This window comes from Domibacillus robiginosus (assembly GCF_000966195.1).
Lineage (GTDB): Bacteria > Bacillota > Bacilli > Bacillales > Domibacillaceae > Domibacillus > Domibacillus robiginosus.
Genome location: NZ_LAHL01000001.1, coordinates 1 through 115,343 on the forward strand (window position 1 = coordinate 1; position 115,343 = coordinate 115,343).

Sequence of the window (115,343 nt, forward strand, 5' to 3'; positions counted from 1 at the left end):
AGACTTTGTCTACAAGCTGAGAAGGCTGGATAACCAGCCTTCTTTTTTCGGTTCATTATGAAGCCATTTTCCGGCAGGCTTCTGCGCATTTTAAGCAGGCCTCTGCACAACGCTGGCAATGCTCATCGTCGTGCTTTTTACATTCATTTCCGCATGCTTCACAGATGGCTGCACACAGCTGGCAAATCTGTTTGGCAAACGGGCTATTACTTTGCATAGACTTAGCAGCGAAGGCACATATGTCTGCGCACTCGCGGTCAAGTCTAATACAGTCTGCCATCATTTTCACATTGTCTTCGGATAAGCAGCTGTCAAAGCAGTAATTACACGCTTCCATGCATTCCAGGCAAGCTTGAATACATTCCTGGTAGTGTTGGTTCATCTTAATTCCTCCTTTTCGTTCATTGTCCTTTTTAATTTATCCTTCTTATTTTCGATTAAACGAAAAAAACAAAACTCCATAAATTCTGCACAATTTTTTAGAAAATTAAGGGCCACATTTATTATTGATAAGTGACTTCGTTTATTCCTTGCGTTATTTCCGTTTTATCCTTACAAATTTGGTCCACTGACGGTGAAGAGAATGCATTAAACGCACAACTTTATGTAATGAGAGACCGTCTAAATGATTCAAGTGCTTTTAAAAAAATAATAAGGGACATAACGTCTAACCTAAATATTACTCATTCAACAATTGAGTTGGACTGGGATCGTCCAGAAAACAGGTAGGCTCCATATTTTTCTATAATAAAAATTAAAGAAAAAGCCAGAAAGAAATAGAATTTCTTTCTGGCTTTTTTGATTAAGTTGTTGCCCATGTAATTACACCCAACCAAATCCACGAATGACCTGTGCAACTGCAAATGTGACCCCAATGGCAATCACTGTTGGAATTGCAAATGCAACGAATGTCCACTTCCAGCTTTTCGTTTCTTTAAAGATATTGACCAATGTTGTTCCGCACGGGAAGTGGAGAAGGGAGAACAGCATCATATTTAATGCTGTCAGCCAGGTCCATCCGTTATCTAAAAAGATCTGCTTTAACGCGGCCATGTCCTCTACTTCTGTTAAGGCACCTGTTGAAAGGTAGCCCATCAAGAGAATAGGCAGGACAATTTCGTTAGCAGGCATCCCGATTATGAAAGCCATTAAGATAAATCCATCCATCCCTAGCAACTGTCCAAATGGGTCAAGAAATTGGACAAAGTGAAGCAGTATACTGGTATCGCCGATATAGATATTGGCAAGCACCCATGTTAAAACCCCAGCAGGTGCTGCTACTTTTACAGCCCTTCTTAGTACATAAATCGTTTTGTCCAAGGAAGCGCGAAGGATAGTATTAAGCATTTTAGGCTTCCGGTAAGGCGGCAGCTCTAATGTATAGTGGGATGGAGTGCCTTTAAGCGCGGTTTTAGACAGCATCCATGATACGAGCAGTGTAATGATCACACCGAACAATACCATTCCCATGACAACAAAAGCAGTCACGAGTGTATGCATCCCGCCGGTAAACCCAACTGCCATAAATAGAGAAGCAAGTAAAATAAGAGTCGGCCATCGTCCGTTACATGGAACAAAGTTATTCGTTAAAATGGCCAGCATACGTTCCCGTGGAGATTCAATAATACGTGTTGACATAATAGCAGCCGCATTACAGCCAAATCCCATGGCCATCGTTAACGATTGTTTTCCATGGGCACCAGACTTTTTAAACAGACGATCTAAATTAAAAGCCACTCGCGGTAAGTATCCATAATTCTCTAAGAGGGCGAATACGGGGAAAAAGATGGCCATTGGCGGCAACATAACACTGACAACCCAGGAGGTGCCACGGTATAAGCCTAATACTAAAAGACCATGCAGCCATTCAGGTGCATTCATGGCTGTAAATGCAAGGGTAATGTAGCCTTCCACCCAGCCAAAAAAGTTGGCCAGCATGGATGAAGGGACATTGGCACCGGCTATTGTCAGGTAAAAGACCACTCCTAGTAAGCCAAGCATAATCGGAAAGCCCCAAACTTTTGAAGTGAAAATCCGATCCAATTTTTCCGATTTATACAGCTGGTTTTTATCCTGGATGACAACCGATTTGCTGCAGAGTTCTCGCGATTTTTGAAACAAGTTGCTGACAATACTTTCGCGTATATGATCTAGTTCTTCAGCAGGAGTGACCGCCGCCAGAGCGTCCAAGCGCTGTTGTTGATCCATGTACTCCGCCCCCTTCTCCATTGGATGCCAGCTTATTTTTTAGTGCAGCAATCAATTTTGAATCCCCATCTAAAAATCGTATTGCGAGCCAGCGGGCAGGGTAATCAGGGCCTAAAATCTCGCTTAATTCCTTTTCAAGCTTTATGATTTTCGCTTCTATTTCTTCTCTATACTTCATTTTGTAGGGCTTTGTTTTTATTGTCCCTGAACACATTTTTAGCAACGTATCAGATAAGACATCAAGACCTTCCCGATTTCTTGCTGAAATTGGGATAACCGGTACACCAAGGTTTTTTGATAACTGTTTTGCGTTGATTTTTAAGCCTTTCTTTTTCGCTTCATCCATCAAATTCAAGCAAATCAATACCTGATCCGTCATTTCTAACACCTGCAATGCCAGATTGAGGCTTCTTTCCAAAGAAGTGGCATCTAGAACTAGCAAGGTAACATCAGGCTTTTCAAATACAATATAATCCCTTGCGACTTCTTCATCTTCTGAATTTGAGAACAAAGAATACGTACCGGGAAGATCGACAATTTTAAGCGGAATATTCTTATAGCGATAATAGCCGGAAGCAAGGGTTACCGTTTTTCCAGCCCAGTTTCCGGTATGCTGCTTCAAGCCAGTCAGTGCATTGAATAACGTACTTTTCCCTGTATTCGGATTCCCAGCCAGTGCAATTGTATACTCCTTCATCGTTGGATCACCTCGCCGAATAGTAATTGACTCTCTTCTTTTCGTAAAGCAATGACTGTTCCGGCTACTCTGTAGGATACGGGGTCACCTAATGGGCTTGCTTTTAACACTTCAACCACAGAACCAGGAACAAAACCGAGATCGAGCAGACGCCTTTTTAAATCTCCTTTAATCTTCACTTTTTGTATTAAGAACTTTTGACCTGACTGTGCTAGATATAAAGTGGTCATATCACTTTGATCTTTCATTCAGGACCCCCCCATTCTTTTTTGTACAAGTGATACTTTTTTTCCTTAGTGCAACTTTTGTTTTATGATATTCCTGTATGGTGATGTTGTCAACACTATTTATACGGTACAAGCGTTATAAGAAATCTGGGCATAAATGAATTATATTACTTAAAGGATACAGGCGTATTAGCTAAACTTTAATCTTTGACTTTTATTCATTGCTCTTTCTCCAAAAGAGTGGGATTAGCTCCATTTTCATTTGGAAGTTTTAACTCATTTATTTTTTAAATATACTACTTTTGCTTACTAGGGATTTTGCTTTTTTTATCGCCTTTCATTAAATACATTAGGATATTTGGAAATAAAAGGAGTCGAGGATACAGAATTACTTTCATCAGCTAATATGTTATTAATCAAATCTTAACTATTATAAAATCATTCTTAACATAAAAAAGTATCTTTGTAGGATAGTAAATTCTTTGGAAGAATTGTATACAAAAGAGGCTAATTGTGATTCTAAATATTTTTATACCATTAGAAAAGAACTGCTTTTGCAGTAGGGTAGTTACATAGAATTACCTTGTACTTTTACATCACTTTAATATATATTTACTCATTTTTAATAGCAGGTTAACAGTTCTCTATTATAGTAAACCTTGTTGTTCTACTAAGTTGAAATTATGGAGGTTATTTATATGTTAAAAAATAAACTAACGAAAAAGCTTCTCCCAATTTGTGTTTTGTCTTCACTTGCATTAGGCAGTCTGGCTGGATCAATCCCTGCCATGGATGTGCAAGCTTCGGAAAAAAACCGTGAGAAACAAAGCGAAAATACAAAAATTAAAAATGTTATTTTCCTAATCGGAGATGGGATGGGTTCCTCTTATACCTCAGCTTACCGTTATTTAAAAGATGATCCTTCAACAGCGGCTGTTGAAAGAACAGAACTTGATAAATATCTCGTTGGACAACAAATGACTTATCCAGAAGATCCTGAACAAAATGTAACTGATTCAGCTTCTGCTGCAACGGCAATGTCTGCTGGTGTTAAAACATACAATGCGGCAATCGGAGTAGATAACGATAAATCTGAAGTGAAAACAGTATTAGAAGCAGCAAAAGAAAAAGGTAAAGCAACAGGCCTCGTCGCTACTTCAGAAATTACACATGCGACACCAGCATCGTTTGGTGCCCATGATGAAAACCGTAAAAACATGAATGCGATTGCGGATGACTATTATGATGAATTAATCAACGGTAAACATAAAATTGATGTCCTTTTAGGTGGCGGATCCTCAAACTTTGTACGTGCCGACCGAAACTTGACGGAAGAGTTCGAAAAATCCGGTTTTAGTTATGTAACAAACAAAGAGGAGCTTGCAAAAGATAAAAACGAACAGGTTCTTGGATTGTTTGCTCCCGGCGGTTTGCCAAAAATGATTGACCGTACAGAAGACATTCCATCCCTTCAAAACATGACAACTTCAGCTATCGATCGCTTAAACAAGGACAAAGACGGCTTCTTCCTAATGGTTGAAGGAAGCCAGGTAGACTGGGCTGGGCATGATAATGATGTAGTTGGAGCTATGAGCGAAATGCAAGACTTTGAAAAAGCGGCTAAAGCAGCTATTGATTTTGCGAAAAAAGATAAGCAGACATTGGTTGTAATTACAGCAGACCATTCAACAGGCGGAGTCTCTATTGCTGCTAACGGAAACTATAACTGGTTCTCTGAACCAATCAAAGCGGCTAAGCGTACGCCAGACTTTATGGCAGCTGAAATTGCAAAGGGTGCCGACGTTGAAAAAACATTAAAAACGTACATTGATCAAAACGTATTGGCCTTAACAGCAGAAGAAATTCAATCTGTTAAAGATGCCGCAGCAACTAAAAAAGTCACTGATATCGATAATGCCATTGAAGTAATCTTTAACGAGCGTTCTCACACAGGCTGGACAACGGGCGGGCACACAGGTGAAGATGTAAATGTATATGCGTACGGACCTTACAAAGAACGATTTGCAGGACAAATTGATAATACAGACAATGCTAAAATTATCTTTGATCTTCTAGAGAGTGCTAAAAATAAAAAGTAAAAAGTAGCGTATATTAATCAAAGTCCCGTTGCTCCTTAAAAGCAGCGGGTACTTTTATTATGCTGAATAATAGGGGGATTTCTTTGAAAAGATTATTTTCTATCCTGACTTTGTTGTTCGTACTTGCGGGCTGTTCAGAAGCAAACAATGAGGAAAAACAAGTTTCTGAAAAGCAAACAGAAACAGTTGATGAAACGGAAAGCTCAAATCAAAACACAAAGAAAGACGTATATGTTCCCAATCCGCAAATAACAGATGACATTAACCTTGTGAAGATCGGGGACACCGTGATCGATGATAAAGGGGAACTTACTCTCAAAGCTTATAAAAACATAAATAAAGTGGTTAATATTGGCGCAGTTGAAATGACTATAAAAGACCTAAAAGTGATGCACTTTGTTCCCGATTACAGCATGATTGATTTTTTTCACGCCTACACTCATCAAGAAGAGTTTGACTTTGTTAAAGTAGGAGTAGAAGTGAAAAATACATCCAACGAGGATGTAAAGTTCGCGCCAGTGGCCTTGATTAAAACAAGCAATGGTGAACAGAAAACATGGGAAGATGATATTTATCTGGAAGAGTTAACGGGAGAATTACAAAGAGAGAGTATTAAAAAGGGCAATATGGGCTTTATTGTAGAAAAAGCCCATGAAGTTAAAGCAATTGAAATTCTAACAAGTGATGTTGTCAACAGCACCGATGAAAGCATTGAAAAAGCCAAGAACATAAAAATCGATCTCTAATGAAGAACTTGTCACTTTTAAAGAGTAAGCATCTGCTGAAAAAGCAGGTGCTTTTTATTTTTTTCATCTAAGTTAAGGCTATATCCTTTTGGAAGCTACTTTTTCCTTATTTCATTCTACCTTCGTCTATACTTTTCCAGACTTGGTTCATTGATTTTCCAGTTGCCTTTTCACATATAAGAATTAATCTTAAACGTTTGTGTTTGGTTTCACTTAGGCTTTAAAGTATGTTTTTCACTTAAAGGTTTTAAAATAATAGGATCTGTTAAAGAATACTGTTGATTTTCTTATTAGACCAATGAAGCAGATTAGTTAAAGAGGAAAAAAGTGAATTGATATCGAAATCTACGTGTTAGGCTGTTAAATAAATAGGCTTATGTCTATGCTCAATGTTTCGTTAGATCTTATTGAAGTAGCGAGTGCTTTTCTTCGATAAGAGAAGGCGTCTTTTTTATAAGGAGGGATTAAAAAATGTTTGTTAAAATAATGTCTGTTTTCAATTGTGATTCAGGTGAATTATTCAATGAAATAAAAAAACTAAATCTCTTATTTATATAGGAAAGCCGCTTGTTAAGTTTGTACAATTACCAAAACATCCACTCCCAGAAGTATGGGAAGAAGGTAAGTTCTGGAGTTAGTATAGTTTCATGGACACAGTTTAATTAAGTCCTTACAATTATTTTGAGAGGATGTGTCCGAATTGGAACGTAAACCTGCAGGCAAAAAATATAACGATGACTTTAAGAAAACGATTGTGGACTTGTATCATTCCGGTAGCCCCGTTAAGGAATTAAGCAGCGAATATGGCGTATCCGACGTAACGATTTATAAATGGGTAAAAGACTTTACCCCAATCAGTTCAGAGAAAGAGGCGCTTACACTAAAAGAGTTAGCCGAGATTCAGAAAGAAAACCTTCGGTTAAAACAGGAGGTGGAAATCCTAAAAAAGGCTATGGCCATATTCGCGAAAAAGTAACGGAAGCAGAACTAAACCATTTTATCGAGGAGCACAAAGATCAATACCCTGTTCAGAAAATGTGCGAAGTACTGGCCGTGCCAAGAAGCAGTTACTATGATTCCTTTGAAAAAACAAAGTCAAAGCGTGAACAGGAAAACCAGGAACTTACAAAGGAGATCCAACGGATTCACCTGGAAAGCAAGGCGCGTTATGGGGCTCCGAAAATCCACAAAACCTTATTAAACAACGGCTTTTGTCTAAGCCTGAAGCGTGTTCAGCGCTTAATGAGAAAGGCTGGGGTCCGTTCGATTACCCAGGAGAAATACCGTCCCTTCCCCTCAAAAGAAAAAGTTGTACAGCTGGATAATCTCTTAAAACGAGACTTCTCTACCTACACGATCAATGAGAAGTGGGTGGCGGATATTACGTATATTCCTACGGTAAGAGACGGCTGGTGCTATCTGGCCTCTGTATTGGATCTGCATTCGAAAAAAATCGTTGGCTATTCTTTTTCCCGTTCTATGACTTCGGAATTGGTGATCGAAGCACTTCAAAACGCCTGTTTTTCTCAAAAGCCCCAAAGGGGCTTAATTCTTCATACCGATCTTGGCTCACAATACACCAGCAGTGAGTTTACTCAGCATGTCCAAAAACATGGAATTAAGCAGTCTTTCAGCGAGAAAGGCTGTCCTTATGACAATGCCTGCATAGAGTCGTTTCATGCCATATTAAAGAAAGAAGAAGTTTATCACACGCTGTATACAGACTACCGGGCAGCGAAGCTGGCCATGTTTCAGTTTATAGAGGGCTGGTACAACAGAAATAGAATTCACAGCAGCATCGGCTATCAAACACCTCAAGCTATTGAGGATCAGATTAGAAGAACCGCTTAGGACTTAACTTTTTTGTGTCCAAATTATTGACTCAAATCCAGGTGCTTGGCTGTAAGAGGTTATTATCCTTTATCAAATTGTATTCCTAATTTAACAAAATCAAAATAAGAATATACGAAACAATGGGAGAGGGATTATAAAAATTCTTCTCCTATTTTTATTAATTGAATTAGATAATCTTCTTCATTCCACAATGGCGGCATTCACGTAAAAAGATAGCATTTTTGATTGAACTTTTGAACTTGGCATTATTGCAGTTATCACAACGCCCGCTGATTTTATCGGGAAATTCTCGGATATTATATGTGATACTTAAATCGATTTCTTGTTTTGTTTCCATGTTGCTCACCTCACCCGACTAATCATATCACTTAATTGAGCAGGAATGATAAAGGAATTTGTGTCAATTTAATCACTATTAAGCTATGAAAATAAAAAGCCTAAAAACCTTGCTATGACAGACTTTTCAAGCCCATAAATGGTATAATTTAAGAACAATAGTATAAGGTTTCTCAATGGTGGTCAGCAAAATCCCCTTAGAAGGGGGCTAGCGCTGCGACATCTGAATACTTAGGTTTAATGTATAATGGGTAGTATCTAAAAAATCTTTATAATTAAATTTATTTGCCGTAAATCGTTTTCGACCATAAATAGCACCTAACCCAATTACAACAAGGGATAGAGGCGATTTTCCCTGAACTTCTAAATTCCGAACCAACGATGTACGGTAAAACAGTCAGCCTTGTGTACATGTAAATCTTGTTATATAGCGATTTACATCGAGTAAAATTAAGGGGTTTTATTTGAACTTAGTGGGATATAAAGACTAAATAAAATCATAGACGATGCGCTGAAAGGAGATTTTATTTGAACTTAGTGGGATATAAAGTTAACAATCAAAGCTACTTTGGTTAATTCAACGCGCGTTTTATTTGAACTTAGTGGGATATAAATGCAGCGCAAGACACACGTCAAGGAGTCGGTCGAGCGTTTTATTTGAACTTTTAGTGGGATATAAAGTCAACACCTGCTACTTTGGCGTTGGTTGCATTACTCGTTTTTTTTGAACTTAGTGGGATATAAAGGCAAATATTCAAGTCACACCAGCCGCACAGCAAGCCTTTTATTTGAACTTAGTGGGATATAAAACTTTTTCGCGTTTAAATATCGTATACACTCCCTTTGTTTCCTTTGAACTTAGCGGGATATAAAGAACAATTAAAGAAACTGTACATGTTACGCGATGCTGTTTTACTTGAACTTAGTGGGATATAAAGTAGACTTCATTCGCGATGTCTTTGACAATTGGAACGTGTTTTATTTGAACTTAGTGGGATATAAATCAAAAAGTGGAGATATATCCAATGCTTGAAGAAGAACATTTTATTTGAACTTAGCGGGATATAAATTATTAAAATTTTAGTTGTATGGAAGCTGTTTTGTATTTGTCCTTAGCGGAAAGTGATCATCAAGAGATGATCACTTTTTTATTTGTAATTCTTAGAAACTAATTGTAAAATTCAAGTAATCTTTAACTGAAATTGTAATATGGAGGTGGTTTTAGTGCGGTTAAAAATTGAAATTAAAGCAGACAAACTTCCAGTAGCTTATCGTTTTGGTCTTTTAAGTATGATTAAGGAAGCAGTCTCGGTTTCTGATTCTCAATATGCGGAACAGCTTTTCAACAGCCATAACAGGGATATGAAGCCTTTTGCTTACAGCAGTTATTTGAAAAATTTTCGGTTTGAAGGGGAAGATATTCTCCTAGATAGCTTTTCTATTATTATTTCATCCTCAGATCTTAATTTCATGATGATGCTCTATAATGGCTTGGTCAACCGGCGGAAATATCGTTATAAAACATACGAATGGGAGCTGGGGAAAATTCAAATGCTTCCCGAAAAAACAGTGCAATCTTCTTCCGTGTTATTTCGAACCCTATCTCCGCTTTTAATTGAATCAGCTGATCAGCAGCCGCTTGCTCCGAACGATCCAGGATACGAGCGAGAGTTTAATTACTACGCCAATTTGACAGTTCAGCTAATGCTTAAGCGCCCATTAAAAAAGCAACTGACAGTCCGGCCCATGCAAATGAAGAAAATGGTCATTAAAGAAAACACTCATCATATAAACGGTGGAAACCAAGTGCTTTACTTAACCGCTTATAAAGGCATGATCTTTGTAGAAGGAGATCCTGAAGATTTGGATTGCCTTTATAAAGCAGGAGTTTCAAGACGCAGATCTCTTGGGTTTGGTCTGCTTGATATCGAAATGGAGGGAGTGAGAGCATGAGCAGCTATGCTGTTGAACTTTTCAGTGAAGAATGGTTTTTTACAGCAGGCATTATTGGTTTAAAAAGGCTGTACCGTGACGAATTGCCGATGGTGAATGGAAATCCGGCTATAACTACAGAGATGCTGGATACACTGGCTGATCATTATTTTGATCATTTGTTAAATACGTATAACATTGCACAGCGCGAAGAAAAAAGAATGCAGAAGTTATTAAACTGGGCATTGAAGAAGGAGAAAGAGGCCTTTAAGGAAATTGTCCGTCTAACATCTGAGCAGCTGAAAAAGGTTGAAAAATATTTTCCTGACCAAGCTGTCGAACTGAAAACGATCATTGCCAATATGAAAAAGCCTGAGTCATGGGAAGAGATGAAAGAATACGCAAACAATTATCTGAACATTATGAATAATGAAGATATTAACAAAAAATTAACCCTCAATTACGTAAAGTCTCTTTATATCTCACCATTTTATGGACAAACCAGTTTTTTGCAGAAAACTTTTGCGTCGATGACCTATGAAGAGCATATAGAGCGAATGGTGAAGGACATTGTTCAGCCTGCCCGTCTTGAAATCGAGTTTGCAGAACTGATGCAGTCAACGGAAAGTGAACAGGAAATCAAGGATTTTCTAGAGAAACACAAAGGCTACAGCGGGTTCAAAAATTGGCTGAAGGCCATTAAGAAATTAAATTTACCAGATATTCACCAATGGTTTCGTGAAAACGTATTGCCTTGCTCGTTTGTGGATTCTCTGCATGGGACTTCGAATTTTGAGGAAATGATGTTTTTGCCGCTAGGCGTTTCCAGAGCGAATGCCACGAACTTTTTTTACGATTTTAATAAAGCAAATCCGGTGCCAATGAGTGCGGTAGCGCGACTTATCTTATTCTTATTCCCCGTGGGTGCGGCTTTTTATAATCGTCGAATTGGCGATGGGGCTGCGCAAGAAACAAGACGCTATGCAGGAATTGTCCTGAATTCCTCCCGATTTGCGGATAATTATGATTCGAACGAAACATATCGGAATATACGGCAAGAAGGTGGTTCTTTTACAGATGCGGTTTTTGGCGTATTGGACGATGCCAAACAAAAAGCAGATCGAAGCGAACGCTCTTTATCATTTATCGAGGTCTATACAGATGGATCAAAAAAAACAGTGCTCGATTACTATCATATGCCTTCTTATGCGGCTTCATATTTTACTTCCAAACAAAGCAATTCTTTAAGATTATTGTTTTTAAAAGAGGAAAAAGATCAATTTATCCGATCTGTTTTAAGCGGCCGCGATCCAAAACAGGAAATGTTTCGATATTTAAGACAAGCAATTCAAGAACCTCAACATAGAACAGGCGCATTTGTAACGGTCCAGCAACGGGCAAAGATCATACGTATGAGAAAAGGAGTGAATGATGAGATGGAGAAAAAACAGGACAAGCAAATCTATGTTATTTACAAACAAGGAATAAGTCTGCAAAAAGGGCTTGAAGGAAAAGCTGGATCAAATACGGGAGATGTATACCGTGCCGATGTATCAAAAAAAGTGCAGGGTATAGCTTATCGATTGCTTAATTCAGTGAAAACAGGAAATCCCGATAGTTTCCTAGATACGGTTATGCGCCTTCATGTCGCGGCAAATCTTCCTGTTTCATCACTCTTCTTAGATGTGTTGAAAAAAGATGGTCTCGATTTCGCAACGATTGGTGGCGCCTTTATTGCAGGTCTTTTAGGCGAAGAATACAAAGAAAAATCGAAAGAGGAGGAATCAAAATGAGCAAGGCCATTACAATGTCTATTATTTTTCAAGCCAACTCGTTGAATTATGGAGAAGGAATTGGCAATATTTCCGAATTAAAAAAGTTTCACCGCGCTGATGGAAATGTATATACCTTTGCTTCACGTCAAAGTATCCGGTATGACGTTGTACGCTTAGGGAATGAATGGTTTGGATGGAACCTGGATACGGTTGATAAAGCGAAAGGCACACTTCAATTTAAGGAAGACATATCGATTAACGACTCCGTTGAAATGGACTTATTCGGTTACTTAAAAACCGGAAAGCAATCAAAAAAGCGCCCTGCTGTAGCCCGTCTTTCTCATGCAGTGTCCCTAGAGCCGTATCGTAGTGATATGGAATTCCTTAATAATATGGGGTTAGCGGAACGTATTGGTGAAACACCCAATCTCGCAAATATCGAGCAGCATGAAAGCCTATATGCATACACAATTACGCTTGATCTAAACCGTGTCGGGAAAGATATTGATGTCGAGTTGTCGGCGGAAGAAAAAACAAAACGTATCCAGGAGTTCTTAGATGTTGTTAAACTATTAAACCGCAACATTCGGGGCCGTCAGGAATCCCTTGCTCCTTTATTTGTTATCGGTGGTGTGTATAATGCGGCGAATCCATTTTTCTTAGGCAGACTGGCTTTAAATACGGATGCGAAAAAGTGGATGCTTGAAACAGATAGTTTAAAAGACACGCTTGAAACAACGTTTGGCGGCACAGCGATTAGAGAACAGACACAAATCGGCTTTACAAAGGGTCTTTTTGCAAATGATGCTGAATTTAGTGAACTATGCGAGGCAGGAACGGTAGAAGCCTTTTTTGAAAAGGTTAAAAGGGAAGCTGCAGCTTATTATGCGGGTAGAGAACAATGAAAGCACTCAGGCTAAAACTGTATCAGGAAACAGCCTGTTATAAAAAGCCACATGCACTTAAAGTATCGGAAACCTATCCGCTCCCGCCATTCGCAACCGTCAAAGGGATGCTTCACGCGGCACTGGGAGCTACATCGCTTATTGATATGAAGCTGTGCATACAAGGAACATATGATTGTGTAATCAATGACTATCAAACACATTATTTTTTTAAGAAAGATACAACATTGGAGTTTGCATTGACAGCGGATGGGCTTCCAGGGGGGAGAAGAGAGTTAAAGGATATTACGACAATGCCAATTTACCGTCACTTGCTTTACGATGTGCAGCTTGTTGTTTTCGTACAAGCAGAAGAAGAAGTGCTTAAACAGTTAAGAGATGCACTCATGAAATCAGCTTCATTTATCAGCCTGGGCCGGCATGAAGATCTCGTTCGAATTGATGACTGTTCCATTATAGAACTTGAAGAAACAAGTAGCTGTGAACTAACACATCACGCTTTTGTGCCAGCCGCTTTTTTAAGCAGACGATTAAAGGGCATGCCGTACAAATTAAACTGGGTGTACCGCATTGTCAACGGGGTCCGTGTATGGGATAAAATTCGGGCCGATTATATTGAAAAAGGAGCCACGATCAAGTCAGGAACGAACTCAATGGTTTTTCGTGACGGTGAGGGGCACGCTGTTTTCTTCCCGTCTTAAACACGAGGGGCCGGCTTTAGCCGGTCTTTTTTCAAAGGAGAGTGAAAGAAGTGCTTTATGCAAAATCAAAGCCAGTTGAGTCAATTGAAGTGCATACGGCTGAACTGGTCAGTAGATATGAGGATTTACGGAAATTAAACGAAAAAAAGTATCCCATTATGAAAGAGAAGGAATGGCACCTTTTACTAACGGCTGCCCAGTACCATGATCTTGGGAAAGCTGATCCTGTTTTTCAAAATAAAATCCGCTCTTCTTTAAAAGAACCCAAGCTTCACACACCATTAAACAAATCCGTCCGTCATAACTATTTATCCCTTCTTTTTGTCCCTTATGCTGATTTAGATTTGGAAGAAGACGATGAATGCCTTCTCGTTCAGGCTATTGCCTTTCATCATGAACGAAATGAAATAGATGATAAGCAGGTATTAAGAGATATTTTTCATCAAAATGTTCTTCCTGACCTTGAAAACATACAAACGCAACTTCCTTATCCTATTTCCACTATCGATGAATCCTTTGTGCTTGATTATTTGGATGACCGTATTCGTCCTTCAGACGGCGACTTGTTTTACCGTTATATCATGATTAAGGGCTTGCTTCATCGACTTGATCACAGCGCTTCCGCCAAGCTGCCAATTGAACTGGCAACCACCTACCACGTATCAGACTTTGTAGACCGTTACTTTGAAACAGACATTAAACAGCCAAAGCGTGAATTACAATTATTTGCAGAGGAAAATCGTAATAAGCACATTTTAGCCTTAGCGCAAACAGGTATGGGAAAAACAGAAGCCGGGTTGCTTTGGATAGGACAAGATAAAGGCTTTTTTACACTGCCGCTTCGGACCAGTATTAACGCCATGTATGACCGTGTGAAAACCAAGGTCGGTTTTTCAAAAATATCGGAGGAAGGGGAAGAAGCGATTGGTCTGCTTCATTCTTCTAGCATGGATTATTTAGAAGAAGAAAACCCCGAGCAGCAGCAAAACATTGAAATTGTATACAACCAAACCCGTCAAATGGCCAACAAGCTTATTATTTCAACCGTTGACCAAATCATGAAATTTCCCCTTTATTACCGTGGGTTTGAAAAGGAACTAGCAACTCTTGCAGGCGCAAAGGTAGTTATTGATGAAATGCAGGCGTATGATCCACGCATTGCAGCCCTCCTTATTCGAGCGCTTGAAATGATTGACCAAGTAGGTGGCCGATTTATGATTATGACTGCCACAATGCCACACTTATATAAAAGAGAGCTGGAGAGAGTGATGGGCAATAGTCGGATTCCACTCGCACAAAGCCAGTTTTTTGATGATAAAATTTCACGACATCATATCCGCGTGTATAACGAAAGTATTTTGGATGCAGCAGCAGAAATAATGGAAGAAGGCGAAACAAGAAAAGTGCTTGTGATCTGTAATACCATTGCACAAGCCATGCAGGTATACGAGAAATTAAATGAAGTGAGCGGCCACGCGTACCTGCTTCACGCGCGATTTTTGCAACGGGACCGATCTATAAAAGAAAAAGAAATTATGGATTTTGCCAACCGAGAAAACGAACCGGGCATCTGGGTGACAACGCAGCTCGTTGAAGCAAGCCTCGACATTGATTTTGATCGGCTCTATACGGAACTTTCTTCGCTGGATAGTTTATTTCAACGACTTGGGCGATGTAACCGAAAAGGAAGAAAACCGGTAGAGTTGCCGAATGTCCACGTATATACAGCAGATGAAACAGGGCGTGACCGTATTTATGATAAAGATATTTTCGATCGAAGCAAGCAGATGATTCAAGAAGTAGATGGAACCATTTTAAAAGAATCGCAGAAAATGCAAATGATTGAAAAACTTTATGACGAGGATGATCTTGAGGGGACTGATTTCAAAAAGACCTTTCGAGATACACTTTATGAACTTCAGCATATGAGCCCATATGAAATAGATGGGAAACAGGCACAAAAATTAATGAGAGACATTAGACAAATACCGGTTATACCAAGAGAGATTTTCACGGCAGAAGCTCAAATTTTACTAGATCAATATACAACCGAAAAAGACACACAAGAAAAAAGGAAAATAAAGAGACAGATCAGCCAGCTGATGGTGAATGTTTACGATACTCAGCTTAAAAAAGAACCTTCTTTGTTTTCAAGAAGCGGAATTCCGGCTGATTTTGGAGAGGTTGCTATTGCTGATTTTGAGTATTCATTTGAAAAAGGCCTGGATTTAACTAAGCCATTATCGGCATTTTGGTAAAAGGGGGCCAACGTTACTTATGGTTTTGTGAAAAACGACTGTGATTTATTTCCTTGATGGTATAATTAGGATATGAAGGACTTATTTACAGTAGATCGATTTTTTAAATGAATAACCTTAATCCCTTTCGGGGCAAGGGAGCAAAGCAGATTTTTTAGAAAGTTGAATTTCTTTACTCTCAATCTACGGCAAATCCAGAAAGCTTGTTGCAGTGGATTTGTTGCTGTGACTGAGTTTTCTAATTTAAAAATCAGGGGTTTATTTGAACGTAGGGGGATATAAAGAGTATCGTATCCAGGCGGTTTAATATGGGCGCGAGTGTTTTATTTGAACGTAGTGGGATATAAAGACTATGACAAGTAATACTGTACCGAGCGGAGTGGCGGTTTTATTTGAACGTAGTGGGATATAAAGAACGTAGGCGCGACGCGTGACTATGTAGATACGGAATTTTATTTGAACGTAGTGGGATATAAAGGATGGAATGAATCCAAAAGTGCTTCAGGATAAACTAGTTTTATTTGAACATAGTGGGATATAAAGGAACGAATACGGGACGCCTGATAAAACAAGACCTCAATTTTATTTGAACATAGTGGGATATAAAGCAATGAAAAATAATGCTGTTGCCCGCGTTTCTAAAGTTTTATTTGAACGTAGTGGGATATAAAGGCGAAAGAAAAATTACACCTGGGAGGTCATCGCATGGTTTTATTTGAACGTAGTGGGATATAAAGATTGATGGCCTAGTTAGAATTGTTGATCTAGGCTCGTTTTATTTGAACGTAGTGGAATATAATCGCAGAATAAGATTGATCAGCTGCAGGAGGGTCCAGATTTTATTTTCCTCCATGATTTCATATTTTTGAGCAAAATCAATTTTTAAAGAGTACTATTCTCAAATCAATACTTTCACCCATTAATACCTTTCATTATAAACTTAATGAAAGGTGTTTTTTAATGTACTGCACTTTTTCATCTCATTAAATAGCGTTCGGAAATTAAAATTTTTAGACGATCTTCTTTATTTTAGATAAGTGGTTGAGTTCGTGCGAATATAGAGTCTAAAACTTAGTCTGAAATTAATGTCTTAAAAACAGCGAAATTAAAGATGTTTCATAGTGCAATATGGACATAGAGTAATACTAGAAGGGGGGTAGAATTAAAATGAAATCCTAAAAATTCATCGTAAAGAAGTTAAATACAAAAAGGGTCAACTAATGAAAAAGTAGAGACTAAATTCTGTTTCTAGTAACGGAATAAAAATGTTTAGGTTAAGAAAAGGCCGGTCTCATACTTGTGTTTGTAAAAAAACTTGTGAAATAGACTTTTCCAATATAACTGTTAATATAAAAGCCTCTTTGGGTATTAAGTATTGTAATAATGGAAAGTATTTAATTAAGGAGTTCTTTTCTTTGTTACAAACTTATATATTTTAAAAACGAATCCTTAGAGGTGATTAATATGGACAATAATTCCAATGTGAGATACAATAAGAAAAATATATTATTAGGAGTGATAGACATGTCCACTGTACAACCGCTCCCTAAAGCAGTTAATCCGTCTAAAACTGAAACCCAAAAACCTCAATCCATTTCTGAATTAAGAAAAATGCTTGCTGTAAAAACTGCACCTGGGCATTCTCTTGTTCAACTTTATAGAAGAGGTCAATAATGTCAGCACGTATAATAAGAATAGAGGATCTTACGTACGAATCTTTTGAACAGGCATCAATTTATGTAGATGCATGTTTTTTATTAGCTTTCTTAGATGAAAATGGTGGCGAAGATGGAGAATTGGTCGAACGTGTTTTAACCAAGTTACAAGCTGATAAAATAAATAAGCTTCTAATAAGTAATCATGTCTTTTCGGAAGTTGTTCAGCACCTATTTATAGGTCACATTTATAATATTATCTATATTGCATATCGTAAATTTCAATTAAGAGAAAGAGTTAGTGAAAAGGAAAATGAATACTTAGGTAACCCTTTCATTGCTCAAAAATTGATGCAGCTTGTTGATTCTCAAAAGTTAGAAAGAATTCAAAGTGGTAAAGAAGTATATATTCCTGTTAAAGAAACAATAAAAGCTTACAAAGAAAGGTACATTGATCGTAATGAGCTAAATTATTATTATGAATCAGTATTGAAAACCTTTAATGATTTATTGATTAATTTAAGCGAGCTATTCGAAATTGAAATTGCACATGTTGCATCTGATGAAAAAACTTTTCATTTAGCTGAAGGATTTATAAAAGAATTGCAGCTTGAAGTGAAAGACGCGCTTCACCTTGCGGTAGCAAAACAGCATGAGGCAGATTACTTTGCAACTTTAGATGGTGATTTCGTCCATAATTTTTACACAGAGGATCATTTAAACGGTACAGCAATATTTCATATTTCAAACAGGTTCATTTAAACCCACAGTTAATTTTAACTGTGGGTTTAAATATTTTCTTTTATGAATTTATACAGACAAACACAATATTAATTGATACTAGGAGTAAAAGAAATTGGTTAAATGTTGAGATTGAAGCAAGCATTTTGTGTTATATTGGCTGGTTTGAATGTTGAAGAAACTAAGATAATTGAATTAAGGATAGATGAATAATGACTTGGAGAGTGGGGATTCCAAAGTGGGTTATCGAATGTAAAGTGTAAAAGAAACGTGAGATCAACAAGCTATTAGGAGAAGAACCAAACTTAGTATGAAAAATTAATCTGCAGAAAACTCATACTTTTTCTCATAGAACTTTTTATTTCGGATTAAACCTATTTAAAACAAAATTGAAAAACGTTGATTTAAAGCCAATCTTCAAACGCATTTTCGTCTATTTTGCCGGCGGCGTGATGGGCGGCATTATATAACCAGTTATTCATTGGAGAGCGTCAAATAAGTTTCGGGAACATTATAAGTATGTGAGAAATCTTGATTGAAACGTATAAAAACCAATAATGTCAGTTTCATTTTTGGGGATCTAGAAATTTTAAAAAGAAGGAGCAATAACAGTCTTCAATGCTGTTATTGCTCCTTTTGTATTTTAAGGATTTAATTTTATTGAGAGTATTGCGCTTCTTTTCACCACATTCAACGTCCGCGGCTTTCCCTGTTCCCAGGTTACATATCCGGACGCCTTTAAACGGTCAAGGTGGCCCTTTACGGTTGAAGAAGACTTTAATTCAACCGCGTCACCGATTTCACGAATAGACGAGGGATAGTTTTTGGCACTGACATAGTCATCTATAAACTGCAGCATTTTTTCCTGGCATGCAGACAGTTGTTTAAGCATAAGCCTTTCTCCTTTGCGGTGCTTTTCCTGCTGCTAAAATGTTGGACCGCTTAAATTTTCGGATTTGTTGCCTCTTCAAGCAGTAAGCGTGGATATAAATGTCATCTATTTTCCTTACAATGATACATGTTAAACAATCCATTCATTTTAACAGCCTCCTCTTTACAATCTCATTATACCGAACAAACGTTCATAATTCAATAAATAAACGAACATATTTTCGGTAAAAAGAGGAATAATAAAAAAAGTTTTCATTGTCAGCAGGAATATTTGTTCTTATACTGAATTATATACTATATACGAACATGCATTCTCATTGAAAGGAGTTATCTTTGATGAAGAAATTGTACAATGACCGGGGAATGATGAAATGGCAGGGACTTATACTAGCCGAGCATGCTGAAATGATGGAAAGAGAAAAAAGTAAACCGGTGAAAACGGACATTCTATTTGATGAACAGCAATTGGAGGAGTTCGACCGTATCATTCAAAGCTCACTCTATCTTGAAAGGGAAGTGGTGTTTAAGATGAATACCTTCGGTGATCATGACCTGATGCAGGTAAACGGGATTGTCTCGGAGTTTTGCCGGCTGCCCGGCCAGCATCCCTATATAAAGCTGAAAGGGTACAGTTCCAGGTTTCGATTAGATGAAATGGTGTCTATTTCATTTGCCGCGGGAGACGATGAAGATGGTGCTGCCGATTGATGATGAACACTTGCCGCGCCGGGACGTATTTTGCATTGACGTGAAATCTTTCTTTGCCAGTGTAGAGGCTGTACGCCGCCGGATTCATCCGCTGCATGCCTATGTGATTGTAATCGCCCATAAAGAACGGTCTGGTTCTGTGGTGCTGGCTGCTTCACCACGGGTCAAAAAAGAATTCGGTATTAAGACAGGATCACGGAATTATGAAATACCGAAAGATCCACGCCTAATCATTGTTGAACCCTCTATGGCTCTTTATCTAAAAGTAAACAAAATGATCCTGGATATTTTTCGCCGCTTTGTAGCAGAAGAAGATCTGCACTGCTATTCCATAGATGAAGCGTTTCTAGATGTAACGGCCTCAAAAAGGCTCTTCGGCGATAAATTCACGATCGCCCGCACCATTCAGCGTACGGTTTGGCAGGAGCTGCGCCTGGTTGTCACCATAGGGATTGGCGATAATCCTCTGCTTGCGAAGCTGGCTCTTGATAATGAAGGGAAAAACGCTCCTAATGGGATTTCTTACTGGTCATATGAAGATGTTCCAACGAAGCTTTGGGCGATTGACCCCATCACAAATATGTGGGGAATTTCCAACGGCTACACCAGGGCTCTTCACAATATAGGGATTGAATCGGTAAAAGATCTGGCCTACGCAGATAAATGGAAACTAAAGCGAAAGTTTGGCCTGCTTGGGGAGCAGCTCTATTATCACGCCTGGGGAATCGATTACAGCATTATTTCTGAGAAGGTGGGGGCGCGTGAAAAATCTTTTTCCGAAGGGCAGATTCTGTTGAGGGATTATTATAGGGAAGATGAGATCATGATTGTCATTAAAGAAATGACAGAGGATGTTGCGATGCGTCTGCGTCAGCATGGGGCTGCAGCAGCGGGGATTGCGCTTGGCATCTCTTACAGCCGGGATATTGAAGACCGCGGTTTTAGGCATCAAATAGTACTTCCTAGAAGCACAAATAAGACAGCTGAACTATGTGAGCACTTTGTGCGGCTGTTTAAAAAGTATTGGGACGGACAGCCGGTACGCCAAATCCATGTCGTATGCAGTAAATTACAGCCTGCAGCACATGAACAAATGGATTTGTTCACGCCGCCTGAACTGGATGAAAGGCGTCATTTTTTAGATGAAACCATCGATCAAATACGGGACCGTTTTGGTAAAAAAGCGATTTTTCATGCGTACAGCTTAATGAAAGGCGGTACGTATCTTCAACGGGCCGGGCATATTGGAGGGCATAAAGGATCCTCTTACTAATCCCGCACAAGATTTGAAGAGTCATATTAACAGCAGTATAAAAAGATCCGGGGAGCCCTATTCTTTTCATTTTCTCTTTTTTTAAATGCAGGGTGCAGGTTTCAGAAGAGGAAAATGTAAAATAAAAGAACCATGTGCATTACTTTTTCAAATTATATATAATATTGACAATAACTGTCTAAAAACAAGACATTTTTGCATTTCTCAAATTTTTGTGAAGGAGAGTTGAATGATGACTAGGATATTAAAATCGAAAAAAGGTATTGAACAATTTTTAATAGATTTTCCTCAAATTACTTTTTACGATGAACAAGGAAACAAGCATTACTTTGTTTTTGAAGACAGGCAGCGAAATGGGCAGTGGACGCTGATGTTCAATCAACATACGAAGGCATGGACCATTCATGGAAAGGGTGAAACCTATTGTGATCCAGATGAACAGCTGCTGGAACCGGCAGAAATGGTTCGGTTTATCTGGAAGGTCCGTGGCTCTGTTAATAAAGCTTTGCGTCAGAAAGAGGAATCTGATAGTCAAACAGCATAATACACAAGTATGCGTGCTTCATTATTTCTTTTAACTTTGGGTTAGCTTTTTTCTTTAGTTGTATTCGTCATCACTATGCCTGTATACATAAAGCTTCATTTGTCTTCGTATGTATATAAATAGGTATACAGAGGAGCGTAAAGAGAAGATAACCTGAGCTGCTTGAAACAATCCGCAAGAAACAAAAAGAAGAAAAGAGCCTTCAACCGTTCTAACTGCCCGCTTGCCAGACAGCCCGTGTGACAAATTTAGGGAGCATTGTAATTTTCATAAGCTTTAAGCTATTTAGCTCCTCTTGCAACGCGAAATCATTCTCAATCCAAAAACGTGGAAAGCTAAATAGCAAGAAAGGGCATAAGAAAAACGTGTCCTCACTTTCAGTGTGGTACTAGGGAGCGCCTAGTGTTATCGTAGGTACACGAAACTTCTGGTTTTCTAATGGTGCTGCCTATTTTAATCTTGTTTCTTGTCGCATTGTTTTTTTCAAAGAAAAGAAGCCTTTTTTATCGTTAGCTCTTTTGGTTAGTACAGCTGAAGTCATGTACTTCATAGGGGAAAAAGACGAAGAGAAGAGAGCGATTATGGAAAACATTGATACAGTAGAAAAGCCTTTGCGCGAGCAATATATCCCGGTGAAAAGTGGTTTATTAGAAGGCAGGAAGGAGTGTCTCTTGATCATGGAGGAGTGGAAGTGGTCTTCCTTAATAAATTGGACAAAGGCTATAATTATTACGTGGAGGATGGCCAAGTAAAACAGGATGGCGGTTGGCATAAACCAGGCGATGATAGTGATTGGTTAAAGATATTAAAACAAAGCCCTTAAATTATTAATTTGAGGGCTTAATACTCTATTTCGATTTGATTTTTTAAGATTAAATCCTTAATCAATTGATTACTGAGTTTTTCTCTTTTTGATTTATAACTTTTTATTCCTTTTATCCTATCAAAGTAAATTACTTTACGTTCAGGATGTCTATACGGATCGATATATAAATCTAAGTGAATTGATGGATCTTGAAAGTATGTTCCTTGAATTAAGGTATCATCACTAGCAATTGAAATCTCACGATTTTTTAAATGGTTAAAAGGATCTTTTAAATAACATCTTGTTACATAAGAGTATAAATCGTTATCCATACTTAAAAATGTTATTCTCGTATTCGGAGCTGTTATCCCTAAAATACAACTGAGCAAAAGTAAAGATAGCTCGCCTCTATTGCTATTTGAATAAGTTTGACAAAAATCGTCGTAGCGATTAAAAATTCTTGAATCAGAAATAGGAAAGTGTTTTTTGCCGATTATTTCAATGTCTTGTTTTAAGGGTAAAATATCAGAAAAAGCAATTTTGCTGGCTGCTAAGAATTTTCCTCTCGCTACTGAAGACTTGTAATCAAGTTCTATAAGAGAGAAAAAATCCTCTTCCTTTAAGAAAATGATTTTATGAAATTTTGATAAATAGTTTAAATATCTTTTATTTGTATCTTCTAGGATTCTCATCTCAGCAGCAGTGACGTCTGTAATTAAGATGGGATCATTTGCAGTCACAAAACGACCCAGAAGATCTTGTCCTCCCTTAAAAAAAACTCCCTCATGATTTGAAATAGCTCCTGTATCATATAAAAAAATTTGTTCAGAATTGTAAATGCAATCACTAATTTCCTCTAAGTCAGTAATGAAAATATTAGAATCTGTTATTAATTGTTCTAATTCACTAGTCAATTACAAATCTCCATCCTTTTCGGGAGAAAAATAAGACATTACTTGACTAAATACTTGCTTGTTTACTCCCTGGGCTAAATTAGGTAAAGGGTTACTATCCATTAATTTCTCTAAATTACCGAAATTCACAACGTCACTTCTCTCTACTACATAAGGATCTAGACCTAAAGCTTGAAATTCTTTTTCAAGATCAACTTTTTTATCGAAAAGTTCTTCTAACTTTTCGATTTCAATTAAATCCAGCTCAAATAACCGTATTAATACAGCTTTATAAGGTGCTGAAAATCGAGCCATAGCCAGAATTATTCTTTGAAAAATGTCTTTATCCTGATTTTCGTTACCCGTATAAAAAGATATTAGTTCATGTTCATCAATTAATAATAAGGAAGCAAAATAATCAGCTTTTCTCTCGTCAGAATCGCTGTCTAGACCAACATTTACAATATGCAATGATTCAGTTATTTTTCGAAAGTATATTAGGTGGAATAGTTCATGGAGTAAACTAAAGTTTTGATATAAGCGCCGTTGATTTGTATTAATATAACAAATAAATTTTTCTGTATTAGTTGAGCGGATAAACCCACCAAACGATGGATCATTAATAGGGGCTTCAATTAAAAAGTGATTATTTTTAATGTATTCACGTACACCATCTATAATGTCCCAGCCTCTTGGATGTAGATCCTTCAAGTATTTCTTAACTAATTGGTTAACTTCAGGTTTAATTTTTTTGTTTTCTTCAAATAATAAAGACAGGTCTTTGAAAGCTAATTCTGGCATCAGTTAATCCTCCAGATTATAAATTTCAAATAGGTCACAAATTTTGAGAAGATGTTCAAAACCTTCTTTTCCTTCTTCCGTGAATTGATTACCTGCGGAAAACGCGAAAGACCGATCGGAATTCTCAAAGGGCATTAACTTGAAGTTTTCATCCATAAAAAATGTATCTTCATATCCTAGGATTTCAGCCAATTTAATCGAAAAATCCAATACTCCCTGTCTTTTATTATTGAGATAGTCATAAAAGTTTGCTGAAGACATCCCCATTTTTTTTGCAAGTCGATCTTTTTTTAACCCTTCGTGTGTAAGAAATTCCTTAATGTTTTTTAAAGTGTACTCATTAATGGAACCTTGTTGCTCTAATAATGTCATAACGTCACTCCCCTTAGTTTTATTATAACGTTCCCTCTTAAAAATTACAGCTTTCCTGTAAAAAAATTATTTTTTAAGTTATTATTTACTAAGATACCCTGAAATTAATTAAAAAATTACAGCTTAAATGTAATTTTGTTTTTTCTTAATGGAGGATTTTGAATTGTAGCAAATCAAGGGTAAAACATGGTTGATCCTAAAGCAAATTCGAGCGATAAAGGAGCACCGCTCCATCAGTTATACCAAGGTTATTCTTTATTTGCACTTTGAATTAATTTAGGGTCACCCATCAGCAATGTCAGTGTGAACCTCTCCACCTAAATCAAAGATTTTGATGGAGCATCTCTTATCTTGAATACAGTACAACATCAGCTGGTTAAGTTTCCTTCGGAAGCCCGAGTGCATGATGGAAATGGTAGAAGCCATGGACAAGCTCAAGGGCTACTCAAACGAGGACATGCTCCAAGCTCTTACCATTACTGGACATAATAAAAAGCTAATCAAAAATATGGCATGAATGCAGCCAAGGAGCTGCACCAAATTTTAATAAACAGACAACTTGCAGCCTTTTTGCCAAAAGAGCAGCATCCGCAGCAGGCACCTAAACAGACAAGAAAGAAAGGGGCAGTTGGGGGCGGCGACAAAAAAGTGCGTGAGGAAAAGCTGCCGGGCAGGTTTAAGGAAAAGGACAAACCGGAGTAGCCGCAGGAACCAAGCGCGAATTTTGAGGAGAAAGAGTGCAGGCCGCAAGAGGAATTAAAAACACGCAAACAAAACACGCAGAAATAGGGCAAATCTCCTCTTTTCCTGCCCTACTAGATAAAAAGAGGCATGGAGAGTGGTAAAATCGAAAATAGAGACATTTACGAGCTTGAGAGGACCACCCGCAAATTTCAGGAGGTAAATAACATGAAATCATTCAAAGACGCAGCCAGCCAATTTGCCGGGCTGGGAGGGTATGAAGTTCTAACCACATTCAGCTGCATCCGCTGCCGGGCAGTGCAAAAGAAGATCAAAACCGTAATAATGGGCGGACCAAACAAGGGGCAGCCGCTCATTGAGACAACCGAGTGCCATTGTAGGCTCTCCCGTGAAACCGCAGCAGCAGCCAAGGCAGCCAAGCTGAAACATTTTAAAAAGCATTGGACTGTCAACCCGTCCATAAAAGACGCTACCCTTTTTAATTTTGAGGGGCGGACCGAGGAAGGCAAGCGGGCATTTTCCGGCGTGCAATGGTTTTTTGAGAAACTCAAGGACGGGGAAAAAGCCCGGCTTGTCATGATGGGTACCAGCGGGCAGGGAAAAAGCCATTTGGCTCTTGGGGCTGCCAAATATGCGGAGCAGCTGGGCAAGGGTGCCATTTTTATTGAGGTCCCCACGCTCAAGCAGCTATTGCAAAGCACGTTTGGCAATGATACCGATTTGAAACAGATTGACATTTTCCGGGCATTCCGTGAGTGCGATCTGCTTGTGCTGGACGATTTGGGCAGCGAAAAAGAGGGAGAATGGATTGACGAAGTGCTTTTTAATATTCTCAATGACCGCTTGAGCAAACCGCTAATAATCACAACTAACTTGAGCATGAATGAATTATACCAGCGCTACCACCCGCGCATGATTGACCGCATGTTTGAGGGAATGGGCAAAGAGGATTTAATAAAATTCAAAAGCGATAAAAGTTATAGAATGCGCAAATTTTTTGAGGACGACGAGGACGAATGATAAATATCATTCAAAGGCTATTGCAAACTTCCAGGTAGGCGATTGAACGAAAAACCGGCACGTTGTGTCGGGAGAATAAATTTCGATATGGCTACCGTAAAATCACTGCCTTATTAAAGCGGGAAATCCCTATCAATCATAAAAGGGTGCAGCGTGTGATGCAGAAGTATGGCTGGCAGTGCCGGGTGAAAGTGAAGAAACGCAGGCAGACGGGACAGCCTTATATCATATTGCCGACAATCTTTTAAAAGGTAATTTTCAAGCAAGTCAGCCTCTTCAAAAGCTTGTCACAGATATTACGTACTTGCCTTTTGGGCAGAAACCGCTGTATCTTTCAAGTATCCAGGATTTATATAATGGTGAAATCATTGTGTATTACTATATCTATACAGGATAAGGACTAAAAACCGGCTTCCTATAAACCAATCTTATGCATACAAAGGAGCGTGGCCATGAAATTTCTAAATACTAAAAATATGGTCACTAGAATTACTGAATTTATTGAGTATGAATATACCGAGCATCAAGAGTTCTTTGATCATATGTTGCAACTGAAAAGAAATGGGTGGACTTACGAAAACATTCTCCAGCGCTCAGGTAGTTTTAAATCCTCTTTCACAAAAGAAAGAACTGTTAGGGAATCTCAACCAAAAGGAGAATGAACATGGCTAACTCAAAAAGAAAGTGCATATCCTGCGGGAGAGCAATGAAAGAACAATTCATTGGACTGAAGCATTGCAAGTGCGGTGTGAGCTGGCACCAACCCATCGGCTACTTTGAGCGCACTCCTGACATGGTATTTAGATTGCAGAGACAAAGAGTGGGAAAAAAGATTAAGCAAGTACCTATCATTGACTGTAAGACAAAAGAAGAATAAAAAATGACTAAATATCACGTCAAATGCAACTGGTACGCCAATGAAAACCTCTTATTGAGTGCCATGAGAATAAATGCCCCATCTGCAAGAAAACTGGCTATCTCATAGACATTGAAGAAATCCCGATAATGATTAAAGCAGTGGCCATCGACCCGACAATCAATGAAATCGCTTATGTGGTAACAGACACAACATTATAGAGGCTGATTTTTCATCCAAGCGTTCTTATTTTATCGGATCAATTTTTCCGAAAAATGTAGAAATAAATCTGACGCTGTGTCTAAATCTATATCTTATCGCCAGGCAAAAGAAACATTTGACCGGCTAGCAGCACTTAAGTATGAAGAGGATTAGTAGGGCACTTGCCTCACTTTTTTCTTTATTTTATTAGTGTTTTCATGACATTGAGATTTTACGCATAATTAATGTAAAATGGTTTTTAATTTACATCTTTTAAAACAAAAGTCCTTTAAATGTGCAGTTTTATATTGTGTTTATGTATTAAGGTATAAGCCTCACTGAAATGTCGAAAATATAGAAAATAGTGATCTTTTTAAAAGTAGTAAACCTGGGTAAAATTAAGGTGGATATATACGCAGAGAGGTGTTCTTAATGAGGTCTTCAAGTTTTTTTATCCGTTTTTTATTAAGTTATTCTTATTTGTTTACTGGTATTATCTTTTTCAGCATCAGCCCATTGTATTTTCCTAAGTACTTATTTCATCCTTTCACTATAGTAGCTGGTTTATTGTTTATTGCCGGATGGATTTGGATTGCGAAAACTTATCTTAGCTTGGGAAATAAAACGTCTTTTCATCTACATAATCGCGCATGATACATCGCTCTCTTTCTTCACTAAAGTAAGAAGGAGAGGGGCTTTTTTAAATTAAAGATTGCGCCAAATACTCATTTTGCGAAGTTTTAATTATTTTAGGTTTATAGTAAAATAAACCAAGGATACATTTCTCTTGGTTTATTTAATATTAATACATTTATGCGATCGTTGAAAAATTTCCGTTACCGTGTTGTGTAATCAAAAGATCATTGGCTTGTAAAAATTGTGCTTCAAAGTTTAAAGTGCAAAAATAATTATGATACTCCGCAGCCCATTGGTATTTAGAGTAAATCCGCTGATTACCCTGATGTTTTATCAAATTGTTTGTTATAGCTTTTTTGTGTTTTTGTAGTTCAGATACTGCTAAGTTAAGGTTACCTGAATCGTGAACCTCAGACATCACTGATTCCAAATAATTTATGAACCACTCACCATCTGTGTTATCTATTAAAACATCTCTGAATTGAGGAGACCATTTAGGATCAGCATAGTATTCTAAATGAGATTTGACTAGCTTGACGGCATCGGCACTTAGAATTATTCGTGGGTAAACGGCTTTATTTGCTTCTAAATCATGTGCTTCGATAATTGAAGGTCCATAAGCGAATTCATCATCACCATAATAGTCGCCAATTGACACACCACCACGAACGAAAAAACCATTTAAAGTTAAGGCGGTTTGGAAATCAGCAAAACCTAAAAAAATGCTGCCTAGTTGTGATTCTCCGTCTTCATGTATAGGAAGGCCAATCACAATATTGTCAGTAAATGATTTAAGGATTCCAACATAGTCCGCACTAGGCTTTAACTTTTTATATTCAGTGGTCAAGATATGATGAAGTTGCTTTAAAAGAGCGTTGCCATTCCCCTGAGCTTGGGCATCAAGGACTAATTGAGAAAAGCCTAATATATCGGCAAAACAAACAGCAGATAATAATAATTCTGGGTTAGCGGGATCATATTTCTTTAGCACAATTTAGTCTCCTTCTTCTATTAAAATAAGATATTATCATGGGTATGTAGACAGGATATAGTATACTCTCTATCCATTTATTTCACAATTAGATAGACTAGCCGATCTATTTAGCAGCTAAATAAGATTTAAACAAACTTTTAATACATAGAGACATCTTATTAAGAAATAACATCGTATGGCTTTGCAAACTGTTAGGTCCCTTTTATTTCATTATAATTATTACACAAACGAATAAATGTTCGCCAAAATTTGATTTGGCGCAAAACTTGACCAAATTTGACCTTTGAGGCAGGAGTGATTTTATGGCGGCACCACGCGAAGAAAGGATTGCTGAACAAAGAATTGAAGCTATGCTGCCATCCTTTCCTTTTTATGTTCAGGAATATATACGTGATAAACGCAGATATGGCAACACTCCCTCTACCCAGCTGGATTACCTGTATGATTTCCGGATCTTTTTTGAATGGCTTTTAAAAGAAGGTTTAGCTCCTTCAAGCCAATCTGTCTCTGAGATTCCCTATTCCATACTGGCTACGCTTAGAAAGCAGGATGTAGAGTTTTTTATTGATTATGTTCGGGATGAACCTTTTGAAGCCAAAAAAGATGTTTGGAAAAAGCGTTCAGCTACCCGTGTAACTCGGATCGTTCAGTCATTAAAATCTCTGTTCCGCTATTTAACAGAGGAAACCGAGCTTGAAAACGGAGAATGCTACTTTGATCGTAATGTAATGACAAAGATTAAAATCGGGAAAGCAAAAGAAACTGCCAAACGGCGCTCCCAGCGTATCAGTACTTCACTTTTGAATGATGATGATATCCAGGAGTTTCTGATCTTCCTGAAAAATGAGTATGAGCTCACCCTGACTCCAAGAAAACAGGCCATGTACCTGCGCAACAAGGAACGGGATATTGCCCTTATCTCTCTTATGTTAGGCAGCGGGATCCGTGTTAGTGAAGCGGCAGGGCTTTTGATGAACAGTATTAATCATAAGAAGAATACCATAGATGTAACGCGTAAAGGCGGAAAGGAAGATACTGTGCTGGTCCTCCCTTCTACAATGGAAGATCTTCGCGCGTACCTAGAAGTACGCGAAGCAAGATACCAGCCGCAAAAACAAGAATCCTTTGTCTTTTTAACACGTTATCAGGGAAAAGCACAGCAAATCTCTATCCGATCCATTGAGACTAATATTAATCAGTATACGCAGGCTTTTACGTCTGGACGAGCCATGAGTCCACATAAATTGCGGCATTCTTTTGCGGGCGGCTGGCTCCGTAATGGCGGTGACATTGTAAAGCTTCGTGATCAATTGGGGCATAGTTCGATTGAAACGACTTCCCTTTATACAAATTTGAAACAGGAAGAAAGTATCTCTATTATAGAGCAAATGGATAGATCAAGAAAAAACAAATAACAGATTCAACATAAAAAAGAACGTTCTAAAAAGGAAAAAAGCGCAGCAAATAAATGTGCTGTGCTTTTTACTCTGCTATTTTTTCTAAATCTTTATTGTCCTCTACATGCAACACAGGCTTTTGAGCCGCTTCATCCCCAAATACGAACATCTTTCTGGCCTTGTCCATTATCCTTACTAAATCCTCATAGTCTTGCTGCATGGTGATTGCTCTTTTTTCAAGCACCTCATACTTTGATTCTATAGCCGCTTTCTCTTGTTTTTCTATTTCAAGTTCTCTTCGAAGGCTTTTACAATCTGTCTCAGAAGCATTTATAGTTTCCAGAAAGTTAATAACTTGGCTCATATTAAGAGCATTAGAGCTTGGAATTTCTATTGTATCTTGGTCTGCAGGATTATTGTCTGAAACAATATGAAGTCCTGAAACTTTTTCTTTCTTTTCGAGATTACGAAAATGTTGTTTTCTTTGTTTACGTGCAAGGTCCAATACCCTTTCATATTGTTGTCTGATCACAGCATTCCAGCGGAACCCGCATGCCGCGGCTGTTCTGTTCAGCGCATTACCAATTTCTTCAAACGCTTTAATCTGGGTACTTCCCTCTCTTACATGGCGTAGTACGGTTTCAGCAAGCATCAAATCATTTTCTTCTGACCAAGCATCTTGTCTCACTTTCATCGGTTATTTCCCCCTTTTATTAATGTCCTTTTTACCAAGATGACCGCTTTTTCTGTCTTATATACAAAAATACTTAAAAATTAGGTATTTCATTTCTATTCTGTTTAACTTTAAAATATTTGTGTATTTTGCAGGAAAGCGATGATATGTCTGATAGTAAAGGAACTAGAGTTCGGATTTTCTATCAGATTTACATGATATTTGAGCTTTATTATGCTAGAGCCGAAAAATGCTGATCTTCTTTATTTTTTAATTTTCGCAGTAGCTCCGATTGTATCTTCCATCTACTTCATCTGCTATCTTAAATTCCCTTTGCAGTTAAATCTTTGGCTGTTTTAATTGCTCAAAACTCTACTCCATTTACTTTTCACTATCCTTATTACGTCCTCTTGTCTTGCGGCAGGGCTTCGCAAGCCGTGCGTTTTCTGCAGAGGAAAAATCTAGCTTTTCCTGGTTTTCAGGAAACTGGCCGCTTTGAACCATCTCTTCACTAGATATTAATACTGGTTTTGAGGATAGCTGCCTAGTGCCCGATTGACACTCCCATGGCTAAAGCCGCAAGCCCTTCACCTTACGGTGAGATGGGTGGGATTCTGAAGTGCGAACGCGTTCCCAGTCCATTTCTGTTTAGAACTCGCCTTCAGTTAGGGGCGGTGTCATCAGCCCATCCTGCTTCGTTATGTATGCCTTCGGCATACATGTACCTTACTACCTTACAGGCGGTCCTGCTGTTACCACAGGACTAGGTTAAGCTGCTTGCTTGTTTTTCCTTTTTGAAAGGCCGCTGATGGCTTTCGAAATATTAATCGCCGCATTCGCATCAGCATGAAGTGTATATTGACATTTGACACACGAAAACGTGTGTCTTTTTCGATTCTTTTTGTCAACGTGACCACATTTACACGTTTGGGAAGTGTGATGTGGATTCACATACTCGACTTGAATACCAGCCATTCTTGCTTTATATTCAATAAACGTTTGAAGCTGATAGTGAGACCAGGAGTGCAGATTTCTTCCAGCTTCTTTTTTCGATTTGGCTTTACAGCGAATGCCTGTCAAATCTTCCATTCGAATGCAGTGAACACCGTTCTCTGCAGCAAAATTCACGATTTGCCGGCTCATTTTATGATTTAGATTTTTCATCCACTGTGATTCTTTGTTTTTAGATTTTTTAATAACGGAGAGAAGCTTTCGCTTTCCTAACTTTTTTCTTCTTGAAGAAAATGTTCTGCGAATGAAAGCAGCCCCGTTTCCGCGAAAGAAGAGCATTTTCGTACCAACCGAGGCAACAGCTAAATAGTTCAGCCCTACATCGATGCCCATCACTTTTGATGAAGAAGCAGCTCGTCTTGGCTCAAATGAAATAGAAAGTGAGATATACCATTTGCCTTTTTTCTCATGCAACTCGGCAGCTCCTTGTTTTGCCTGCCCAGAAAGAATTTTATCAAGCCAGTGCTGCTGATACACTTCTGCGATAACCGGCACACCGATTCTCTTTTCTAATGTAGGGAAAGATAGCTTATATAAACCATTTTCTTGTTCGATAGCGAGATTTTGATTGTTAAAACCACACCAAAAGCGGCGAAACGTTTTTGCTTTTTGAGTCTTTTGCTTGGATTTTACTTCACGGATGGTTTGATTTACCACTGCCGAAGGTAGTTTTTCTAGAGAAAAAAGCTTGTAGACCCTAGACGTTGCTTTAGATAGTTCTTCATAACTTAGCAGCCAGTTTGAAAAAGAAGTATTTAATTCGGTCATTTTTTGATACATCTGTTTCTTTGTTTCCGTTGGTTTCATCAACTCTAACCGCAATGAAATCGTTTCCACTTTTAAGCCTCCTTTCCAACTCCCTTTTACAGAGCAAGTGTACTGAACTTACGTTCTGTTCGCAAATGCTAAAATTTAAAAAAATAAAAAAATCGGACCTTTGACATATCTGAAGACATGCCCGGTTCGACCTCGCTCTCATCCCACCTCTGAAGAAGTGGGCTTTCCCGTTTGGAAAGTCTGTAAATACCAAAACCGCAGAATCCTAATAGTTTTATGAATTAGTATGGCCTGCTCAGGCGCGGAGTACGGACAGAACTTATAGCTTTTATATACAATTTTAATTATCCTCTTCCCTTTTCAGAGTTTTGATGATTACCTTCAGTGCACAAACGGGTGTTTAAACAAGAAGGGCTTTTGCTAGAAAAAACGGCCTTGTGATGTATTTTCAGATATGTCAAAGGACCAAGCTCGCTTTCATCTCACACCTGAAAGAGTGTGCATTCCCTCCCGGATAGTCTGCAACTTCAAGTAAACTTGACAAAATAATTTTTTGATTCCATACTAAATATGAGCATATGCTCATATAATTAGTGTAAATACTTAGGATTACATAGGCTGTTCTCACTTTAAGTGGTGCCAGCCAGGGGATCTCCCCAATTCTTAAAAGTTAAGGACAATGCAATGTACGTATACAAATTCATAATTAAAAAATAAAAATAAGTGAGGATTTTTTATGAAACAACAAGACCATTCCTTTTTATCACCTGAATCTGTAGATGAAGCTTCCCGGGTTTTCAAGGCTTTAGCAGACCCGACTAGAATCAAGATATTATACCTGCTTTCCCAGGAAGAATGCTCTGTCAATCACATCACTGAAGTGTTAGAGATGACACAGTCAGCCGTTTCCCATCAGTTAAGTTTTTTAAGGAACCTGCGCCTTGTGAAGTATAGGCGTGAAGGCAACACTTTTTATTATACCTATGACGATGAACATGTAATTACAGTATTACATCAAGTGTTAAAACATATTAAATGTTAATAAGGAGGGTTTTATATGGGACATCACCACCATCACCACCATCACCACCATGGCCACGACCATCACGGTCACTCTCATAGCCATAACCATTTTGAAGAAACAAGAGAAGGAAATAAAAAAGGGCTAATCATTGCTCTCCTCATTACTACGGGAATAATGTTTTTGGAGTTCTTTGGAGGATTAATCACAAATAGTTTAGCACTATTGTCAGATGCTGGACATATGCTTAGCGATTCCAGCTCCTTATTCTTAAGTTTAATTGCCATATGGTTCGCATCAAGACCCGCTTCATCCAATAAAAGCTTTGGTTTTTATCGCTTTGAAATACTAGCCGCATTATTCAATGGGGTTACTTTATTCGTAATTGCAGGTTTTATCGTCTGGGAAGCATATGGACGCTTTTTCGAACCTCCTACTGTTGCGAGTGGAACAATGATCCTGGTTGCTTCAGTAGGGTTAATTGCCAATCTAATTAGTGCGTGGTCTTTAATGCGGAAGGGCGACGTAAAGAATAATGTTAATCTGCGGAGCGCCTATTTACACGTCCTTGGAGATGCCCTGGGTTCCGTTGGCGCGATTGCAGCTGGTATATTAATGATATTATTTGACTGGTATGTAGCTGACCCACTAATCTCTGTTTTAGTCGCTTTATTGATCTTAAAAAGTGCATGGGGAGTCATAAAACATTCAGTCCATATTTTAATGGAAGGTACACCTGTAACAGTTGACCAGGAAGAAGTAAAAGCAGCCCTAACGGAGATAGACGGCGTAATAAATGTGCATGATCTCCACATCTGGACGATTACCTCTGGGTTAGATTCGCTAAGCTGTCACATGTTAATTGAAGACGATAAAAGTAATCAGGAAATACTGCAGGAAGCAATTAATAAAATCAAGGAAAAGTTTAAGATAGAACATACTACAATACAAATTGAAAATTCTCTGATCATTCATAACGAGCTTAAAATATAAACGCACCCCGAGGGCGCGTTTTTTTTGCTCTGAGCAGATCCTGCCCTTTAAATTCGATATCTATCCACACTCTGTTATTCTGATGGGCTCCTTGGCTTTTTTGTACATTTCAATAAATAGTTTAAACTTGATCCAATCTCCATCGCTTTTTCACTTACTGCTGCCATCCGAGCGGCAGATCAAGACTCGCGTCTATATACATGTAGAGATGTATGCAGACACAAATAACAACCCAGCAGGTTTTGCTTATCCAACTTATGTGATATTGTTTGCATCACATAAGTTTTGCAGAAAAATATTCCTGCTCTTAAGTTATGAATATTTTTCTCGTACTACAAGTTCTGGCTACAGTAAATTTTAATTTCACATTACGCATTTTTTAGCCTTTAATTTGTGCAATACGTCCATACAGGTGAGCTACACTATCCTTTGCTTAGACAACTGTTGACCAATCCTGTTGATTAAAGGACAATTTATTTAAACAAAATCTAATTTTGGTGGTGAACGTGAGATGAAATTATGGAAGGAACTTATGCTAAATGGCTCCGTAAAGCTCTTTATGAGCAATAAAATTTTAGATAGGTATATAGCCGATATATCCCGTGAAGGATTTAAAATATATACTTTTGATTGTTCCAAGTGGACCCCAAAAAACTATCATCATGATTTGGCAGCTGTTCTTGGTTTTCCAGGCTATTACGGAGAAAATTTAGATGCCTTTAACGATTACTTATCAGACATGGTTGAAGAAGAAACAGATTTTGTTTTAGTATTCAAAAATTATGAGTTTTTCGCAAAACAAAACTCAGAAGCAGCATTTCATTTATTAAATATTATTCAAATAAACTCCTGGCAATTTTTAATTGAAGGTGTCAAATTGTTATCCTTTGTCCAATCAAATGACGCCGCTATGAATTTTCCCAAACTAGGTGCAATGTCTGCCGACTGGAACAATGACGAGTGGCTGGATGAAAGTAGGGGGCTGTAACTAGCTTTTTAAGAAAGTTTTAATTTACTTAATCAATAGTTGACCGAAACTGTTTATTAAATTCTTTTAATTTATCAAATAATCACCAACAAGTAAGACTGCTGCGATAGCTGAAACAAATAAAGAAAAAAGAGACAATGTTATTCTTGCTCTTTTTGAAATGTCTTTAAATCTTACACTATAAGCATCACTGAACAAAATAAGCGCATTAAGCCCTAAAACCCCAATGATAATAGATTTCGTAAGTTCTTCACCGCTTAGTTCACTAAACGACCGATTGGTATTTTGGTTTAGATTGATAATCGCACAAAGTTCAAAAACAAATTGAATAAAAAACGCATATAAAAAAAAAACATTAGTTTATTCATAATTTTAATAACCTCTTTCTATTTACAATAACAATATTTAGGATATTTCCAAGTCATCCCGCAGTTTGCTAATAATTATACGCTAATTGGATATTGAGTGAATAACATACAGATATTTAATCAGCAGTACGTCCATATAAATGAATAGCAGTATTCTTAGAATGAGTAGCAGATGACCTATACTGTTAATTACATATCTTATCCAAATTGACTAAAACAAAAAAAGAACCTAAGAAGGTTCATTTTATTCTATAACTTCAAAAGAAGCAGCAATCGGTATTATATTTTCTGGACTGTATTCTTTTTCATCATCGCTAAAATTTTTGATAATCCGATAATGCCCAGCAGAAAGTTTCTCGCTAAAAATATCGAATGAAATCGTTTCGGATTCCGTCTCGTTAGGTGCAAGATAATATGCTTCATCAGTAAATCCCACTCTTTCTTTGAAGGGAACTTCGTGCCATGTACTGTTTACGTTTTTCTCTAGTAAATATTCTCTTCCATAAAGAAATGTTTTTTTACTATTATTGTGCAGTGTAAGTACGGCTTTTGTATCCTTAGTGGTGTATTGTTTTTTTTCAAGCTGTGCAGTTATACCTTCGGAAGAAGAAATGTCTTCTTGATTCTTTGATTTGTTATTTTCCGGTTCTTGCTGGCAGGCAGCTAAAATAAAAGACAAAATTACTAAAAAGAAAATGAATATTGCACGATTATTCATGAAATCCCTCCTTCTCAGAAATGATAACATATATTTACATTTACAGGAGCAAACTTTAATCAACAGTACGTCCATACTGTTGATTAAGGTTCTGTAGAACAAACTACAAACGGAGTACCTTTATCACCTTCGGCAAAAACACCCCCACTTCAACCGTCAGGTAAGTGGGCGGTAGTTCAAAGTCAATGAATGACAATTTGTAATCCAGTAACTAACCTAAGTATGGAAATTCTAATTTTCCAAAAATTAATCTTTCATGTAAACAGCAGCAAGATCCATCCGGCCCTTTCCGTGACCAAGCTCCGAATGAACCATATCAATCACATTTTTCACTTCACTGTATAAATGACAATCCGCTCTGCTGTAAATGCCATAATTTGATTTTCTGCCTAGATCATAGTTCATTAAGCAACGTTTAAGCATCTGATGCCCTTTTTCATTCAGCCCCTTGTTTTGTATCAATTCATGTACACGCTCACGTGCATAAGCATGACGAAAACCATGGCATCCACGCCGATTTTGCTCGATCCCGGCTTTTTTCAGTGCCGTTGAAATTCCCTTCCGCACCGTCCGGTCGTTCAACTTCACTAGCTGCTCTTTCTCTTTCTTGCCTTCCAACAGCTTTTCAAGTGTTGGTACAAACAAAACCCGGACAGGTATCTCACGTGGACGACCACCTTTGGTGATCCCTTCACCATGCCCGATCACAAGTCGCCAGTTTCCGTTTTGATCCTGCTGAAAATGATCTTTCCGCACAGCCAGGGCCTCAGAACTTCTTAGTCCCAAACCGCGCATCAATTCAACGGCGTTCCGCACATTTTGAGACACCCCTTGTTTAATGGCTAACATTTCCTCTGATGAATAAGACCGATTTTGAGGCGTCTCTCGACCTTGTGACGAAACAATACGCTTTTTAGGCGCAAAAACTTCAATATCCCGATCAAAACGTTTAAAAAAGGCACGTGATCCATTTTGGAGATGTCGCAGGCTTGTTTCAATATTTTGTAGGTGTTTTATCGTGACTCCTTCTGCCTTTTTGAAGTCTAAATAGGCACGAACGTGCTCTTCTTTTACATGATTCAGCCGCTTGACCCCATGCTGCACCTTTACCCATTTAGCAAAATTCATGCAGGCTGATTTGTCGTGCCGTTTTTGCGTTTTTGAATGGACTTTTCCAGTATCTTTTTTTACTTTTCCATTTGCTCCAACTGACCGTTTCGGCTTGCCGATTCGGTCAATTTCACGCAGCGCATCAGACACATCTTTGACGAGAGTTTGCCGTGGCAATTTAACTTTGGGCATAAGAAAATTCTCCTTCTTCGATTTTTTAAAGAAAATAAACAAAAACGCTGTAACAATCGCTATAAAAGCGCGTTTTGGAAATTTTCAGTTGCTATCTTTTCGTTACGTCCCTAAAGACCTATCACAATCAAAATATACCACTGCTGCGCTTTTTTTCGCCTTATATCGGCGGAAAAAAGCACTCCGCCGATATAAGGCGACCCATCGCAAAATTAGAATTTCCTTCCGATTGTTTAGCGCATTTCTGAAATTGTCAACCTCCATCATCCATAATTCAGCTGCCTGCGAAATGAAGCTCAAAGAGCTTCATCACCGCTCACGCGATGCGCATTGCATAAGGCGTTTCCCTGGGGCGAATGACTTCCCAGCACCTACTTTCGCTTCGCTCAGACGCTGTGCACCCAAAACAAAAGCGTTTGTCCGTTTCACGGATAACTCTCGCCGGCGAGAGCAAAACCAAAAGAATAAAACTACAACTGCTAACAACAAAAAAAGACAGCAATGGAGATTTTGTTATTACAACGCGCTACGCTGAATTCAACAAAACTGCCCAAGCTGTCTTCATTTCAGTAAAAAATCCTTTTCATTTCAAAATTCCTTTTGTTTTTTCACCCTTTCTTCTTTTGATGTTTTGAATAAGCATCTATACAATAAAAAAACAGCCTGCTGGATCGCACGCCATCCTGATTTTTTAAATAGAAACATAAAAAAACGACTGCCATTTTGGACACTCGATTACATTTAATTGCTCAAATGAGCAGACCTATCCTGTTTTAAAATGAACCTCACAGTGCTAAAAAAGCACACATTTGTGGCGCATTCGCCTGCCTGCCATTTCTGGGATATGCTAAAAGCACACAAGAATCCGCAGGACTCAACACAATTTATGCCTAATCTCCGTCCTCTAAAGGCAGTTTGAAGGCTTCTGCAAAAGCAGCGAAAAGTTTAAAAATTTCTACCTAAATTATACCAGAACTCAAATGAAAAGTACACTTTCACTTGTGAACCTCTCCACCTAACTCAAAGATTTTGATGGAGCATCTCTTATCTTGAATACAGTACAACGTCAGCTGGTTAAGCTTCCTCTGGAAGCCCGAGTGCATGATGGAGACTAATGACCGAAAACAAGGTTTGAAGTGTCCTTATTGCCAATTCAGGGACTTTTGCCTGAAGAGACAACCATTTCGTTTCCAAGGGGATTTTTGAAAAGCCCCAATGAAATAGCGGTCCCTCATATTATAAGAAGCGGACAAATCCGCATGATAGATTTTGCTTGCTGAAAACATGGCAAGGTCTTTTTTCGGATTCCGTTCCACTTTTCCAGATCCGTCGAATGCCAGGGCACTGGTGTTTCGCGGATTGATCCGGGAAATGCGCATGCCCAGGCAGCGCGCCGTTTCTTCCACTTTGTTCCATATGCCTGTTTTCCGCCACCCATGAAGCTTGAAACGAAGTTTTCTGGCTCCATAGAACCCCTTTGGGATTTTCATTCTGCCTAGATATTCGAATACGATAACGTCACAGCCATGCTTTGACGCAAATTTTATAATTTCATGGCTTGTGTGGCGGACAATATGCTGCTGGTATCCATTGATCAGCCGCCAAAAATTCGGTGCGTGAATGCGGCCGCTTTCCCGCTGGGCTTTCCGCAATTTATTCGTTAACGTCTGCAGACGGTCTTTTTCTTTAGGCTGGTCAATAAATGTCCGGCCTAAGACAGTGCCTGTTGCACCGATAACCGAACAAACCGCAGAATTCGTCAACCCGGATGATGAAGGACAGGGCCGCATTGTAAATATCCAGCGTATCATTGAAGATTTCAGTCTGGTTTGTAATTTTATACAGCAGCGATTTCGCAATTTTCATAATCAATCCCCCTTTCCATTTTTTAGTTTTTGCGATTACATTGATCGTATTAAAGTGGAAATCACTTGTAAAACGAAAAGAGAATCAGTATGAGTAATAATAAGGAAGAAGCAGCAATTGGTGTAATGAAAAAGTATATAGAAGAACAGGGGGAATAAAGACCTTAGCGCCTAACCCCCACTAAATCGAAGATCTTGAAGGCGAATACGGCGTTAATTTTTTGCTCAAATACTGCAGCAACTAGAACCGTAAAAGGAAGAAGAATAAAGGCGTAGACCACCCCCCATTTTAATGTATCATCTATAACAATGGTTTCCATTCTACTCCTTACTATATATTCTCCAAAAATTGCCCCGATCGTGCCGCTGTACAAATTGACAAAGAAAGCCGAAATAACGCTGAGAAGCCATATCTTTTTATTGGTTACTTCGGCATTTATGGAAATATAAATTCCTATTAAAGAAAAAGTAAGCATGAAAGGGATTAAAACAGCGTAATACAGCCAGCTTTCCGCAAAAAAGATGTATAGCCACCCGTAGCTGATTGAGACACAAGGCCAAAAAGATTGTATATACTATTGATGATATTGCGCCAAACAAAAGGCCTATAATACCCGATAGAAATATTTTCATCCTTACCCTCCTTCACTCTGTCTTTGATTTCAACATATTTATCCATAGAAAAACCCAAAACTTTGGATTGACACTTTAGATAAGTATAGAGTATTTAATAAAGAACAGGATTAGCGTAACCCTTTATGGTGCTTTCTTCTGTATGGTATTTAAAAGCAACATTTACATTAAAGATACGTTTTTTTCATCAACAGTTTCGGTCATACGTTAATTAAAATTGTAAAACTTATGTTAAGAGTGATACATTTTAAAAATTGACTTCTAAGTTTAAGATTTTATTGTTAAATGACTTTATTACTGCTAATCAGTAAAGATTACTTTTATCTTGCTGGGCCTTACTGCAACATTGGTATATGGTGATAAAGTGCCTTCTAAGTGGTCTTCCACATAAAAAATAGGGATAAATCCTTTATAAAGGATTTATCCCTAAAGATATAATTTTAAATTCCATATTTTGAGTTAACCGATCCCTTTAATAAATAACTCATACCAGAAATTATATTTACTTACAGCAGCTTTTGAAACCCCTGTATTGTTAAGGGGTATTGTATCGCTCCTGTTGTGTGTAATCCAATGTTGATGGATCGATCGGATCAAATCCTTCTGGCTGGTAGAATCGTAAAAGATCCCCATATAAAACCTTATCCGAAAGTCTAAGTTGCTGCTTTACAAAAGCACTGTCTTCTTCCGCTGATTTTTCGTTAAAAACTCTCTCTCCAGTCGGGTTTTTGTAGAGTTTACCATCTATTGAAGAAAACTCAGGTGTAATGTAATCTCCATTTCGAAAAGGTACAATTTGACGGCGTTCAGAGGCCAATAAATCAGTACCAAATTCAATATACTCTTTTGTATCAATACCCAGCAGTCTTAAAACGGTTGGACGCACGTCTACCTGGCCGCCGTAGGTAGGATTTGTGCCGCCTTTTATTTTTTCACCGGGAACATGAATTAGCAGCGGTACTCTTTGTAATTGCTGCTGCTCGAATGGCGTAATCTCTTTGCCTAATACCTTTTCCATAGCTGGCTGCCGGTTTTCAGAAATACCATAGTGATCTCCATACATAACGACCATCGTATTATCGTATAAACCGGATGTTTTTAGATCATCAAAAAATTGTTTAAGTGCCTCATCAAAATAACGGGCTGTCTGGAAGTACCTGTCGACGGTTTTATCACCTGTCGCCGCTGGCGCTATGGTTTGATCTTTTTCGTCTATAGGATATGGGAAGTGATTCGTCAGCGCAATCATCTTGGTGTAAAACGGCTGCGGCATATCCTTTAAATAAGGAATTGATTCCTTGAAAAATGCCTTATCTTTCAGCCCATAATTAATTGTATTTTCTTCGGTCATATTATAGTATGTGGCGTCATAGAACATGTCATAGCCAAGAGCTTTGTACATATTTTCACGGTTCCAGAATGTTTTATAGTTGCCATGTAAAGTTGCCGTAAATTTAAATTCATTATTCTTCAAAATGGCCGGCAGCCCTTGATACGTATTTATTGCTTTTGTTGTGTATACGGAACCTTTGGGTAACGGAAACATAGAGTTTTCTACCATAAACTCGGCATCTGATGTTTTTCCTTGGGCAGTCTGTTGGAACAAGTTATTGAAATACAGCGTATTTTGATCGCGTGTGAGTGAATTGAGGAAAGGGGTTACCTCTTCTCCATTCAATTTATAATCAATAATAAAGTTTTGCAGGGATTCCATTGAAATGTAAATCACATTCATGCCTTTTGCAGCCCCGAAGTAATTTTCATTTGGTTCTACGTATGCAGCATCCCTATAGTTTTTTACCTCTGTAATATCATCATTATCCGCTAATACACGCTGAGAGGCGGATCTTGAACTTTGAATGACATCATAAATAGTAAAATTGTTAATACCCAGGTATTTAACAAGGTAGTTCCGGTCAAATGTTCTCGTCAATAATTGCGGGCGATCTAACTCTGCCAGTGCCAGGTTAGCGCCGAAGAGTAAAACAGCAGCTGAAAATACTGCAGTCACTGTTTTGCGGCGCACTTTTTCTTGCGGCTTTAAGATTTTTGTGATGACAAGTACGGCTAATACAATAAAATCCAGGAAATAAAAAAGATCGTATGGTTTAACCAGTGCCAGCGTGCTCCCACCTAACTGGCCAAAATTTTGTGTCTGCATTAATACAGGCATGGTAACAAAGTCACTAAAGAATCGGTAGTACATAACGTTTGCATATAATACAAAGGACAGGATAAATAAGATCGCTAAGTATCCAATGAACCTGCCCCTTCCTTTAAAGAGTAAGGCAAAAGCAAAAAAGAACACTGCAGAGCTAATCGGATTGATGAATAACAGGAATTCCTGTAAGCCACCTTCCACTCCTAACGAGAATTCTATTTGGTACGCTGCATATGTTTTTATCCAAAAAACAATAATAATAAGAAAAAATAAATTAAATGGCTTATTTAAAAAATTTTTAATGTTTACTACAGTTGAGCTCATATTGATCTCCTTTCGTTATATTAAGTTTGTATTTTTATACTAAACATGTGAATAGAATACTGCGGTAATGAAATCCACAGCAATAAGCGCCTATACAAAAAGAAACGGCCGGTCTTTCAAAGAGCGGAGTAGCTTGCCCATCCGTTTAAAGTTCTCTTTGTCTAGAACTGGCTTACTTTCATCCGCTCTATTTCTTGCACTTGGGTTTGTCCAAGTAAACAACTTAACACATTCAAAAGATCGCAACAAGCCCAAAGCTAATAAATCAATTAAATGGTCTGAAATAACGTTTAACCCAAGCGTTATCTTCCATGCTTTCGTTTAGTTAATGACTTGAAGGATATTTTAAAAATTTCTTATCAATCAGGACTCGCCTGGCGGTGATAAAAAACAACCAAACAAATAATCGAGTCATGTTCTCGGAGTTTCAGCCAAAAAACATCATAGGCGACAGATAGCTGAAATATTAACGATCAATCCAGGCATGGAAATAATCAGCATCTTCACCTCTGTCGGATTGAACAACTGTCAATGGACTGTAGGAAAGAGATCGGCAGGAATGGCGGCCTGAGGAATGTCTTTAATAAAAGCAGATGGTACCTCAAACCGTTTTTAGTCAAACACGTTGTGGGGTGAACTGCATATTAAAGTACATCGTTCAGTACTGATGCTATTTTCGATGTACGGGGGTGATGGCAGGATTTCGCTCGTGAAGAATATCAGTCAAGCCGTTAAGATGATGAATGCTGCCAGAGCGTTCATCATCTTGATGCACTCCTGTTCCCTTTTTAATTATGCTTCAGATATATTTTAAAAAGACAGTAGTATATAATCTCTTTTTTATAACTTTCCAGCCCGGCGCAATTTTGCTTTGTAGGAAAAACCAAAGCCCATCACTCCTAAAAGAATAATAACAGAAAATAATGCTCCGATCCAACTTTGCTCTCCAATTGCGACGCCTATGCCCATTAAGCATGCGGCGGCAAGAACAGCCAAACCGAGAAATGGCCACTTAATATTTGACATTCTATTCACCCCCCCTTTTCTTTATTTTAGTTAAATTGTTCTGTTTTTTACAAGTGCAGTTTTCTTTAATTAGGCTGATATAACTGGTAAGTAATCTCATTCATATAAATGATGATTGATACGCGGTTATAAACCCAATCGCAGCCGGTGCATCTGTTTTATCTGGGGCCATTCCTTTTTTCTGATGTGCGGTAATGCTGAAACCATCATTGATGCGCACCAGGAAAGAAAAGAGTTCAAGTGATCCAATCAATAGAGTACCTGCTTTTAAAAAGCCCGAGAGTTCCATTCTGCCTTTTAAAACGTTGACTTATGACGGTCAAGATCCGCTTGTGTAATCTCGTCTGCCTGCTCTTGCTCTTTCTGAAACCATTCAAAAAATACTTGTGCTAAAATGACACCATACACAATTTCCTGAATGATTTTCATGATAACGCCTCCAAGCTTTTGGTCCTCTAATACGGGCATATTGGAGAAAAGTTCTGGACTGCTTAGATTTAAACCCGACAGCATAGATACCGGCACACAGAGTTCCATTGCTTTTAACCAGGCAGAAGCATCTGAATAGGTAGAATAAAGAGGCTCAGTAGCAAAAACAATCAAAGCGCATGCGGGTGTTAATAAAACACCAGAGGCAAAAATATACCCTACTTTCTTTAATCCATGAAGTTCACGCCCATCGTTCTGTTTGTTTACGAGCGGCCACCACATGAATAAGGCGAAGAAGAAGAAAATCACAGTGTATACACTATGGAGTGCATTGGACATTTTGAGAAAATCTAAAACGTCTGGAATATGATAAAACGAAAATAAACCATTAAACATAATGAGCGCTAATATAGGCTTCGTAAAAAAGTTAAACCCGGGCCGGATAACCGGCAGTTCGATTATTCTTTTCCATACCCACCAAGGAATAGCTTTAATAAGCAGCGGAGGAATAATAAGATACAATACACCCATTTGGACCATGTGATATGACAACATAATGTGGCCCATTACATCTAGCGGAGATCCCTTCACTGCGTACAAAATAACCATAGCGCTGATAAATAAGAGAGCTTGGCGTTTCGAAAGTGGTTCACTTTCCTTAAATTTGTTTCTCCATTTTGTGAAGAGGAAAAAATATAAAACGGTAATAAACAAGAGAGCGCCTAGAAAAAAGGGACTCCATAGAGCTTGAAATCCAAAAATTCCGATTGACATCATTGATTCACCCCGTTTTCTACTCTCTTCTCTTTGTCAACATCATAGCAACAGTGATTGGTTAGTTCATGATAAAAAACAAGTGTTTACAAATAAAATATACCTTATGAAATGACACCATATAAAAGCATACAGTGTCGTTTTAATGAACTTGCTTTGCATCGTTTGACGCAAAGTTTTAAAAAGCATACTCTGAATTATGGACAAACTATATAAATGCAGGGGGAAAGGACAATGAAAAAAATTTTATTGTCGCTCTTCATGATCCCGCTTCTTCTTTTTTCCTCTATTGGTGCAGTTATGATTGTAAACATTACGTTCATTTTCTTTCTCTACTTCGTCTGGAAACGCGGAAAGCGTTTAGAAAAACAAAAATAAATAAAACCGGATTTTCGCTTCCGGTTTTATTTACTTTCTTTCCTAGAAAAAAGCAGCCAGTTATGGCTGTGATGTTTTTCGCAACAGTTTTTAATCTTTTTTCATAATCACTGAATCCAAAGCATAAATAGTCCTTCATTCATTCCCAAGTTGTACATGTAGTAGATTCCAAAGAAAATACTAATTAAACCTGTAATTTGAGTAAGGCTTTTATTAATATAAATTTGATTAGAGCTAAGTACAAAAGGAATCCCTATAATAGTAGTAGAAAGAAGCATACCTATAATCGTTCCTGCGCCAAATATTAAGATATACAGAGCCCCTTCCCAGGCATTCTGGACTGTACTCATTGTCAATAATATCATCGCAGCACTTCCCGCAAGGCCATGGATGAATCCCATAAAAAGTGACTTAGTGTATAGTAATTGAAAGCCTGTGCTTGGGTTATTCATTTCACTCTTCGAATCATTATGTAATACCGACCCACCTGCCGCGGGTGAGTGTGCATGAGTTTTTTTGTATGAAATAACGGTTGTTATACCAAAGTAAACAAGCATAACGCCGACCAGAAATTCCAATGACATAGCCCACTGTTCAGTAATTTCCCTCTTCATCAAAACCATAGTCATTCCTACTAAAAACAATGTGGCTGTGTGGCCGATCCCCCATGACATCCCCGCTAAAGAAGACCGCCATAATTTTTTACTCTGGCTCGCAATAGTAGAGACAGCTATTACGTGATCTGGTTCAATAGCATGTTTGATTCCGAGCATAAATCCCAACGCTAAAACAGATATAAAACCGATTTCTTCCATTCGTAACCTCCTCATATAAAAAAAGTATTTTTCCTGTGTAAAGAAAAACGCTTTCACATAAATCTATTATAAATTTTCTTGATAAGCCTGTGAACCTCCCACCTAAATTAAAGATTTTGATGGAGAGGTTTACCAATAAAAAACAAGAAAAGTCCAATAAGGCAGATGCCAAGACGTTGGAGATGCCTTAAAGTTTTTTGGCTAAAATAACTCACTCAATTTTATAACGCATAAAATTTTTACACTTTACTGCTTCTGCTTATTTACTCAAAGAGAATAAACTGTTAAAGGCAGTCCAAAATAAATTAATACAATAAGTGTTTAAGTTTACTCCTATTGGGCAAGAATAAGTGACGTAACGGAAAGCTTATTTTTTGCGTTTTCTTTTTTTGCCGTCCCCCCGATACAGCTTTTTGGGGGGTCTTTGTTTTGATTTCCTCTTTACAAAATGTATGAATGAGCTTCTATATGGACATGGACTTCGATTACATCATGTTCCTTTACGAGCACACTTTCTACTTCCATTGAAATATCATGGGCCAATACCTAAAGTGGAATTAACCAAAATAACCACATTGACCGCAGGGTTGCTCCCATACTTTCTTGCTCTTATCGTGTTGATCCTTTTTACACCGGAATTTTCAAAATAGATTCCTTATAGGCTTTCAGTTGGTTTTCACCAAAGCCCTCTGCTTAATCATGAGAAGCTCCCTAAAGACCCCCCCCCCTCCTGTTTTACAAATCAGCAGGCCGACCACAACGGCTGCCACTGGAGCCAGCCAGGGAAGCCCAAATTGAGACCCAAAGATACCAACTGCTGTCCTTATGCTGACCCAGGCAGCCGATAAACTGTCTTTCGCTGCAGCCATCACAGGCTGGCTTTTAATTTTTTTAAGCTAATCAATTTTTAAGGAAAATGGTATAACGTCCTTCTCCTAAAACAAAAAAGACCGAAATGATTTCGGTCCTTAAAATATGTGTTTTTCTCTAAGCTGGTTGTGGCTCACACCCAATAATTCATCTATCTTATTTGGCGGCAAAGGTTTAGAAAAAAGATATCCCTGGCCAATTTGACAGCCATTTTCTAAAAGAAAAGCTGCTTGCTGCTCTGTTTCAATGCCTTCAGCAATAAGATCAAATTTTAAATTATACCCCATCTGGATAGTTGTTTTTAAAATTACAGATATGCAGGAGTTTGAAAGGGCTTCTTTTACAAAAGACTGGTCAATTTTTAAATAATCGATTGGCAATTGGTTAAGAACACTCAGCGAGGAATAACCTGTGCCAAAATCATCGATTGAGACCTTGACACCCAACTGTTTCAGTTCTTTCACTATAGGCAGCACCTTTTTAACGTTCTGTATAATACTTTCTGTAATTTCTAATTCCAGGAATTGAGGGTCCATTTCTGTTTCTGAAACAATTTCTTTAATATCTTTTATAAATCGTTTGTCTTCAAATTGATAAATGGATACATTTACGGCCATCTTCATTAAAGGAAAACCAGAATTTTGCCACTTTCTGTTTTGTTCACAAGCTGCTTTAAGGACCCATTTCCCAAGCGTTACAATCAAACCGCTTTCTTCAGCTAAAGGTATAAATTCCGCAGGAGAAATAGACCCAAGTTCAGGGTGTTCCCAGCGAAGCAGCGCTTCCATCCCTATAATCCCTCTAGTGTTTAAATTGACTTTAGGCTGATAATAAACGTGCAATTCCTTGTTCTGGATAGCAAACTGTAAATCATTCCGTAATTTCAATTTACGATTCAGGACATCTTCATGCGCAGAGGTATAAAAACTGTAATTTATTGATGAACTTTCTTTTGCAACATACATGGCTGTATCTGCATGTTTAATAAGTGTCTCAACCTTTTGACTATCTCCGGGATACATACTAATACCGAGACGAGGTGTTATAAAATATTTCTTTTGGTTGAATATAAACGGAACGGTAAATTCACATAAAATATGATCTTTTACTTTTAAAATTTGTTCCTTGTTTGTGTTTTCTAGTATTAGAACAAATTCATCTCCGCCTTGGCGTGCTACAAAGCCGTTTTGGCCGGCTGCAGAAATCAGCCTCTGACCGACCTGTTGTAATAAAAGATCCCCAGCATGATATCCCAATTCATCATTTACTAGCTGAAACCGGCCAAGATTAAGAAATAAAACGGCTAATTGCTGCTTATTTTGACTGTGCTGTAAAAGCTCCTTTTCAAGATATTTATTTAACATGCGCCTATTTGGCAGTCCTGTTAACAAATCATAAAAATCGATTTTTTGAAACTCCTGATTTTTCCCCTTTAGTTCTTTATTTAAGTATTCAAGCTTAAACTGTTTCCTCTGCACATTTTTCTTTTGGTAAACTTCACTAATGGCATAGAAAATTTTAACTGCAGTCAACATGACAAACATTTGGTAATCATGAGAATGAAAGACAGACTGATCAACATACTCGGAAATCTCAAAATACATATGTACACCTATTGAAATGAAAGACATTATCACACTGCTTAAATAAGTAAAATAAGAAGCGATTAAATAAATTGAAATTAATTGAATCAACCAAATAACTTCAAACTCCTCCGGTATAAATAAATTTATAACCGCAGGAGCAAGCGCTAAAATAATAGCAGCCATCCAAATAGTAACCTTAGCTTTTTTTGAGATATTCATATTACTCTCCTTAGTTGTCTATTGGAAAATTACAATACTTATTGGATTTATTCTTTTTTAGTTTCATATTAATATACTCCTGCTAACCAATAGAAATAACTATTTTCAGATTATAAATTTTCTGGATCAAAAAAAGGCAAAACAACACAGCGAAAACGGTAATCTGTGTTGGAAATCCGAACATTAGCCATCCAAACGAGAAAACACCTTTTCGCTTTTAGCTCCATTTGATTTTTTTCATAAGCATATTTTAGTTCATGAAGCCAAAAGTCACTTAGCGCCAAATACCTTTTTTCTATTAATACACACGATTTAAATTTGAGTTTGGCCACTTCCCTTTTTGTAACCAAAACAGTTAACATTTGTGAGTCTACATGCAATACAATGAGAATGTCTTATAAGCATGAGTAATTTTTTAATGTTGAATTTTGCACATAATGTATTTTTTATTTTTTATTTGGTTTCTTTCTTATTAGAGGTTGTTTTTTATGGCTGTTTACCACACCATCAACGTTTTTCAACTTTTTCTGTTATATCTAAATTTGCCGCTGGAAGAATGGTGTCTGTTTATGAAAAAAGCTTCCCACAAGTTCTAAGCAAAACAGCGTGCAACCATACTTAACTATATCGAAAAGAAAACCAGCCTCCCAGTGTAATAACTATTCCTGATCATGATCTTGATCTAAAGCTGCCTCAGCTCAGGTAGTTATTTCGTTTTTGGAATCCGTAAAGAAACATTAAACGGGGCTTTACGCATTCCAAAGAAAAACAGGGTATGCGGTGGAAACCCCTTAAGTGGATGGGAAATGACCTGTGCAGGCGATGCTTATGTTTGGATCACTAAACCTCAAAAAGCTGGCTAGCCGTGAATACCTCCGCAGACAGCTTAAGCAGATCTTCTCAAACACAAAAAAAACAAAACGGCTTCGAACCAAATATCTGAAAGCCATTTTGTCTACAGCCAGAGAATGCTTCTTTTATAACCCTTTTAGACTAAATCCGAATCCCCTATTACAGACATAAAACGTTTTTGGAGATTGTCGGAAAGCACACTATACGCAATTACTTTCTTCTTGCACTGTTTGACTACATCCACATGATCTTGATAACTGTACACAAAATAATCTAGCTTTTTTGCCTCTTTTGTATCAATGACTAGTAGAGTCCCGCCGTTATCTGGATAAAAAACATTCGTTCGATTATGTAAATATATAAATAAAACAGAAAATAAAGAACTTAGCGCCTAACCCCCACTAAATCGCAGATTTTGAAGGGGAATGCGACGCTAATTTTTTGTTCAATACACTCTACATTAAATATTACTACCCAACTTATTATACTATCATAGAGGGCTCAGTTTTTTCGTAGAGAATTAAAACATTCTATGAATAAGAAAGCTCTTTTGTTAAACGTAGCTCCTGATAATAACCTATTATTCTTTTAACGAGTAAATATAATCGCCCGCTTTTTGAGCCTGTGCTGACGCATACATGATCAGTTTTGAATCCTCTCTTAGGACGCGCAGCCAGGACTGAATATAACTCGCGCTGTTTTCAATCGTTACATTCTCAATACCGGCCACACCACATAGCATAGCCGCGCCAATTTCCGCAACCAGCTCTTCTTTTGAATAAACTTCGTCTCCAAACGACACACCGCCCTGTGTAATCCCTTTGCGGGCAAGTCGGGTTTTATGTCCTGTGCTGTGAATTAATTCATGAAACAGGACAGAGTAATATTCTTCTGCTTCCCGGTAATCTTTTAGCGGTGGAACACTAATATGATCCAGCTCTGGATAATAAACAGCACGGCCAGACTTGTAATGAATACTGGGTGCGTCCACATATCCATCTACAATCTGCTGGGCGGACTCAATTGGATCATGATCAAATGTTTCTGTCTCCCTCCTGCTTTTCAAACCCTCCGCCTGTTTAATAACGTTAAACACTTTATAGTAGCGAAGAAACGGGATCTGTTCTTTCTCACCGCTCTCTTCATTTTCGCGCTCGATCCATTTCCAGAACACTACGATTTGGCCTTTTTCACCTTTACGGACTTTGCCTCCGGCTTCTCCAATCTGCTTGAATGTTGCGTATTCTCCTAATCCCAGAAGAAGGGAATTAATGCCGCGATACGGCCTTTGAGTCACCCAATTAACCGGTGTACCATTCTTCCACGGGCGCCGCCACGGTACGACTCCTTTTTCCAGCTGCTCAATAATCCGGTCTGTTACCATTTTATAAATCGTTTCACTCATTTTAAGCACTCCTTTATATGAAGGTTTTAAAACACAAAAAGCCAAATCCGAAGGTGGATTTGGCTTTAAAGCGTTCCTGTTTGCGATGAATGGCCAGAAGCCGGATTTAAAGACAGCCTTTTTCCTTTAAAGACACATACTTCTCCTGGCATACCACCAGATGATCGAGGAGCTCGATGCCCATCAACTTGCCGCATTCGGCCAGCCGCTTGGTAATATCTATGTCTTCACGGCTAGGTGAAGGGTCGTGTGATGGATGGTTATGCCCGCATACGATGCTTGCAGCCGAATGTTGTACAGCAAATCGATAGGTCTCCCTTGGATGCACTAACGAAGCATTTAAGCTTCCTTTAAATACCGCCCGCTCGTAAATGACCTGGTTTTTTGTATTTAAATACAGCACATAAAAGACTTCCTGCTTTTCATAGGCAATTTTTGTGCGCAGGTAGTTATACGCATCTTCCGGGCTACGGACCGTAAAGCGCTGCTCATCCGAAACAAAGCTCCACTTTCTGCCGACCTGAAAGCCAGCCATAACCCGCTGAGCCTGCGTAAGGGTCAGTCCTTCCCTACACAGCTCATGTTCAGTCAGGTCAGCTAGGTCCTGAATCCCTTTGGCGGAAAGACGGCCGCAAAGCTCTGGCGTTGCTTTCGGTCCGATTAACACTGCCAGCAGATGCTGCAGGTCTACACCCTGCCCAAAACCGTAGCTGGAAAGCACTTCACGCGCTGTTTCAATATATTTTTTCTCCATTGTTTTATCCTTTCCATGAGTCCCCGCGCCGCAGCGGCACGAGGATTCATGCCACCGCTTTTGTATGCCCGGGGTGGAAGGCTTATTTTAGATGTGATATACTGTACTCAACATTTGATTTATTTCTTTTTTGACGAAAATCTTTTCGTCTCTTTTTTTTGCCCAAATTGGCTCAGCACCGCTTCATCCCAGCCAATTTTGTTCAAATTTGCCGCAGTGATTGTCATCACTTTCCACGGATTAATCCCTTCAAGCGCCAGCTGGTCTGCCATTTCTTTAAGTCCGGATTTATGAAATTCCCACGAAACAGCCACATTATATTTCCATACTTTTTCACCTGTTTCAATGGCGCCGTTCTGGTCCACAAATCTTTTCAATTCAGCTTTCAATGTCTTTAGAGCAGATTCCATCCGTTCAATTTCAGCGGCCAGCTCTGAAGCTTCCTGTACAGACTTGAGTTTAGGCACAGCCATCAGCATGACAGTTCACCGCTCTTTTGCCGTTCCAGATCCAAAATGCTCCAATGGCCGTATGAACGGACAGAGTAGATGCCTTTTTGTATCCGGATCAGTGTACGATAGAATTTTGAAAGCGGCAGCCGTTCAACTGTCCGTGCTGCTGAATCAAACTGATAACATTCCCCATGCTCGTACATGACGCTTTTAACATTCCCCGCTGTATCTTTAAAACAGACAAATGCCTTCACAGTGCGTTTCTCCTTAAAACCCGATAAGGATTGCATTATTTTTAATGGTTTAAAAAACTCTATATTTGTGTTTACTAACACAATGATTCCTCCTTTGTTTGGAACCTCAATACCGTCCCATTTTTAATAACAGCCTGCCGCAAATGAATGGTATTGGGCGCATTTTATTGTTTTTCCATTGGTGAGTACGGATATTTCAATGGGTCGCACATATGGAGCGTCAGCGCCTCCAGGCGGTTGATCTGAGCCGGCCGTTCAGGGAGGGAATAGATGTCCAGCACTTCTGCGAGAAGCGGAGAGCCAATGGCTTTTTCCCTTTCCTGAATTGCTTCCACGACATTTCCATACGTTCCTCCTGCAACACCTGCAACAAGCAGCTGGTAGGCAAAGCGCTTTTCATTCCATAAGAACTGCTTCCATGCTTTCCAGACGAGTTCCCGCAGTTCTTTATAGGATTCATAGTCAAACTTGCGGATGTCCACCCAGTCCGGCTTTGCGTCCAGCCCCATCATTTTGCACTGGCTGCTGGTTAATTTCTCAGCAGGATGCTGTTTGTAGGTGCTGCCGCTCTTTTTGCGGTACCGGTCGATGACTTCCTTTTCCGACACGCCTTCAAGAAGAGCGATGAACCGGAAAACACCGCCTGACTCACCGCAAAACCAGCATCGAAAGAGCTGTTCCTGTGTATTTAATGACAAATAATACTTCTTCCGCTTCCTGGGCTGGTCGTCTTCGCGGCAGAAGGGGCATTTGGCAAGCGTCTGCTTTTTGCCGAATGAACGAGGTTGGAATGTCAGCTGATGGTCAGTTGCAATATCCAAAATATTCGGCAGCATGCCATTCTCCCTCCTTGATCTGCTGAATGATGCTCTGGATTGTGCCTGGAACCGGAATTTGAATCCAATGTGGCTGCAGAGTAATAGACAAGGGTTCCACGGAAATCTTTGTCCAGTTCTCCCACCACCGCCACATCTGATAGCAAGCAATTGCTTCTTTTATAAATGATCTCTGGCTTTCCATCCTTCCGGAACCGGAATAAGTCACCAAGAGATATTCTCTTTCAGGACGGACAGCAACGAAAAACAGGCCGCTTTTTGCCTCAGATGGAATGGCACAAATCAACGTATCACCATCTGTAAATGCGGCAGTGATCATGATACCGCGCCTGCTTCCACGTTGTTCACTGATTCTAAGAAGAGATAGCCGTTTTCTTCACGGACATCCATTAGAAATGTTTCTTCTTCTGGAATCTGCCTGATGAGTTCAACGGATTCTTCTCCTTTGGCCAGAACCAGCTTTTCTTCCTTTGACTCCTGGTCTACCACATGCAGCTTTGCGTAGGGAATGCCGCTTGGCGATACGCCAGAGTCATATTGTTTTAAGATAAAGCCTTTTGAATCTGTGTTACCAGCAGGGTTCAACTGGTTGTCCTCTTTCGGGCTGCTTTGCGGTTCTTCATCTGCAGAACGCTCGTCTCTTGGTTTATGCTGGTGAGAGGGCTGTGCCAGTCCAGGCTTATTGTTTTCAGGACTCTTTTTAGGATTCGGCACAATGTCCACCTGTTCGCTTTTAAACTCTTCCAGTCCCATTTCCTCAGCTGTATAAAGGCCGCCAAGCGGGAACTGGCGCCGCAAAACAAATACCTCTGCAATTTTCACGATCATGGCAGTCGGCATGGCATCCCAAATAGGAGAGCCGCCCCGCCCATTTTTACGCTGTGAGCGTGCATTGGCTTTAAAGTACTCTTGAAAGTTAACGAATACTGCGCAGGGACGAAACCGCTTATGGTACAATACTGCGTAAGCGCCAATAATGTTCCCCCGCTTCTGACCAAACACATGCCGCACATTTCCTTCGGATGGAATAAACTCAAACTCATCTCCTTCTCTTACTTCCGCTGCACAAGGAGCTCCGATATAATCGGGGTGCTGAGCAGCTATACGAAGCAGCCCGTCACAAGTCGTAATGAAATTTGTGCGTGCTCCCTGTTTCGTTTCGTATTTTTGAAACACAATATCCCCAAGGAGAGGATTTAACCCAAATGTTTCGCATACTTCCACGAAATGCCTGGCTTCTTCCTGTGTTCCTCCATTTGGTCCGACAAAGCGGCTCCAGATCAATGACTTCTGTTCCTGGGAAAAAACTAATGCTTTTTCCATTTTGATAAACACCCTTTCTGAGAAATTTTTATATAAAAAAAGCGCACTGCTCTACTTGAGCAAATGCACTTTTTTTAACGGGATCATGAGCATTTAAACGCAAAAAAACCGGCTTGATCCATACGGAATCCACCGGTTTTAAGGTCTGCTCTATTTAGGCATAGTGAAATAAGGATCACATGCCTGCTTTTAAAAAATCCAATAATCACTTTAGGATGGCTTAGCCATCGGCCTGCTGTTTCTCGGATCTATGCGGTGCATAGTAAGAATAGCGGCAATTACTTTGTGTCGATTCTCCCCTGGCAAAATGAAGGGTGTAACGACTTTCACTTTGGAGTGACGAATAACTGAAAACTTTAAAGACAGAATAACAAATTTTCTGTTAACATACAAACGTTATAAAATTAAAGGATTTTACAAAAAGCTCTAATCTATGGGATTAGTACCTTTTTAGCTCCTATATTAACACGCCTAAAGTATATTCGCAGCCTCTTCAACTTTTGTAATCGTTCCACGATAGTTATCTTTTCAAGAACGCTTCTGCAGTTTCTTCTCATGCAGATCAAATCCTCTCTTGAAATACTCCACTTATTCGGACCATGAAGGAAGACCTGAATTCATTGACACGCCTGCTTCGACAAAAAACGCAATTTTATCATGATCAGCCGCTTCTTTTATAATTCGTTTACTTTCTTGGATAAACGCCTGCATATCATCAGCTCCTAGAAGAGTAGTTAAAATGTTTTTTTATTAGTAAAACTATGTACCTTCTCTACTCCAACAAAGCGTACTATATTAGATAAAATTACAAGTATAAAGGTGTATCCAACGGGATACACCTTTTCCTTTTACCGTGATCATTTAAGCAAAACAGGGAGCAATTACTTTATCCCATTTATTTTGTTATTTATGAGATAGCTAGTTTTTTATTCAGCTTGCTCCCTATTCTTCAACAAATTCCAGTTCTAGTTTTAAAAGAAAATTCAAGAACTCGATTCTTTTAATTCAAGGTCGATAAATGTGAAAAGTAATGGCACATTTGTTAGCCTTAAAATTTCCGATTCATTATCTATAACAGTTCCCCAAGTGAGTTCGTACAATTCCTTATACTCTTTTTCTTCCAAATCCGGAAGGGACATAAACAACTGTAAATACTGTTCAATTGGCCCATCTAGTTGATCCATAAAGTCCTCAATTGCTGTAATTTTTTCGTCTTGCTCCGGATTAAGTTCATCGAATAGAACATGCTCCAAGTTTCCCGAAAAAAAATACATCTGATAATGAATTTTCGCAGGTAGTATTGTTCTAGTTCGGCACATTTCTTTCATGCGCGAACCCCGCTTTTCATTCCTTGCTTGAATTCGTTCTTTTTGCTTTTCATTTTTCACTAAAATCTTTTCACGTTCATAGACTGTTTGCTGCAGAATTCCAGAATCAACGACAATACGATCATTAGATAAGAAAATCCCATCTATGTCTACGAGATGAAGGACGCTGAGAAGGTCGCTTTCCTTCAATTTGTAGGTTTTTAAGAAATCCTTTATCTTTTCTCCTACAATGCTTTTCGCTGATTTTCGTTGATTTTTAATATTGTAAAGCATATCACCGTGTTCGACCCCAAACCGGATATCGTGCTGGCGGAATAATTCCTGGAGCCTTTTAAAAAGTAGAGTTTCTTCACAATCACCTTCGACAAGAAGCAAGACAACTTTTTTGGATAGCTGACTCAACGATACGCACCAGCTTTTCGGAAAGATGTTTTGATATCAAATAAATTTGTTTCCGCGTATAATGGTTCCTGTTGCCCGCCAAGCTGAACTGCACGCAAATAAATATCCCGAGCGTTGCTTAGCTTCTTTACTCCCTTAAGCTGTATGTAACGTTCTGACTCATTTAATGTAGTAAACCATAGATCTTGTACTGGAAGCACTTCCAAAATGCGTAAGTTGTGTGAAGTGAAAAAAAGTTGCCCTTTCCCATTTCTACTCAATACCTGCAAAAGCTCACCCAACAAATATTCAAAAATACCTGCGTCCATTTCATCGATGACTACACAAGCATTTGGATTATTGTAAACCGCAACCAATGTACTTAACACAGATATAATTTTCAAAATTCCTTCTGACTCACTTCTAAGAGGTAGTTCAGTGTCTCCACGCTTTGATAAAAACTCAAATCGAATTCCCTCTGACCCATCATCCGTTTTTTGTGAACTGATCCGATTGATCTTTACTTGCAAGCCTGGAATAATCGTTTCAAGGACAATGTTTGTCTGTGAAACCACCTGCTCAAGCGTTTCAAACAAAGGCACAGGCATAATCATCATGTCATGCATTTCATATGGGATTTGACCACGCTTGTTTTCAAAATGGACGCTAAACGGCATAACAATGTTGGCAATCAATAAGCCATATTGTGTATTCTTAATAACATGCAGATCACGGCGAAACTCATGAACTAAATTCTCAAAAAGACGCCATTCTTCTTCCCCAAAGTGTTTTACAACTATCTCATCTTGTAATTCTTCATTAAAAATAAATGAAGTTGAGTTACCTGTTGCCATTTTATTTGCGACTAATACTACTACACGTTCATCCTCATTCATATTGGTCACTTTTTTATTACGAATCGTAATATCATTTTTCTTTTTTGAAATGAGATTTTTATATCGTTTTTTCTTCTCATTTTCCCGATAAGATAGCTCTTCTTCAACCACGTAGAGCCGCTTTTCTCCTTCAGAAAGTCCTACATAATACTGAACAAAAAATTCACCATACTCGTTTTGAATTAAAAAATGAAAAGTCAGTTGAATCATTTTTTCTCCTGAATACAGCAAGTTCTCTGAAATCTCAGGCAGTTCAGCACCTCCTTGAGAAAATAACAAGGTTTCCAATAAAGAAAAAGCTTCTACAACTGCCGTCTTTCCAGAGCCGTTTTGCCCATAAAAACCAACAATGTCCGCTTTTTTCATTTGTTCAAATGACGTATTAGTTAGAAAACGCCCTTTTTTTACGTTTTTTAAATTGATAATTTCCACTTCTTTTACACGCACTATGGTATCCATACGACTTCCTCCTGTCGCTTCTTATAAAAAGTATATCATAGTATGAACAATTAACCATAAATATAGTAAAATTTTTTCCTTTTTTAATTATAATATTGATTTTTTATCTATTTATTATCCTCTTGCGTCTATTTTATGCGAAAAACAACAAAAAAGACTGTCCACCCTGTAGAACAGTTTTTACTTAATATTCCCTTTTACTTTGCCCGTTCCATAAGCCCAGCTATACCCCATCTTTTACCTCAAATCATTTTCAATCTACCTACACGTCATTTGTCATAAAAACTTGCTAATGTTTTTTAATTATAAAAAGTAAGGGAAATGTGGCTACACCAACGCATTCTCATACGGAGAGTCTTGAGGGAGATGCTCTTCGGCGCATTACAGGATAACCTTTTGTCCATGTCCTCTTTCTCTATCACCCCGTCGAGTTAACCAAACAGGAAGGAGATTGGTTTAGGTTTTTTGAAGGGGAAGTGATGTGGAATCGTGTTTTAATGTTGAACAATTGTGTATGTAGATTTCTTTGTGTAACTCATTTATCTAATGGAACACATCCGCTAATTGATAACTTACAATGAGTCCTATCTGGGCCCGTCCGGCTTTTTCAATGTTTAAGGTGGCATTATGGTCGCGGTCCAGCACAAGACCGCAGTCCGGACAGGCATGCGTTCGGACGGAAAGGGATTTTTTCACTCTTTTGCTGCAGCCCGAAACAGGCCTGGGTGGTGAAATGCGGCTTCACTTTAACCAGCTGGCCGCCATTGAGCTCACATTTATACGCCAGAAACTGGCGGAATATTCCCCATCCTGCATCATGAATCGATTTGGGCACTTTCCTATTTTCGCCTGATTGCAGATGTTCAGATTCTCTACACAAATGACGCTGTAGGTGTTTGCAAGGCGGAACGATGTTTTATGCAAGAGATCCTCCCGCTGGTTCGCCACCTTGGCATGAAGCTTCTGTAGCCTGGCCACTTGTTTTTGCCAATTAGAGGAGTCTTTTTCCTTTCTCGAAAGTTTCTTCTGGGCACGCGAAAGCTTTTTCTCCTCCTTACTGAAAAATCCTGGATTTAAGATTTCTTCGCCTTTCGACAAAACAGCAAATTTCCTGATACCGACATCAATACCGGTTGCTACAGAGGCTTGATGGACAGTCTGCGGCAGGTCTCTGCCTGTCTTTCGACACAGAAAATAGCAAACCAGCGCCCGTTCTGGCGCTTAATGATCACCTGTTTGACTTTGCCATCTAACTTCCGGTGAAAGCGGTTGTCTATTAAGCCCAGTTTAGAAATGAGGAGCTTTCTCCTTTTCCGAAGGAAACGGCCCGCCGGACAGTATAAATCTTTCCTTTTTTATCTTTTTGTTGGCTCATGCCAAACTGTGTGAATGTAATCGAGTGGTAGTCTTTATGTTTTTTCAACTTAGGGTAGCTGACTTCTTTTTTAAAGAATTGATCAAACGCTCTTCCCAGCCTGTCCAGTGTTTCCTATAGGGGCTGGGAAGGTACTTTTTTAAGATATGAATGGTGTTTCTTGGATAGGGTTAACACGGCACTGAGATCAGATTTAGTCAGGTTTCTCTTGTTCTTTTGATAGGCCCTTTGTTTATCAAGAAGAGCCGAATTATACTACTGACAGCAGAGATTGACCCATAAGTGAAGAGTGCTTTTTTGTTCCTCATTCGGAAAAATTTCGAAGCGGTAATTCAGCATCATCGCGACCCACCTCCAGTATTTAACAAATATAGTATACCAAAAAGAAACATCCGTCCAACTACTAAGTATAAATATAAAAAAGCGGCTATTCCTCTCATACTCCGTGCGAGCAATTTAAAGAAGTCTTCTGGTTGATACTAAGATAAACAACCTATACCTTGTCCGCTAGCAGGCGCTTAATATGTGAGCCGATGAATAAATCATAGCTAATGGTATCCTCTAAAAAACTCGCTGCGAACGTTTTAGCTATTTTCCCTGATTTTTCCTGGTATTCATTCTTTCACCTGCTCTTTTAGACTAACGTAATCTTCAATAACAAATAGTAGTGCATCCAATTTTCTTTTCGAACAACGATTAGACATGTTTCCCCTGATCTGAACAGTCAAATGGCTTTGCTGTTGTTCCTGCGCGAGGAGCTCTTTTACGGAAATACCCATAACCGCGGCCAGCTGCTCGATATGCCGGGGCTGGAGTGTGCGTTCTCCTGATAAAAGATGCCCTACTAAAGCTTTACTAACAGCGAGCTGCTCCGCTAACCATTGATAAGATTTATCCTCTTTATTCAACCATGCTTCAACTTTATGGATTACAATTTCATTTGTCTTCATAACCGCTCACCCTTTCGTCTACACTATTTTATCTTTTTTGTAGACGTCCACAAAATAATCTAATTTTATACTGTTTGTGGCAGTTTGTGACTATACTTGGTCCACTTCCTCTTCTGGCGGCAAAACAGGCTTTTTATTCGGATCGAGGAAAAGAAGTTGAATGCAACTTTTATAAACCCAGTGCTCTTTTGCTAGTCGAGCCCTTTCATCCCACAATTCCTTTTCCTTTTCAAAATGCTTAATGGCTAGAATGACGGTTTTATCTTCAAACTTTGCCTCCAGCTCTTCTTCTGCAAGCCGAGGATCTAAAATCTCTCCGTCAAGATTTCGGACCAAAGTGCCATCTTCTTTAAAATCCGCTATATATACTGGCCGGACAACATTCAGCAAAAAGGCCACTCGAATCATAAAGCAGCCACTTCCTCTTTTACTTCTTTATTTTTATTTTGCGCAGGTTTTAAGTGTTAGTTTGCCTCAACCACTTCACATGTATTATTTAAACCTTATTGCCATGATGACTTAAAAACCAATGCCATTTTTTGAGTTATCCAGTCTGTCTTGACTTAACCCCGCTTGATACAATTCCTGCTCATAAACATACTCAATAGCACTACATTTAAAAAGTTACGAATCACCTCAATATTACGCTGCTCTTTTGGAAAAACGTCCATGCAAATCTTTATCAACTTGCCGATCTCCTCTCGAACAGAAAGGAATCGTAACCAAATATTTTTATTTTTTAATGTCCCTTAAAATAGGGTGGAATCCATATGTATAGACACTCGTATAGCCGATTTCTTGATCTTTTCCGTTAAGACGGCCGGCACCCCAGCATACCAAGCCCTTCATTACCCCAAATTAGGGGACATATTTTGATGCCTGCGCTATTTTTTCCTCTTAATAAATAAACATAAGCTTGTAAAAACGAAACCATCCCGAGCGCTGAACCCATTTAATGGGATATATAAGTGAATTAAGAACCCTGTTGCCCACTTAAAGGGACATATCCAGTATAACGTGCCTTTTTCCTGTTCTGTACCCCATTTAAAGGGATATATAATACACTGCCATCAATTCCTTTGATTCCACACCCCATTTAAAAGGACATATCACCCTAATTCACAGGACATATAGGACCAATTCACAGGACATATCACCCTAAATAAAGGGACATGTTACCCCATTTAAGAGGACACATCACCCCAAATAAAGGGACATATAGGCTTCTCATCCCTTGCCAGTCCTCACTTTAAAGAGCCTCTTAACAAAGAAAACAAAGAAAACATTTTAAAACAGAGATATAATAAAAACAGAAAGCGGTGATTTGGAAGCTGGTTTTATTTGACCCCATCGAACGGGACATATTGCAGTTTGTTTACATTTCTCCCGCTTTCCTTTTATTTCACAAAAAATCTGACTAAAATAGACAAAGAATACCATGCATTCCGGAGAGGTGACTCTGCTATGAAAAACCGTCAAATGTCTTTTGATGATGAAATGTTTCAAGCCAATATAAAACCGGAATACTGGGTGAATCAATCCACGAGCCTTATTAATATGGCTCAAAACCTTACGGTAACAGAACGCCGTATTATTTATTCTTTAATCGCCTTGATTCAGCCAGACGATCGTGATTTTAAAACATATGTTCTTAGTGTAAAAGACCTTGCCCAGTTAATCGGCTACAAAGGAAAAAGTTTTTACAGCCAGGTGGAAAAAGCGATTGACGGGATTATGCGGAAACAGATTACCATCTATTCAACGGACGGAAAGCAGCGGGTTGTTGATAAAATTCAATGGGTACAGCAGGCCACCTATTTTCACGGTGACGGACAAGTAAAAATCAAACTTTCGGATGCCCTTGCTGAATACCTGTTGAACCTTGAAAAGTTTACAAAGTACCGCCTGATTAATGTCCTCCGCTTAAATAGTGAATATTCCTGGAGGATTTATGAATTTTTAAAAGAGGATGAATGGAAATCCTCGTCTATTGTACAGAGAGATAAAAACAAGACGTGGAAATCCCACCGGATTATGTATGTGGATGAGTTAAGGCGGCTGCTCGATATTCCAGACGATACGCTGAAACTCATGAAGCACTTTCGAGCCACCGTATTGGAGAAAGCCAAAAAAGAAATCAATGAAAAAACCGATATTGAATTTGATTATGAAGTACATACCAAGAAGGGTAGACGGATTGAATCGTTTATTTTCTACATAAATCCAAGTCAGCGGTTTCAGGATCTTCAAACCGATGTTGATTCCACCATGGATCAAGTCCAGTCACTGGTGAATGTGCTGATAAAGAATGGCGTCAGAGTCAATGCAGCCATTAAATTAGCGGGAAAATATCATTATGAGTATTTGCGTGCTAATATCCGGTATGTAGTGACAAGCGCTTCATCGAAAAGGAACCAGGCCGGTTATATTATATCAGCTATTGAAGAAAATTATGCTCATTATGAGGGACCATCAGAGAAAACAGAGAGAGATCCATTCTACAACTTGATTCTCGGCCAAGTAGAACAGCGTCTTAAACAAGTGAACGAACGGGATAATAAAGCTCTTGAACAAATTATAAAAAAGCATGAAAAGATGCTATTGGAAAATCCACATGCAGATATCAAGCAAATTATAAACAGCCGCAAGTCCTCTATAATGTCCGAACTCGATAAAATAGAGTTTGTTCGAAACCAGCAAAATCATCCTTCTTTGTCAGAAGAGGATATTTCGAATCAAACGATAAAAGACATATTCAGTGAGTGGAAAGCCCAAATAATAGCTATAGATGTGTACTAAAGAAAAGGATATCGCCCTTTCTCTTTAAAACATAAAAAGGAAGTGCGCGTACTAACGCATACTTCCTTTTTTCTTATCATTTTCTCCACAATGCTGACACTCGTAAAACCTTATGAGTGTTAAAAACGAAAAAAATTTTTCATCAGGTGAAAGTTGTATTAGAACAGCACCGTAATGATAAAAGCGGCTTCTGAAAAAAGAAGCGTGTTAGACATTTTCGGGTATAATCCTTCCTGCTGAATTTATCATCTTCGACGAGAACACCCCCACTTCAACCGTCAGGTAAGTGGGCGGTAGTTCAATAAGCCATATTCACTGAGCTTTTTTGTGAAAGCTGTTCTTCTACCCACTCGCTTCCGCTTTTAATATAAAAACCCAGTCTTTCCCGCGCAGAGTGTACATCTTGCTGTAAAATGGCTCTTATCCTTATATCATCATAATGCAAAAGGCCTTCCAAATGCTTTAATGATTCGGTAATCACGATCATCCGCTCACTAAACTCTTTCCACTTTAAAAATACCAACAGGTCTTGAATATCTTCTTTTGCAGAATAAATATAAATCGGCTTATTTTTATAAAAAATGACCCCTTCAAATGGATTGACGGCTGGCGAAATGCGGGAGCCGGGAAACCACTCGTATAGCTGGAAAAACAACAGCTTTCCCAGCATGTCTTCTATATTTATCTTCAGCCAGTAGTTATTTTCGTACCCTGGCATATCTATTGCTTTCGCTCCATTTATGCCAAGTGTGTAAATGGGAATAACCTGATTATTCTTTTGGATATCATGACGGACCAGCTTTTTTTCGAGCACCATTTTCTTTTTCCGCTTCTTATCCAGGAAAAAAAGGCGGGAGAGCTGCAGCCCGCCAATCACACCAATACAGGCAAGGGCTTCAAGCGCCCGCTTCTCTTTCGGCGATTCATTGTTTACATACTTAAACGGCTTTATATACTCCGGCACCTTCGTCCAGTTCAGCTTCCAGGTATGTTCAATGGAAAAAGAGCTAAGGTTCATAAAGAACCACTCCCTAAAGTACCCGCGTAATGCGAGAGCGGATTTGCTGCTTTTTTGCATTCGTGTCCAGCACACGGACCAATACACGGTCGCCTTTTTTCACATCTTCAAATTTAAGATGACGCGACAGGCTGTCCACCCCGGGCTCCAAGTTCACGAATACGCCGTATTCACGGACACCGGAAACCGTGCCCACGTATTCATTTCCTTTCTGGTAGCGGCCGGCACACGCTGGCCATGGATTTCCGGCCGCTTCCTTTGGACTCACCTTTACATGTTGGCTTTCCTGGTCAATGTCCTTTACTTTCACTTTTAAGTGGTCGCCGACTTTCACTTTATCCATCAAGTCATCAATCCAGCCGTATGACATTTCCTCAATCGGTATTTTCACTTCAATCCCGCCAATATCTGCACGCACCTGTGTCTGATTTACATAGTTTACAACTGCGACAATAATCTGGCCAACATCAATTTTCTTTATGGTAATGGCTGCCGCCTGTTCAATGGCTGATTTACGGGAGGCAGTAAAGATTCCTTCCTCGCGGTCATAGTTCAACACCTTAAATAAAACCATTTGTCCCGTCATGCTGCGCAGCTGGCGGACATTTTCTACGCCGGTAAACTCAAGCGGGATATACCCACGCACGGTTCCAAGTGTGACAACAGCGCACTGCATGTCCAGCTGTTTCTCAATGCCTGTAATTGGCGCCTGCAGAATGGTCTGGTTCTGATAGGCGCCGAATACTTTTTTCCAGTTTTCATCGACTTCCGTTTCCTGCACCTTTGATGGGTCAAATCCTTCAATGAGAACCTGCATAAGATTTTCTGCTGCCATGATTTATCGCTCCTTTTCACTTTTATAAGCTATGAACGTCTTAATCCCAGAATCCGTCTGATGACTTTGGCGGTGTAAATTCCTTTTTCTTTTGCACAGCTGCTGTTTCAGTTTCAAATGTTTCGGCTGACGGTTTTTCTTTTTCCACTTTTTCTGGTTGTGCTTCACTTTTTATTTGAGAAGCCTGCTGAACAACAGGCTTTTTCTCTTTAGCCGGATTTTCAGTGTTTATTTGTTCGATCTCGCTTTCCTTTTCTTCTTCCAAAACGATTAATGTTTGAGCTTCCACTGGATTTTCTTCTAATGGGACTGGTTCCTCTCCTGCAAATGCCTCAAGGGACTGGACGGATACCGGCAGAGACGGTTCATTTTTCCTGCGCTTTCTCTTCATGACACGCAGTCTCCGCATAAGCCATGACCGCTTCACTTCCCACTCTCTTTTTTCTTTCCAGTCACGCGGCACAAAGGTTCCTTTCGCCAGTTCAGGCGGCTGAGGAGTGCCGTCCTGAAGAAGCTTATGGACAAAATGAAAACGAGGAAGCCCGTCCATTAAGTCTGTGTAATAAAAACGGTACTCCTCGTTTTCGGTATCCCGGTAAGATTCAGGAAAGAATTTTGGAATCATTATTCGATTTTTATAGGTGCTCTGCCGCATAATCACGCGGTCCCGGCCAAACTCTTCGGCGAATTCTTTTGCATCACCCGCAGACAGCCCGCCGAATGCGATCTTGTTGCGGCATGATGTCAGGATTGCCTGCTTCATCGCTCTCGGCCCAATTTTTCCTGATTCCACTTCCAGCTGGCCAAGTGACTGGGTCGCGAAAATACCGGATACCCGGTATTCCGCTGCCAGCGACAAAAACATTTCCACATCTGGATTGATGAAACGGCTGTACTCATCCACAATCAAAAAATGGGGAATGCGGGTCTGCTCCGTACCGGGACGCCTGAACGTGCCATTCTGCAGATGCATAATGATAAACTGGCCGAATGCATCCCCCGCTTTGCGCAGTTTGCCAAGCGCAGTATTCACTGCCAGGACCCCGCCTTCTTCAAAATGCCGGTCGATATTAATGTCGCTTTTACCGGTCATGATCCGCTTCAGTGACTCATTGCTTGTGATGTTTTCCAGCTGCGCACGAAGGCCAATCACAAACTGGCGGTACTTTTCACGCATGCTGCCGAGCAGTTCCGATTCAAAAAAGTGGACAAGGTCCGTCATGCCGTCCCGTTTTTTTAGCTCTTTCACTTTTTTCTCCAGCTCTTTTTCATCTCGCAGCGTATTCATTACATCAATAATATCCATTTTGTCACTATGCAGAGCTTTTAGCAGTTTGGTAACGTTACGTGCTGACAGCTCCTGTACCGTTGCAAAAAAGGCATCCTGTTTGCCGAAAAGTCCTTTCAGTACGACTACCGTTGCTTCCGCTACATCATCTATCGCGCCTTCCATTGGGTTAAAGCCTTCGCTATCGAGCCGTTCAGGATCAATATGCGTACAGGGAATCTCCATTTTCGTACACATGTCCTTAACCATCTGCGCCATATCACCTTTTGGTTCCACCACGGATAACCCGAGTGGTACGCCCCGCTTTTTTTGGAGCAGGAGCTGATAGATCATTGGTTTTAAAATAGTGGCCGTCTTCCCAGACCGTGTTGGGCCGACCACAAGCATGTGGGTGAAGCAGTCACTTCCCTGCCAGGTAATCGGAAGTCCGATTGGAACCACCTCCTTTACAGCTGATTGGTTAATCGCGCCCTGCTTTAACAGACTCTCCAAGAACGATGGCGACAGTCTTTTCTGCTTGGTTCCTTTTAAACATTTGAACAATACTTCCTTTCCTGCCCGACTCAGCCCTCCTCTGGGTGCTGCGCTTTTTCTTGGCTGCCTGCGAAGTGAAGTGAACTACATTGAGCCCCAAAGCACATGTACCAAGAACAATTAGAGAAATTTTCATCATGCCGACAGCGGACAAAATGGCTTCAAATGTCCAAATTTCATAGATCCAGGCTCCAGCAGCCTGCACCAAAAACAGAGACAGGGCAAGAAGCAGCAATGACGTTCTGTATTTGTTTCCTGTATGCTGCAAGGCTGCGGCTGCATAAAAGATGGCCAATCCAACTATGATTATGAAGAGAGCCTTAGAAGGGGGAATGTACCATTCCTGGTACATCCCAGCGATTCCAGCCGCTCCTGCTGTAGCGGCTACGAGTAATAAAGCACCTTGCTTCATTTATGATTCATGCGCAGTTTGCGCTTCTCCACTTCAATCACAAAAATCAATTCGTCCTTCATCAGCTCTTTCATCAGTCCGTACATTCTTTTTTGAGATGCGCGCGGCATGACGGAAATTTCTTCATTCAACAGATGGCCATTGTCAATCAGCCCGGTTATTGTCTGAAATTCTGGAAGCAAGCTCATAGATTCATTCCTCCTTTATGATGTAACAGTTCCGGCGGCTTGGATTTCGCTTGGATGAATGTCTTCATAGTCAATATGGTGAACGTCCTGCAGCAGTTCCTGATGAAACTCCCTCATATGTGTTAGGACCAGAATCCGCCTCTGATCCCGGTCATAGGCTTCTTTCCGGTACCGTTTCAGGCTGTATATCTTCATTAAATCTGTATCGAGCAGGCTGACTAGATACTTTTCTTCTCCATCGTGCTGCACAAGGCGATCAAATGCTGAGTAAAGCAGCGGTTTTTCTGAAAGCGGTGTGATGTCGTGTTCTGACAACACATGAAATATATTTTTTTCATTGTCCATAAACTGAAGATATGTTTTGCCAAATGTATAAGGCATAACTTTCAGAGAGCCCCCTGTGATCAACTCTTTTCCTGGGTTCACTGCTTTTAAAATAAAATCACTGAAAGAAGCCTGTCCTTTTGTAAAGATGATAAAGTTGTGCATGGTCGATTCCTTGATTTCTCTTACCACTTTCATGATGTATTTAGGCAGAGAACGGCTCATGAAAATATAAAAGCCATACTCTGTTCCGTCGGGGCTGATAAGGGAGCCGTGAATATTGTTTCCGCGGTTGAGACCGTACATGGATTTTATTTCTCTGCTGTCACGCATCCTCCATCCAAATGGTGCTAGGTCAATCATCAGATCATTTGCCGAAAGCAGGTATGGCAAAAAACTGCGCGTTACCTTTAAATCTTCTGCTTTTCGCTCCACTGGAATCCCTATCTTTTGAAGCTGGGAAATGCCCTTATCGGTCAAGCAATGGCAGGCACCCATTTTCCTTCCCTTTTCTGAAAGAATAGGGAGCGAATAAATCCAATCAGAATTTCTCAATACATGCGTTTTTTTATTCGCGTAATGGGACGTCATCTGAAAACGCCGCATCAGCTGCTGCGTACTCAGCGCACGGTATTGATAGAGTATGTGCAGCATCTCGATATCGCGCGGCTGGATACTCTTCACTACCTGTTTTTCGCTCACTTTCTTCACCTCTTTTTTGTGCTAGGCTGGGATTGTTTAGTTAAATCAATCCTCCATACTTCCGGATTGGTTCAACTAAACCTTTCCTTTTACACCAATCCGGTGGCAGCTGCTCAAAACGTGATCTTATCCATCTTTCTCTTCCTTTTTTGGGTAAGAATGTGGGCTTTCCTGTTATAGGTTGCCTGATTGCAGTAACCGCCAGGTGTCATCAGGATTTTTTCAGGTAAGAATGGGCAGGTAAGGACTGGCTCCCCCTTTTTACCCCTTCAGTTCTTACCCGGAAAATTTTCTGTTCTGCAAACCGGTTCTTACCCGCTTTCAGCTCCAAATTTGCCTGTACTCTTCTGATTCCTCAGTGTGAATTCCTCTATTTTTTTTCATTTTTTCCTCCTCGCTTCTTTTGTTTTTTTGCTGCTCCACCTCTTCAATAATGGCCGCTTTTAATGACGCATCCGGATGCATTCTTTCATATTGGTGGTGACGCTCTATATAGCCAAGAAAATCCGCAAGATTCTCTCTTGCCAATACGTACATCTGCACATGATCACCGTGCGGATCATGAAATCCCTCTTCCATTACGGCAAGATAGCGCCAGCTGTCATCCCGTATTAAGCCTGTCTGCCTGACGGCATCGAGTAAAAATTTACGGTTTCGATTGTCAAGATCCCGGATGATTCGGTCTTTAAAGTAATGAATAATGAAAATCGCTGCCTTATCGAATCTTTTTTCAATGGAAAGCTGCTCACACGCTTCGAAAGTGGACCGGAAGTAATAATGGCGTATAGCTGCTCTATACTTTCCATCCTGCTGATAAAGCGGCATCAGCCCTTCATAGGCGAATTGATAAACAGGATAGCCATTCACTGCTAACACTTTCGCCCTCGCTCTGGGATAAACAGTAGAGACTGGCGGGAGCACGGCATTGTCATCGAGTTCAAAGATTCTCCCCATCACATCACTTTTCAGCACCTCCATATACCGCAGGAGTTCCTTTAATTCCTCTGCTTTCTCTTTCATCATGATCACCTCCTTTCATGACGTTAAATGACCTCTTATGCCTAAAAGAACAAGGCTGAAAAACTGAACGTCGGACACTTATTTTGCTGGCATACTAAAAAACCCTTACGTCTGACGTAAAGAGGCAAAAAGCTTATTATGACGGGCTTTGTTACATTAAAAGTGTCAGACGTCAAAAGTTAAGATGTCGGACTTTTTTGGTAAAACCCTTGTTATAACGGCTTTTCTTTGTTTTCCAACGTCACGAAGCCATTATTCATTTACTTTCGGAGAAAAATCTTTTACATAATCCATCGGATTAACCGCTTCTCCGTTTATCCGCACTTCAAAATGAAGATGTACCCCGTATGAATGACCAGTAGTGCCCATCGTTCCAATTTGCTGTCCAGCTTCTACAGTCGTGCCGGCAGGAATCCCCTTTTTACTCATATGTGCATAGCGGGTAGTCACCCCGTTTCCATGGTCGATGATTACCAAATAGCCATATCCCTTTCCTTTCAACGCGCCATTCAGTTCACTGACAATCACTTTGCCGGGCATAAAAGCGACAATCGGCTTATCCAGATCATTCCCGCCTGCTATATCAAGCCCAGCATGGAGTTTGCCCCACCGCTTTCCGTAAACAGACGTGACATTTTTAGTATGCGGAACCGGCCAGGCAGTATCGCCTTTCACCTCGACCGCTCCCGCACTTACTTCCGTAATTCCGCCCGTATAGCTTTCAAAGAAGCCCATCACATCTGCCACATACTTTTGGCTGTGATTGTACGTAAAGACTGCTTTTCTTGGATCCGTTTTTGCTCCGGAAGCGGCTAAATAATTTGCTGTGGAATGAAGCGCATCATCAATATTCATCGGGTCGGCGACTCCATCGCCATTGCCATCCACCCCATAGCCGCCATACTTTTTGATCTGACCTACATCAAGCATGGTATCTTTATCGATACTTCCCCGTCCGAGACCTGAGCAGGTCGGATGGCTCCAGCCAGTCCAGGTACACGGCATGAATTGCGTCGGACCAATTGCTCCCGCGTAGCTCTCAGATAAATTAGAGCTGAAGTGGGTTTCAACCCGATGAATGGCGGCTAAAAGCGTCCAGGGAACACCATATGCTTCTCCCGCTTTCTGATAATGTTCAATGAATTCCTTGGGTACTTCATTTTCCCCAAGCTGGCTAAGCTGTACAGTCCCGGGTGTTCCCGTAAATTCAGGGGCTTCTTCTTCAACATTTGTGACTAGGACAAACGCGAAAATAAGCACCCCGATTATCATTACAACCGGCACGCTAAGAAAAATGGGAATGATCAATAGCCATTTTTTCACCTCATCTCCCTCCCTGTGAAGCTTTGCTACTCAAGATAATTAATCAAAAAATCAACGACCTTGTATTCACCTTTCACCTTTTCGAGCTTCAATTTATACAAATCTGTTTCGTCTCGCTTTACAGCATCTGCATTCGTTACTTTCCCATTCACTTTTGCATTCCAGACCATTACGTCAGCTGTTGGCGCAAACGGCTCGATCATTTCTAGAGAGACCAGCTCTCGCTTTACGGTCATTGAAGTAGGGCGCTCCGGGCTTTGTATTAATAGCTGATATAGATCTTCACTTATTGTATCTTTGCTGTTTTTAATATTGTGGAGTGGATCCCGGCCATCGTAGGGATAGAAAGCTCTAACAAATTTTTCAGCAGCCGCTTTAGATTGCGTTATTTCTTCCTTCGTAAAGATTTCCTCCATCGTAGGCGGCAATTCTGATTCATTGACACGGGTAGCAGAAATCTCCCCTGTATCGCCGTAATCCTCAGCATAATATTGACCCATTGTTTCTGGTTCAGCTTCACGATCATAGCTTGCTGCTTCGGTCTCCTGCTTCTCGTTTTCTTTTTCCTCAATAGAAGAGGGCTGGTTATCCTGTTTTTGTCCTGCAAAAAAGCCCAGCACTAATAGCGCAATGGCTATACCCATTACGCTGTTTACAATCCACTGTTTAACGTGACGATCTAGACGCTGAAACAATGTTAATCATCCTTTTTGTTGTCTTGTTTAAGGTGATAAAGTTCGTCCTCCGGCTCTTTTTCCGCTGTATCATGAGAGTCTCTGTAACTTTCTTGATCATCTTCCGGCCCTGCGTCCAATTCTACCGGTCCAGCATGAACTTTATCCGTCTCCTCATTTCCAATTGGATACAGTACTGGATGGCTTTCCTGTCCTTCTGCTGGCATAGGATGATTGGTATCATCGATATCCAAATAAACGGTTACATCTTTCATTTTTTCTGCTGGTTGGGTATCCATCTGTACACTGTTATAATCCAAAACAGGGTCGCTCTCCTTTTCATCTTGTTTAGATGGCATGTGCTCCTGCAGGCTGGCTAAATTAGCATATAAATCATCATCCTGATCGCTGGAATAAGACCTGCCTTCTGACTCTTCAAACGGCTTATTGTGTGGCGGCATTTGAACAGGTTCATTCTCTATTTCCTGAGGCTGGCTCCATTCTGCATTTTTGATCTCTTCCGCTGGCAGGTCATCCTGGTGTTCAAAGGACTCTTTTGGTATATTGTCTTCTTCATCGTACTTTTTCTCCCTTTCTAAAAAAGCAGGCTCTGAAATTGGGGAACTATAACCGGGCTGGTCTGCATCAGCTTTTTGCTGGTTCTGTTTATTAGGCGTCCCTTTTGCAGCGTGTTTTTCATGCAGTTGCACTAGCAGCTGGGCCTGGCTGATACCTGACGTGATACTTTGAATATTTCCCTCGCCAATTGCAATTTGGCCGACTTTACTGCCGATATTTGCGCCAGCTGCAATGCCAGCTCCTCCTGATACCACACCGCCAACTACCGCTCCAGCAACTGCAGCTGTACCCTGCACTCCAGTTTTAACAGGCCGAGTAACGGCTTCTTGAAGTGAACCAACTTCAGCACGCAATGCCTGAAATTCTTTGGAACCTGCAGAAAAGATATTTTTGATTCGGTTTCTGAGAAGAAACATAAGCGCCAGCAAAATGAACTGTAAGACGCAAACTATGATATATTCAGATGCCCCTCCAACCGCAATGTTATTCAAACTGTACACAATCTCTGATATGGCAAAGACTACAATCGCTCCGAAAGAGACAACAATTTTTAAAACAAGAGGCAGACCTAACTCAATAAAATACTTTTTTAACACGCCAAACTGGCCTGGAATCGCTGCAAACAACAAAGCAAAAGGGGCAACGGCTGCAATTCCCATAAACCAAAATTGAAATACCAAAAGCAGCAGTGCTAACAAAAAGATAGGGATTGAGCATAGTCCATTCACGAGCAAGTATAAAGGTGTGAAAACCGCCCGCTCCATGACCGATCCATAGGTCATCATAATGTTGCCATTCTTTTTCACTTCCACATTCCTAACATATTGCAGACGATCGTCTCCTGGCTCTTTTTTAAGCAATGCTTGAACTCTCTCGTTTCCAATATCGTCTACTTTATCTGTTCCATATTGCATAAACAAGTATGGTCGATCTACAAACAGTGTCCATATATTATCCATCATTCTTTCTCTTAATGTATTTTCGCTCAGATCACCTGAGCTTTCCTCCTTATCAGCAGCTTCACTGTTTATAGATCCGGATAAAACTAGTTGGCTTGCTTCTGTAGTAACTTGATTGACTCCTGTAAGGAACGAGCTATAATTCGAGAAAAGTAACAGGGCAACCGCAAAAGTAAGCACTGTTTTCATCATTTCCCCGATTGTTTCTGTCGCTGCTCGTTTCCATACATATAAATAACAAGCGTATGCAATAGATAAAACAGCGATTACACCTGCCAAGCTTCCAAACAATCCAGAACTTTCAAACCTCGTATCTGAAATACCAGTAACCTCTTGCATAATTATCTGCAACTTCTCAATAAGCTGGTCAATTAAATCAAAATCGTAAGATAAATTTAGCACTGAAAGCATAAAGTTAGTTGAACCAATGTTAAACTGGAAAGCATAATTATTCAGTATATTAATTGCTTCATAAAGTTGACCCATCGTTGCTTCTTTCAAAGCAGCACCACTCACATAACTCCAGCCAGTCTGCCACCAGCTTTTAGTTTCTTCGTCCTTCATTTGTTCCTGATTAAGCGGCACTATATCAAGCATGTAATGGGCCTCATCCTTATTCAACTCTCCGTATTTATCTGTATAAAGAGTTGAAAATATACTAGTTTGCTTTACTTCTTCAGTTTTCTCGTTACTTTCCTCGTTATTATCTTCCGCCTTAGTTACGCTGTATGACAGAGCGTTTATAGCAAGCATTACACATAAAAAAACTGCTAGAGTTGTGTAGCGCATTATTTTTAGGCATAAAAATAATCCCTTAATATAGATAAAGGGATCAAAGCCTAGTGCCTCCTTTCAGAAACTTATTTCAAAAAATTGAACAGCTCTTTTAATCTGTATATTCGTGAACAAGAGTACCTTCTTTTTTCTTTTCTTCTTCTGGAAATACTTCTTCTATTTCATCATTTAGAATCCCTGTTGAAAGCGTTAGTTTCCACTTTTTGCTTTCATCTTTAACCATTTTGATGTACTCTGTATCGCTAGTCATAGAAGCACTGTTAGGCATATCATATTTGACTCTATAGTATAATTCTTTACCATCATAAATATTGTCATATCTTCTAATTTCATATCTGTCTTTTAATTTTTCTTCAGATCCAGGGTTATCATGACGACCAGGAACCAAAACATCATTTTCAATGCCTTGCTTAAGTGCTTCAGATGTTAGTATTTTTGACTTTCGATCATCGTCTTGTTCTACAACTGCAGCAATGTACTCATAAGCCACTTTATCTGCAGCTTCAAAATCTTCCTTTTCTCCACAGCCAGTGATCACTAAAAGCAATAGCAATCCAACACCTACAAAGAACCAGTTTTTCCGATTTATCACAAAAACACCTCCGCTTAAACCAGTACCCTTTCTTTTTCCCGTTTACGCTCTTCTTCTGTAGAAGTGGAAGAATCAAAAGCTTCCAGTAGATCTTTAAAAACTGGATTGATTTTCACGACAGCCGAGCGGCCGTAAATATCCTGGAACAGTGCCTCGCCTCGATTCAGTCCTTTTAATGTTTCAATGTTCGCTGGTGTCGGCGGCAGGTTCAAGTAATCCAGCATTTCTGCTGCTTCACTTGTCTTTTTCATCCCAAAGCTGAATTTCATGCCAATGTTTGCAACATCCTCTCCATGGTCAGACGCATTCTGCGACCCTTTTATGAGAGTGGTATTGTAATAACGCCCTTGCCGGATAATAAAATTCATGAGCTCAGCCCCCACGGCACTCCGATCCACGCTTCTAGCTTCATCCTGCAGGATAATTTTATGCCGGGACCGGTCCTGGTTGAACATATACTGCTTCGTAAAAGCCGTCAGAGAAATCATAATGGCTTCCGATATTTTATGTGCCGGGCGTGGCTGCTTGGTATGTGCGTCCGGCAGTGTGAGGTTCTGAACCATCATCACTTGAAGCGGCTTGTCTACTTTCAACACTCTGTAGTCCTGCCCAACTTCGCCAAACAGAAGGCGGGCCAGCTGGTTGCGCCGCAATGTTTCGAGTGTTCCTTTCAGCCGTTCAACTGATTCATGCCGGCTCTTCGACATGTTTTCCGGCCGCTTCTTATACAGTTCTTGAAGATAAGCTATAACAGCATCAATACATGGATCGTCCGTGCGGGATATTTCTTCTACTGCTTCACTCAGAATGGTGTACTGGTCATCTTGAATATTGATGCCGGCTAAGTACGAAAGAATGTCCATGCAGACATCTTTTGCTTCCTCAATATTGGTGCTAGTGCGGAATGGATCCAGGCAGCCGGCATCTTCTTTGCTGCGTCCGAGTGTCCACAGCGAAACATGCTCTTTCGGGATAAAGGGCAGCCCTTTTTCCCATCCTTTACGATCGCCCTTGGGATCTAAAACCAGTGCCTGTGAACCGCTCAATACGGATAAATACGTAAACAGGTTCATAAAAACCGATTTCCCTTTGCCTGTCATCCCCGCAACCAGAACCGAAATGGAATCCACCACATTATGAACTCCTTCAAATGCTTTCGCAGCCAGATCCGGCTTAATAAACACTGGCCGCTTGAACTGCTTGGTGTAGCCAATAAAAAGCCCCCGATTATCCCCGATATTGGTTGTGGCACCAAACATGGCCCCGGCAAGGATGCCCGGAGCCGCTTCAATTTTATAGTCCGTGTTGTACTGCTTAGATCCTGGGATTGTTTCTATAGCCAGCCCAATCTGTTCGCCGTAAGGCGCCAGGATACTTACACCAAATCTCGAGAGTTCATTTCGCAGCATATCCGCCCGGGACTTTAACGTTTTTTGATCTTTCGCATTGACCCTGAAGATGAAGGAACAGCTGTAAGCAGGCTGCCCGCTTTTTTTAAAGTAGTTTTCCATCTGGATGGCACCCTGTTCGGAGGTGGAAACACTTAAGTCAACACCCGTTCCGCCTTTTATCGCTTCCTGCCGTTGATCCTCAAACTCAAGCCGGGCATTGCTCAGCTTCTTTCGGACCTGTGTATTGTGCTGATGGTGAGCACGAATGGAAACGCCCACCGGAAACGGCATTTTGGCTTGAATTTTGTACAACCATTCAAAACCTGGATGGTGGTTGACTTCGTCCATTGAATCACAGACCAGATACTGCACATACATGTCTTCTACTTCGTTTTCGATAATCTTTTTCATCAGCAGTGTTTTCGGCCCCACTTCTTCCACGCTTGCACTTTGTAAATCCATAAAAGCTTGTTCGTCCGGTCTTACCGCTTCGTGAATATCTCCGTTTTCTTCATATCCTTCCACATGTTCGCCAGGCAGGAAGTCAGGCCGGTGCTTTACATCATGATTTGAGTTTGTCACCGCAAACACTTTTTCTGCCAGGTACACCGCTTCCTTTGCGCTAAGTGGTTTGACCGTAGAAGAAAACCCACCGGAAACCGTTGTAATCAGAGACTCTGCCTGCTCTTTCCAGGCATCGATTTCTTCCTGCAAAATATCGTAAGGTTCCAGGCCCACCGCCCGGTATACCGGTGACTTAAACCCCATCAAAAATTTCTGCAGGGCATCCAGGGCATTTGTACCGGCGTTTCCCTCTTTGTATTTGTTTTTTTCGGGATTCAGCTGGATGCCTATATAATGGTAGTATTCGCTTGTTTCATTGATCTGGCGCTGTCTCCCCAACACTTCTTTTAGCTGTTCCATAAATGCAGTACCGCTTTCTTTCAGCGGATAGCTGAGGCGCTGCATATCCTGAATCGTCTCATCCAGCACGCCACCAGTGTCGGTAGGAGAAGGTGAAACGATAAAATGAAGATCATGCCCGTTGTTTGCTAAAAAATACAGCTGCTGCTGAAACGGAATCATTTTTTCTTCGGTTTCCCTGAAGTCATAGCCGAATCCTTCAACCCGGTAATACGCCCATACAGTGCCGTCCCGCCCAAACAGCAGGTTTCCCTCAATATGCTTTATTGGAAACTCCATCATGCTTTTCATTCCTTATCAACACTCCTTTACCGATCATTTGTACGTGGTGTATCCTTTAAAAAAGTAAATCACGGACTTAATCGCATTCTTCTTTTTTGGGTCCTTGTACGTACAGACTCCTTCAACTGCAAATGTTTTCGGTTTTTCCAGCTTCTTTCCCTTAAAGTACGTAACCCGCTCCAGCCTTCGGCAGTGGAAGCTGACAAAAGAACGGAAATAGGAAACCGGAGACCGGTTCTCTGTCCCGATATCAGACAGCAGCCAGGCAAGTGTTACCGGAATCGCCAACAGAATGCCGGCTGGTATCCAGTGCAGAAGAAGACCCAACCCCGGGGTAAAATACCACAGCAGCTCCACTGCCCCAAAAAAGAAGAAATAAAAGATTGATTTTAAGCGGATCGGCCTTCCTAGCTGAAGGCCAAACAGCTGATAAATTTTCCGGTCGAACTTTAAAAAGTTATTGATCACATATAAGGGTACCCGGTTCATCGTATCGCCCTCTTTATAAGTTTCTTTGGCTTACGCGCCTAAATTCAGCTGTCCACCAAGCCACTCTGATAAACTTAGCAAGACCTCTGGATTCACCACAAAGATGCCGATAAATGCAAGGCCGATCAGGCTGCCAATCATGGCCAGCCAGGCCCGCTTATACGCTGCGGCCAGCAGCACAATAAACAGCACGAATAAAAGGATGTACTGTACCTGCTCGGAAAACCACTGAAAAATTCCTTCTAAACTCATTGTTCATTCCCCTCCCTTTCATTGATCGAAGACACAACAAAACGCTCGCCATCTTTTTTGATAGCCAGCTCATAATCCGTATGAAATTGCATGTCCGACTCCGGATCCTGCATCACTACTTCACTCTGTACAATATATTCTCCCGTTTTGGGTCCTTCATAAATATCCGCTGACGCTACTTTTACAAATGTCATTGATTTATTCAGACCGGCAAGGCGGCTGCCATCTTCCAGAATATACGCGAGCTTGTCGGTTGAATCTTCTGTATAGCTTGTAAAAAAGGTATCTAAAAATGTTCTTACCCTGCTTGTTTCTGGTGAAGAAGCGGCTTTCTGTAAGCCGATCTGATGATCCGCTTTTACCGTTGTCTGTTCTTCAATGTGTGTGAATTTTGGAAGTTCATAGATACCGTACGAGGTGCCGTCATAGGCAACCGGTACCACAAAATATTTAGAAATTGACTTTGTTTCCGGCTCATCTTCCCCATCCACTTCACGGGTTAATTCTGCAGTCACATAAAACGTAACAAGCGATTTATTGTTTCCCAAGTCTTCTACTTTCTTCAGCGTTGATCCTTTATGAGCGGAATTCCATGTGACTTTGTCCGTATTCAGCCCAGCCTGCGGATCCAGCCCCTCTGCCAGGAAGGATGAGAGTTTCTTTTCCCTTTCTTTCTTCTTTTCTTCCCCGCTTCCCCAGTTGAAGTAATGGGCGGTAAAGCTTTGCGCAAATTGAACTGCTTCCGGTTTGACGGAAGGGTTTTCCGTCTCTTCAGCCCGTGTTGCTTGCGGCAATGGATCATCATTCGTTTTAGAAAAAAGTGTAACGGCTACGACAAGGAACATAAAACTGAACAGCACCCAAAAAGCAGCCGCTCCTGTTTTGCGTGCCATGTATCCCCTCGGACGCTGCGGCTTTTGTTTCATTTTTTTGGGCTGAGGGGAGCGGAGCGCTTTTTTTACCATACTCAGCCGGCTGTTTCGTTTCAGCTTCTTTTCATCCATTGTTCATCACCTTTCTTTCTAGTAGTGCTTGCTTGTTCCTGCTAAAAAACAAATAGCTATAATCAAAAGCAGGGTTCCGGTCATCCCGAACTTTCCAAGCGATGAATTATAAAGTGAGACTGCATGAACTTTCCCTTCTTCCCATAATGGCTGAGCACCTGGGAATTCTTCGAGTACTACACTCCCGATTGCTAAGATTAAAAAGATCATCAGAAGGGTGCCTAGCAGCATTTTCAGCATGAGTATTCATCCTTTCATTCACAAAATAACGGCTGTCGGATGTCTGAATACGACCACCACCTTTCCGAGAAACAAAATAAAAAACACACCCTGAGTGCCTTAGCTGATCCTATTACAGCTTCATACCGAACGAGGATATCATGGCAGCGGCACTGTCTGTCATTGCCTTTTCTGTTACTAGTTCTGCCTGACGCTCTATAACAGGTGAATTTGTTTCTTTCCTTGAACCTGCTTGGACAGATGCAAGTTTATCGAGCAGTTCCTGATGATGCTGTTCATTCACTTTTCGCATAGCCTCTAGTTCGGCCAGGATTGAACCTGCTGCTTTTTATTTAAGATGGCCCTGCAGGCAAATAAAAGCAGGTTTCGGATAGCCTCACTTCGGTTGAAGTCTGGAATATCGTCCAGCCATTCGTATAACTCCTGATCCCCTTGCTTTAAATGCAAGCCGTAGCGCTTTTCCCATTTTTGCTCCATAAACGTCACATCATGCTTTGCGTTGGTTTTTGGCCAAAAATAGCTTTTCCCAAACGCAAATAACCAATTGCATTGGCAAATTGGCTTTCCTTAACACTAATTAACCTGTTATCCAACAATGGCTGGATATTGGGTGCAAATAATTCTCCGCCTCCGCCGGCTAAGAATATCCCCTCATATAAATCTGATTCTTCTGCCCAAATGCTTTTGAGCTGGTCTGTGATGTTTGCAGCAATCAATTTTTTGCTTTTGCCGATCACACCACTGAAATCAATGTATTTGCCTTTGTACATTACATGTTCGTCGCGCCAAATACGGCTGACAAAAACTCATTCAGATCCGCTCCGCCAGTTTCAGCTTTATAAGCCTGGCGAATATCCTGGTGCAGATTAATTACTCCTTCATCGGCTGTGCCGGAAAGCCTTGCTTTCGGCAAAAAAGAACCGCCGGGCTGCATCTCGACCACGTCGAAATTTGTAGTCCGAAAACTAATATCAATCAGCCCAATCACCGCCCCCCTCGTTCATCAAATGCGGGTATGCAAAACTTCCTTCATGATTAATCAGCGCCGAAAAAACAGCGGATGCACCCTGCGGGAAAATAAGCGCCTGGTCAATGGACATTTTTCGTTCTCTATTCGCCAGTGGCCCTGTTTTCCATTCGATGTCCGGCTGAATTCCTGTAGTAATCAAGCGGAAGACCCGTTGCCAACTGAATCCTCTCCACGATTCATCCGCTACAGCCTGAATAGCCGAATTAAGCAGTATATTTGTATACGTATGGCTGAATCTTTCCCATTCAAATATTCTTGATGCGGATCGAGACTCTTTTGCCAGATCCCCGACAAAATAATCTTCTCCTGCAAAATAGATATACATATTTGATAATGCATCAGTGTTCTGACCAAATAAGCCGCTCATTCCTCGTTCATATCCCTTTCATACCAGCGAAGGAAACAGTGCCTGCTTGCCTGTAGAAGATATAGCTTTTACATATCCCTACCCTAGATCACCCGCTACTTTTTCCATCGGATCACATTCTCTGGTTTATTTGATTGAGCTGCTCCTGCTTAATTAGCCGTTAAAGCAGGGGCTTCTTCGCCAAAGACTGATAAACTGCAGCCCATTGTCCAAAAAAAGCATGGCTTCGCCATCCCGTAAAACGATTAAAAAAATCATTTCCAGGCTGAATCGTTATTTATTCAGTTTTTACTTTTTTCATAAAACCCTCATTTTCTGCATTAGCCGGCTCATTGCTTCTTTACAGGCAGGTTAATACTCTAAGTGCAAGTGTGTCTTATGAAAGCGGCAATCTAGCTGCTCACCTCCAGCCGCAGTCTTCCTATAAACGTTCTAACAAAATCGGAGTCTCGTATTTCCTGTCCAAATGAAGCATGCTGTTTCTTGTAAATGTACACAAGGAGCGGCACTGGCAGTGAAAGAATTTCCCTTTTTCCACGAATAAAGGAACGGCACTTTTCAAACATGCTTTGAAGCGGGCTCTTGTCGTCAGTAAGTTCTTTTAATTCATCCAGCTGATCAGCTACAGAGGCCTCATGTTTTTCATCTCCCTCTGTTTCCTGATTGGTTCCTGACATATTCGCCTCATGCAACTGCTCTTCTTCACTTTTCTCCTCTGTTTCCGCAGCACATACTTCGACTGCTGGCGTCAGGTCAATCTTTTCAAAAAACTGTTCCATCTCTTCATCAGGTATAGAGTAAGAACCCACAACCCCTATCACTTTAGGAATCGAGTTAATGAGATGCCACACTCTTTTAGGGATCTCGAATAAGTCTTCTTTCAGCTCCAGCAAAATATAGCCTTTTAATACACTTTGAATACATCTGCCTCGGTAATTCGTGTTTTTTAGCTCCTCTGATTGCTGGGCGATTTCTTTCTGGTATGATTCACGCATACGCTTTGTTTCATCACTATCATCCGCCGGATCGATCCCGGCATAGGCTGCGCGCAGGTTGCTTAAGTTTTCTTTAGTGCGTTTTGTATGCAAATAAGCGGTCATATCACCATTATCTAAAAAATCAGATAAATTTTCTGAGTTTAATTCTCTTCCAAGTACTTGCGTGACAGTCTCAAGCGCATAAATCCCCTTCACTTGAAACTCTTTTCTCTTATAAAAAATAGATTTCAGCATTTCTTTCGCATCCACTTCTTGGCCGCTTTTCACTTGAATTGCAAAGAATGACATATCTATTCCTCTCCTTTTTTTAACCAGCTGAAATGAGCCAGTTAAAATAGTTAGGTGAATGTTCGTCTTCTTGCTAAGTCCGGTCCAACAGCGTCAGTGAAAATAAATATTTAATCATTTGTTTTCGTTATAGCATTCTACTAAAATAAACTTTCAATACTTTTGGATCTTTTTGTTAAATTTGGCTTCATTGTATGTAGGTATCGAGCATCTGTCAACCAATTTTTAGTATTTTGGTAGTTTTATACCATATTTGTAAATCAACAAGTTTGTTTATCCCATAGGGATCCGGAGAGTAAACTCATGGAAAAATTAGGAGAAAGGATGTACTACTCATTCCTAGCCTTATGTGAAACTTAAAGCCATGCCCTCTTATGTCTGCGCTTACGAGTTTTCTTGATTTCTTAAATCTTCTTGGATCAAAATGATCTGCTTATTTCGGTTATGTACGTTCATCTCCTTCAAAAAATAAGACCTTCCATCCCAACAAAGAAGCCAACTCTTTGATTTGAAAAAATTTAAGTTTGTAAGTAAGTGCTTTGCAATTCTGCTTGTTTTCGTCTGATTGTGATGTCCTCCCTAAAAGTATATATTTGTTGTATTAAAACCTTGATTTATACATTTATTGTATCTCGGTGCATTGCTTCCCCCCCTCTCTTTATATAAAGTCCCTGAATTAAAAAACATCATTTCAAACAATTACTTCTTCAACCATTTTAGGCTGCTTTCCATACACGACCTGATGTACACGAACCAATCATCATCGTTTGTGATTGGTAAATGACTATTGCGATCATTATCGTTTGCCAGCGTTAACAACAAGATCGCTCAAAATCGTTTGCCAGCGCTGATAAGCGTTTAGCTAATTTGCAATCATTCTCGTTCTTGAACAGGAAAAAAGGTTTTCAGCTCCCTTCTCAAGAATTATTCAATAGGAATTTTATATATTGACTTCCACCATTTGCTTGAATTATGATTGAGAGGCATTTACTGCCGCAATAATTGATGCTGTTACATGCATATATTGAATCTAATAGCCGCAGTTATTGCGGCAGTTGGGAGGTTTTAAAAAATGAACAATCATGAAGTTTTTCATATCTTGCATGAAAGGCTTAAGGAAGGTGTTTATTTTTTAGCTGCACTAGAAAACCAGCCTATTTTAAAGGATAAACTTAAAGATGAAGTGAATAGTTTATACAGGTCTTTTAATAACCGCGATTTGATCAATTCAAGGCATACACTGGATACCTGGACTGCCCGTTTAGAAGGTGCAGGTTTAGTTGATGTTCAAGAAGTCGGCCGGGCACGAATGTATTCTATATCCGATTTAGGGAGAGAGATGATCGAGCATGTCCAAGCGCAGAATAGCTAAAAAGATGAATAAGAAGGGAAGAAATTATATGAATACTACAAATAACATCGGTTTAACTCAAAACGTTGATATCAGTTTGAAATTTGGATTTTTAGGTTTGGGGATGGGCGGTTGTTCTATCGCAGCAGAATGTGCGAGCGTAAAAACCACTGACAACAAAAGCCTTTATACAGCGGTTTTAGTAAATACAAACTTAAAGGACTTTGAGAAAATTAAAGACCGTGAAAAAGAAGCCATTCACGAAGTGCCGCTCAAAGGTTACGAAGGCGGAGCCGGACGTGATATTGAAAAAGGTGAACAGGCTTTTATTGAAAACAAAGAAGCTGTTTTAAAAAGTATTGAACGTAATTTCTCTGATAGAGACTTTGTATGGATCGTGGCTGGTTTAGGCGGTGGTACTGGAACGGGCGCTGTTTTAGAAGCGATTGATATGCTTTACAATTATGGTTTTGAGAGCCGATTCGGACTAATTTTAACTCTTCCAAGAGATAATGAAGGCGGCAATGTTTTAGGAAATGCAATCGAAAGAATGCAGCAAATTTCAACCGCTATGCAGGCAATGGGCGCCATTCTAATTGTAGATAACCAAAAATTATATACGGAGTACATAAACAAGCCAGGTAATGCCGCTAAAAGTATCGATGATTTCTTAAAATACTGTAATTCTTATGTAGCCGACACTCTTCATGAAATCAACGTCGTAACCAACAGCTTTGCTCCTTTTGGAGATAATCACTTTGATGCCAGTGAGTTTGCCAATCTGATTCAAACCCCTGGGTTTATTTCTTTATCAAAATTGGAATTGGGAACCCCGCCAGATCTGGACAATGATTCTGCATTTAGCAATAAGATTTCAGGTGCTATCGAAGATGGCGTGCTATCAGACGGATATGACTTTAGAAAAACAGAACGTGCTGCCGTAAGTGTAGTTACAAATCAAACGACCGCAAAAAGTCTCTTTAATCTTCAATTTACAAACAAAATGGACATCATCATGGATACTTATGCGCAAAAAGCCAGTGAAAAACCAGTAGCAACGTATGTTCATCCTACTCTTTCCGGTATCAAGTTTTACTTGGTCTTTGCCGGACTCGGGCTTCCTAAACGAATCGCAGCCATTCAGCATAAAGTAATAGAATTTGATGAAAGTAGGCAGGAAGAAGAAACAGATGAAGTTTTAGCAAGCTTATCTGCTTTTACCCGAGTAAAAAAAGAAAAAGCAAAACCAACTGCTGGAAGCCTTTTTAAAAAATTAGATTCTTCTGCTGTTCAAAGTGAATCAAAACGTGACTATAACAGCTTGTTCGGCAAGAAATAACATAAAAAAGACTCCGAAATTGGAGTCTTTTTTTTACAACCTTTTTATTTAGCGCTACTCGAAAATCATTACCATTCTAAACTAAAAACCGCAAAAATCCTTTAAAATCAATGGCTAACGCTCCCGAACGAACTTTAGCGTTTAAAATCATTATCGTTCTTGATCAATCAAAAAGCGCTCTAACGCGCGTGTATTCATAAAATAAACAAATCCATTAAAATTAAAACTTTGTTTCTCATTTATTTAATCCCTATTTTAACACTTTTCTTCTTTTTTAATTCCCTATAACAACTATACAAAAAATCATTAAAATTCGCATACGTAATTCTGTTTTATCCAGTAATATCGATAGTTAGCGCAGACAAACGATAATGATCGTTAAAGATCATTATCGTTTTTGATTAGTTCGTAAACGAAAGAAGGAATCAATATCGAAATTGATTTTAAAGTAACCGATCATTATCGACTTCGATCATTATCGTTTGGTATATTTAGCGCAATCGCTGTTGTTCGTCTGAGGCCTTGTAAATATTGATTTATAAGTATTTGTTAGGTATCATTAGTGTTAAGAAGTAAAAGGGGACGGAGGTATAAGTGATGGATAATTTGAATATGAAAGAAATCCTGATTAACGAATTCAAAGACGATCCAATTTACAAACTTTGCTTGATAAACAAGTTAGAATCACATTTGTTTACCGAAAGCATTTTAGAAATGCATACAGAAACATCTTATAGCACAGTTGAAGCAGGAAAAATTCTAGGCCGTAATGATTCAACCATTCGAAATCATTTTCGTTCAGATCTTATTGAATATATTGCCCCGGAGCGTTATGGAAAATATTATCGTCTGGACTACATAAGTGTTTTTAAATTACAAATGGTCTTTGTCCTTATGGAGAAGGCAGGGAAAGGCTCTGTAGATATCCTTGTAGAAGCAGGAATTCACGCATCAGAGTTATTTACATCCAGCGGCATTAAAAAGCCTGTACGGCCAGAGTCCAATGATTTGAAGGTTATTAGAAGAGAATCTGACCAGGATGATATGATTGGCGACCGGTTAAATGATTTAGAAAAAAACCTAGCCATCCAAACGATTCAATTAAATATGCTTAAGTATGAAAAAGACCTCAACGAACTGGACAGAATTATTGGCGAAAATAAATCCTCTATTGAGCTTATTAAGCTCAATGAACAAAACCACTATCTTGAACAGCGGCAGCTGCAGTTGTTATCCGCGTCTTTAAATAAATCTTTTGAGAAAAAAGGATTATTTGGTTTTATAAAGAAACCAGATAATCTTAATGTAGATATAATTTCAAAAGAATTGGATGATGGTTTGAAGGTCAAGAAGGACCAAATCGTAAAAGAAAAAATTAAAACTCACCAAGAGAGAATCGAAAAAGCAGAGGAAGAGAAAAAAGTAATCCAGAAGAGCTTGGAGATTGAGAAAAAGAACTTTGAAAAATTAAGTTATTCAAGTGTTCCAAAAGCGATTACAACCAGTACGTGAGCCGTACTGGTCTTTTTCTGGGTTTAAAATCTGTCGTACAAGGTTGCGGACTCAATTATCCAACAACAAAAGCACCTAACCAAACATGGCAGGCGCTTTATAAGAATAAGCTGGTTAAGAAGTATGTCTAAAAAAACTCAGTTACATTCCACTTGCGTTTCAGGACATCTTACGTATAAAAGGGAATTAATTTGCTTTTTCTTTCCTTGCTTTTAATTCGGCTTGCAGCTTCGCTTTCTTTTTTAAGAACTCTTCATCATTGTCTTCAAAAGTAAGTTCCTGCTGCTGATTCTCTTTTTGTTCCACAAACCAGGAAGGCAGAAGTTCGGTTCTAATTGTATTTTTATAATTATCCTGTACGGTAATTTGCCGGTGGTCTTTGCCGGTTTCAATATACTTTACTTTTTCATTCAAAATATATGTAACGAAGGCTAAATGGTTTTCTATGGTGCTTTTCTTTACAGAATCTTTAACAAGCAAGACCAATTCATCGGTACTCGCTTTATTCCATATTTTATTTGCAGCGTCAAGCCACTTTTTATAAATCTTATTTGGTAAATCGTACCCTTTTTTATCTAAAATCATTTTTAATTCGTGAAGTAACGGATCATCCAAAGCTTCTTCCACACTAATGATTTCCTGTTTTCCAAGGATTTTTGATTGAATAAAAAAGCGGAGTGAAACAACTTTTCTTCCTTCCTTAATTTCTTTAAAATCAAAGCTTATGTCTGTCTTTTCATTAATTTCTTTCATAGAAGGGACAATCACTTTTCTTTTAAAATCAGAGTACATCTGGTATCCATTTTCATCAAGACCTAGAAAAAGCTTTAAGTCGGTAATTTTAATGGTACGTTCCCGAATATTTAAATATTGTTTCAGCAATTCATAAATCCTTATGCTGTTTCCGCTTTTCAGCAAAAGTATATGCTTGAGGTTCAGCTTTGTAAAATCCCGTTTTAAGTCTAATAAATACGGCTTTAAAATAGGATCAAAACGCATGTCAATCGTACCTTCCTGCTCATTATAAGCAACGAGCGACAGCCAGTGGAAAGAGTAAATGGTTTTTCCTTGTTTTACTTCCAGGACTTTTTTCAATAATTCAGTTGTGATTTCCCTAATTTCTGAGTATTTGGGTGAACCCTTCAGCCCCATCATTTCATTAAAATTTTTAACAGATATTCGATAGAGCTTTAAATCATCATCATTTTTTTCAATCTTGGAAATCAAATAGAGGATAATTTTCTGCTCGCGCATGGATAACTTATATTTAGCTTCGATTAGGTGATTTGATTTTACAATGATCTCCTTGTTCTCCAAGTTCTACACCCCTTTTTATCATCTTAACATAATTCTCTTAAAAAAGAATAAAGTGTGGACTTTTTTTAAACTAATCCACAATTCAGCAAACCGAATTCGTCCATATTTAAGACCGAATTTGTCCATATTTAATCCTCTTTAAAAAGCGTGTGACTTGGTTTATTAAGTGGTAATAGTTGCTTTGTTTAAACATTTCTGTTATAAAACCGAATTTGTCCATATTAAAAATCAAAATCATTACGATTAGCTCGGTTGAAATAACGATAAAAGCCCTGAAACCGAAACTGTCCATATTAAAAACCGAATTCGTCCATGTTTAAACCGAATTCGTCCATGTTTAAACCGAATTCGTCCATGTTTAAACCGAAACTGTCCATATTAAGACCGAATTTGTCCATATTTAGAACCGAATTTGTCCATATTAAAAAACCGGATTCGTCCGCATTAAAAACCGAATTTGTCCATATTAAAAACCGAATTTGTCCATATTAAAAACCGAATTTGTCCATATATAGGCCTTGAGAACCCTTATATATCAAGGTTTTCCAGCTTCCTAAAAGTTTAAAAGGTTTAAAAGTGTTAAAATATATTGTTAAAAGCAACAAAAGGATTAGCTGCTTAATCAACAGGCAATAATGAACTTCAAGAATTCAAAAACCTGCTTAGGGACAGTAGGGCACGATATTAGCCATCAATACTGAGTTACAATCTTCCTAAGTTTTATTTAGACTGGATATGTTAGAAACTTGTCACTTTTGCTACATATGGGCTAATAAATCCGCAAGCACAATAATTTTATTGATTAAGGGGGCCTGTTCTCTGTGTGATACAATCGAAATTTGCAGGTTTTACAAATGGCTTTCCTTTCCAATAGTTCGATTTTTGAAATGATCATATCAAACTGATGTCTATCAGCCCTTGAAAATCACTTTCAAAAGTTGACCTGGGCATATATGAAGACATGCACAGGTCAATTTTATCTCATATTTTGAAAGAGTAAGCATTTCTACTAGGAGAGTTAGTAACACAAAAAATTGAAAAACTAGACAGTATTCAACCTATATGTTTCTTTTTTATTCGAATATTCAGGCACCGTTCCCCGATAATTTTATCAAATTCATATTTTCTGCACATTTTGTAATGGAAATGTTACCGAATAAAAGTAAAAATGGTGATAAGATATATACATAATAAGCAGGTTGTTCAGGGGGACAGGGCATAATGAAAGCGAAAAAGTTAATAATGGCCTTCACAGCAGCAGGTATTTTATTTACCAGTCCAATTATCAGTAACGCAGCCTTGGGAGATCAAACTTTAAAAGAGGGCATGACCCATAAAGACGTAACCGAGTTGCAAAGTGTACTTAAAAACAAAGGGTACTTTACAGTTAATACCACTACATATTTTGGTTCCGTAACGAAAAAAGCTGTCATAGACTTTCAAAAGAAAAAGGGTTTAAAGGCTGATGGCATTGTTGGGCCAAGTACATATAAAGCATTAGGAGTTTCGGTGACAAAAAACACATCTCCAAGTCAAGTGAAAAATACTTATACATATGAACCAGCTAAGCTTGTAAAGGTAGCAAAAAAATATATCAATGTCCCTTATGTCTGGGGAGGAAATACACCAAGCGGTTTTGACTGCAGCGGATACTTGAAGTATGTCTATCAGGAGAGTCAGGGTATCAATATTCCAAGGACAGTAGCGGAGATTTATACAAAGGGAACAAAAGTATCCGCACCACAAGTTGGAGATTTGGTTTTCTTTGAAACGTATAAACCTGGGGCTTCCCATGCAGGCATCTATCTAGGAAACAACGAATTTATTCACAGTTCTTCTTCCCAAGGAGTTGGAATCAGTTCTATGAACAACAGTTACTGGTCTAAACGTTATTTGGGTGCAAAGAGAATATCAACGAATTAAAAGGGGCTGATAATCAGCTTCTTTTTTCATAGCAACTTTTTAAGCAAGACCTGAAGAATTAGCTGTGAAGGTAGAGTTTAGTCTTCAGGTCTTTTACCGTTGATCTCATTCGTTTCTCAATGTCCGTTTGACCGGAATGGTATCTTAAGATACCATACTGCGGCACGTTTCCGCACATTTGAAACATGCTTCGGCACATCGTTGGCAATGATCATCATCGTGCTTCTGGCATTCATTTCCGCATGCTTCACAAATTTCTGCACACAGCTGACAGATTTGTGCTGCGAATGGGCTGTTTCTTTGCATAGATTGTGCTGCAAGAGCACAAATCTATGCGCATTCGCGGTCTAATCGGATACAATCCTCCATCAAATGGGCATGTTCTTCAGATAAACATTTATCGAAACACGCGTTACAAGCCTCTAGACACTCCAAACAAGCCTTAATACAATCGTGGAAATTATGGTTCATTGTTGTACCTCCTCTTAAAATTTAAATTCCCTAAATATATTGCCCGCTTTTTTTTATTTAAACGAAAAAAACAAACTCCATCATTTCTGCACAAGTTTTTTCGATAATTAACTACAGTTACATTTTTCAAGAAAAAGGTGGTGCTATTTTTGCATTCTATTTTGATATTAGAAGGCAAAGAAGATCGATTAAACCCGCTACATTCACTTCTGAACAAGGAAGAAATAAGAAGTTTACGGGCGGTGTCTGAAGACGATATCATACATACAGTTCAGAATGAACTGATTGATTTGTTTATTCTTGATCTAACCTCCTCTGTTAGATCGTGGTTGGAAATGTGTAAAAGAGTAAAGGGTCTTTCTAACATCCCTATTTTAATCTTAACGGAAAGAACTGATAAGGAATCGATCTTAAGCGGTCTCTATGCTAGAGCGGATGACTTCATGACTAAGCCAATAGACGAGGACATCTTTTTAGCAAAAATTAAAGCTAATTTAAGAAGAGAAGGTCTTATAAGTTTGAGTGAAGTCCATTTTAATGGCTTGGTGTTAAATAGAGAAAGGTATGAAGCCAAATATGGGGATGTAATCTTATCATTGACTCAGAAAGAGTTTAATCTGCTGGAATGTTTCTTAAGCAATAAAAATCAGTTTTTAACACGAGAACATTTAATTACACAAATTTGGGGATATAAATACACAGATACCCGCACAGTTGACTCTCATATAAGAAACTTACGGGGAAAATTAAGGGAAGTTAAATTTCCTGTAGATGACCACTTAAGAACATCATGGGGGCATGGATATATATGGGTAAGCGGGGGAAGGAAGGAAGAAAACAGCTCGTAATAAATCTTAATAGCATATAAATAGATATTTATTTTTTAATAAATCTGTAAGCATGTTTCATAATGCACATTTACTTAATAGGATGTAAACGATATAAAATTATTGGAGGCGGTACTTATGAAGCGTGGATTTAAAGGGCTGGTTATGGTAGCAGCTTTATCAGCAACGCTGGCTGCATGTGGAAATGGCGATTCAAACAACTCGGATAGCAATATGGAAGGCATGGACCATGAAACCATGGATATGGAGAATGAAGAAAGCTAAAGCAGCAACTGAGTATCCGAGAAAATTGATAGCTTGGGGAATGATGCAGGTATTGCTATAGCAGAGCACTTGGATGGCAGTGTTGAAAAATTTTCAACTAACCTAAATGAATATTTAAAAACAAAGGTCAAAGTTAAAGATACAAACTTCGGAAATATTTATGGTTTATTTGATGCAGATTATGTAATAATTGCCTACGATATGGCAAAGAACACGGAATACGTGATGAAAGACAAAGAGTTTTAAGAGATTTTCGGGCTAAAAAATGGTAGAGTGGATTGGAATGCTTTGTGAATGGTCAGATGCTTTTTCAGCCTCTCTGCCAGAATAGTTGAGCGGAAGTTCGTTCGTATATTCAAGTTTATTGGCTGTAACAAAAAAGGCAGCCTTTTCGTTTCACAAAGCGGGTACTTACTCTGTCCCTTATCTGGAATTCTGCCCTAAAAGGGTAGAATTGAGGTGCTCTGCCGGCAAAATCTGATAGACCAAACTTAAGATCATTTTCTATTTAAAAAGACGTGAGGATGAACCACATATCTCCTATTTAGAATTTGTGGTAACACTAGTAAACCACACTTGTACTTTAAAGAAAGGGGAAGGAAGATTGAGGAAAAGTCGAAAAAAATCAGAATCAATGGAATGGGTGAAGGCCATTGTAGCAGCTTTTGTAATAGCTGGAGGCATTCGTGTATTTGCATTTAGTCCGATAATTGTAGATGGAGAGTCAATGATGCCTACCCTGCAAAACGAAGATAAAATGATTGTAAACAAATTTAACTACAAGTTCAAAGAACCAGAAAGATTTGATATTATTGTTTTTCATGCAACTGAAGATGAAGATTATATAAAACGTATAATTGGTTTGCCGGGAGACCGTATTGAATATAAAGATGATACTCTGTATGTAAATGGGAAGGCATATGCAGAACCTTATTTAGCTGAGTATAAAAAAGAGTTTTTAGATGAACCGTTAACACAATCTTTTACATTAGAAGAAACACCAGTCGGAAGTGAAACTGTTCCTGAGGGGTACCTGTTTGTAATGGGGGATAATAGAAGAAATAGTAAAGATAGCAGACACATTGGAGCTATTCCAATAGACCAGGTGGTAGGGGACACAAAAATAATTTATTGACCTATAAAGGACGCTGGCATAACCGAATAATAGTCCTATTTTATGTTACCGAATTGATGGAATAAGCCTGAAAAAGGACACAAGATTATCTTTCTTTTTATAATTACAGACTTTCCAAGCGGGAAAGCCCACTTCTTCAGAGGTGGGATGAGAGCGAGGTCGAACCGGGCATGTCTTTTGACATGTCAAAGGTTCGATTTTTTTATTGTTTCAATTTTAGTATTTGTGTATCGAACATACATTTGGTATGCTTATTCTATAAAGGAAATTGGAAAGGAGGATCAAAAGTGGAAACTATTTCATTGAGGTTAGAGCTGATGAAACCAACGGAAACACAGAAACAGATGTATCAAAAAATGACGGAATTAAACACTTCTTTCTCAAACTGGCTGCTACGTTATGAAGAACTATCTAAAGCAACGTCTAAGGTCTACAAGATTTTTTCTCAAGAAAAACTACCTTCGGCAGTAGTGAATCAGACCATCCGTGAAGTGAAATCCAAGAAAAAGAATCAAAAAGCAAAAACGTTTCGCCGTTTCTGGTGTGGTTTTAATAATCAAAACCTCGCTATCGAAAAGGAAAACGGTTTATATAAGTTGTCTTTCCCTACGTTAGAAAAGAGAATTGGGGTGCCGGTTATCGCAGAAGTATACCAGCAGCACTGGCTAGATAAAATTCTTTCCGGGCAGGCAAAACAAGGAGCCGCTGAGCTGTATGAGAAAAAAGGCAGGTGGTATGTCTCACTTTCTATTTCGTTTGAGCCAAAACGAGCTGCTTCTTCTTCAAAAGTAATGGGCATCGATGTAGGGCTGAACTATTTAGCTGTTGCCTCGGTTGGTACGAAAACGCTCTTCTTTCGCGGAAACGAGGCTGCTTTCATTCGAAGAACTTTTTCTTCAAGAAGAAAAAAGTTAGGAAAGCTAAAGCTTCTCTCCGTTATTAAAAAATCCAAAAACAAAGAATCACAGTGGATGAAAAACCTAAATCATAAAATGAGCCGGCAAATCGTGAATTTTGCTGCAGAGAGCGGTGTTCGCTGCATTCGAATGTAAGATTTTACAGGCATTCGCCGTAAAGCCAAATCAAAAAAAGAAGCTGGAAGAAATCTGCACTCTTGGGGACATACATTATCAGCTTCAGCAGTTTATTGAATACAAAGCCAAAATGGCTGGTATTCAAGTTGAATATGTCAGTCCACATCACACTTCCCAAACGTGTAAATGTGGTCATGTAGACAAAAAGAATCGAAAAAGACACACATTTGCGTGTGTCAAATGCCAGTATACACTTCATGCTGATGCGAATGCGGCCATTAATATTTTGAAAGCCATCAGCGGCCTTTCAAAAAAGAAAACAAGCAAGCAGCTTAACCTAGTCCTGTGGTAACAGCAGGACCGCCTGTAAGGTACAGGGATGCCAAAGGCATACAAAACGAAGCAGGACGGGCTGATGACACCGCCCTTAACTGAAGGCGAGTCCCCAACAGAAATGGATAGTGGACGGTTTCGCACTTCAGAATCCCACCCGTTTCACCGCAAGGTGAAGGGCTTGCGGCTTCAGCCGTGGGAGTGTCAAAAACAGGCACAGCAATAGCTAAAAAGCCTGACTCCTGTAAAATACAGAAACCAGGCTGCCATATAAATTTGGAACTTTTTATCATCTGCTGATCAGAGACGTGGCCAGTCTTTTTATCTGGTTTTAATCGGTCACTTCAGAGTGGTTTAAAAATGGGTTCGCCTAGGCTGTACTATCTAAAAAAAGGCGTGGCAATTTATCTTATTTGGCAGATTCTTCGGTTATTGCACCTGAGTCAGTGGCTTTCTCATCCTCAGAAGATGTTTCTTCTGTTTTAAAAGCATCCTTAAAGTCTTCACCTACAACTTTAACTTCTGCCGATTTCATCTCTTCGTCAATCTTTTTTTGGATGGCAATATCATCTAGTTTGGATTTTTTTAGTTCTTCGCTCAGTTGATCTTTCATTTTACCAAACGATTCTTTTTCTTTTTGCTCGGTGATTTTAATAATATGATAACCGAACTGGGTTTTAACCGGTGCACTTACCTGGTTTACTTTGAGTTTGCTGAGTGCTGCTGTGAATTCAGGAACAAACTGTCCACGTGCTGAGTTATCAATCCAGCCGAGGCTGCCACCTTTTTCTGCTGAAGCAGTATCTGACGAATACTCTTTTGCAAGATCTTCAAATTTGCTTCCCTTTGCAAGTTTTTGCTTAACTTCGGCTGCTTTCTTTTCATCTGCAACCAAAATATGGCTTACATTGATTTCAGGCTGCCATGTATTATAGAATTCTTTTAACTCTTTATCTGTTACTTTTACGTCAGCAAAGGCTGCTTTTTCACGCAAAATCTCCAACTTAAGATATTCTTTTAAACCTTCTTCATCCATTCCACTTTGAGAAAGAGCCGTTTCATATTGATCGCCAAGCTCTTTTTTTAAGTCTTTGATTTTAGCTTCAACCTCTTCGTCTGTTACCTCATACTTTTCAGCGAGTACTTTTTTTTGCATTAATTCTTGCAGTGTCTGTTCCATCTGAGCTTCATATTTAGTTTTCATTTCAGCGTATAGCTCAGATGTAGTGACATCTCCAGCTTTAGAGTTAGCTACCGCTTTGTCCTCGGCTCCATTACAGCCTGAAAGTGCGAAAACCCCTGTTGCTATTGAAAGAGGCAGCAACCATTTCTTCATTCCTATTAACAACTCCCTGATTAACAGCTGTTCCTTTTGCAGGCCAGCACTATATAGTCTAAACACCAAAGTAACTATAACATATTTTCGGCGGGAATAAGAGTCCTTCATTAAAGGAGGGGAGGGGAAAATATGTAGTGATTGCAGGCTGATCCGAACAAGAAATTCCATTATGTTACGATAGGACCCTTTTTGGGGAGTGAGATTAAACACTTAGCGCCAATGAAAAATCAAAGGTTTATGGTGCGTAAGTATTTAAAAATTCTGCTTTTTTAATTAGCTATCTGCTCCGAAAAGAAATAGCTTGTTGTGGTTGAGGCGAACTTTGTGAGTTTGCCGCTCTGTTCGGCTACAGATCAAAAACAAGATGGTAATTGAATGATGGTGGGAATACTGCTCACGTGATTCTTTTTATCACATTTTTCCGTTTAAGAGATTTTTTCTGATTATTGTAAACTATAACGTTTTTATTACTTAACTGTGCAATGTTTACCAATTATTGATAAATAAATTGTGTATTATTACAAAAAGATGTCAAAGCAGAAGAAAAACGAAAATTTGTAATATAGCTTTAAAACTATTTATGTTTAATTTTGTTATGATTATCCCTGTAAGGAAAAAATAGAGAAATAGAGAAGTAGATAGATAAATCTTATAAGACTGTGGGAGGTCTATGGTGAACCGTTTTAAGAAAGCACTGGTTATGTTTATGGCAGCTGTTATGTTCTTGACACTTTCCCCGGTGGGGTCTTTCAAGACAGAAGCAGCATCTACTGGAGAGTCAATTATTGATTATGGGAAAAAGTTTATGGGTGTCCCATATGTCTTTGGTGGAACAACACCAAGTGGATTTGATTGTTCAGGATTTACTCAGTACATCTATAAAAATGCAGCAGGGATTTCTATTCCACGTACAACAGATCAGCAATACAACATTGGTACAGCAGTTTCAAAAAGCGATTTACAGGTAGGCGATCTTGTATTCTTTAAAAATACATATAAAGCAGGGATCTCACATGTAGGTGTGTATGCCGGCGGCAATATGGTATTGAATGCAACATCAAGCCAGGGAATTGCGCTTGTCTCTCTTAGCAATACTTATTGGGGACCAAGATACGCAGGTGCGAAACGTGTAATAAAAGAAGCGGCTGAACCAGTTACTGTTACTCCGTCTTGGTTTACAGACGTACCGAAAACAGAGGCAACATACACAGCGATTAAAACGCTGACAGATAAAGAAGTCATCAACGGATTTGAAGATTACACATTCCGCCCGGACGCAAAAGTAACACGCGGTCAGGCAGCGGCAATCATGAACCGTGTACTTGGCTTGAAGCCAGAAGTCATGAGCCACTTTAAAGATGTGCCGAAAACATATCGTTTCGCTTACGATATTGCCGCGATTCGTGAAGCAGGCATCATCACGGGATTTGACGATAAAACGTTCCGTCCGGAAGAAGAAATGACACGTAACGAAATGGCCGCTATTATTCAGCGCGCATTCGATCTGAAAATGTCTCAAACTGCGGCTGCGAGTGTAAAATACTCTGACGTTCGTGCAGACCATTGGGCGTACGAAGGCATTGTAACAATGGCTTCAATCGACAGAACAGGCCTTTTCCAAGGCGATAAGTTCTACGGAACACATCTTGCAACACGCGAAGCGTTTACGGTTGCAATCTATAATGCTAAGAATGCAAATTAATAAAAACAAGCTCCAGTTCAATCGAATGGGAGCTTGTTTTTATTTTATTTTGAGAGCAAATCATCCAAGTAGCTAAAAATACTTTCTTATAGACTTTTCGAGCAGGAAAGTCTGTAACATCTATACCCATCCTTATTTATTCTTCAAACGGTGTTTGACTTAAATACACAAGATAGAAATTGGACATCAAAGTAAGAAAATTCACCTACAAAAAAAGTTGTCTCTTGGAATAGACAACTTTTTCTGTAGGTATTATCTAGTACGATAAGCTAATAATCGTAATGCATTAAAAACCACAATTAAAGTAGAACCTTCATGAATAAGAACAGCTAAACCAATACCAGCAAAATTAAACACCGTTGCAGGGATTAGAAAAGCAGTGACACCTAGACTTACCCATAAATTTTGTTTAATGATACCTTTGCTTTTCCGACTAAGTGCAATCGCAAAGGGCAAATCCTCTAAGTTATCTGCCATCAGTGCTATATCAGCAGTTTCTAATGCTACGTCAGATCCTGCAGCACCCATTGCAATTCCTACCGTGCTTTTAGTCATTGCTGGCGCATCATTCACACCGTCCCCAACCATTGCCACTTTGTTTTCCTGCTGTCTAAGCTTTTCTATAGCATTCACTTTATCCTCTGGTAACAAACCACCCCAGGCGTCTGTTATTCCTATCTCTTTAGCAACATTATCCGCTACACGTTGATTATCACCAGTCAACATAATCATTCGCTTTATTCCGATATTCTTTAAGTTTGTTATAATATCTTTTGCGTTTTTTCTAGGTGTATCCATTACACCTATTATACCTAAGAAAGTATTGCCTTTCCTAACAATCATCGCAGTATTCCCATTAGATTCTAGTTTTTCTAAAGCTGAAGTTAATTCTTTGGGTATGGAAACAGAAAGATCCTCCTCAAATAAACCTCTATTTCCTATATATATTTCTTCACCTTTCCATTTTGCCTTTACACCTCTACCAGTAATTGCTTCAAGTGCTGAGGCCTCTTCTACTGAATTCTCACCAAGTCTTTTAGTTGCTCCTGTTACGATAGCTGCAGCTAAAGGGTGATCACTTAGTTTTTCGACAGCTAAGGTAGCGGTAAGAAGTTCCTCACTTTTAACATTTTGATAGGGAACCACTTCTGTTAACTTTGGTTTACCTTCTGTTAATGTTCCAGTCTTGTCAAAGGCAACCGCTGTTAGTTCTCCTAAATCTTCCAAAGGACTGCCACCCTTAACTAAAACACCGGCACGTGCAGCCCGAGCCACTCCACTTAAAACGGCACTAGGAGTTGAAATAGCAAGTGCGCAGGGACTGGCGGCAACCAATACAGCCATGGCTCTATAGAAGCTTTCGCTAAATGTTTCGTCAATAACCAAAAAAGCAAATAGCAGCAACACAACCAGTCCCAATACGGAAGGAACAAAATATTTTTCAAATTTATCGGTAAAGAGCTGTGTTGGTGACTTTTGCGCTTCTGTTTCATTAACGAGTTTAATTAACCGTGCTAAAGTCGAATCTTTTGATTCCTTTATCACTTTTATTTCTAACACATTTGAACCATTTATTGTACCAGAGAACACCCTGTTTTCAGAAGGGGGCATCTTGTCTTGAAAGTCTATTGATGCATTTTCAATCGGATATTTGTCAACTGGAATACTCTCGCCTGTAATCGGTGCCTGATTAACACTGCTTTTTCCTTTTATCACCACTCCGTCAGCTGATATTGTACTGTTAGGCTTAACAATAACGATGTCACCTAATTGTAATTCTTCAACAGGAATCTCCTTCTGTTGATCACCTTTGCGTACGATCGCTGTTTTAGGTGCCATATCAGTAAGTGCAGCAATTGATTTTCGGGCTTTATTTAAGGCGAAATGTTCTAATGCATGTCCTAGACTAAATAAAAATAATAATAAGGCGCCTTCTGCCCATTCTCCAAGAATAGCAGCGCCTATAGCTGCTAAAAGCATTAAGAAATCAATTTCAAATCCGCCTTTTGCTACAGTCCCAATAGCTTCTTTTGCTGTGTAATAACCTCCGAAAAAGTAAGCACCAATGTAAAATACTAAACTCACCCACTCAGGTGTTCCTCCAATGAAGCTTAGTATAAATCCAATCCCTAATAGCACACCTGAGAGAACAGAAAATATAAGCTCTGTATTAGGACCGAAAACTCCACCATGTTCATGGTCGTGTTCGTATTCCTTGTGTTGATCGCTAGAGGTATGCTCGTTGGTTTTATTCTCCATATTTTATCACCCTCCATCATTAGGGAACCAAGACATTTTATAATGTTAAACACCCACCTCTCAGTTGAGTGCAAAGAGATCAGTGCTACCCTAGTGAGTTTATCCCCCATATGTTTCCCTTAATGATTAAAGTTAAACAGAATTCCAGGCGCCAGCAAGAAAAACCGTTTTCTTTAAAATTTGAACTAAAGTGAGCGCCTAACCCCTTCAAAATCTCCGATTTAATGGGAGTTAGGCGCTAAGGTCTTTGTTCTCCCTGTTCTTCTCTCTATTTTTTATAATGTCGATTGTTGCTCTGCCTGTCGTTAAAATCATGTAACTCCGGCTCCAAAATAAAGTTTCAAATGAAAAGGAAACAGGCAGCTTTCGGTTCAAAATCGAACCGAAAGCTGCCTGTTTTTGTGTGAAAAATGTAAAGGCATAAGTTTTTCAATGCCCTCTTAATTACTCGGCTCTTTTCTATGGCGTTAAAATATATTTTAATTGAACAATTTCTAGCAGGAAGCTATGATCATTTTTAAATAATTTATGGTTTTACTTTTTCAAAAAGGGCTCTTACCTGCTCTTCTTTCACTAATCCTCCAGTGATAATATCTACTATTTCTCCTTCAGGACTGATCATAAAGGTGACTGGAAGTGGGTTTACATTATAGGCTTTCTGGACTTCTTTACCTTTGTCAATCGGAATTGGAAACGTTAATTCATATTGTTCCGCGAATGTTTTCACCTGAAATTCTGATTCGCCTACGTTAACGGCCAGGATTTCTACCTGACCTTTATATTCTTTTGACAATTTCTCCATGTGTGGCATTTCTTTTTTACATGGCTCGCACCATGTACCCCAAAAATTCAAGAATACACCCTTACCTTTGTAATCTGAAAGCTGGTGTTGTTTTCCAGACAAATCGGTTAAAACAAAATCTGGAGCCTTGTCTCCTGCCTGCAGTGTGCCACGGGTTTCTTTTGTTAAGTTGCTGTATAAGGTATAACACACAGCAACTCCTAACACAGCCAAAATCAGAACACGAGTGATGCGTCTTCTCTTCTTTTTCTCCAAGATCTCTTCTCCTTTATCGAAGATCCGAATGTGTATTGTATCTTGGCCCCCTTTAATTAAACAAAAAGGGGGCGGAAGGGGGTCAGTTGTATTTTGTTTTCATTAAGCGCATCGAGTTTAGAACCACGATTAATGTGGAGCCCACGTCAGCAAAAATGGCCATCCATAATGTCAGCCAACCTGGAATAATTAAAAGCAGCGCAAGTAATTTCAATCCAAAGGCAAACGTGATGTTTTGTTTAATCACATTCAGTGTTTTGCGGCTTAGGGCAATGGTGTAAGGCAGTTTCTCCAAATCATCCGCCATTAAAGCAATATCAGCAGTTTCAAGGGCTGTATCCGTTCCAGCGCCGCCCATCGCGATCCCAACCGTTGCACTTGCCAGCGCCGGGGCATCGTTAATGCCATCACCGATCATCGCCACTTTGCTATACTGTTCCCGAAGTGATTTGATAGCTTCAAGTTTGTCCTGCGGCATTAATTCTGCTTTGACATCACTTAATCCGAGCTGGGTGCCAATGGCTTTTCCCGTCGCTTGATTGTCGCCCGTCAGCATAACTGTTTTCTCAACTCCAAGTTTCTGCAGCTTTTGAATAATGGATAAACTGCTTTTCCGTACCTGGTCAGCTACAGCTAAATAGCCTTTTACTTCTTCTTGGGTTCCGACAAGCATGACCGTTTTTCCCTGTGATTGCAGGTCGGTAATTTGATTTTGGACATCCTCCGGAATGGAAAGCATTTCTTCGAACAATTTGGGGCTGCCAATATAATAAACGGTTTTGTTTATAACAGCTTTGGCGCCTTTTCCGGTGTAGGATTGAAAATCTTCAGCCGTGTACTCAGCTGCTTTTTCTTTTGCTGCTTTGCGAAGAATAGCAGAGGCCAAAGGATGCTGCGAGAAAGTTTCGATCGCCGCAGAAATAGCCAAAATGTCATTTTTACTCATATTTGATAAGGAAGCAATGTTGGTGACTTCTGGTTTTCCTTCTGTCAGCGTACCTGTTTTATCAAACGCCACGACTTTCAAACGGCCAGTTTCTTCCAAGTGAATGCCGCCTTTGATCAACACGCCGTTTTTAGCGGCATGGCCAATAGCTGTAACAATTGCCACAGGGGTAGAGATAACCAGTGCACAAGGGCAGCCCACAACAAGGACCGCAAGTCCGCGGTAAATCCATTCCGGCCATTCGCCTCCCATCAATAGGGGAGGAATAACAGCAACTAACAAAGCGATAATCATAACAGCTGGTGTATAATATTTCGCAAATTTATCGACAAACTGCTGAGAAGGGGCGCGTTCTGCCTGCGCTTCTTCTACTAAATGAATGATTTTGGCAATCGTTGTATCTTCTGCGAGTTTCGTTACACGTACTTCTAAGAAGCCTTCTTCATTTAATGACCCAGCAAACACTTCATCGCCTGTTGCTTTATGAACAGGAATCGATTCACCGGTGATGGCAGCTTGGTTAATGGAAGACTGGCCCTTTATCACTTCGCCGTCCATTGCGACTTTTTGGCCCGGTTTAATGATCATAATATCGCCGACTTGAATATCTTCTACAGCGATCTCAAATTCTTGCTTTCCCCGTTTAATAATGGCTGTATCCGGGGCAATATCCATTAGCGAGCGGATGGACTGGCGGGCTTTCTCCATTGAATAGCCTTCTAATGCTTCACTTAAGGCGAAAAGGAAAACGACGACCGCACCTTCTCCCCATTCGCCAATGATCGCGGCTCCAATGATGGCCACAGTCATAAGGGTTTTCATATCAAATTCAAGCCTGGTCAGATTTTTTAATCCAACTTTAAATAGATCATATCCGCCAATCAAAATGGAAAGAGCAAAAATCGTGATGGTAGCGGGGCTGCTTTCCCCGGCTGTAAAGCTGGAGATATAGCCAAATAGTAAAAAGAAGAGGGAGACCATTGTATTTTTGTTTTCACGCTTCTGCCAAAAAGGGATTTTTTCTTCTGTGAGTTTTTGGCGATCAGGAAAAACTTTAATACCATCAAACGCACCGGCAGCTTCCAGCTGTTCAACGGATGCTTCGCCAACGACGGCAATTTTAGAGGCGCCAAAATTCAGCTGAACATCTTCCACGGTCTGAATTTCCCGTATATTTTTTTCGAATTTTGCTGCACAGCTCGTGCAGGACAGCCCTTGAAGCCGGTACACATTTTTTGTTTCGCTCATCATTCTCAATCCTCCCTTGAATGTTCAAGCGCAATGCTGACTAACTGATGGACGTGATGGTCCTTTACTGAGTAATACACAAGCTTGCCTTCTTTACGATATTTTGCGAGTCCCATGTTTCGGAGAAGGCGCAAATGGTGGGACGCTGTAGCTGTAGAAGAACCAATAATCTGAGCCACATCACAAACGCATAACTCTTTTTCAAGCGTCAAAGCATAAATAACTTTTAACCGCGTTGCATCAGACATAGCTTTGAACAGTAATTCCACACCATTTACATCATTAATTTTCGGCTGTACACGTTCTACAACCTCTTCGTTAAAACAAGACGTATCACATGTTTCAGCCGTCTGTGTGCTCTTTGTTTTTTCAGCCATTTGTATCTCCTCTATTCATTATTCAAATGCTTGTTTGATTGTATAATTTTAGTGTATGATGAGTTTGGAAAATTGTCAATTGTACATTCAAACGATTGTTTAATCAGGAAGCAGTAATTGGTACAATGATAGCGAATGGACAAGGAGGTGAATGGTTGTGAAGAAATTACTGTCTCTTCTATTTATAGTGTATCTGTCATTTTCTTCGGCTGTTTCTGCTCATACGGATGTGAAAAATGCTTCGCCGGCAGAGGGAGAAACAGTCACAGAAAATATACAGGAACTTCAATTAGAATTTGAAACAACCATTGAAAACGGCAGTACGCTGTCTTTGCTGAGTAAAAGTGGAACAGAAGTATCAATTAAAGGTGTTCAATTAACCGGTAATAAGATGACAGCATTAACAGCAGAACCATTAAAAAATGGTCCTTATACAGCGAACTGGCGTATTGTCGGAAAAGATGGCCATCTCATTGAAGGGAGCTATTCGTTTAATGTTCAACAAGAAAGTGGAAATCAAGAGAGTTTGGCTGCAACAGGTGAAAAAGCTGAAGTAACCGATCGAGCTGCTGATACACAGGAGTTAGTGGAAGAATCGAATCCTTCAACGGCTGCCGCTGCTTCTGAAGAACAAAGTCAATCAAAAACGAATATTGTCATTTCTCTTTTAACAGGGTTTATGCTGTTCGTGGTGCTTCAAACAGTTATGTGGCTGGTAAGGAGGGGGAGAAAATGATCTACCTTCTCTACCTGACTGAACTGTTGTTATATATCTGTTTTGCTGTTTTAATGGGATCTTTTGTGATGCACTTGGTTCCATCCGGCAAAAAACCATCCATACATATCCATAAGAGATGGCTTCAGCTTTCCGTTTTAGGTATTGTCTTTTTGTCATTAATGCCGGTGGCCTACTTGATTTATATGCTCCAGGAAGACATCGGCTGGGCCGTGACGATTCCAAATGTTCTTGCAACGTTTGAAGTTGGACAGGCCTGGACACTCACACTGATTCTTTCGCTTTTCTTTTATACATTTGTATCACTATTCCCTGTTTTGGAACAGAAACGTTATGCAGTCATATCCATCGTGTTTATTGTCCTGTTGATTTTTACGGCAGGCTGGGCGGGACATCCTGCATCTTTAGAGAAAGTGCCAGGATTTTTTTATCATTCACTGCATTTCTTAGCTGTGAGCGTCTGGGTGGGCATTTTGCTGGTGGTCAGCTGGCTCTCAACGGATAAAGAAAACTGGCTGCATTTCCTGAAGTGGTTTACGCCTGTTGCTGTTGTCAGTTTTATCGTGACGGCGGTTTCTGGATTTATGATGATGACTATCATTACCGATGTCTCCGACTATACAAATATATGGATGCTAAACTATGGACAGGCATTATTACTAAAACATATTATGGTGATCCCCATTTTAGTTTTCGCTATTATTAACAGCTTTTTAGTGAAAAAACAGCTGCAGAAAGATTTGGCGTTCAATCCAAAACCGTGGGTAAAAGCGGAAAGCATTGTCCTAATTATGATTTTCTCGGTTACCGCTTTCTTAGGACAGCAGCCCCCGCCTCATGCAATCCAAACCATGTTAAAAAGCGATGGGGCTGCGCCATTATTTGAATACATATACGGTGGCGTTGTAGAGCCATCCATGAATGTGCAGTTTGAGGTAACTGCCATGTCTGTGCTGCTGGCTGTTTTATTTATCTCCTTCTTTATTTTAATGTTGGCTTCTTTTGTCCGGAAAGCGCCAGCTGTTTTATCGTTTGCTATGAGCTTTTTCCTCGTGGTCTCGCTATATTTGGCATTAATGGTCAGTATTCAATAGGATAATGAAAGGGTGGATCAGCTGTGTTTCTTGAATAAAAATTCGATTAAAGCAGTAAAGAGTAAAAAACCGATGGCTGTGCCTAAAATCAATCCATTTGATTTCCAAGGCAGCTCTGCCAAGTGCCCAGCGTTTGAAAAAAACAGAAAGATACCAGACAACAGTAGGCTGAAGAGGAAAAAGAGAAATAAGGAAAGGAACCTTTTTCCTGAAAGCAGCAGGGCAGTCATGATGGCCAACCCTTCCGGGATTTGGTGAACGATCGTTGCAACAATAAAGGAGCCTGATAATGTTTCATTCTCCAGGGTCGACCCAATGGCTAATCCAGCTGGTATGTTATGAATAGCGATGGCCACAACAATAAATAAAACTGACCGATAGGCCTGCGAGGATACATCTTCAAATAAACCGTGAAGACATATACAGATCAGCACGCCCAGTGAGGCACCGAATGCAACGTTTATAAATCCGTATTCTTCCATGGCGTGTGGGATTAGTTCAAAAGCAAGCAGCGCTGTTAAAACAATACCGCAAAAAATATACAAGTGCGGCGCTTTCACCTTCGGGATTTTGTAAAGAGTAACGGCAGCCAGCGCTCCAACGTTTGTCCCGAGAAAAAGATAAAAACTGAGCAGGTAAGGCATTGCGTGCATTGTACCACCCCTGTTTCTAAGAAGTATTTATATATATTCCGTTCATCAAACAAGTAGTAAACAGGGAAGAAGGTTTTCATCTATCGATGAAGCGGACAGGAGGTGTTAACATGTTTTATACTGTTATTATAGGTGCGGGACAAGCAGGGCTCGCAATGGGGTATCATCTAAAGCAAGTCAATCAATCGTTTATTATTTTAGATAAAAATCAGGAGATTGGAGATGAGTGGAGAAAACGATATGACTCTTTAGTGTTGTTTACACCAAGAATGTACAGCTCTTTGCCCGGTCTTTCATTAGACGGAGATCCACATGGGTTTCCTGCAAAGGATGAAATCGCCCTTTATTTAAAGCGGTATGCGGAATCGTTTCAGCTGCCGGTTCAGCTGCAGACCGAAGTCATGCGTGTCTGGAAGGAATATAACCATTTTTATATTCAAACAAATGACCAAACATATGAAGCAGAGAATGTTATCATTGCATCGGGTCCTTTCCAGATACCGAATATCCCGAGTTTTTCTCTTTCTTTATCGCCAGACATCCTGCAGCTGCATTCTTCCCAGTATAAGAATCCGGATGATCTTATAGAAGGAAATGTATTAGTTGTAGGGGGCGGCAACAGTGGGGCTCAGATTGCTGTAGAGCTGTCCAATACAAGGGAAACATATTTGTCAGTTAGCCAGAGAATGAAGTTTTTACCGATGAAAATCGGAAATAAGAGTATTTTTTGGTGGTTCGACAAAGCTGGTATACTAAAGGCTTCCCGACATTCACGGGTCGGAAAAAAGATACAGGCAAGTAGAGATCCTATTTTTGGTTCTGAATTAAAAGATGCCTTGATAAGAGGAACGGTCATTCAAAAGAACAAAGCAGTAGATGGGAAAAACACAACGATCCATTTTCAAGATCAGACAAGCCTAGATGTTCAAAACATCATCTGGTCTACCGGTTTTGTTTCGGACTACAGCTGGCTGGAAGTAGAAGGGGCGCTAAATTACGAACGGCAGCCCGTTCATAAAAGAGGCATTACACAGGTGAAAGGGTTGTATTTTTTAGGACTGCCGTGGCAGTACCGGCGAGGTTCTGCACTTCTTCAAGGAGTGGGTGACGATGCAAAATATATTGCCGAAGACATACAAAAAAGCGGAGGTACTTTATGAAAAACAGTAAGAAAATCGTGATTTCGACGCTCGTTGTATTCGCAGCGATCATTGGGCTTGTATTATTTTTGAACAGAGAAGACGAAACAGCACAGCCAGCCACACAAACTGCACAAAACACTGGCGGAAAACACCCGTCTATTGAGGGACAGCCGACTTTAGGTGATGCAGAGGCGCCCGTTTCAATTGTTGAGTTTGGCGATTATAAGTGCCCGTCTTGTAAGCAATGGGGCGAAACGATTTATCCAAAGTTAATTGCTGATTATGTAGATACAGGAAAAGCATCTTTTTCATATATTAATGTTCTTTTTCACGGGGAAGAATCCACATTAGCATCATTGGCTTCTGAATCTTTTTATAAACAGGACCCTAAAAATTTCTGGACATTTCATAAATCTGTTTTCGCAGCACAGCCAGCAACACAAGAACATGACAAACCGTGGGTAACAATGGAAAGTGTAAAAGAGCTGGCGAAAGCGGCGTCACCAAATATTGATCTGGTACAGTTTGAAAAAGATATTAATTCGGATGAAATGGCTGAAAAAGTGAGTAAAGACGATGGGTTAGTAAAAGAGTTTCAAGTGCAGTTTACCCCTTCTATTATGATAAATGGTGTGATGCTTGAAGATCCATTTGATTATGAAACAATCGTCTCTCTAATCGAAAAAGGGCAGGAAGAGGATAAGAAATGACCGGTCACACAAAGCCCTCATTTATCCAAACCTATGCTCTGTATGCTGCCTGGGTCATAGCGGTTACCGCTACATTAGGCAGCTTGTATTTTAGTGAAATTAGAGAGTTTGTGCCATGTGAACTCTGCTGGATTCAAAGAATCTTTATGTACCCACTGGCGATTATTCTTGGGATCGCCGCTTTTCATAACGAAATAAACCTGAAGAAATATGTGCTTCCGTTATCAATCATTGGGGGTTCCATTTCTTTCTACCACTACCTTGTGCAAAAAGTTCCTGGTTTTGCGGATATAAAGCCATGCGTACAAGGTGTTCCATGCAATGTTCAATATATTAACTGGTTTGGTTTTGTCACAATTCCTTTTTTAGCTTTAACGGCATTTACGCTAATCAGTATTTTAATGGTGCTTTTACATTTAAATGCTCGAAAAAACTCATAATATTCTTTATGAAGAGATTATGGCAGCTGTAATTACCTCATGTTCAGTATTTGATGCCATAAAAATAAAGAAGGAGCGTGAAAATATTGGGTCATTCACATAGTCATGGTCATAACCATAGTCATGGAAGCAGTAACAAGACTGCTTTAAAATGGTCGTTCTTTTTAATTACTTCTTATATGATTGTAGAAGTTATCGGCGGGATCATGACAAACAGTTTGGCTTTGCTTTCTGATGCGGGACACATGTTGAGTGATGCAGCTGCACTTGGACTAAGTTATGTGGCCCTGACATTGGGCCAACGAGCAGCATCCAATAAGAAAACGTTTGGTTACAAGCGTTTTGAAATCCTGGCGGCTTTTCTTAACGGTATTACGCTTATCGCGATATCCGTCTATATCTTTTTTGAAGCATATCAAAGGATCATGAACCCACCCGATGTAGTCAGTGTAGGAATGTTGGCTATTTCTACTCTTGGTTTACTTGTAAATATTGTCGCTGCCTTTATTCTTATGCGAGGGGATAAAGATGAGAACCTGAATGTTAGAAGTGCATTTTTACATGTTATCGGGGACATGCTTGGATCAGTCGGGGCAATCATTGCCGCTCTTCTCATTATGTTTTTTGGATGGAATTTGGCAGATCCTATTGCCAGCATCGTTGTGGCTGTTTTAATCACCATCAGTGGATACCGTGTGACAAGGGATTCTTTTCATATTTTAATGGAAGGAGCACCGTTGAATTTGAATATTCAACAAGTAAAAGAGAAGCTTCTTTCGCTGAGTGAAGTAAAAGGGGTTCATGATTTACATGTGTGGTCTATTACGTCCGATTTTCCAGCGCTCAGCTGCCACTTAGTAGTCAGTCGTGAAGAGGACGATCAATCGGTTTTGTCAAAAGCCAAAAAACTTCTTCATGATGAATTTGAATTACACCATGTGACGATTCAAATAGACAAAGAAGGCGGAGAAAACTGTTCTTCGGATGGGCATTGTAATTAATCTGCGGTGCTTTTCCGGAGACAAGGATCTAACTTGAAAAGGGAGTGGTTCAAGGATGATGGATTTTTTATATTTTCCAGAAGACAAGTCTGAGTATATCCCGGCTTTATTAGCCATGCTGCCTTTTTTACTAGGTGCCGTTTTAACGTTTTTGTGGATTATTAGAGTGTCAAAAAAACAAGAAGCACGTTTAAATGAAGCACACTATACAACTCTGTCTCAAGTCAAGAAAGCCTCTGATACAGGTTGTGATGAAAAGTAATCGAAAAAAATCGATAGTTGTTGAAAACTTTGCATGATCATTTTTATTGCATGATAAAGAGGTGTCTTATTTACTTACGGTAGGACGCCTCTTTTTATAGCGGGCAAATATACGAAGTCTGATACACAGATTATCATCCTAGTAGAAGCTGTATGTATACACATTATCTACTAGGGTGATAATTAAAGATTTATTTGATGAGCTCCTCAATTCAGTGAAGAAAGGATAGGAGATTTATGAAACATTTTTGTGTTTTTTTCTTCAAAACTCCGGTAGGCATTCTCTTTTTCCTTCTTTTTACTTTAAGTGCCTGCAGCAGTCAAGAAGAACAAAGCGCTCAAACTAATCAAACGTTGAAGCCAGTAAAAGTGGAAGTGAAACTAAATCCACAAGAAGCAAAAGCCAAACAAGAGGTTGAAATACAAGCTATTGTCACACAGGGCAATGAACCAGTAGAAGATGCGAACGATGTGAAATTTGAAATATGGAAAGACGAGAATCAGGAGCATGAAACCGCGAAGCGTGAAACCATAGAAGCCAAGCATAAAGGAAATGGCGTCTATGTAATCAAGAAAACATTTTCAGAAGAAGGGATTTATAATATTAATGCGCACACAAATGCAAGGAATATGCATATCATGCCTTTAATAAAAGTCTCAATTATTAAATAATTTATTCCACATTGTCTTCCACGAAAAAAAGTATAACAGGAAATTAGATATCATCTGATGAAATGTTGTAATTGGGGGTAAGCGAATACAATGGAAAACCTTACGATTTGGCTGGCATTTGGGGCAGGATTGCTGTCTTTTATTTCTCCGTGCAGCCTGCCTTTATACCCAGCATTCCTCTCTTATATCACCGGGGTATCTGTTAACGAAGTCAAACAGAAAAATATAATGATGCAGCGAAAAGCATTTCTTCATACACTTTTCTTTCTTATTGGATTTTCAATCATTTTTATCGCAATTGGATTCAGTACGTCGCTGGCAGGTGAGTTTTTTGCTGGTTACCAGGACTTAGTTCGCCAGATGGGAGCTATTCTGATTATTGTGCTTGGCCTTTTCAGCATAGGTGTTTTTAAGCCTTCTTTTATGATGCAGGATAAAAAATTCACATTCCAAAACAAGCCTTCTGGCTATGTTGGATCGATTATAATTGGCTTTGCTTTTGCCGCAGGCTGGACACCATGTACAGGGCCCATCTTATTCTCAGTAATTGCTTTAGCTGCGACAAACCCAGATTCAGCTATTTTTTATATGATCTTGTACGTATTAGGGTTCTCTGTTCCTTTTTTTGTGATGTCCTTTTTTGTAGGCAGGTTAAGCTGGATTAAAAAGCACAATGCACTGCTATTGAAGATCGGCGGTATGATTATGATTATTATGGGAGTCATGTTATTTTTCGACTGGCTGACAAAGATCATCTCCTTTCTTACGCCTTTATTTGGCGGGTTTACTGGTTTCTAAAGAAGTAGGATAACTCTTCATTTTTGGATTGTAGAAACAATCTAATAGACAACAGAGTATCGATAGGGTGATAGAAAGAAAAAGACATAAACTTTTTCGAGGCTTTATTTGTAAAACAGAAAGGGAGCTCACATGCGCAAAATATCTTTAATCTTGTTAATGGTTGCTATTTTTTATTTTTCAAATACACCGGGTGTAAGAATAACAGACCCCGGAACATGGATTGGCCTCCCTAGGTTAAAGGAAAACGTGACGCTCCTATCCATTTTACACCCAAACAGCGATTTTTATTTTCTCTGGAGTATTGAAATGGACAGCGAATTTGTTCTCCGCAAACTGGCCCACATTTCGTTCTTTGGGTTATTAGCATTTTTAATATATTTAAATTTACCCGAAGGAAGAGGCCGGTACCTTTTGGCAGGAGGGTTTACGGCATTGTTTGCTTTCACAGACGAAGTACATCAGGCTTTTATTACAGGAAGAGATGGAAGGTTGATGGATGTAATGCTTGATGTCGCAAGTGGTGCTCTGGTTCTGCTCTTTATTTATATATTGAAAAGAAAAGGCATAATGAAAAATCAACTATTTTAAGATTAATAGGCGGATTTTTTTCTTAAATCGAATATTTATGTGGGTATTGTTTATTTTTTAATTGTAAGCAAACTACAAAAATCGATGTATAGAATAAGAAGATGCTCTTTTGCGCCTTTTAGATGGGAAAGCAGGCTGAGCTTTGTGGGTAAAATATAGACAGAATAAATCATAGGGAGTTTTTTTTATGCAAAATGTAAAATGTGAGTGCGGGCATGACAATCCGCATGGCACAATTTTATGTGAATTGTGCGGCCGTGCACTCACAGAGAAAGCGAAAGAAGAAAAGCTTTATGATATGCGCTATGAAGGAAGTGCCCGCCGGTCACAAACGTATAACAAATCGATCATCGATAAAATATGGAATTTCTTTTCTTCGGTAAAAGTCGGAATCTGGATTATCTTATTAACGTTAATTTCAGCATCACTTGGCACCATCTTGCCGCAGGAATTTTATCTTCCGAACAATGTAGACCCGTCTGTTTACTATGAAGACGTGTACGGCACATTTGGAAAATGGTATTACATAATTGGTTTTTATGATTTATATAATTCTGCCTGGTTTATTGCGCTTATTGCTGCGCTGGGTGTTTCTCTTGTCATCGCCAGTCTGGACCGGGCCATCCCGCTGTACCGGGCATTGAAGAAACAGCGGGTTGACAGACACGAATCTTTTTTGAAAAAACAGCGGCTGTTCGCCGAAACAGATAAAATCCCGGATGAAACAGAGCTGCAGAGGGTGCGTGAACAACTAAAGAAAAAGCGTTATAAAATCAGAGAAGAAAATGGGGCACTGTTCGCTGAAAAAGGCCGTTTTTCCCGCTGGGGTCCGTATGTGAACCACGTTGGGCTGATTATTTTTCTGATCGGTTCCATGCTGCGTTCTGTAGATGGCCTGTATATCGATGAACTGCTCTGGATCCGGGAAGGTGAAACACTTCAAGTGCCGAGTACAAAGGGTGAGTACTATATAAAAAACGAAAAGTTTACGGTGGAAACCTACGAAAAAGAAGACAAGGCTGGAGTTTTTAATGAAGCACTCGAGAGGGTCGGCACCGTTGTGAAAAATTATCAAACAGACGCCGTTCTTTATCGAGATGAGAACAATAAATTGCCAGGAGCAAAACCGCAGCTGAGTGAACTGGAAAAAGACGATATCCAAGTTAATCAGCCCATGAAATTCGACCAGTTTGCCGTGTACCAAACCAGCTATCAGAAGGACGAAATGAAGGCGATGCAGTTTGCGCTTACAAATAAAGCAACTGGCAGAGAGATGGGTGAATTAACCGTTGATTTATTTGAACAGCAGGACTCGTATGATCTTGGCAGTGGTTATAAGGTAGAACTGCTGGGCTTTTATCCTGATTTTGATGGATTTTCTAAGGAAGGAGAGCCCAAATCGAAATCACCGCTGCCAAATAATCCAGCTTTTTTATTTAACATGATGTCGCCGGAGCATCCGGATGGTGAAGTGAGTTTTGTGGAGATCCAAAATACTATGGAACCGCTTGGGGAAACAGATTATAAGATGACATTTAAAAGCCTGGAAACACGTGACGTATCCGCCTTGACCATTCGCAAAGACTTAACGCTGCCGATTCTTGGATTAGGTGGGATTATCTTTATGGCCGGTGTCATACAGGGCTCTTACTGGAATCATCGGCGTATCTGGATACAGAAAAAAAATGGCCGTTTCTATGCCGCCGGGCATACCAATAAGAACTGGCACGGGTTAAAAAAAGAACTAGACTTTGTTTTCAAAGGGGCATCCATACCAGCTCCTGAAGATCAGATAGAAGAGAATAAAAAGTAAAATAAAAGGAGGAGTATAAAATGGGACTTGCTAGTTTAAGCAGTAGTTTACTATATACAGCGTTTGTTTTATATCTTGTCGCTACGTTCTTTTTCGGTGGGGCAATTCGTGATAAGCGAAGCCAGTCAAGTGTCAGCGGATGGGCTAAGGTTGGATTTGTTGTGACGATCATTGGTTTTATAACGCATGTAGGCTACTTTATCACGCGATGGGTAGCGGCGGACCACGCTCCTGTCAGCAACTTATTCGAGTTCATTGTTGCCTTTGGCATGATGCTGGTCGGCGCTTTTATACTCATTTATTCAATCTACAGAGTGAGCATACTCGGCCTGTTCACTATGCCGGTTGTGGTGTTAATCATTGCGTATGCAAGCATGTTTCCGAGAGAGCTTTCTCCTTTAATTCCCGCACTCCAAAGCGACTGGCTTTACATTCATGTCACAACTGCAGCGCTGGGGGAAGCCATTCTGTCAATTAGTTTCGTCGCCGGCCTTATCTACCTTATTAAGGCCATTGACCAGACAAAAGTAGGAAAGAAGACGTTTTGGCTGGAGTTTGTTTTATATAGCTTAATAAGTGTCATCAGTTTCGTCATTGTAACAACATCTTTTAATTTCATAAATTATGAAGCGACATTTACATGGGTGGACAGTAACGATCAGCAACTGGAAGAAACCTACAGTATACCGGCTTTAGTTGGCCCGAATCAAGGAGAGCTTCAAACGGATAACCGTTTTACCCCCATCGTTGACACACCTGCATTGGTTAACGCGAAGAAGCTAAACACACTGGTATGGTCACTAGGCATCGGCCTTGCCTTATATGGTTTGTGCCGTCTTGTTTTGCGAAAGCGTATCGGTTCTGCTTTAAAGCCTGTTGTTAAAAATGTCAGTTTGGATCTCGTAGATGAGATCAGTTATCGCTCAGTGATTATTGGATTTCCTGTATTCACATTAGGAGCGCTTATTTTCGCCATGATCTGGGCGCAGATTGCATGGACAAGATTTTGGGGATGGGATCCTAAGGAAGTTTGGGCGCTTATTACATTTCTGTTCTATGCCGCTTTTTTACATTTACGTTTATCAAAAGGATGGCATGGTGAAAAATCAGCATGGCTGGCGGTGATTGGATTTGCCATTATTATGTTTAACTTGATAGCGGTTAACTTAGTTATCGCCGGCTTACACTCATACGCTTAAAGAAAGGAAAGAAAAGTTTACGGTCGTTTCTCCCTTAAACAATTATTGTCCTTAATCGGATCTACCGAGAAGTACGTTTATTATTAAATTTTATCATTTTCGGCGAGGATACCCGACTTCAATCTTGCAAAGTAGGAGGATTCAACCTATAAAGGAGAAATTCCGAAAAAGCCTTTATAAGTTGAAAAATCGACAATATTATTACGTATTTTTCCACATTAAAAGGTATGATAGAGTTGGGATCATGTAAAGCAAGTTTCCATTTTTGTATGATTCATGTGATGATGAAACGGAATTATACGCTTATGAATGGTATCGCTTTCAAGTGGGTGGTCTTTTCTTTAAATGTCCTAATTAAGCAAAGAAGTAGATAATGCTCGAATCTACAAAAATACTTCATAATTAGCTTCAGCATTTACACAGAACCAGAGATATCGATCAACTAAAGAGTGGTCCGGCAAGACAGGCGTCATGATAGGAAAGACCTTGTGCTAGTCGTTAATAATTCGTCTATTTTGTAGTTAGTTAACCATTCTTTCTGAACATAGTAACTGGTTATCTAAGATTTTAAAACATAGTTATAAACACGCTCATTATGCTGACAGAAGCCAAACAAAGTCAAAAGTATGTAAGGGTAACTTTTCTAATTTGGAACGAGATCAAGCCACAGAATTTTAAATGGGCTAAGAGCAATAAATTATTTTAAAAGGAGGTAAAATCATTGAGTACTATTGCACATAAAACAAAACGAGGAGTCGCCCGTACCATGTGGGAATACCTAACCACAGTGGACCACAAAAAAATTGCTATTCTTTATTTAATTGCAGGAGGTTTTTTCTTTCTCGTAGGCGGAGTAGAAGCAATGATAATTCGTATTCAGCTGGCTGTACCCAACAATGATTTTGTCAGTGCGGGTCTTTATAACGAAATTCTTACCATGCACGGTACGACCATGATTTTTCTTGCAGCAATGCCGCTTTTGTTTGCGTTTATGAATGCGGTCATGCCGCTTCAAATTGGTGCACGGGACGTTGCGTTTCCTTTTATTAACGCTCTAGGCTTCTGGCTTTTCTTTTTTGGCGGGCTTTTCTTAAATCTTTCATGGTTTTTAGGCGGAGCGCCTGATGCAGGCTGGACATCGTACGCATCATTATCACTCGCATCAGAAGGGCACGGAATTGATTTTTATGTGCTTGGACTGCAAATTTCAGGTTTTGGTACCTTGATGGGGGGCATTAATTTCCTCGTTACGATCATAAACATGCGGGCCCCTGGTATGACTTATATGAGAATGCCGCTTTTCACATGGACAACATTTATAGCTTCAGCGCTTATTCTTTTTGCATTCCCGCCGCTTACCGTCGCTTTATTTATGATGATGTTTGACCGTATGTTCGGCTCCGGCTTCTTTGATGTTGCAATGGGGGGGAATACAGTTATCTGGGAGCATTTTTTCTGGATTTTCGGTCATCCAGAAGTGTACATTCTTATACTGCCTGCTTTCGGCATTTTTTCTGAGATTATCCCTACATTTTCAAGGAAACGATTATTTGGATATTCTTCCATGGTATTTGCAACAGTATTAATTGGTTTCCTAGGCTTCATGGTATGGGCTCACCATATGTTTACAACAGGATTGGGACCAGTAGCAAATGCGATTTTTGCCGTCGCCACAATGGCTATTGCTGTTCCGACAGGAATAAAAATCTTTAACTGGATTTTGACCATTTGGGGGGGAAGTGTCAAATTTACAGTTCCAATGCTTTACGCTATCTCATTTATTCCTTCCTTTGTAATGGGTGGGGTAACAGGTGTCATGCAGGCTGCAGCTCCTGCTGATTATCAATTTCATGACAGTTACTTTATTGTCGCTCATTTCCACTATGTAATTGTGGGTGGTGTTGTATTAGCTCTTCTAGGTGGACTACATTTTTACTGGCCTATTATGTTTGGAACAATGCTGAACGAAAAACTAGGTAAAGTGTCATTTGCTTTTTTCTTTACAGGTTTCCATTTAACATTTTTTATTCAGCATTTCTTGGGGCTTA

At 39.6% G+C, this 115,343-nt stretch carries 111 protein-coding genes, 4 pseudogenes and 2 CRISPR repeat arrays (1 of these 117 running past the window's edge); of the genes and pseudogenes, 48 read left to right on the plus strand and 67 right to left on the minus strand.

What is annotated here, in order from left to right; all coding sequences use genetic code 11:
* Positions 1 to 55: 55 nt before the first annotated feature.
* The 4 genes from VP97_RS00005 to VP97_RS00020 form a co-directional block, all read right to left on the minus strand.
* Positions 56 to 382 (minus strand): four-helix bundle copper-binding protein, encoded by a 327-nt coding sequence (locus VP97_RS00005; protein ID WP_050179563.1) that lies wholly within the window; start codon positions 380 to 382, stop codon positions 56 to 58.
* 440 nt (positions 383 to 822) lie between these two features.
* Positions 823 to 2,208 carry a nucleoside recognition domain-containing protein gene (locus tag VP97_RS00010; RefSeq protein WP_050179564.1) on the minus strand — a complete coding sequence of 462 codons (1,386 nt, stop codon included), beginning with the start codon at positions 2,206 to 2,208 and terminating at the stop codon, positions 823 to 825.
* The gene (locus tag VP97_RS00015; RefSeq protein WP_050179565.1) at positions 2,159 to 2,905 is read right to left on the minus strand and encodes a FeoB small GTPase domain-containing protein; all 747 of its coding nucleotides are present in this window, start codon (positions 2,903 to 2,905) and stop codon (positions 2,159 to 2,161) included. The genes VP97_RS00010 and VP97_RS00015 overlap by 50 nt, the downstream gene beginning before the upstream one ends.
* Complete coding sequence (locus VP97_RS00020) at positions 2,902 to 3,153, minus strand: FeoA family protein (RefSeq protein WP_050179566.1); 252 nt, start codon at positions 3,151 to 3,153, stop codon at positions 2,902 to 2,904. Before VP97_RS00020 ends, VP97_RS00015 begins: the two co-directional genes overlap by 4 nt.
* A gap of 677 nt (positions 3,154 to 3,830) precedes the next feature.
* Between VP97_RS00020 and VP97_RS00025 the strand changes: the two genes are divergently transcribed.
* The 3 genes from VP97_RS00025 to VP97_RS00040 all read left to right on the plus strand — a co-directional run bounded on the left by VP97_RS00025 (position 3,831) and on the right by VP97_RS00040 (position 7,828).
* Positions 3,831 to 5,231 (plus strand): alkaline phosphatase, encoded by a 1,401-nt coding sequence (locus VP97_RS00025; RefSeq protein WP_050179567.1) that lies wholly within the window; start codon positions 3,831 to 3,833, stop codon positions 5,229 to 5,231.
* An 83-nt stretch (positions 5,232 to 5,314) separates the two neighbouring features.
* Positions 5,315 to 5,977 (plus strand): membrane lipoprotein lipid attachment site-containing protein, encoded by a 663-nt coding sequence (locus VP97_RS00030; protein ID WP_050179568.1) that lies wholly within the window; start codon positions 5,315 to 5,317, stop codon positions 5,975 to 5,977.
* 700 nt (positions 5,978 to 6,677) lie between these two features.
* Positions 6,678 to 7,828 (plus strand): IS3 family transposase gene (locus tag VP97_RS00040; RefSeq protein WP_156153358.1). Its coding sequence is split into 2 segments (ribosomal slippage): positions 6,678 to 6,918 and positions 6,918 to 7,828, totalling 1,152 coding nucleotides; the frame shifts between segments, so codons are not numbered across the junction.
* Between the two features lie 169 nt (positions 7,829 to 7,997).
* On the opposite strand, the gene VP97_RS24155 is transcribed toward VP97_RS00040, so the two are convergent.
* Positions 7,998 to 8,168, minus strand: coding sequence for a DUF8096 family protein (locus VP97_RS24155; protein WP_172656716.1), 171 nt, complete (start codon positions 8,166 to 8,168; stop codon positions 7,998 to 8,000).
* Between the two features lie 717 nt (positions 8,169 to 8,885).
* A CRISPR array of direct repeats spans positions 8,886 to 9,170; the repeat unit is 27 nt; unit sequence TTTTATTTGAACTTAGTGGGATATAAA.
* A gap of 221 nt (positions 9,171 to 9,391) precedes the next feature.
* On the opposite strand from VP97_RS24155, the gene cas6 reads away from it, so the two are divergent.
* From cas6 to VP97_RS24395, 7 genes are all read left to right on the plus strand, one after another.
* Positions 9,392 to 10,120, plus strand: coding sequence for a CRISPR-associated endoribonuclease Cas6 (gene cas6 / locus VP97_RS00045; protein WP_050179571.1), 729 nt, complete (start codon positions 9,392 to 9,394; stop codon positions 10,118 to 10,120).
* Positions 10,117 to 11,892, plus strand: a complete 1,776-nt coding sequence (locus VP97_RS00050; protein WP_050179572.1) for a hypothetical protein — start codon at positions 10,117 to 10,119, stop codon at positions 11,890 to 11,892. The genes cas6 and VP97_RS00050 overlap by 4 nt, the downstream gene beginning before the upstream one ends.
* Positions 11,889 to 12,779 (plus strand): type I-B CRISPR-associated protein Cas7/Cst2/DevR, encoded by an 891-nt coding sequence (gene cas7i / locus VP97_RS00055; protein WP_050179573.1) that lies wholly within the window; start codon positions 11,889 to 11,891, stop codon positions 12,777 to 12,779. The genes VP97_RS00050 and cas7i overlap by 4 nt, the downstream gene beginning before the upstream one ends.
* Entirely contained in the window at positions 12,776 to 13,480 is a 705-nt protein-coding gene (cas5b, locus tag VP97_RS00060) for a type I-B CRISPR-associated protein Cas5b (RefSeq protein ID WP_050179574.1), read from the plus strand. Before cas7i ends, cas5b begins: the two co-directional genes overlap by 4 nt.
* Before the next feature lie 50 nt (positions 13,481 to 13,530).
* On the plus strand, positions 13,531 to 15,738 hold the full coding sequence (locus VP97_RS00065) for a CRISPR-associated helicase/endonuclease Cas3 (RefSeq protein WP_050179575.1): 2,208 nt from the start codon (positions 13,531 to 13,533) through the stop codon (positions 15,736 to 15,738).
* 256 nt (positions 15,739 to 15,994) lie between these two features.
* A CRISPR array of direct repeats spans positions 15,995 to 16,539; the repeat unit is 28 nt; unit sequence TTTTATTTGAACGTAGTGGGATATAAAG.
* 723 nt (positions 16,540 to 17,262) lie between these two features.
* Positions 17,263 to 17,412 (plus strand): hypothetical protein, encoded by a 150-nt coding sequence (locus VP97_RS00070; protein WP_156153359.1) that lies wholly within the window; start codon positions 17,263 to 17,265, stop codon positions 17,410 to 17,412.
* The gene (locus VP97_RS24395; protein ID WP_245629797.1) at positions 17,412 to 18,155 is read left to right on the plus strand and encodes a PIN domain-containing protein; all 744 of its coding nucleotides are present in this window, start codon (positions 17,412 to 17,414) and stop codon (positions 18,153 to 18,155) included. Before VP97_RS00070 ends, VP97_RS24395 begins: the two co-directional genes overlap by 1 nt.
* Positions 18,156 to 18,777: 622 nt before the next feature.
* Here VP97_RS24395 and VP97_RS00080 read toward each other — a convergent pair.
* Positions 18,778 to 19,026 (minus strand): LexA family protein, encoded by a 249-nt coding sequence (locus VP97_RS00080; RefSeq protein WP_050179577.1) that lies wholly within the window; start codon positions 19,024 to 19,026, stop codon positions 18,778 to 18,780.
* 335 nt (positions 19,027 to 19,361) lie between these two features.
* Between VP97_RS00080 and VP97_RS00085 the strand changes: the two genes are divergently transcribed.
* The 4 genes from VP97_RS00085 (at position 19,362) to VP97_RS00100 (ending at position 22,302) form a co-directional block, all read left to right on the plus strand.
* A complete protein-coding gene (locus tag VP97_RS00085; RefSeq protein ID WP_050179578.1) occupies positions 19,362 to 19,733 on the plus strand; it encodes a YolD-like family protein in 372 nt (123 codons plus the stop codon).
* Positions 19,675 to 21,006 carry a Y-family DNA polymerase gene (locus VP97_RS00090; protein ID WP_245629798.1) on the plus strand — a complete coding sequence of 444 codons (1,332 nt, stop codon included), beginning with the start codon at positions 19,675 to 19,677 and terminating at the stop codon, positions 21,004 to 21,006. The genes VP97_RS00085 and VP97_RS00090 overlap by 59 nt, the downstream gene beginning before the upstream one ends.
* A gap of 232 nt (positions 21,007 to 21,238) precedes the next feature.
* Entirely contained in the window at positions 21,239 to 21,550 is a 312-nt protein-coding gene (locus VP97_RS00095) for a hypothetical protein (protein ID WP_050179580.1), read from the plus strand.
* Positions 21,551 to 22,131: 581 nt separating this feature from the next.
* Positions 22,132 to 22,302 (plus strand): hypothetical protein, encoded by a 171-nt coding sequence (locus VP97_RS00100; protein ID WP_156153360.1) that lies wholly within the window; start codon positions 22,132 to 22,134, stop codon positions 22,300 to 22,302.
* 88 nt (positions 22,303 to 22,390) lie between these two features.
* Here the strand turns inward: VP97_RS00100 and VP97_RS00105 are convergent, their stop codons facing one another.
* The 3 genes from VP97_RS00105 to VP97_RS00115 are packed head-to-tail and all read right to left on the minus strand — an operon-like array spanning position 22,391 to position 24,421.
* On the minus strand, positions 22,391 to 23,269 hold the full coding sequence (locus VP97_RS00105; RefSeq protein WP_050179582.1) for a hypothetical protein: 879 nt from the start codon (positions 23,267 to 23,269) through the stop codon (positions 22,391 to 22,393).
* A complete protein-coding gene (locus tag VP97_RS00110) occupies positions 23,270 to 24,049 on the minus strand; it encodes an ImmA/IrrE family metallo-endopeptidase (RefSeq protein ID WP_050179583.1) in 780 nt (259 codons plus the stop codon).
* A 3-nt stretch (positions 24,050 to 24,052) separates the two neighbouring features.
* Positions 24,053 to 24,421 carry a helix-turn-helix domain-containing protein gene (locus tag VP97_RS00115; RefSeq protein WP_050179584.1) on the minus strand — a complete coding sequence of 123 codons (369 nt, stop codon included), beginning with the start codon at positions 24,419 to 24,421 and terminating at the stop codon, positions 24,053 to 24,055.
* Between the two features lie 513 nt (positions 24,422 to 24,934).
* Between VP97_RS00115 and VP97_RS00120 the strand changes: the two genes are divergently transcribed.
* The 4 genes and pseudogenes from VP97_RS00120 to VP97_RS00135 all read left to right on the plus strand — a co-directional run bounded on the left by VP97_RS00120 (position 24,935) and on the right by VP97_RS00135 (position 26,805).
* The gene (locus VP97_RS00120; protein WP_050179585.1) at positions 24,935 to 25,123 is read left to right on the plus strand and encodes a hypothetical protein; all 189 of its coding nucleotides are present in this window, start codon (positions 24,935 to 24,937) and stop codon (positions 25,121 to 25,123) included.
* A 207-nt stretch (positions 25,124 to 25,330) separates the two neighbouring features.
* Complete coding sequence (locus tag VP97_RS00125; protein ID WP_050179586.1) at positions 25,331 to 26,143, plus strand: ATP-binding protein; 813 nt, start codon at positions 25,331 to 25,333, stop codon at positions 26,141 to 26,143.
* A 41-nt stretch (positions 26,144 to 26,184) separates the two neighbouring features.
* A pseudogene (locus tag VP97_RS24400) lies at positions 26,185 to 26,519 on the plus strand (IS3 family transposase); the annotation flags it as partial.
* 76 nt (positions 26,520 to 26,595) lie between these two features.
* Positions 26,596 to 26,805: a hypothetical protein gene (locus VP97_RS00135; RefSeq protein WP_050179587.1), complete on the plus strand. Its 210-nt coding sequence runs from the start codon at positions 26,596 to 26,598 to the stop codon at positions 26,803 to 26,805.
* 1,206 nt (positions 26,806 to 28,011) lie between these two features.
* On the opposite strand, the gene VP97_RS00145 is transcribed toward VP97_RS00135, so the two are convergent.
* Positions 28,012 to 28,827 carry a hypothetical protein gene (locus VP97_RS00145; protein ID WP_050179589.1) on the minus strand — a complete coding sequence of 272 codons (816 nt, stop codon included), beginning with the start codon at positions 28,825 to 28,827 and terminating at the stop codon, positions 28,012 to 28,014.
* Positions 28,828 to 29,132: 305 nt separating this feature from the next.
* Between VP97_RS00145 and xerS the strand changes: the two genes are divergently transcribed.
* Entirely contained in the window at positions 29,133 to 30,245 is a 1,113-nt protein-coding gene (gene xerS / locus VP97_RS00150) for a tyrosine recombinase XerS (protein WP_050179590.1), read from the plus strand.
* A gap of 67 nt (positions 30,246 to 30,312) precedes the next feature.
* Here xerS and VP97_RS00155 read toward each other — a convergent pair whose 3' ends face one another.
* Together VP97_RS00155 and VP97_RS00160 are read right to left on the minus strand one after the other, a co-directional pair.
* The gene (locus VP97_RS00155) at positions 30,313 to 30,921 is read right to left on the minus strand and encodes an RsfA family transcriptional regulator (RefSeq protein ID WP_050179591.1); all 609 of its coding nucleotides are present in this window, start codon (positions 30,919 to 30,921) and stop codon (positions 30,313 to 30,315) included.
* A gap of 747 nt (positions 30,922 to 31,668) precedes the next feature.
* Positions 31,669 to 32,748 carry an RNA-guided endonuclease InsQ/TnpB family protein gene (locus tag VP97_RS00160; protein ID WP_050179592.1) on the minus strand — a complete coding sequence of 360 codons (1,080 nt, stop codon included), beginning with the start codon at positions 32,746 to 32,748 and terminating at the stop codon, positions 31,669 to 31,671.
* A gap of 676 nt (positions 32,749 to 33,424) precedes the next feature.
* Here VP97_RS00160 and VP97_RS00165 point away from each other — a divergent pair.
* The 3 genes from VP97_RS00165 to VP97_RS00175 all read left to right on the plus strand — a co-directional run bounded on the left by VP97_RS00165 (position 33,425) and on the right by VP97_RS00175 (position 35,690).
* The gene (locus tag VP97_RS00165; protein WP_050179593.1) at positions 33,425 to 33,730 is read left to right on the plus strand and encodes an ArsR/SmtB family transcription factor; all 306 of its coding nucleotides are present in this window, start codon (positions 33,425 to 33,427) and stop codon (positions 33,728 to 33,730) included.
* 15 nt (positions 33,731 to 33,745) lie between these two features.
* Positions 33,746 to 34,702, plus strand: a complete 957-nt coding sequence (locus VP97_RS00170) for a cation diffusion facilitator family transporter (RefSeq protein WP_050179594.1) — start codon at positions 33,746 to 33,748, stop codon at positions 34,700 to 34,702.
* A gap of 511 nt (positions 34,703 to 35,213) precedes the next feature.
* Positions 35,214 to 35,690: a barstar family protein gene (locus VP97_RS00175; RefSeq protein ID WP_050179595.1), complete on the plus strand. Its 477-nt coding sequence runs from the start codon at positions 35,214 to 35,216 to the stop codon at positions 35,688 to 35,690.
* A gap of 612 nt (positions 35,691 to 36,302) precedes the next feature.
* Here the strand turns inward: VP97_RS00175 and VP97_RS00180 are convergent.
* The 7 genes from VP97_RS00180 to ctaG all read right to left on the minus strand — a co-directional run bounded on the left by VP97_RS00180 (position 36,303) and on the right by ctaG (position 45,290).
* Entirely contained in the window at positions 36,303 to 36,776 is a 474-nt protein-coding gene (locus tag VP97_RS00180) for an immunoglobulin-like domain-containing protein (RefSeq protein WP_050179596.1), read from the minus strand.
* A gap of 246 nt (positions 36,777 to 37,022) precedes the next feature.
* Positions 37,023 to 38,078 (minus strand): tyrosine-type recombinase/integrase, encoded by a 1,056-nt coding sequence (locus VP97_RS00185; RefSeq protein ID WP_050179597.1) that lies wholly within the window; start codon positions 38,076 to 38,078, stop codon positions 37,023 to 37,025.
* Positions 38,079 to 39,220: 1,142 nt separating this feature from the next.
* Positions 39,221 to 39,868 carry a hypothetical protein gene (locus VP97_RS00195; protein WP_050179599.1) on the minus strand — a complete coding sequence of 216 codons (648 nt, stop codon included), beginning with the start codon at positions 39,866 to 39,868 and terminating at the stop codon, positions 39,221 to 39,223.
* Between the two features lie 1,243 nt (positions 39,869 to 41,111).
* Positions 41,112 to 43,061 (minus strand): lipoteichoic acid synthase, encoded by a 1,950-nt coding sequence (ltaS, locus tag VP97_RS00210; protein WP_050179602.1) that lies wholly within the window; start codon positions 43,059 to 43,061, stop codon positions 41,112 to 41,114.
* 840 nt (positions 43,062 to 43,901) lie between these two features.
* A complete protein-coding gene (locus tag VP97_RS00215) occupies positions 43,902 to 44,087 on the minus strand; it encodes a YlaF family protein (RefSeq protein ID WP_050179603.1) in 186 nt (61 codons plus the stop codon).
* Between the two features lie 100 nt (positions 44,088 to 44,187).
* Complete coding sequence (locus VP97_RS23600) at positions 44,188 to 44,340, minus strand: hypothetical protein (RefSeq protein WP_156153362.1); 153 nt, start codon at positions 44,338 to 44,340, stop codon at positions 44,188 to 44,190.
* A gap of 44 nt (positions 44,341 to 44,384) precedes the next feature.
* Positions 44,385 to 45,290 carry a cytochrome c oxidase assembly factor CtaG gene (gene ctaG, locus VP97_RS00220; RefSeq protein WP_050179604.1) on the minus strand — a complete coding sequence of 302 codons (906 nt, stop codon included), beginning with the start codon at positions 45,288 to 45,290 and terminating at the stop codon, positions 44,385 to 44,387.
* A 234-nt stretch (positions 45,291 to 45,524) separates the two neighbouring features.
* Between ctaG and VP97_RS23605 the strand changes: the two genes are divergently transcribed.
* Positions 45,525 to 45,668, plus strand: coding sequence for a hypothetical protein (locus VP97_RS23605; RefSeq protein WP_156153363.1), 144 nt, complete (start codon positions 45,525 to 45,527; stop codon positions 45,666 to 45,668).
* 107 nt (positions 45,669 to 45,775) lie between these two features.
* Here VP97_RS23605 and VP97_RS00225 read toward each other — a convergent pair whose 3' ends face one another.
* The 18 genes and pseudogenes from VP97_RS00225 to VP97_RS00300 form a co-directional block, all read right to left on the minus strand.
* Positions 45,776 to 46,483 carry a HoxN/HupN/NixA family nickel/cobalt transporter gene (locus VP97_RS00225; protein ID WP_050179605.1) on the minus strand — a complete coding sequence of 236 codons (708 nt, stop codon included), beginning with the start codon at positions 46,481 to 46,483 and terminating at the stop codon, positions 45,776 to 45,778.
* A gap of 968 nt (positions 46,484 to 47,451) precedes the next feature.
* Positions 47,452 to 49,158 carry a putative bifunctional diguanylate cyclase/phosphodiesterase gene (locus VP97_RS00235; RefSeq protein WP_050179607.1) on the minus strand — a complete coding sequence of 569 codons (1,707 nt, stop codon included), beginning with the start codon at positions 49,156 to 49,158 and terminating at the stop codon, positions 47,452 to 47,454.
* Between the two features lie 988 nt (positions 49,159 to 50,146).
* Positions 50,147 to 50,338, minus strand: a pseudogene (locus VP97_RS23055) (YfmQ family protein); the annotation flags it as partial.
* Between the two features lie 252 nt (positions 50,339 to 50,590).
* On the minus strand, positions 50,591 to 51,415 hold the full coding sequence (locus VP97_RS00245; RefSeq protein WP_050179609.1) for an ArdC family protein: 825 nt from the start codon (positions 51,413 to 51,415) through the stop codon (positions 50,591 to 50,593).
* 106 nt (positions 51,416 to 51,521) lie between these two features.
* Positions 51,522 to 52,169: a JAB domain-containing protein gene (locus tag VP97_RS00250; RefSeq protein WP_050179610.1), complete on the minus strand. Its 648-nt coding sequence runs from the start codon at positions 52,167 to 52,169 to the stop codon at positions 51,522 to 51,524.
* 119 nt (positions 52,170 to 52,288) lie between these two features.
* Entirely contained in the window at positions 52,289 to 52,648 is a 360-nt protein-coding gene (locus VP97_RS00255; protein ID WP_050179611.1) for a hypothetical protein, read from the minus strand.
* Positions 52,642 to 52,875, minus strand: coding sequence for a hypothetical protein (locus VP97_RS00260; protein ID WP_156153364.1), 234 nt, complete (start codon positions 52,873 to 52,875; stop codon positions 52,642 to 52,644). Before VP97_RS00260 ends, VP97_RS00255 begins: the two co-directional genes overlap by 7 nt.
* A 164-nt stretch (positions 52,876 to 53,039) precedes the next feature.
* Positions 53,040 to 53,711 carry a hypothetical protein gene (locus VP97_RS00265; protein ID WP_050179613.1) on the minus strand — a complete coding sequence of 224 codons (672 nt, stop codon included), beginning with the start codon at positions 53,709 to 53,711 and terminating at the stop codon, positions 53,040 to 53,042.
* Positions 53,680 to 54,030, minus strand: coding sequence for a hypothetical protein (locus tag VP97_RS00270; RefSeq protein WP_050179614.1), 351 nt, complete (start codon positions 54,028 to 54,030; stop codon positions 53,680 to 53,682). Before VP97_RS00270 ends, VP97_RS00265 begins: the two co-directional genes overlap by 32 nt.
* Positions 54,027 to 55,034 (minus strand): RecT family recombinase, encoded by a 1,008-nt coding sequence (locus tag VP97_RS00275; RefSeq protein WP_050179615.1) that lies wholly within the window; start codon positions 55,032 to 55,034, stop codon positions 54,027 to 54,029. Before VP97_RS00275 ends, VP97_RS00270 begins: the two co-directional genes overlap by 4 nt.
* Positions 55,035 to 55,622: 588 nt before the next feature.
* Positions 55,623 to 55,745: a hypothetical protein gene (locus VP97_RS24645; protein WP_281175062.1), complete on the minus strand. Its 123-nt coding sequence runs from the start codon at positions 55,743 to 55,745 to the stop codon at positions 55,623 to 55,625.
* A gap of 272 nt (positions 55,746 to 56,017) precedes the next feature.
* Positions 56,018 to 56,764, minus strand: a complete 747-nt coding sequence (locus VP97_RS00280; protein WP_050179616.1) for a hypothetical protein — start codon at positions 56,762 to 56,764, stop codon at positions 56,018 to 56,020.
* A complete protein-coding gene (locus tag VP97_RS00285; RefSeq protein WP_050179617.1) occupies positions 56,761 to 58,098 on the minus strand; it encodes an AAA family ATPase in 1,338 nt (445 codons plus the stop codon). The genes VP97_RS00280 and VP97_RS00285 overlap by 4 nt, the downstream gene beginning before the upstream one ends.
* Before the next feature lie 543 nt (positions 58,099 to 58,641).
* Complete coding sequence (locus VP97_RS24825) at positions 58,642 to 58,794, minus strand: zinc ribbon domain-containing protein (RefSeq protein ID WP_342667305.1); 153 nt, start codon at positions 58,792 to 58,794, stop codon at positions 58,642 to 58,644.
* Positions 58,724 to 58,933, minus strand: coding sequence for a zinc ribbon domain-containing protein (locus VP97_RS24855; protein ID WP_425388420.1), 210 nt, complete (start codon positions 58,931 to 58,933; stop codon positions 58,724 to 58,726). Before VP97_RS24855 ends, VP97_RS24825 begins: the two co-directional genes overlap by 71 nt.
* Entirely contained in the window at positions 58,840 to 59,304 is a 465-nt protein-coding gene (locus VP97_RS24830) for an RNA-guided endonuclease InsQ/TnpB family protein (RefSeq protein WP_342667306.1), read from the minus strand. The genes VP97_RS24855 and VP97_RS24830 overlap by 94 nt, the downstream gene beginning before the upstream one ends.
* A 783-nt stretch (positions 59,305 to 60,087) precedes the next feature.
* Positions 60,088 to 60,423, minus strand: coding sequence for a helix-turn-helix domain-containing protein (locus VP97_RS00295; RefSeq protein WP_050179618.1), 336 nt, complete (start codon positions 60,421 to 60,423; stop codon positions 60,088 to 60,090).
* A 90-nt stretch (positions 60,424 to 60,513) separates the two neighbouring features.
* On the minus strand, positions 60,514 to 60,831 hold the full coding sequence (locus VP97_RS00300) for a hypothetical protein (protein WP_050179619.1): 318 nt from the start codon (positions 60,829 to 60,831) through the stop codon (positions 60,514 to 60,516).
* A 1,056-nt stretch (positions 60,832 to 61,887) separates the two neighbouring features.
* Here VP97_RS00300 and VP97_RS00305 point away from each other — a divergent pair.
* The gene (locus VP97_RS00305) at positions 61,888 to 63,222 is read left to right on the plus strand and encodes a replication initiation protein (protein ID WP_050179620.1); all 1,335 of its coding nucleotides are present in this window, start codon (positions 61,888 to 61,890) and stop codon (positions 63,220 to 63,222) included.
* A gap of 298 nt (positions 63,223 to 63,520) precedes the next feature.
* On the opposite strand, the gene VP97_RS00310 is transcribed toward VP97_RS00305, so the two are convergent.
* From VP97_RS00310 to VP97_RS00415, 22 genes are all read right to left on the minus strand, one after another.
* Complete coding sequence (locus tag VP97_RS00310) at positions 63,521 to 64,240, minus strand: hypothetical protein (RefSeq protein WP_050179621.1); 720 nt, start codon at positions 64,238 to 64,240, stop codon at positions 63,521 to 63,523.
* A gap of 13 nt (positions 64,241 to 64,253) precedes the next feature.
* Positions 64,254 to 65,075: a S1 RNA-binding domain-containing protein gene (locus VP97_RS00315; protein ID WP_050179622.1), complete on the minus strand. Its 822-nt coding sequence runs from the start codon at positions 65,073 to 65,075 to the stop codon at positions 64,254 to 64,256.
* Between the two features lie 40 nt (positions 65,076 to 65,115).
* Positions 65,116 to 66,804, minus strand: coding sequence for a type IV secretory system conjugative DNA transfer family protein (locus VP97_RS00320; RefSeq protein WP_245629799.1), 1,689 nt, complete (start codon positions 66,802 to 66,804; stop codon positions 65,116 to 65,118).
* Positions 66,805 to 66,823: 19 nt separating this feature from the next.
* Positions 66,824 to 67,309 carry a hypothetical protein gene (locus tag VP97_RS00325; RefSeq protein ID WP_050179623.1) on the minus strand — a complete coding sequence of 162 codons (486 nt, stop codon included), beginning with the start codon at positions 67,307 to 67,309 and terminating at the stop codon, positions 66,824 to 66,826.
* Complete coding sequence (locus VP97_RS00330) at positions 67,306 to 67,497, minus strand: hypothetical protein (RefSeq protein ID WP_050179624.1); 192 nt, start codon at positions 67,495 to 67,497, stop codon at positions 67,306 to 67,308. Before VP97_RS00330 ends, VP97_RS00325 begins: the two co-directional genes overlap by 4 nt.
* Positions 67,498 to 67,512: 15 nt before the next feature.
* The gene (locus VP97_RS00335) at positions 67,513 to 68,523 is read right to left on the minus strand and encodes a replication-relaxation family protein (RefSeq protein ID WP_050179625.1); all 1,011 of its coding nucleotides are present in this window, start codon (positions 68,521 to 68,523) and stop codon (positions 67,513 to 67,515) included.
* 321 nt (positions 68,524 to 68,844) lie between these two features.
* Positions 68,845 to 69,546, minus strand: a complete 702-nt coding sequence (locus VP97_RS00340; RefSeq protein ID WP_172656718.1) for a hypothetical protein — start codon at positions 69,544 to 69,546, stop codon at positions 68,845 to 68,847.
* A 249-nt stretch (positions 69,547 to 69,795) separates the two neighbouring features.
* On the minus strand, positions 69,796 to 70,866 hold the full coding sequence (locus VP97_RS23060; RefSeq protein ID WP_082220163.1) for a peptidoglycan DD-metalloendopeptidase family protein: 1,071 nt from the start codon (positions 70,864 to 70,866) through the stop codon (positions 69,796 to 69,798).
* 26 nt (positions 70,867 to 70,892) lie between these two features.
* A complete protein-coding gene (locus tag VP97_RS00350) occupies positions 70,893 to 71,561 on the minus strand; it encodes a hypothetical protein (protein ID WP_050179627.1) in 669 nt (222 codons plus the stop codon).
* Positions 71,562 to 71,563: 2 nt separating this feature from the next.
* Entirely contained in the window at positions 71,564 to 73,867 is a 2,304-nt protein-coding gene (locus VP97_RS00355) for a CD3337/EF1877 family mobilome membrane protein (RefSeq protein ID WP_425388421.1), read from the minus strand.
* 97 nt (positions 73,868 to 73,964) lie between these two features.
* On the minus strand, positions 73,965 to 74,465 hold the full coding sequence (locus tag VP97_RS00360) for a hypothetical protein (protein WP_050179629.1): 501 nt from the start codon (positions 74,463 to 74,465) through the stop codon (positions 73,965 to 73,967).
* 14 nt (positions 74,466 to 74,479) lie between these two features.
* Positions 74,480 to 77,071, minus strand: coding sequence for an ATP-binding protein (locus tag VP97_RS00365; RefSeq protein ID WP_050179630.1), 2,592 nt, complete (start codon positions 77,069 to 77,071; stop codon positions 74,480 to 74,482).
* A gap of 24 nt (positions 77,072 to 77,095) precedes the next feature.
* Positions 77,096 to 77,551, minus strand: coding sequence for a TcpE family conjugal transfer membrane protein (locus tag VP97_RS00370; protein WP_050179631.1), 456 nt, complete (start codon positions 77,549 to 77,551; stop codon positions 77,096 to 77,098).
* Positions 77,552 to 77,581: 30 nt separating this feature from the next.
* Positions 77,582 to 77,803 carry a TcpD family membrane protein gene (locus VP97_RS00375; protein ID WP_050179632.1) on the minus strand — a complete coding sequence of 74 codons (222 nt, stop codon included), beginning with the start codon at positions 77,801 to 77,803 and terminating at the stop codon, positions 77,582 to 77,584.
* Positions 77,800 to 78,807 carry a conjugal transfer protein gene (locus VP97_RS00380; protein WP_050179633.1) on the minus strand — a complete coding sequence of 336 codons (1,008 nt, stop codon included), beginning with the start codon at positions 78,805 to 78,807 and terminating at the stop codon, positions 77,800 to 77,802. The genes VP97_RS00375 and VP97_RS00380 overlap by 4 nt, the downstream gene beginning before the upstream one ends.
* 18 nt (positions 78,808 to 78,825) lie before the next feature.
* A complete protein-coding gene (locus VP97_RS00385; protein WP_050179634.1) occupies positions 78,826 to 79,047 on the minus strand; it encodes a hypothetical protein in 222 nt (73 codons plus the stop codon).
* Positions 79,048 to 79,159: 112 nt separating this feature from the next.
* Positions 79,160 to 79,330 (minus strand): hypothetical protein, encoded by a 171-nt coding sequence (locus VP97_RS00390; RefSeq protein WP_156153366.1) that lies wholly within the window; start codon positions 79,328 to 79,330, stop codon positions 79,160 to 79,162.
* A gap of 14 nt (positions 79,331 to 79,344) precedes the next feature.
* Positions 79,345 to 79,524: a hypothetical protein gene (locus VP97_RS00395; RefSeq protein ID WP_050179636.1), complete on the minus strand. Its 180-nt coding sequence runs from the start codon at positions 79,522 to 79,524 to the stop codon at positions 79,345 to 79,347.
* A gap of 5 nt (positions 79,525 to 79,529) precedes the next feature.
* Entirely contained in the window at positions 79,530 to 79,817 is a 288-nt protein-coding gene (locus VP97_RS00400; RefSeq protein WP_050179637.1) for an acetate and sugar kinases/Hsc70/actin family protein, read from the minus strand.
* The gene (locus tag VP97_RS00405; protein WP_050179638.1) at positions 79,817 to 80,035 is read right to left on the minus strand and encodes a hypothetical protein; all 219 of its coding nucleotides are present in this window, start codon (positions 80,033 to 80,035) and stop codon (positions 79,817 to 79,819) included. The genes VP97_RS00400 and VP97_RS00405 overlap by 1 nt, the downstream gene beginning before the upstream one ends.
* The gene (locus tag VP97_RS00410) at positions 80,019 to 80,444 is read right to left on the minus strand and encodes an acetate and sugar kinases/Hsc70/actin family protein (RefSeq protein ID WP_050179639.1); all 426 of its coding nucleotides are present in this window, start codon (positions 80,442 to 80,444) and stop codon (positions 80,019 to 80,021) included. Before VP97_RS00410 ends, VP97_RS00405 begins: the two co-directional genes overlap by 17 nt.
* A 392-nt stretch (positions 80,445 to 80,836) precedes the next feature.
* Positions 80,837 to 81,730, minus strand: coding sequence for a transcription termination/antitermination NusG family protein (locus tag VP97_RS00415; RefSeq protein WP_050179640.1), 894 nt, complete (start codon positions 81,728 to 81,730; stop codon positions 80,837 to 80,839).
* Positions 81,731 to 82,802: 1,072 nt separating this feature from the next.
* Here VP97_RS00415 and VP97_RS00420 point away from each other — a divergent pair.
* From VP97_RS00420 to VP97_RS00430, 3 genes are all read left to right on the plus strand, one after another.
* Positions 82,803 to 83,102 (plus strand): hypothetical protein, encoded by a 300-nt coding sequence (locus tag VP97_RS00420; RefSeq protein ID WP_050179641.1) that lies wholly within the window; start codon positions 82,803 to 82,805, stop codon positions 83,100 to 83,102.
* 28 nt (positions 83,103 to 83,130) lie between these two features.
* Positions 83,131 to 84,420 carry an FtsZ/tubulin family protein gene (locus tag VP97_RS00425; protein WP_050179642.1) on the plus strand — a complete coding sequence of 430 codons (1,290 nt, stop codon included), beginning with the start codon at positions 83,131 to 83,133 and terminating at the stop codon, positions 84,418 to 84,420.
* A gap of 597 nt (positions 84,421 to 85,017) precedes the next feature.
* Positions 85,018 to 85,932: a hypothetical protein gene (locus VP97_RS00430; RefSeq protein ID WP_050179643.1), complete on the plus strand. Its 915-nt coding sequence runs from the start codon at positions 85,018 to 85,020 to the stop codon at positions 85,930 to 85,932.
* A gap of 186 nt (positions 85,933 to 86,118) precedes the next feature.
* On the opposite strand, the gene VP97_RS00435 is transcribed toward VP97_RS00430, so the two are convergent.
* Positions 86,119 to 87,249 carry a replication initiation protein gene (locus VP97_RS00435; protein ID WP_050179644.1) on the minus strand — a complete coding sequence of 377 codons (1,131 nt, stop codon included), beginning with the start codon at positions 87,247 to 87,249 and terminating at the stop codon, positions 86,119 to 86,121.
* Positions 87,250 to 88,470: 1,221 nt separating this feature from the next.
* Between VP97_RS00435 and VP97_RS00440 the strand changes: the two genes are divergently transcribed.
* Positions 88,471 to 89,172: a C40 family peptidase gene (locus tag VP97_RS00440; RefSeq protein ID WP_050179645.1), complete on the plus strand. Its 702-nt coding sequence runs from the start codon at positions 88,471 to 88,473 to the stop codon at positions 89,170 to 89,172.
* Positions 89,173 to 89,316: 144 nt separating this feature from the next.
* Here VP97_RS00440 and VP97_RS00445 read toward each other — a convergent pair.
* Positions 89,317 to 89,643: pseudogene (locus tag VP97_RS00445) on the minus strand (four-helix bundle copper-binding protein).
* Between the two features lie 149 nt (positions 89,644 to 89,792).
* Here VP97_RS00445 and VP97_RS00450 point away from each other — a divergent pair.
* From VP97_RS00450 to VP97_RS00470, 6 genes and pseudogenes are all read left to right on the plus strand, one after another.
* Complete coding sequence (locus tag VP97_RS00450) at positions 89,793 to 90,491, plus strand: response regulator transcription factor (RefSeq protein WP_050179646.1); 699 nt, start codon at positions 89,793 to 89,795, stop codon at positions 90,489 to 90,491.
* A 117-nt stretch (positions 90,492 to 90,608) separates the two neighbouring features.
* A complete protein-coding gene (locus VP97_RS23610) occupies positions 90,609 to 90,755 on the plus strand; it encodes a hypothetical protein (protein WP_156153367.1) in 147 nt (48 codons plus the stop codon).
* A 33-nt stretch (positions 90,756 to 90,788) separates the two neighbouring features.
* Entirely contained in the window at positions 90,789 to 91,001 is a 213-nt protein-coding gene (locus VP97_RS00455; RefSeq protein ID WP_050179647.1) for a D-alanyl-D-alanine carboxypeptidase family protein, read from the plus strand.
* Positions 91,002 to 91,389: 388 nt separating this feature from the next.
* The gene (gene lepB, locus VP97_RS00460; RefSeq protein WP_050179673.1) at positions 91,390 to 91,890 is read left to right on the plus strand and encodes a signal peptidase I; all 501 of its coding nucleotides are present in this window, start codon (positions 91,390 to 91,392) and stop codon (positions 91,888 to 91,890) included.
* 287 nt (positions 91,891 to 92,177) lie between these two features.
* A pseudogene (locus tag VP97_RS00465) lies at positions 92,178 to 93,276 on the plus strand (RNA-guided endonuclease TnpB family protein).
* Between the two features lie 27 nt (positions 93,277 to 93,303).
* Entirely contained in the window at positions 93,304 to 93,483 is a 180-nt protein-coding gene (locus VP97_RS00470) for a hypothetical protein (RefSeq protein WP_050179648.1), read from the plus strand.
* Positions 93,484 to 93,666: 183 nt separating this feature from the next.
* Here the strand turns inward: VP97_RS00470 and VP97_RS00475 are convergent, their stop codons facing one another.
* Positions 93,667 to 94,593, minus strand: a complete 927-nt coding sequence (locus VP97_RS00475) for a peptidylprolyl isomerase (RefSeq protein ID WP_050179649.1) — start codon at positions 94,591 to 94,593, stop codon at positions 93,667 to 93,669.
* Between the two features lie 676 nt (positions 94,594 to 95,269).
* Between VP97_RS00475 and VP97_RS00480 the strand changes: the two genes are divergently transcribed.
* The gene (locus VP97_RS00480; RefSeq protein WP_050179650.1) at positions 95,270 to 96,298 is read left to right on the plus strand and encodes a C40 family peptidase; all 1,029 of its coding nucleotides are present in this window, start codon (positions 95,270 to 95,272) and stop codon (positions 96,296 to 96,298) included.
* Between the two features lie 252 nt (positions 96,299 to 96,550).
* Here the strand turns inward: VP97_RS00480 and VP97_RS00485 are convergent, their stop codons facing one another.
* The 4 genes from VP97_RS00485 to VP97_RS00500 form a co-directional block, all read right to left on the minus strand.
* A complete protein-coding gene (locus VP97_RS00485) occupies positions 96,551 to 98,557 on the minus strand; it encodes a heavy metal translocating P-type ATPase (RefSeq protein WP_082220167.1) in 2,007 nt (668 codons plus the stop codon).
* A gap of 526 nt (positions 98,558 to 99,083) precedes the next feature.
* Positions 99,084 to 99,614, minus strand: coding sequence for a thiol-disulfide oxidoreductase ResA (gene resA / locus VP97_RS00490; protein ID WP_050179651.1), 531 nt, complete (start codon positions 99,612 to 99,614; stop codon positions 99,084 to 99,086).
* An 82-nt stretch (positions 99,615 to 99,696) separates the two neighbouring features.
* Positions 99,697 to 101,808 (minus strand): heavy metal translocating P-type ATPase, encoded by a 2,112-nt coding sequence (locus VP97_RS00495; protein WP_050179674.1) that lies wholly within the window; start codon positions 101,806 to 101,808, stop codon positions 99,697 to 99,699.
* A 5-nt stretch (positions 101,809 to 101,813) separates the two neighbouring features.
* On the minus strand, positions 101,814 to 102,185 hold the full coding sequence (locus VP97_RS00500; protein WP_050179652.1) for an ArsR/SmtB family transcription factor: 372 nt from the start codon (positions 102,183 to 102,185) through the stop codon (positions 101,814 to 101,816).
* 157 nt (positions 102,186 to 102,342) lie between these two features.
* On the opposite strand from VP97_RS00500, the gene VP97_RS00505 reads away from it, so the two are divergent.
* Positions 102,343 to 102,921 carry a copper resistance CopC family protein gene (locus tag VP97_RS00505; protein WP_172656719.1) on the plus strand — a complete coding sequence of 193 codons (579 nt, stop codon included), beginning with the start codon at positions 102,343 to 102,345 and terminating at the stop codon, positions 102,919 to 102,921.
* Positions 102,918 to 104,015: a copper resistance D family protein gene (locus VP97_RS00510; protein WP_050179654.1), complete on the plus strand. Its 1,098-nt coding sequence runs from the start codon at positions 102,918 to 102,920 to the stop codon at positions 104,013 to 104,015. The genes VP97_RS00505 and VP97_RS00510 overlap by 4 nt, the downstream gene beginning before the upstream one ends.
* Positions 104,016 to 104,032: 17 nt before the next feature.
* Here VP97_RS00510 and VP97_RS00515 read toward each other — a convergent pair whose 3' ends face one another.
* A complete protein-coding gene (locus VP97_RS00515; protein WP_050179655.1) occupies positions 104,033 to 104,668 on the minus strand; it encodes a ZIP family metal transporter in 636 nt (211 codons plus the stop codon).
* A 110-nt stretch (positions 104,669 to 104,778) separates the two neighbouring features.
* On the opposite strand from VP97_RS00515, the gene VP97_RS00520 reads away from it, so the two are divergent.
* The 11 genes from VP97_RS00520 to ctaD all read left to right on the plus strand — a co-directional run.
* Positions 104,779 to 105,828: a flavin-containing monooxygenase gene (locus VP97_RS00520; protein ID WP_050179656.1), complete on the plus strand. Its 1,050-nt coding sequence runs from the start codon at positions 104,779 to 104,781 to the stop codon at positions 105,826 to 105,828.
* Positions 105,825 to 106,520 (plus strand): DsbA family protein, encoded by a 696-nt coding sequence (locus VP97_RS00525; RefSeq protein ID WP_050179657.1) that lies wholly within the window; start codon positions 105,825 to 105,827, stop codon positions 106,518 to 106,520. Before VP97_RS00520 ends, VP97_RS00525 begins: the two co-directional genes overlap by 4 nt.
* The gene (locus VP97_RS00530) at positions 106,517 to 106,960 is read left to right on the plus strand and encodes a disulfide oxidoreductase (RefSeq protein WP_050179658.1); all 444 of its coding nucleotides are present in this window, start codon (positions 106,517 to 106,519) and stop codon (positions 106,958 to 106,960) included. Before VP97_RS00525 ends, VP97_RS00530 begins: the two co-directional genes overlap by 4 nt.
* 86 nt (positions 106,961 to 107,046) lie before the next feature.
* Positions 107,047 to 107,961 (plus strand): cation diffusion facilitator family transporter, encoded by a 915-nt coding sequence (locus VP97_RS00535; protein WP_050179659.1) that lies wholly within the window; start codon positions 107,047 to 107,049, stop codon positions 107,959 to 107,961.
* 55 nt (positions 107,962 to 108,016) lie between these two features.
* A complete protein-coding gene (locus VP97_RS00540) occupies positions 108,017 to 108,223 on the plus strand; it encodes a hypothetical protein (RefSeq protein WP_050179660.1) in 207 nt (68 codons plus the stop codon).
* A gap of 236 nt (positions 108,224 to 108,459) precedes the next feature.
* Positions 108,460 to 108,894, plus strand: coding sequence for a FixH family protein (locus VP97_RS00545; RefSeq protein WP_050179661.1), 435 nt, complete (start codon positions 108,460 to 108,462; stop codon positions 108,892 to 108,894).
* 90 nt (positions 108,895 to 108,984) lie between these two features.
* Positions 108,985 to 109,692 carry a cytochrome c biogenesis CcdA family protein gene (locus VP97_RS00550; protein ID WP_050179662.1) on the plus strand — a complete coding sequence of 236 codons (708 nt, stop codon included), beginning with the start codon at positions 108,985 to 108,987 and terminating at the stop codon, positions 109,690 to 109,692.
* 159 nt (positions 109,693 to 109,851) lie between these two features.
* Positions 109,852 to 110,283: a VanZ family protein gene (locus VP97_RS00555; protein WP_245629800.1), complete on the plus strand. Its 432-nt coding sequence runs from the start codon at positions 109,852 to 109,854 to the stop codon at positions 110,281 to 110,283.
* Positions 110,284 to 110,470: 187 nt separating this feature from the next.
* The gene (resB, locus tag VP97_RS00560) at positions 110,471 to 112,096 is read left to right on the plus strand and encodes a cytochrome c biogenesis protein ResB (RefSeq protein ID WP_050179664.1); all 1,626 of its coding nucleotides are present in this window, start codon (positions 110,471 to 110,473) and stop codon (positions 112,094 to 112,096) included.
* Between the two features lie 20 nt (positions 112,097 to 112,116).
* A complete protein-coding gene (gene ccsB / locus VP97_RS00565; protein WP_050179665.1) occupies positions 112,117 to 113,295 on the plus strand; it encodes a c-type cytochrome biogenesis protein CcsB in 1,179 nt (392 codons plus the stop codon).
* A 721-nt stretch (positions 113,296 to 114,016) separates the two neighbouring features.
* On the plus strand, positions 114,017 to 115,343 hold the 5' portion of the coding sequence (gene ctaD / locus VP97_RS00570) for a cytochrome c oxidase subunit I (protein ID WP_050179666.1). 551 nt of this gene lie beyond the right edge of the window; 1,327 of the gene's 1,878 nt are visible here — the first part of the coding sequence; the start codon lies at positions 114,017 to 114,019; its stop codon lies beyond the right edge, outside the window.

Excerpts from the sequence above, each read along its gene's own strand:
- VP97_RS00005 (WP_050179563.1), bottom strand. The coding sequence starts at position 382 with ATGAACCAACACTACCAGGAATGTATTCAAGCTTGCCTGGAATGCATG.
- VP97_RS00010 (WP_050179564.1), bottom strand. The coding sequence starts at position 2,208 with ATGGATCAACAACAGCGCTTGGACGCTCTGGCGGCGGTCACTCCTGCT.
- VP97_RS00015 (WP_050179565.1), bottom strand. The coding sequence starts at position 2,905 with ATGAAGGAGTATACAATTGCACTGGCTGGGAATCCGAATACAGGGAAA.
- VP97_RS00020 (WP_050179566.1), bottom strand. The coding sequence starts at position 3,153 with ATGAAAGATCAAAGTGATATGACCACTTTATATCTAGCACAGTCAGGT.
- VP97_RS00025 (WP_050179567.1), top strand. The coding sequence starts at position 3,831 with ATGTTAAAAAATAAACTAACGAAAAAGCTTCTCCCAATTTGTGTTTTG.
- VP97_RS24155 (WP_172656716.1), bottom strand. The coding sequence starts at position 8,168 with ATGGAAACAAAACAAGAAATCGATTTAAGTATCACATATAATATCCGA.
- VP97_RS00050 (WP_050179572.1), top strand. The coding sequence starts at position 10,117 with ATGAGCAGCTATGCTGTTGAACTTTTCAGTGAAGAATGGTTTTTTACA.
- cas7i (WP_050179573.1), top strand. The coding sequence starts at position 11,889 with ATGAGCAAGGCCATTACAATGTCTATTATTTTTCAAGCCAACTCGTTG.
- cas5b (WP_050179574.1), top strand. The coding sequence starts at position 12,776 with ATGAAAGCACTCAGGCTAAAACTGTATCAGGAAACAGCCTGTTATAAA.
- VP97_RS00070 (WP_156153359.1), top strand. The coding sequence starts at position 17,263 with ATGTCCACTGTACAACCGCTCCCTAAAGCAGTTAATCCGTCTAAAACT.
- VP97_RS24395 (WP_245629797.1), top strand. The coding sequence starts at position 17,412 with ATGTCAGCACGTATAATAAGAATAGAGGATCTTACGTACGAATCTTTT.
- VP97_RS00080 (WP_050179577.1), bottom strand. The coding sequence starts at position 19,026 with ATGCTTAAACAACTGTCTGCATGCCAGGAAAAAATGCTGCAGTTTATA.
- VP97_RS00085 (WP_050179578.1), top strand. The coding sequence starts at position 19,362 with ATGAAGAAATTGTACAATGACCGGGGAATGATGAAATGGCAGGGACTT.
- VP97_RS00090 (WP_245629798.1), top strand. The coding sequence starts at position 19,675 with ATGAAATGGTGTCTATTTCATTTGCCGCGGGAGACGATGAAGATGGTG.
- VP97_RS00095 (WP_050179580.1), top strand. The coding sequence starts at position 21,239 with ATGACTAGGATATTAAAATCGAAAAAAGGTATTGAACAATTTTTAATA.
- VP97_RS00100 (WP_156153360.1), top strand. The coding sequence starts at position 22,132 with ATGGAAAACATTGATACAGTAGAAAAGCCTTTGCGCGAGCAATATATC.
- VP97_RS00110 (WP_050179583.1), bottom strand. The coding sequence starts at position 24,049 with ATGCCAGAATTAGCTTTCAAAGACCTGTCTTTATTATTTGAAGAAAAC.
- VP97_RS00115 (WP_050179584.1), bottom strand. The coding sequence starts at position 24,421 with ATGACATTATTAGAGCAACAAGGTTCCATTAATGAGTACACTTTAAAA.
- VP97_RS00120 (WP_050179585.1), top strand. The coding sequence starts at position 24,935 with ATGAATGCAGCCAAGGAGCTGCACCAAATTTTAATAAACAGACAACTT.
- VP97_RS00125 (WP_050179586.1), top strand. The coding sequence starts at position 25,331 with ATGAAATCATTCAAAGACGCAGCCAGCCAATTTGCCGGGCTGGGAGGG.
- VP97_RS00135 (WP_050179587.1), top strand. The coding sequence starts at position 26,596 with ATGAAATTTCTAAATACTAAAAATATGGTCACTAGAATTACTGAATTT.
- xerS (WP_050179590.1), top strand. The coding sequence starts at position 29,133 with ATGGCGGCACCACGCGAAGAAAGGATTGCTGAACAAAGAATTGAAGCT.
- VP97_RS00155 (WP_050179591.1), bottom strand. The coding sequence starts at position 30,921 with ATGAAAGTGAGACAAGATGCTTGGTCAGAAGAAAATGATTTGATGCTT.
- VP97_RS00165 (WP_050179593.1), top strand. The coding sequence starts at position 33,425 with ATGAAACAACAAGACCATTCCTTTTTATCACCTGAATCTGTAGATGAA.
- VP97_RS00170 (WP_050179594.1), top strand. The coding sequence starts at position 33,746 with ATGGGACATCACCACCATCACCACCATCACCACCATGGCCACGACCAT.
- VP97_RS00175 (WP_050179595.1), top strand. The coding sequence starts at position 35,214 with ATGAAATTATGGAAGGAACTTATGCTAAATGGCTCCGTAAAGCTCTTT.
- VP97_RS00180 (WP_050179596.1), bottom strand. The coding sequence starts at position 36,776 with ATGAATAATCGTGCAATATTCATTTTCTTTTTAGTAATTTTGTCTTTT.
- VP97_RS00185 (WP_050179597.1), bottom strand. The coding sequence starts at position 38,078 with ATGCCCAAAGTTAAATTGCCACGGCAAACTCTCGTCAAAGATGTGTCT.
- VP97_RS00195 (WP_050179599.1), bottom strand. The coding sequence starts at position 39,868 with ATGCGGCCCTGTCCTTCATCATCCGGGTTGACGAATTCTGCGGTTTGT.
- ltaS (WP_050179602.1), bottom strand. The coding sequence starts at position 43,061 with ATGAGCTCAACTGTAGTAAACATTAAAAATTTTTTAAATAAGCCATTT.
- VP97_RS00215 (WP_050179603.1), bottom strand. The coding sequence starts at position 44,087 with ATGTCAAATATTAAGTGGCCATTTCTCGGTTTGGCTGTTCTTGCCGCC.
- ctaG (WP_050179604.1), bottom strand. The coding sequence starts at position 45,290 with ATGTCAATCGGAATTTTTGGATTTCAAGCTCTATGGAGTCCCTTTTTT.
- VP97_RS23605 (WP_156153363.1), top strand. The coding sequence starts at position 45,525 with ATGAAAAAAATTTTATTGTCGCTCTTCATGATCCCGCTTCTTCTTTTT.
- VP97_RS00225 (WP_050179605.1), bottom strand. The coding sequence starts at position 46,483 with ATGGAAGAAATCGGTTTTATATCTGTTTTAGCGTTGGGATTTATGCTC.
- VP97_RS00235 (WP_050179607.1), bottom strand. The coding sequence starts at position 49,158 with ATGAATATCTCAAAAAAAGCTAAGGTTACTATTTGGATGGCTGCTATT.
- VP97_RS00245 (WP_050179609.1), bottom strand. The coding sequence starts at position 51,415 with ATGAGTGAAACGATTTATAAAATGGTAACAGACCGGATTATTGAGCAG.
- VP97_RS00250 (WP_050179610.1), bottom strand. The coding sequence starts at position 52,169 with ATGGAGAAAAAATATATTGAAACAGCGCGTGAAGTGCTTTCCAGCTAC.
- VP97_RS00255 (WP_050179611.1), bottom strand. The coding sequence starts at position 52,648 with ATGCTGATGGCTGTGCCTAAACTCAAGTCTGTACAGGAAGCTTCAGAG.
- VP97_RS00265 (WP_050179613.1), bottom strand. The coding sequence starts at position 53,711 with ATGCTGCCGAATATTTTGGATATTGCAACTGACCATCAGCTGACATTC.
- VP97_RS00270 (WP_050179614.1), bottom strand. The coding sequence starts at position 54,030 with ATGATCACTGCCGCATTTACAGATGGTGATACGTTGATTTGTGCCATT.
- VP97_RS00275 (WP_050179615.1), bottom strand. The coding sequence starts at position 55,034 with ATGGAAAAAGCATTAGTTTTTTCCCAGGAACAGAAGTCATTGATCTGG.
- VP97_RS24645 (WP_281175062.1), bottom strand. The coding sequence starts at position 55,745 with ATGCAGGCGTTTATCCAAGAAAGTAAACGAATTATAAAAGAAGCGGCT.
- VP97_RS00285 (WP_050179617.1), bottom strand. The coding sequence starts at position 58,098 with ATGGATACCATAGTGCGTGTAAAAGAAGTGGAAATTATCAATTTAAAA.
- VP97_RS00295 (WP_050179618.1), bottom strand. The coding sequence starts at position 60,423 with ATGAAGACAAATGAAATTGTAATCCATAAAGTTGAAGCATGGTTGAAT.
- VP97_RS00300 (WP_050179619.1), bottom strand. The coding sequence starts at position 60,831 with ATGATTCGAGTGGCCTTTTTGCTGAATGTTGTCCGGCCAGTATATATA.
- VP97_RS00305 (WP_050179620.1), top strand. The coding sequence starts at position 61,888 with ATGAAAAACCGTCAAATGTCTTTTGATGATGAAATGTTTCAAGCCAAT.
- VP97_RS00310 (WP_050179621.1), bottom strand. The coding sequence starts at position 64,240 with ATGAACCTTAGCTCTTTTTCCATTGAACATACCTGGAAGCTGAACTGG.
- VP97_RS00315 (WP_050179622.1), bottom strand. The coding sequence starts at position 65,075 with ATGGCAGCAGAAAATCTTATGCAGGTTCTCATTGAAGGATTTGACCCA.
- VP97_RS00325 (WP_050179623.1), bottom strand. The coding sequence starts at position 67,309 with ATGAAGCAAGGTGCTTTATTACTCGTAGCCGCTACAGCAGGAGCGGCT.
- VP97_RS00330 (WP_050179624.1), bottom strand. The coding sequence starts at position 67,497 with ATGAGCTTGCTTCCAGAATTTCAGACAATAACCGGGCTGATTGACAAT.
- VP97_RS00340 (WP_172656718.1), bottom strand. The coding sequence starts at position 69,546 with ATGATGAAAGAGAAAGCAGAGGAATTAAAGGAACTCCTGCGGTATATG.
- VP97_RS00355 (WP_425388421.1), bottom strand. The coding sequence starts at position 73,867 with ATGCGCTACACAACTCTAGCAGTTTTTTTATGTGTAATGCTTGCTATA.
- VP97_RS00365 (WP_050179630.1), bottom strand. The coding sequence starts at position 77,071 with ATGAAAAGCATGATGGAGTTTCCAATAAAGCATATTGAGGGAAACCTG.
- VP97_RS00370 (WP_050179631.1), bottom strand. The coding sequence starts at position 77,551 with ATGAACCGGGTACCCTTATATGTGATCAATAACTTTTTAAAGTTCGAC.
- VP97_RS00375 (WP_050179632.1), bottom strand. The coding sequence starts at position 77,803 with ATGAGTTTAGAAGGAATTTTTCAGTGGTTTTCCGAGCAGGTACAGTAC.
- VP97_RS00380 (WP_050179633.1), bottom strand. The coding sequence starts at position 78,807 with ATGGATGAAAAGAAGCTGAAACGAAACAGCCGGCTGAGTATGGTAAAA.
- VP97_RS00385 (WP_050179634.1), bottom strand. The coding sequence starts at position 79,047 with ATGCTGAAAATGCTGCTAGGCACCCTTCTGATGATCTTTTTAATCTTA.
- VP97_RS00395 (WP_050179636.1), bottom strand. The coding sequence starts at position 79,524 with ATGGAGCAAAAATGGGAAAAGCGCTACGGCTTGCATTTAAAGCAAGGG.
- VP97_RS00400 (WP_050179637.1), bottom strand. The coding sequence starts at position 79,817 with ATGTACAAAGGCAAATACATTGATTTCAGTGGTGTGATCGGCAAAAGC.
- VP97_RS00410 (WP_050179639.1), bottom strand. The coding sequence starts at position 80,444 with ATGAGCGGCTTATTTGGTCAGAACACTGATGCATTATCAAATATGTAT.
- VP97_RS00415 (WP_050179640.1), bottom strand. The coding sequence starts at position 81,730 with ATGTCATTCTTTGCAATTCAAGTGAAAAGCGGCCAAGAAGTGGATGCG.
- VP97_RS00420 (WP_050179641.1), top strand. The coding sequence starts at position 82,803 with ATGAACAATCATGAAGTTTTTCATATCTTGCATGAAAGGCTTAAGGAA.
- VP97_RS00425 (WP_050179642.1), top strand. The coding sequence starts at position 83,131 with ATGAATACTACAAATAACATCGGTTTAACTCAAAACGTTGATATCAGT.
- VP97_RS00430 (WP_050179643.1), top strand. The coding sequence starts at position 85,018 with ATGGATAATTTGAATATGAAAGAAATCCTGATTAACGAATTCAAAGAC.
- VP97_RS00440 (WP_050179645.1), top strand. The coding sequence starts at position 88,471 with ATGAAAGCGAAAAAGTTAATAATGGCCTTCACAGCAGCAGGTATTTTA.
- VP97_RS23610 (WP_156153367.1), top strand. The coding sequence starts at position 90,609 with ATGAAGCGTGGATTTAAAGGGCTGGTTATGGTAGCAGCTTTATCAGCA.
- lepB (WP_050179673.1), top strand. The coding sequence starts at position 91,390 with ATGGAATGGGTGAAGGCCATTGTAGCAGCTTTTGTAATAGCTGGAGGC.
- VP97_RS00470 (WP_050179648.1), top strand. The coding sequence starts at position 93,304 with ATGCCAAAGGCATACAAAACGAAGCAGGACGGGCTGATGACACCGCCC.
- VP97_RS00475 (WP_050179649.1), bottom strand. The coding sequence starts at position 94,593 with ATGAAGAAATGGTTGCTGCCTCTTTCAATAGCAACAGGGGTTTTCGCA.
- VP97_RS00485 (WP_082220167.1), bottom strand. The coding sequence starts at position 98,557 with ATGGAGAATAAAACCAACGAGCATACCTCTAGCGATCAACACAAGGAA.
- VP97_RS00495 (WP_050179674.1), bottom strand. The coding sequence starts at position 101,808 with ATGAGCGAAACAAAAAATGTGTACCGGCTTCAAGGGCTGTCCTGCACG.
- VP97_RS00500 (WP_050179652.1), bottom strand. The coding sequence starts at position 102,185 with ATGGCTGAAAAAACAAAGAGCACACAGACGGCTGAAACATGTGATACG.
- VP97_RS00510 (WP_050179654.1), top strand. The coding sequence starts at position 102,918 with ATGATCTACCTTCTCTACCTGACTGAACTGTTGTTATATATCTGTTTT.
- VP97_RS00515 (WP_050179655.1), bottom strand. The coding sequence starts at position 104,668 with ATGCACGCAATGCCTTACCTGCTCAGTTTTTATCTTTTTCTCGGGACA.
- VP97_RS00520 (WP_050179656.1), top strand. The coding sequence starts at position 104,779 with ATGTTTTATACTGTTATTATAGGTGCGGGACAAGCAGGGCTCGCAATG.
- VP97_RS00525 (WP_050179657.1), top strand. The coding sequence starts at position 105,825 with ATGAAAAACAGTAAGAAAATCGTGATTTCGACGCTCGTTGTATTCGCA.
- VP97_RS00530 (WP_050179658.1), top strand. The coding sequence starts at position 106,517 with ATGACCGGTCACACAAAGCCCTCATTTATCCAAACCTATGCTCTGTAT.
- VP97_RS00540 (WP_050179660.1), top strand. The coding sequence starts at position 108,017 with ATGATGGATTTTTTATATTTTCCAGAAGACAAGTCTGAGTATATCCCG.
- VP97_RS00545 (WP_050179661.1), top strand. The coding sequence starts at position 108,460 with ATGAAACATTTTTGTGTTTTTTTCTTCAAAACTCCGGTAGGCATTCTC.
- VP97_RS00550 (WP_050179662.1), top strand. The coding sequence starts at position 108,985 with ATGGAAAACCTTACGATTTGGCTGGCATTTGGGGCAGGATTGCTGTCT.
- VP97_RS00555 (WP_245629800.1), top strand. The coding sequence starts at position 109,852 with ATGGTTGCTATTTTTTATTTTTCAAATACACCGGGTGTAAGAATAACA.
- resB (WP_050179664.1), top strand. The coding sequence starts at position 110,471 with ATGCAAAATGTAAAATGTGAGTGCGGGCATGACAATCCGCATGGCACA.
- ccsB (WP_050179665.1), top strand. The coding sequence starts at position 112,117 with ATGGGACTTGCTAGTTTAAGCAGTAGTTTACTATATACAGCGTTTGTT.